This window comes from Aestuariibaculum sp. M13, from assembly GCF_024723255.1.
Lineage (GTDB): Bacteria > Bacteroidota > Bacteroidia > Flavobacteriales > Flavobacteriaceae > Aestuariibaculum > Aestuariibaculum lutulentum.
Genome location: NZ_JANIAC010000001.1, coordinates 600,918 through 716,260, shown reverse-complemented (window position 1 = coordinate 716,260; position 115,343 = coordinate 600,918). Strand labels below are relative to the sequence as shown.

General features: G+C 35.1%; 119 protein-coding genes and 3 tRNA genes (2 of these 122 cut by a window edge). 78 read left to right on the top strand and 44 right to left on the bottom strand.

Translation table 11 applies throughout. The features are described from left to right. The 5 genes from NO995_RS03250 to NO995_RS03230 all read left to right on the top strand — a co-directional run. Positions 1-760, top strand: partial view of a folylpolyglutamate synthase/dihydrofolate synthase family protein gene (locus NO995_RS03250; RefSeq protein ID WP_258226234.1) — the 3' portion only. The gene continues 458 nt to the left of window position 1, outside the view; 760 of the gene's 1,218 nt are visible here — the last part of the coding sequence; the start codon falls outside the window, past its left edge; its stop codon occupies positions 758-760. A 62-nt stretch (positions 761-822) separates the two neighbouring features. Then, a tRNA-Val gene (locus NO995_RS03245) sits at positions 823-897 on the top strand. Between the two features lie 96 nt (positions 898-993). Continuing rightward, positions 994-1,068, top strand: a tRNA-Val gene (locus tag NO995_RS03240). 92 nt (positions 1,069-1,160) lie between these two features. Further along, positions 1,161-1,235, top strand: a tRNA-Val gene (locus NO995_RS03235). A gap of 164 nt (positions 1,236-1,399) precedes the next feature. Then, on the top strand, positions 1,400-2,134 hold the full coding sequence (locus NO995_RS03230; protein WP_240571916.1) for a LuxR C-terminal-related transcriptional regulator: 735 nt from the start codon (positions 1,400-1,402) through the stop codon (positions 2,132-2,134). Between the two features lie 162 nt (positions 2,135-2,296). Here NO995_RS03230 and murF read toward each other — a convergent pair whose 3' ends face one another. Together murF and gldJ are read right to left on the bottom strand one after the other, a co-directional pair. Next, positions 2,297-3,577, bottom strand: coding sequence for a UDP-N-acetylmuramoyl-tripeptide--D-alanyl-D-alanine ligase (murF, locus tag NO995_RS03225; RefSeq protein WP_258226233.1), 1,281 nt, complete (start codon positions 3,575-3,577; stop codon positions 2,297-2,299). A 94-nt stretch (positions 3,578-3,671) separates the two neighbouring features. Further along, a complete protein-coding gene (gene gldJ, locus NO995_RS03220) occupies positions 3,672-5,363 on the bottom strand; it encodes a gliding motility lipoprotein GldJ (RefSeq protein ID WP_258226232.1) in 1,692 nt (563 codons plus the stop codon). A gap of 265 nt (positions 5,364-5,628) precedes the next feature. Between gldJ and porU the strand changes: the two genes are divergently transcribed. The 5 genes from porU (at position 5,629) to NO995_RS03195 (ending at position 14,214) form a co-directional block, all read left to right on the top strand. Further along, entirely contained in the window at positions 5,629-9,513 is a 3,885-nt protein-coding gene (gene porU, locus NO995_RS03215; RefSeq protein WP_258226231.1) for a type IX secretion system sortase PorU, read from the top strand. A gap of 33 nt (positions 9,514-9,546) precedes the next feature. After that, a complete protein-coding gene (gene porV, locus NO995_RS03210; RefSeq protein ID WP_258226230.1) occupies positions 9,547-10,767 on the top strand; it encodes a type IX secretion system outer membrane channel protein PorV in 1,221 nt (406 codons plus the stop codon). A 122-nt stretch (positions 10,768-10,889) separates the two neighbouring features. Further along, positions 10,890-11,372 carry a cytidine deaminase gene (cdd, locus tag NO995_RS03205; protein WP_258226229.1) on the top strand — a complete coding sequence of 161 codons (483 nt, stop codon included), beginning with the start codon at positions 10,890-10,892 and terminating at the stop codon, positions 11,370-11,372. Between the two features lie 211 nt (positions 11,373-11,583). After that, positions 11,584-12,582, top strand: coding sequence for a pyruvate dehydrogenase (acetyl-transferring) E1 component subunit alpha (gene pdhA, locus NO995_RS03200; RefSeq protein WP_240571910.1), 999 nt, complete (start codon positions 11,584-11,586; stop codon positions 12,580-12,582). Between the two features lie 3 nt (positions 12,583-12,585). Beyond that, positions 12,586-14,214, top strand: coding sequence for a pyruvate dehydrogenase complex dihydrolipoamide acetyltransferase (locus tag NO995_RS03195; protein ID WP_258226228.1), 1,629 nt, complete (start codon positions 12,586-12,588; stop codon positions 14,212-14,214). A gap of 111 nt (positions 14,215-14,325) precedes the next feature. Here the strand turns inward: NO995_RS03195 and NO995_RS03190 are convergent, their stop codons facing one another. The 4 genes from NO995_RS03190 to NO995_RS03175 all read right to left on the bottom strand — a co-directional run bounded on the left by NO995_RS03190 (position 14,326) and on the right by NO995_RS03175 (position 16,700). Then, positions 14,326-14,598, bottom strand: a complete 273-nt coding sequence (locus NO995_RS03190) for a DUF4242 domain-containing protein (RefSeq protein ID WP_240571908.1) — start codon at positions 14,596-14,598, stop codon at positions 14,326-14,328. Between the two features lie 24 nt (positions 14,599-14,622). Further along, the gene (locus NO995_RS03185) at positions 14,623-14,997 is read right to left on the bottom strand and encodes a group 1 truncated hemoglobin (RefSeq protein ID WP_240571907.1); all 375 of its coding nucleotides are present in this window, start codon (positions 14,995-14,997) and stop codon (positions 14,623-14,625) included. A 101-nt stretch (positions 14,998-15,098) separates the two neighbouring features. Further along, on the bottom strand, positions 15,099-15,494 hold the full coding sequence (locus NO995_RS03180) for a DUF4242 domain-containing protein (RefSeq protein ID WP_240571906.1): 396 nt from the start codon (positions 15,492-15,494) through the stop codon (positions 15,099-15,101). 123 nt (positions 15,495-15,617) lie between these two features. Beyond that, positions 15,618-16,700, bottom strand: coding sequence for a nickel-binding protein (locus NO995_RS03175; RefSeq protein ID WP_258226227.1), 1,083 nt, complete (start codon positions 16,698-16,700; stop codon positions 15,618-15,620). Positions 16,701-16,840: 140 nt separating this feature from the next. Here NO995_RS03175 and NO995_RS03170 point away from each other — a divergent pair, with 140 nt between their 5' ends. The 5 genes from NO995_RS03170 to NO995_RS03150 all read left to right on the top strand — a co-directional run bounded on the left by NO995_RS03170 (position 16,841) and on the right by NO995_RS03150 (position 21,541). Next, a complete protein-coding gene (locus tag NO995_RS03170; protein ID WP_258226226.1) occupies positions 16,841-17,524 on the top strand; it encodes an SDR family oxidoreductase in 684 nt (227 codons plus the stop codon). Between the two features lie 4 nt (positions 17,525-17,528). After that, on the top strand, positions 17,529-18,164 hold the full coding sequence (locus NO995_RS03165; RefSeq protein ID WP_258226225.1) for an HAD family phosphatase: 636 nt from the start codon (positions 17,529-17,531) through the stop codon (positions 18,162-18,164). Between the two features lie 46 nt (positions 18,165-18,210). Beyond that, entirely contained in the window at positions 18,211-18,813 is a 603-nt protein-coding gene (locus tag NO995_RS03160; protein WP_240571900.1) for a SprT-like domain-containing protein, read from the top strand. A 55-nt stretch (positions 18,814-18,868) separates the two neighbouring features. Next, positions 18,869-19,948 carry a mannose-1-phosphate guanylyltransferase gene (locus NO995_RS03155; RefSeq protein WP_258226224.1) on the top strand — a complete coding sequence of 360 codons (1,080 nt, stop codon included), beginning with the start codon at positions 18,869-18,871 and terminating at the stop codon, positions 19,946-19,948. 105 nt (positions 19,949-20,053) lie between these two features. Then, complete coding sequence (locus tag NO995_RS03150; RefSeq protein ID WP_258226223.1) at positions 20,054-21,541, top strand: DUF389 domain-containing protein; 1,488 nt, start codon at positions 20,054-20,056, stop codon at positions 21,539-21,541. Between the two features lie 36 nt (positions 21,542-21,577). On the opposite strand, the gene NO995_RS03145 is transcribed toward NO995_RS03150, so the two are convergent. Together NO995_RS03145 and NO995_RS03140 are read right to left on the bottom strand one after the other, a co-directional pair. Beyond that, positions 21,578-22,345 carry an ABC transporter ATP-binding protein gene (locus NO995_RS03145; RefSeq protein WP_258226890.1) on the bottom strand — a complete coding sequence of 256 codons (768 nt, stop codon included), beginning with the start codon at positions 22,343-22,345 and terminating at the stop codon, positions 21,578-21,580. Continuing rightward, the gene (locus NO995_RS03140; RefSeq protein WP_240571896.1) at positions 22,345-23,082 is read right to left on the bottom strand and encodes an ABC transporter permease; all 738 of its coding nucleotides are present in this window, start codon (positions 23,080-23,082) and stop codon (positions 22,345-22,347) included. The genes NO995_RS03145 and NO995_RS03140 overlap by 1 nt, the downstream gene beginning before the upstream one ends. A gap of 110 nt (positions 23,083-23,192) precedes the next feature. On the opposite strand from NO995_RS03140, the gene pafA reads away from it, so the two are divergent. Both pafA and NO995_RS03130 read left to right on the top strand, forming a co-directional pair. Next, positions 23,193-24,863, top strand: coding sequence for an alkaline phosphatase PafA (gene pafA / locus NO995_RS03135; RefSeq protein WP_258226222.1), 1,671 nt, complete (start codon positions 23,193-23,195; stop codon positions 24,861-24,863). Between the two features lies 1 nt (position 24,864). Next, positions 24,865-25,671 (top strand): DNA/RNA non-specific endonuclease, encoded by an 807-nt coding sequence (locus NO995_RS03130; RefSeq protein WP_258226221.1) that lies wholly within the window; start codon positions 24,865-24,867, stop codon positions 25,669-25,671. On the opposite strand, the gene NO995_RS03125 is transcribed toward NO995_RS03130, so the two are convergent. From NO995_RS03125 to gcvP, 5 genes are all read right to left on the bottom strand, one after another. Continuing rightward, a complete protein-coding gene (locus tag NO995_RS03125; RefSeq protein WP_258226220.1) occupies positions 25,668-25,868 on the bottom strand; it encodes a hypothetical protein in 201 nt (66 codons plus the stop codon). The genes NO995_RS03130 and NO995_RS03125 overlap by 4 nt on opposite strands. 70 nt (positions 25,869-25,938) lie before the next feature. Further along, a complete protein-coding gene (locus tag NO995_RS03120; protein WP_258226219.1) occupies positions 25,939-26,793 on the bottom strand; it encodes a glycosyltransferase in 855 nt (284 codons plus the stop codon). 24 nt (positions 26,794-26,817) lie between these two features. Further along, positions 26,818-27,339 carry a class I SAM-dependent methyltransferase gene (locus tag NO995_RS03115; protein ID WP_258226218.1) on the bottom strand — a complete coding sequence of 174 codons (522 nt, stop codon included), beginning with the start codon at positions 27,337-27,339 and terminating at the stop codon, positions 26,818-26,820. A gap of 26 nt (positions 27,340-27,365) precedes the next feature. Beyond that, positions 27,366-28,424, bottom strand: coding sequence for a 3-oxoacyl-ACP synthase III family protein (locus tag NO995_RS03110; RefSeq protein WP_258226217.1), 1,059 nt, complete (start codon positions 28,422-28,424; stop codon positions 27,366-27,368). A 101-nt stretch (positions 28,425-28,525) separates the two neighbouring features. Further along, entirely contained in the window at positions 28,526-31,375 is a 2,850-nt protein-coding gene (gene gcvP / locus NO995_RS03105) for an aminomethyl-transferring glycine dehydrogenase (RefSeq protein ID WP_258226216.1), read from the bottom strand. 121 nt (positions 31,376-31,496) lie between these two features. On the opposite strand from gcvP, the gene NO995_RS03100 reads away from it, so the two are divergent. Next, positions 31,497-32,330, top strand: coding sequence for a hypothetical protein (locus NO995_RS03100; RefSeq protein WP_258226215.1), 834 nt, complete (start codon positions 31,497-31,499; stop codon positions 32,328-32,330). Here NO995_RS03100 and NO995_RS03095 read toward each other — a convergent pair. The 4 genes from NO995_RS03095 to NO995_RS03080 all read right to left on the bottom strand — a co-directional run bounded on the left by NO995_RS03095 (position 32,323) and on the right by NO995_RS03080 (position 35,174). Continuing rightward, entirely contained in the window at positions 32,323-32,589 is a 267-nt protein-coding gene (locus NO995_RS03095) for a hypothetical protein (protein WP_240571887.1), read from the bottom strand. The genes NO995_RS03100 and NO995_RS03095 overlap by 8 nt on opposite strands. Before the next feature lies 1 nt (position 32,590). Continuing rightward, positions 32,591-33,142: a sigma-70 family RNA polymerase sigma factor gene (locus NO995_RS03090; protein WP_240571886.1), complete on the bottom strand. Its 552-nt coding sequence runs from the start codon at positions 33,140-33,142 to the stop codon at positions 32,591-32,593. A 105-nt stretch (positions 33,143-33,247) separates the two neighbouring features. Next, positions 33,248-33,607: a DUF779 domain-containing protein gene (locus NO995_RS03085; protein ID WP_258226214.1), complete on the bottom strand. Its 360-nt coding sequence runs from the start codon at positions 33,605-33,607 to the stop codon at positions 33,248-33,250. A 67-nt stretch (positions 33,608-33,674) separates the two neighbouring features. Beyond that, on the bottom strand, positions 33,675-35,174 hold the full coding sequence (locus tag NO995_RS03080) for an aldehyde dehydrogenase family protein (protein WP_258226213.1): 1,500 nt from the start codon (positions 35,172-35,174) through the stop codon (positions 33,675-33,677). Between the two features lie 172 nt (positions 35,175-35,346). Here NO995_RS03080 and NO995_RS03075 point away from each other — a divergent pair, with 172 nt between their 5' ends. Further along, the gene (locus tag NO995_RS03075) at positions 35,347-36,264 is read left to right on the top strand and encodes an AraC family transcriptional regulator (protein ID WP_258226212.1); all 918 of its coding nucleotides are present in this window, start codon (positions 35,347-35,349) and stop codon (positions 36,262-36,264) included. A 41-nt stretch (positions 36,265-36,305) separates the two neighbouring features. On the opposite strand, the gene NO995_RS03070 is transcribed toward NO995_RS03075, so the two are convergent. The 3 genes from NO995_RS03070 to NO995_RS03060 all read right to left on the bottom strand — a co-directional run bounded on the left by NO995_RS03070 (position 36,306) and on the right by NO995_RS03060 (position 40,172). Beyond that, the gene (locus tag NO995_RS03070) at positions 36,306-38,342 is read right to left on the bottom strand and encodes a M3 family metallopeptidase (protein WP_375141541.1); all 2,037 of its coding nucleotides are present in this window, start codon (positions 38,340-38,342) and stop codon (positions 36,306-36,308) included. Between the two features lie 150 nt (positions 38,343-38,492). Further along, complete coding sequence (gene purE, locus NO995_RS03065; protein ID WP_258226211.1) at positions 38,493-38,972, bottom strand: 5-(carboxyamino)imidazole ribonucleotide mutase; 480 nt, start codon at positions 38,970-38,972, stop codon at positions 38,493-38,495. A gap of 45 nt (positions 38,973-39,017) precedes the next feature. Further along, positions 39,018-40,172, bottom strand: coding sequence for a 5-(carboxyamino)imidazole ribonucleotide synthase (locus tag NO995_RS03060; protein ID WP_258226210.1), 1,155 nt, complete (start codon positions 40,170-40,172; stop codon positions 39,018-39,020). Between the two features lie 153 nt (positions 40,173-40,325). On the opposite strand from NO995_RS03060, the gene NO995_RS03055 reads away from it, so the two are divergent. From NO995_RS03055 to murC, 7 genes are all read left to right on the top strand, one after another. Further along, positions 40,326-41,435 carry an adenylate kinase gene (locus tag NO995_RS03055; RefSeq protein WP_240571879.1) on the top strand — a complete coding sequence of 370 codons (1,110 nt, stop codon included), beginning with the start codon at positions 40,326-40,328 and terminating at the stop codon, positions 41,433-41,435. Between the two features lie 127 nt (positions 41,436-41,562). After that, entirely contained in the window at positions 41,563-42,561 is a 999-nt protein-coding gene (gene obgE / locus NO995_RS03050) for a GTPase ObgE (RefSeq protein ID WP_240571878.1), read from the top strand. Positions 42,562-42,592: 31 nt separating this feature from the next. Further along, a complete protein-coding gene (locus NO995_RS03045; RefSeq protein WP_255802835.1) occupies positions 42,593-43,282 on the top strand; it encodes an ion transporter in 690 nt (229 codons plus the stop codon). A gap of 38 nt (positions 43,283-43,320) precedes the next feature. Next, positions 43,321-43,839 (top strand): DUF4136 domain-containing protein, encoded by a 519-nt coding sequence (locus NO995_RS03040; RefSeq protein ID WP_258226209.1) that lies wholly within the window; start codon positions 43,321-43,323, stop codon positions 43,837-43,839. A gap of 82 nt (positions 43,840-43,921) precedes the next feature. Next, positions 43,922-44,647 (top strand): SDR family oxidoreductase, encoded by a 726-nt coding sequence (locus NO995_RS03035; protein WP_258226208.1) that lies wholly within the window; start codon positions 43,922-43,924, stop codon positions 44,645-44,647. Between the two features lie 91 nt (positions 44,648-44,738). Then, positions 44,739-45,470, top strand: a complete 732-nt coding sequence (locus NO995_RS03030; protein WP_258226207.1) for a lipopolysaccharide assembly protein LapB — start codon at positions 44,739-44,741, stop codon at positions 45,468-45,470. A 77-nt stretch (positions 45,471-45,547) separates the two neighbouring features. Next, positions 45,548-46,903, top strand: a complete 1,356-nt coding sequence (gene murC, locus NO995_RS03025) for a UDP-N-acetylmuramate--L-alanine ligase (RefSeq protein WP_258226206.1) — start codon at positions 45,548-45,550, stop codon at positions 46,901-46,903. Positions 46,904-46,931: 28 nt separating this feature from the next. On the opposite strand, the gene NO995_RS03020 is transcribed toward murC, so the two are convergent. Next, positions 46,932-49,400 (bottom strand): mechanosensitive ion channel family protein, encoded by a 2,469-nt coding sequence (locus NO995_RS03020; RefSeq protein ID WP_258226205.1) that lies wholly within the window; start codon positions 49,398-49,400, stop codon positions 46,932-46,934. A gap of 92 nt (positions 49,401-49,492) precedes the next feature. Next, a complete protein-coding gene (locus tag NO995_RS03015; RefSeq protein WP_258226204.1) occupies positions 49,493-50,380 on the bottom strand; it encodes a dienelactone hydrolase family protein in 888 nt (295 codons plus the stop codon). A 76-nt stretch (positions 50,381-50,456) separates the two neighbouring features. Between NO995_RS03015 and radC the strand changes: the two genes are divergently transcribed. From radC to NO995_RS02995, 4 genes are all read left to right on the top strand, one after another. Continuing rightward, positions 50,457-51,155, top strand: a complete 699-nt coding sequence (gene radC, locus NO995_RS03010; RefSeq protein ID WP_258226203.1) for a DNA repair protein RadC — start codon at positions 50,457-50,459, stop codon at positions 51,153-51,155. Positions 51,156-51,184: 29 nt separating this feature from the next. Beyond that, positions 51,185-52,486: a polysaccharide deacetylase family protein gene (locus tag NO995_RS03005; RefSeq protein WP_258226202.1), complete on the top strand. Its 1,302-nt coding sequence runs from the start codon at positions 51,185-51,187 to the stop codon at positions 52,484-52,486. Next, a complete protein-coding gene (locus tag NO995_RS03000) occupies positions 52,476-53,165 on the top strand; it encodes a YjjG family noncanonical pyrimidine nucleotidase (protein ID WP_258226201.1) in 690 nt (229 codons plus the stop codon). Before NO995_RS03005 ends, NO995_RS03000 begins: the two co-directional genes overlap by 11 nt. A 133-nt stretch (positions 53,166-53,298) precedes the next feature. Next, complete coding sequence (locus tag NO995_RS02995) at positions 53,299-54,150, top strand: hypothetical protein (RefSeq protein ID WP_258226200.1); 852 nt, start codon at positions 53,299-53,301, stop codon at positions 54,148-54,150. Between the two features lie 55 nt (positions 54,151-54,205). Here the strand turns inward: NO995_RS02995 and NO995_RS02990 are convergent, their stop codons facing one another. Next, the gene (locus tag NO995_RS02990; protein WP_258226199.1) at positions 54,206-55,483 is read right to left on the bottom strand and encodes a replication-associated recombination protein A; all 1,278 of its coding nucleotides are present in this window, start codon (positions 55,481-55,483) and stop codon (positions 54,206-54,208) included. A gap of 183 nt (positions 55,484-55,666) precedes the next feature. On the opposite strand from NO995_RS02990, the gene NO995_RS02985 reads away from it, so the two are divergent. After that, on the top strand, positions 55,667-56,404 hold the full coding sequence (locus tag NO995_RS02985; protein ID WP_258226198.1) for a rhomboid family intramembrane serine protease: 738 nt from the start codon (positions 55,667-55,669) through the stop codon (positions 56,402-56,404). Position 56,405: 1 nt separating this feature from the next. On the opposite strand, the gene rlmB is transcribed toward NO995_RS02985, so the two are convergent. The 7 genes from rlmB to NO995_RS02950 form a co-directional block, all read right to left on the bottom strand. Beyond that, a complete protein-coding gene (gene rlmB / locus NO995_RS02980; protein WP_258226197.1) occupies positions 56,406-57,143 on the bottom strand; it encodes a 23S rRNA (guanosine(2251)-2'-O)-methyltransferase RlmB in 738 nt (245 codons plus the stop codon). A 69-nt stretch (positions 57,144-57,212) separates the two neighbouring features. Further along, entirely contained in the window at positions 57,213-58,649 is a 1,437-nt protein-coding gene (locus tag NO995_RS02975) for a SusD/RagB family nutrient-binding outer membrane lipoprotein (RefSeq protein WP_258226196.1), read from the bottom strand. Between the two features lie 11 nt (positions 58,650-58,660). Beyond that, positions 58,661-61,918 carry a SusC/RagA family TonB-linked outer membrane protein gene (locus tag NO995_RS02970; RefSeq protein ID WP_258226195.1) on the bottom strand — a complete coding sequence of 1,086 codons (3,258 nt, stop codon included), beginning with the start codon at positions 61,916-61,918 and terminating at the stop codon, positions 58,661-58,663. 221 nt (positions 61,919-62,139) lie between these two features. Then, entirely contained in the window at positions 62,140-62,868 is a 729-nt protein-coding gene (locus NO995_RS02965; RefSeq protein ID WP_258226194.1) for a hypothetical protein, read from the bottom strand. Positions 62,869-62,892: 24 nt separating this feature from the next. Beyond that, on the bottom strand, positions 62,893-64,509 hold the full coding sequence (locus tag NO995_RS02960) for a RagB/SusD family nutrient uptake outer membrane protein (RefSeq protein WP_258226193.1): 1,617 nt from the start codon (positions 64,507-64,509) through the stop codon (positions 62,893-62,895). Positions 64,510-64,538: 29 nt separating this feature from the next. Further along, positions 64,539-67,667 carry a TonB-dependent receptor gene (locus NO995_RS02955; protein ID WP_258226192.1) on the bottom strand — a complete coding sequence of 1,043 codons (3,129 nt, stop codon included), beginning with the start codon at positions 67,665-67,667 and terminating at the stop codon, positions 64,539-64,541. A 172-nt stretch (positions 67,668-67,839) separates the two neighbouring features. Further along, positions 67,840-69,528 carry a POTRA domain-containing protein gene (locus NO995_RS02950; protein ID WP_258226191.1) on the bottom strand — a complete coding sequence of 563 codons (1,689 nt, stop codon included), beginning with the start codon at positions 69,526-69,528 and terminating at the stop codon, positions 67,840-67,842. Between the two features lie 179 nt (positions 69,529-69,707). On the opposite strand from NO995_RS02950, the gene rpsL reads away from it, so the two are divergent. The 36 genes from rpsL (at position 69,708) to NO995_RS02770 (ending at position 92,182) form a co-directional block, all read left to right on the top strand. Beyond that, positions 69,708-70,082 (top strand): 30S ribosomal protein S12, encoded by a 375-nt coding sequence (gene rpsL / locus NO995_RS02945; RefSeq protein WP_188214797.1) that lies wholly within the window; start codon positions 69,708-69,710, stop codon positions 70,080-70,082. Between the two features lie 22 nt (positions 70,083-70,104). Beyond that, positions 70,105-70,581 (top strand): 30S ribosomal protein S7, encoded by a 477-nt coding sequence (gene rpsG / locus NO995_RS02940; RefSeq protein ID WP_188228492.1) that lies wholly within the window; start codon positions 70,105-70,107, stop codon positions 70,579-70,581. A gap of 6 nt (positions 70,582-70,587) precedes the next feature. Next, on the top strand, positions 70,588-72,714 hold the full coding sequence (fusA, locus tag NO995_RS02935) for an elongation factor G (protein ID WP_240571853.1): 2,127 nt from the start codon (positions 70,588-70,590) through the stop codon (positions 72,712-72,714). A gap of 11 nt (positions 72,715-72,725) precedes the next feature. Beyond that, positions 72,726-73,031 (top strand): 30S ribosomal protein S10, encoded by a 306-nt coding sequence (gene rpsJ / locus NO995_RS02930; RefSeq protein WP_188214800.1) that lies wholly within the window; start codon positions 72,726-72,728, stop codon positions 73,029-73,031. 128 nt (positions 73,032-73,159) lie between these two features. After that, positions 73,160-73,777 (top strand): 50S ribosomal protein L3, encoded by a 618-nt coding sequence (gene rplC, locus NO995_RS02925; RefSeq protein WP_240571852.1) that lies wholly within the window; start codon positions 73,160-73,162, stop codon positions 73,775-73,777. After that, positions 73,777-74,406: a 50S ribosomal protein L4 gene (gene rplD, locus NO995_RS02920; protein WP_258226190.1), complete on the top strand. Its 630-nt coding sequence runs from the start codon at positions 73,777-73,779 to the stop codon at positions 74,404-74,406. Before rplC ends, rplD begins: the two co-directional genes overlap by 1 nt. A gap of 5 nt (positions 74,407-74,411) precedes the next feature. Continuing rightward, complete coding sequence (gene rplW, locus NO995_RS02915; RefSeq protein ID WP_240571850.1) at positions 74,412-74,702, top strand: 50S ribosomal protein L23; 291 nt, start codon at positions 74,412-74,414, stop codon at positions 74,700-74,702. 10 nt (positions 74,703-74,712) lie between these two features. Further along, positions 74,713-75,537, top strand: coding sequence for a 50S ribosomal protein L2 (gene rplB, locus NO995_RS02910; RefSeq protein WP_188214804.1), 825 nt, complete (start codon positions 74,713-74,715; stop codon positions 75,535-75,537). A 3-nt stretch (positions 75,538-75,540) separates the two neighbouring features. After that, positions 75,541-75,819, top strand: coding sequence for a 30S ribosomal protein S19 (gene rpsS, locus NO995_RS02905; protein ID WP_240571849.1), 279 nt, complete (start codon positions 75,541-75,543; stop codon positions 75,817-75,819). 6 nt (positions 75,820-75,825) lie between these two features. Continuing rightward, a complete protein-coding gene (gene rplV / locus NO995_RS02900) occupies positions 75,826-76,233 on the top strand; it encodes a 50S ribosomal protein L22 (RefSeq protein ID WP_240571848.1) in 408 nt (135 codons plus the stop codon). Between the two features lie 9 nt (positions 76,234-76,242). Next, positions 76,243-76,965: a 30S ribosomal protein S3 gene (rpsC, locus tag NO995_RS02895; protein ID WP_240571847.1), complete on the top strand. Its 723-nt coding sequence runs from the start codon at positions 76,243-76,245 to the stop codon at positions 76,963-76,965. Between the two features lie 21 nt (positions 76,966-76,986). Then, positions 76,987-77,406, top strand: coding sequence for a 50S ribosomal protein L16 (gene rplP / locus NO995_RS02890; protein WP_240571846.1), 420 nt, complete (start codon positions 76,987-76,989; stop codon positions 77,404-77,406). A gap of 13 nt (positions 77,407-77,419) precedes the next feature. Beyond that, positions 77,420-77,611 carry a 50S ribosomal protein L29 gene (gene rpmC / locus NO995_RS02885; RefSeq protein WP_188214809.1) on the top strand — a complete coding sequence of 64 codons (192 nt, stop codon included), beginning with the start codon at positions 77,420-77,422 and terminating at the stop codon, positions 77,609-77,611. Positions 77,612-77,623: 12 nt separating this feature from the next. After that, entirely contained in the window at positions 77,624-77,881 is a 258-nt protein-coding gene (rpsQ, locus tag NO995_RS02880; protein ID WP_240571845.1) for a 30S ribosomal protein S17, read from the top strand. A gap of 2 nt (positions 77,882-77,883) precedes the next feature. Next, a complete protein-coding gene (rplN, locus tag NO995_RS02875) occupies positions 77,884-78,252 on the top strand; it encodes a 50S ribosomal protein L14 (protein WP_240571844.1) in 369 nt (122 codons plus the stop codon). Between the two features lie 15 nt (positions 78,253-78,267). Further along, the gene (gene rplX, locus NO995_RS02870) at positions 78,268-78,579 is read left to right on the top strand and encodes a 50S ribosomal protein L24 (RefSeq protein WP_240571843.1); all 312 of its coding nucleotides are present in this window, start codon (positions 78,268-78,270) and stop codon (positions 78,577-78,579) included. A gap of 2 nt (positions 78,580-78,581) precedes the next feature. After that, positions 78,582-79,133, top strand: a complete 552-nt coding sequence (gene rplE / locus NO995_RS02865) for a 50S ribosomal protein L5 (protein WP_240571842.1) — start codon at positions 78,582-78,584, stop codon at positions 79,131-79,133. Positions 79,134-79,136: 3 nt separating this feature from the next. Continuing rightward, on the top strand, positions 79,137-79,406 hold the full coding sequence (gene rpsN / locus NO995_RS02860) for a 30S ribosomal protein S14 (RefSeq protein ID WP_019386280.1): 270 nt from the start codon (positions 79,137-79,139) through the stop codon (positions 79,404-79,406). A gap of 72 nt (positions 79,407-79,478) precedes the next feature. Beyond that, complete coding sequence (gene rpsH, locus NO995_RS02855) at positions 79,479-79,877, top strand: 30S ribosomal protein S8 (RefSeq protein ID WP_240571841.1); 399 nt, start codon at positions 79,479-79,481, stop codon at positions 79,875-79,877. A 12-nt stretch (positions 79,878-79,889) separates the two neighbouring features. Beyond that, on the top strand, positions 79,890-80,432 hold the full coding sequence (gene rplF / locus NO995_RS02850; protein ID WP_258226189.1) for a 50S ribosomal protein L6: 543 nt from the start codon (positions 79,890-79,892) through the stop codon (positions 80,430-80,432). Between the two features lie 10 nt (positions 80,433-80,442). Continuing rightward, complete coding sequence (gene rplR / locus NO995_RS02845) at positions 80,443-80,799, top strand: 50S ribosomal protein L18 (RefSeq protein ID WP_240571839.1); 357 nt, start codon at positions 80,443-80,445, stop codon at positions 80,797-80,799. A gap of 5 nt (positions 80,800-80,804) precedes the next feature. After that, positions 80,805-81,329, top strand: a complete 525-nt coding sequence (gene rpsE / locus NO995_RS02840; RefSeq protein WP_188214817.1) for a 30S ribosomal protein S5 — start codon at positions 80,805-80,807, stop codon at positions 81,327-81,329. 12 nt (positions 81,330-81,341) lie between these two features. Further along, positions 81,342-81,521, top strand: coding sequence for a 50S ribosomal protein L30 (gene rpmD, locus NO995_RS02835; protein WP_240571838.1), 180 nt, complete (start codon positions 81,342-81,344; stop codon positions 81,519-81,521). A 16-nt stretch (positions 81,522-81,537) separates the two neighbouring features. Continuing rightward, a complete protein-coding gene (gene rplO, locus NO995_RS02830; protein WP_240571837.1) occupies positions 81,538-81,990 on the top strand; it encodes a 50S ribosomal protein L15 in 453 nt (150 codons plus the stop codon). 15 nt (positions 81,991-82,005) lie between these two features. Continuing rightward, positions 82,006-83,349 (top strand): preprotein translocase subunit SecY, encoded by a 1,344-nt coding sequence (gene secY / locus NO995_RS02825; protein ID WP_240571836.1) that lies wholly within the window; start codon positions 82,006-82,008, stop codon positions 83,347-83,349. 10 nt (positions 83,350-83,359) lie between these two features. Then, on the top strand, positions 83,360-83,575 hold the full coding sequence (infA, locus tag NO995_RS02820) for a translation initiation factor IF-1 (RefSeq protein ID WP_028289261.1): 216 nt from the start codon (positions 83,360-83,362) through the stop codon (positions 83,573-83,575). A 4-nt stretch (positions 83,576-83,579) separates the two neighbouring features. Beyond that, positions 83,580-83,696 (top strand): type B 50S ribosomal protein L36, encoded by a 117-nt coding sequence (ykgO, locus tag NO995_RS02815; protein ID WP_013305171.1) that lies wholly within the window; start codon positions 83,580-83,582, stop codon positions 83,694-83,696. A gap of 107 nt (positions 83,697-83,803) precedes the next feature. Further along, positions 83,804-84,178: a 30S ribosomal protein S13 gene (rpsM, locus tag NO995_RS02810; protein WP_188214821.1), complete on the top strand. Its 375-nt coding sequence runs from the start codon at positions 83,804-83,806 to the stop codon at positions 84,176-84,178. A gap of 99 nt (positions 84,179-84,277) precedes the next feature. Then, entirely contained in the window at positions 84,278-84,670 is a 393-nt protein-coding gene (rpsK, locus tag NO995_RS02805) for a 30S ribosomal protein S11 (protein ID WP_240571835.1), read from the top strand. A gap of 173 nt (positions 84,671-84,843) precedes the next feature. Further along, on the top strand, positions 84,844-85,449 hold the full coding sequence (gene rpsD, locus NO995_RS02800; protein WP_240571834.1) for a 30S ribosomal protein S4: 606 nt from the start codon (positions 84,844-84,846) through the stop codon (positions 85,447-85,449). Positions 85,450-85,556: 107 nt separating this feature from the next. Further along, complete coding sequence (locus NO995_RS02795) at positions 85,557-86,549, top strand: DNA-directed RNA polymerase subunit alpha (protein WP_240571833.1); 993 nt, start codon at positions 85,557-85,559, stop codon at positions 86,547-86,549. Positions 86,550-86,611: 62 nt separating this feature from the next. Then, a complete protein-coding gene (gene rplQ / locus NO995_RS02790) occupies positions 86,612-87,085 on the top strand; it encodes a 50S ribosomal protein L17 (RefSeq protein WP_188214825.1) in 474 nt (157 codons plus the stop codon). 90 nt (positions 87,086-87,175) lie between these two features. Beyond that, the gene (gene carA / locus NO995_RS02785; protein ID WP_240571832.1) at positions 87,176-88,282 is read left to right on the top strand and encodes a glutamine-hydrolyzing carbamoyl-phosphate synthase small subunit; all 1,107 of its coding nucleotides are present in this window, start codon (positions 87,176-87,178) and stop codon (positions 88,280-88,282) included. 152 nt (positions 88,283-88,434) lie between these two features. Next, entirely contained in the window at positions 88,435-89,724 is a 1,290-nt protein-coding gene (gene eno, locus NO995_RS02780) for a phosphopyruvate hydratase (RefSeq protein WP_240571831.1), read from the top strand. A 181-nt stretch (positions 89,725-89,905) separates the two neighbouring features. Next, positions 89,906-91,192 carry a citrate synthase gene (locus NO995_RS02775; protein ID WP_258226188.1) on the top strand — a complete coding sequence of 429 codons (1,287 nt, stop codon included), beginning with the start codon at positions 89,906-89,908 and terminating at the stop codon, positions 91,190-91,192. A 75-nt stretch (positions 91,193-91,267) separates the two neighbouring features. Then, positions 91,268-92,182, top strand: coding sequence for a dimethylarginine dimethylaminohydrolase family protein (locus NO995_RS02770; RefSeq protein ID WP_240571829.1), 915 nt, complete (start codon positions 91,268-91,270; stop codon positions 92,180-92,182). Here NO995_RS02770 and NO995_RS02765 read toward each other — a convergent pair. After that, a complete protein-coding gene (locus NO995_RS02765; protein WP_240571828.1) occupies positions 92,172-93,074 on the bottom strand; it encodes a cation diffusion facilitator family transporter in 903 nt (300 codons plus the stop codon). The genes NO995_RS02770 and NO995_RS02765 overlap by 11 nt on opposite strands. Positions 93,075-93,204: 130 nt before the next feature. Continuing rightward, the gene (locus NO995_RS02760; RefSeq protein WP_258226187.1) at positions 93,205-93,699 is read right to left on the bottom strand and encodes a GNAT family N-acetyltransferase; all 495 of its coding nucleotides are present in this window, start codon (positions 93,697-93,699) and stop codon (positions 93,205-93,207) included. A gap of 198 nt (positions 93,700-93,897) precedes the next feature. Between NO995_RS02760 and ctlX the strand changes: the two genes are divergently transcribed. Further along, on the top strand, positions 93,898-94,833 hold the full coding sequence (ctlX, locus tag NO995_RS02755) for a citrulline utilization hydrolase CtlX (protein ID WP_258226186.1): 936 nt from the start codon (positions 93,898-93,900) through the stop codon (positions 94,831-94,833). On the opposite strand, the gene NO995_RS02750 is transcribed toward ctlX, so the two are convergent. Next, positions 94,830-96,902, bottom strand: a complete 2,073-nt coding sequence (locus NO995_RS02750) for a tetratricopeptide repeat-containing sensor histidine kinase (protein ID WP_258226185.1) — start codon at positions 96,900-96,902, stop codon at positions 94,830-94,832. The genes ctlX and NO995_RS02750 overlap by 4 nt on opposite strands. 483 nt (positions 96,903-97,385) lie before the next feature. Here NO995_RS02750 and argS point away from each other — a divergent pair, with 483 nt between their 5' ends. After that, positions 97,386-99,170: an arginine--tRNA ligase gene (gene argS / locus NO995_RS02745; RefSeq protein ID WP_240571825.1), complete on the top strand. Its 1,785-nt coding sequence runs from the start codon at positions 97,386-97,388 to the stop codon at positions 99,168-99,170. A 189-nt stretch (positions 99,171-99,359) separates the two neighbouring features. Next, positions 99,360-99,551 carry a hypothetical protein gene (locus NO995_RS02740; protein WP_258226184.1) on the top strand — a complete coding sequence of 64 codons (192 nt, stop codon included), beginning with the start codon at positions 99,360-99,362 and terminating at the stop codon, positions 99,549-99,551. Between the two features lie 5 nt (positions 99,552-99,556). Here NO995_RS02740 and NO995_RS02735 read toward each other — a convergent pair whose 3' ends face one another. The 6 genes from NO995_RS02735 to rsfS all read right to left on the bottom strand — a co-directional run bounded on the left by NO995_RS02735 (position 99,557) and on the right by rsfS (position 104,332). Beyond that, on the bottom strand, positions 99,557-99,826 hold the full coding sequence (locus NO995_RS02735) for an acyl-CoA-binding protein (protein WP_240572672.1): 270 nt from the start codon (positions 99,824-99,826) through the stop codon (positions 99,557-99,559). Continuing rightward, complete coding sequence (locus NO995_RS02730; protein ID WP_258226183.1) at positions 99,819-100,475, bottom strand: phosphatidylserine decarboxylase family protein; 657 nt, start codon at positions 100,473-100,475, stop codon at positions 99,819-99,821. The genes NO995_RS02735 and NO995_RS02730 overlap by 8 nt, the downstream gene beginning before the upstream one ends. Next, complete coding sequence (locus NO995_RS02725) at positions 100,465-101,283, bottom strand: phosphatidate cytidylyltransferase (protein WP_258226182.1); 819 nt, start codon at positions 101,281-101,283, stop codon at positions 100,465-100,467. The genes NO995_RS02730 and NO995_RS02725 overlap by 11 nt, the downstream gene beginning before the upstream one ends. A gap of 1 nt (position 101,284) precedes the next feature. Continuing rightward, positions 101,285-101,893 (bottom strand): lactate utilization protein, encoded by a 609-nt coding sequence (locus tag NO995_RS02720; protein WP_258226181.1) that lies wholly within the window; start codon positions 101,891-101,893, stop codon positions 101,285-101,287. Between the two features lie 118 nt (positions 101,894-102,011). After that, positions 102,012-103,955, bottom strand: coding sequence for an ATP-dependent zinc metalloprotease FtsH (gene ftsH, locus NO995_RS02715; RefSeq protein WP_258226180.1), 1,944 nt, complete (start codon positions 103,953-103,955; stop codon positions 102,012-102,014). 5 nt (positions 103,956-103,960) lie between these two features. Next, complete coding sequence (gene rsfS / locus NO995_RS02710; protein WP_240571819.1) at positions 103,961-104,332, bottom strand: ribosome silencing factor; 372 nt, start codon at positions 104,330-104,332, stop codon at positions 103,961-103,963. Between the two features lie 94 nt (positions 104,333-104,426). Here rsfS and NO995_RS02705 point away from each other — a divergent pair, with 94 nt between their 5' ends. Continuing rightward, complete coding sequence (locus NO995_RS02705; RefSeq protein ID WP_258226179.1) at positions 104,427-105,158, top strand: biotin--[acetyl-CoA-carboxylase] ligase; 732 nt, start codon at positions 104,427-104,429, stop codon at positions 105,156-105,158. On the opposite strand, the gene NO995_RS02700 is transcribed toward NO995_RS02705, so the two are convergent. Both NO995_RS02700 and pyrE read right to left on the bottom strand, forming a co-directional pair. Continuing rightward, positions 105,155-105,550 (bottom strand): SRPBCC domain-containing protein, encoded by a 396-nt coding sequence (locus tag NO995_RS02700; RefSeq protein WP_258226178.1) that lies wholly within the window; start codon positions 105,548-105,550, stop codon positions 105,155-105,157. The two genes, NO995_RS02705 and NO995_RS02700, sit on opposite strands and share 4 nt — an antisense overlap. A 41-nt stretch (positions 105,551-105,591) precedes the next feature. Further along, entirely contained in the window at positions 105,592-106,236 is a 645-nt protein-coding gene (gene pyrE, locus NO995_RS02695) for an orotate phosphoribosyltransferase (protein WP_240572671.1), read from the bottom strand. A 133-nt stretch (positions 106,237-106,369) separates the two neighbouring features. Between pyrE and NO995_RS02690 the strand changes: the two genes are divergently transcribed. From NO995_RS02690 to NO995_RS02680, 3 genes are all read left to right on the top strand, one after another. Beyond that, positions 106,370-106,954 (top strand): NUDIX hydrolase, encoded by a 585-nt coding sequence (locus NO995_RS02690; RefSeq protein WP_240571816.1) that lies wholly within the window; start codon positions 106,370-106,372, stop codon positions 106,952-106,954. 134 nt (positions 106,955-107,088) lie between these two features. Continuing rightward, positions 107,089-107,481 carry a hypothetical protein gene (locus tag NO995_RS02685; RefSeq protein ID WP_240571815.1) on the top strand — a complete coding sequence of 131 codons (393 nt, stop codon included), beginning with the start codon at positions 107,089-107,091 and terminating at the stop codon, positions 107,479-107,481. Between the two features lie 75 nt (positions 107,482-107,556). Next, a complete protein-coding gene (locus NO995_RS02680) occupies positions 107,557-109,224 on the top strand; it encodes a SulP family inorganic anion transporter (protein ID WP_258226177.1) in 1,668 nt (555 codons plus the stop codon). Between the two features lie 50 nt (positions 109,225-109,274). On the opposite strand, the gene NO995_RS02675 is transcribed toward NO995_RS02680, so the two are convergent. From NO995_RS02675 to NO995_RS02665, 3 genes are read right to left on the bottom strand one after another with little or no spacing between them, the layout of a single operon-like run. Beyond that, positions 109,275-111,023, bottom strand: coding sequence for a M14 family metallopeptidase (locus NO995_RS02675; protein WP_258226176.1), 1,749 nt, complete (start codon positions 111,021-111,023; stop codon positions 109,275-109,277). Positions 111,024-111,032: 9 nt separating this feature from the next. Further along, positions 111,033-111,488, bottom strand: a complete 456-nt coding sequence (coaD, locus tag NO995_RS02670; protein ID WP_258226175.1) for a pantetheine-phosphate adenylyltransferase — start codon at positions 111,486-111,488, stop codon at positions 111,033-111,035. A gap of 31 nt (positions 111,489-111,519) precedes the next feature. Further along, complete coding sequence (locus NO995_RS02665; RefSeq protein WP_258226174.1) at positions 111,520-112,494, bottom strand: D-alanine--D-alanine ligase; 975 nt, start codon at positions 112,492-112,494, stop codon at positions 111,520-111,522. Between the two features lie 139 nt (positions 112,495-112,633). On the opposite strand from NO995_RS02665, the gene NO995_RS02660 reads away from it, so the two are divergent. The 4 genes from NO995_RS02660 to NO995_RS02645 all read left to right on the top strand — a co-directional run. Further along, positions 112,634-113,188, top strand: coding sequence for a PASTA domain-containing protein (locus tag NO995_RS02660; protein WP_240571811.1), 555 nt, complete (start codon positions 112,634-112,636; stop codon positions 113,186-113,188). A 3-nt stretch (positions 113,189-113,191) separates the two neighbouring features. After that, positions 113,192-114,250: an RluA family pseudouridine synthase gene (locus tag NO995_RS02655; protein ID WP_258226173.1), complete on the top strand. Its 1,059-nt coding sequence runs from the start codon at positions 113,192-113,194 to the stop codon at positions 114,248-114,250. Between the two features lie 126 nt (positions 114,251-114,376). Beyond that, entirely contained in the window at positions 114,377-115,135 is a 759-nt protein-coding gene (gene yaaA / locus NO995_RS02650; protein WP_258226172.1) for a peroxide stress protein YaaA, read from the top strand. Between the two features lie 107 nt (positions 115,136-115,242). Further along, on the top strand, positions 115,243-115,343 hold the 5' portion of the coding sequence (locus NO995_RS02645) for a hypothetical protein (RefSeq protein ID WP_258226171.1). Its footprint extends 628 nt past the window's final position; 101 of the gene's 729 nt are visible here — the first part of the coding sequence; it begins with the start codon at positions 115,243-115,245; the stop codon falls past the right edge of the window.

Genomic DNA, 115,343 nt, shown 5'->3' with positions numbered 1-115,343 from the left:
TAATGTCGTTACTCCGGAAGTTTCGGTGATTACCAATATAGGTTTAGATCATACACAGTTTTTGGGAAACACACTTGATGCCATTGCTTTCGAAAAAGGAGGGATAATAAAGCCGCATGTTCCTGTAGTAATAGGAGAAAAGCAAAAGGAGACTACAGCTGTTTTTGTAATGTTAGCTCAGGAAAATCAATCTGAAATTATATTTGCAGATCAACAACCGTCAAAAACATACGTTTCAGATTTAATTGGAGATTACCAGTCGAAGAACATAGTAACTGTTCAGCAAGCTATAAAACAATTACAATTAAAGGGTTTTAATATTTCAGAAACACACATTACTGAAGGATTTAAACATGTTGTTGATAATACGGGCCTATTAGGGCGTTGGCAAACCTTGCGAACAGAACCTAAAGTCGTTTGTGATACCGGGCATAATCGAGACGGACTTACTTACGTGATGAAACAACTATCAAAAGAAACTTTTGATACCTTGCATATTGTTTTTGGAGTGGTAAATGATAAAGATATTAGTTCCATTATCGATTTACTACCCAAAAAAGCGGAGTATTATTTTTGTAAACCAGATATTCCTCGTGGTTTAGATGCCGAAGTTTTAATGAACACTTTCGCTCAGCATAATTTGAGAGGTCATGCATATGGTTCTGTTAATGAAGCGTATAAGTCGGCTTTAAAAAAAGCCGGAGAAAACGATTTTGTTTTTATTGGGGGAAGCACTTTTGTTGTTGCCGAAATAATTTAAATTTTTACAAAAAATGTTTTTGTAGAATCAAAAACTAGCTTATATTTGCACACCTAATTGAAGGGCGCGTAGCTCAGTTGGTTCAGAGCACTTGGTTTACACCCAAGGGGTCAGGGGTTCGAATCCCTTCGCGCCCACAAAAGTTCAAAATACCTGATATAAGAATCAGGTTTTTTAATGACATATTGTGAGGCTAATTTCAATTGAAAATTTACTCAAACCCGAAAATATTCGGGCGCGTAGCTCAGTTGGTTCAGAGCACTTGGTTTACACCCAAGGGGTCAGGGGTTCGAATCCCTTCGCGCCCACAAAAGTTTAAAGCTTAAATAATAATTAAGTTTTAATGACATATTGAAAGATTAATTTCAGCTAGAAATTATCTAAAAACCCGAAAATATTCGGGCGCGTAGCTCAGTTGGTTCAGAGCACTTGGTTTACACCCAAGGGGTCAGGGGTTCGAATCCCTTCGCGCCCACAGAAAAATCCTAAAGTATATTATACTTTAGGATTTTTTATTTTATACCATTTTTTATTTGTAGTAGGCTTTTATCTTACCATTCAGCATATTTTTAATACATTTAGAATAACACATAAATTGCTATTATGGATTTAAATGAAATTAAAGGGGTTTACAAAGAAGTGTTCCGGTGTTACGAACATCCTTCTTTAGAAGAGCATATTCAAAAAATTATAGAGTTAGATGAGTATCTTCCTTATAGTTCTACATTTTTCTGTATTACCAATACTCGAGATCTTACTTTTGAATATGTTAGTAAGAATATGACTGCTTGTTTAGGATTGGATAAAAATTTATTCGATTCTCAAGGTATGCGGTATTTTTGGGCGAGAATGCATCCAGATGATGTTGAGCAATGGCTTCAGGCGTTAAATGAGTTAATGAAATTTACATTAAGTGAAATAGCTTTGGAAGATAGAAGTAAGATGAGTTATACCTGGAACTATCGTTTAATGAACGGAGATGGTATTTATATGAATATAGTGCAAAATACCACGCCTATTGAGTTTGATCTTGCTAATAAGCCTATAATTGGTTTAGCGCATTATACTGTATTGGCTCCGGAAATTAAAATGAGTATATGTGCTACGGCTAAGAAATTGAATGATAAAAATGAGTATGAAACGGTATACTTTAACAACTTTTCTCAAAAGTTATTAACAGATGCAGTAAGTAATCGAGAACGAGATATTATTAGATTATTGGTACTGAATTATTCCAGTAAAGAAATAGCAGAGAAGTTAAATATAAGTTCCAATACAGTTGATACTCACCGTCGTAATATTTTGAAAAAATTCAATATTTCTTCCACAGGAGAGCTCATCGGAATTATAAAAATGAATAATAATATCATTTAAAAGTCATTTTTAACACAGTTCCTAGTTGAAAATACTCAAATTGAGTATTGTTCTACAATCGATAAAATGCAATCTTTGCTAAGCTATTAATTAATTCTTAGGGAGAGTTAAGTAAATACGTGCCTGTTATATTTATATATTTCAGGCACTTTTTATATCTGATTATAATAAGTCTAGTATTCTTTCCATAGCCATACCTCTTGAGCCTTTTATTAAAAGCGTACTGTTGTATAAATCTGAAATGTTCATTTTAGATTTAAAGTCTTCAAAGGATTGGAATTTTAACAGGTTTTCAACAGTGGTTTCAGTGTTAAAGAAATTTTCTCCAATAACAATTACCTTGTCAATGTTAAGAGATGTTGATAACTTAACAATGTTTTGATGTTCTTCTTTAGCTTGCTGGCCAAGTTCAAACATATCTCCAATAATGGCTATTTTATTAGTATCCTTTAGTTTATCAAAATTGGAAAGTGCTGCTAGCATACTTGTTGGATTTGCATTGTATGCATCCAGTATGATTTTACAGGTACCTTTGTTAATAACCTGTGAACGATTATTGGTTGGAGAGTAGTTTTCAATTGCAGATTTTATATTATTATCTTCAACTTCAAAGTAATTTGCAATGGTGATTGCGGCTGCAATATTATTGAAGTTATAAGCACCTATTAGCTGACTTTGTATGGTTAAACTGTTATAAGTAAGCTTAACATTGGGCTGTGCTTCAATAAAATTGATAATAACATTGAATTCGTTCGTGTCTCCAAAAACGATTCTGTTAGTATTTGCTGTTTTTTCTAGCTGAATAGAGTCATTACCGTTAACAAATATGGTTTTGTTGTTTGAAATGAGATAGTCGTACATTTCACTTTTTCCTTTAATGACACCTTCTACACTGCCAAAACCTTCTAAATGGGCTTTTCCGAAGTTGGTGATATAGCCATAATCGGGTTGGGCAATAGCACAAAGCATTTCAATTTCTTTTAAATGATTTGCTCCCATTTCAACAATGCCTATTTCGGTTTCTTTATTCATGGATAAAAGCGTTAATGGCACTCCAATATGATTGTTTAAATTACCAATTGTTGCTGTTGTTTTAAATTTTTTAGACAGCGTTGCGTTAATTAATTCTTTAGTTGTGGTCTTGCCATTGCTACCTGTTAAAGCGATGATAGGAAGTTTTAAATAATTTCTATGATATGTTGCTAAGTTTTGCAGGGTTTCAAGAACATTATCAACAAGGATGGTGTGTGTAGATGTGTTGAATGCTTTGTCATCTATAACACAATATTTAGCTCCATTTTTTAGTGCTTGTTCCGTGTAAGTATTACCATTGAAGTTTTCACCTTTTAAAGCAAAAAACATGTCGTCATGTTCAATTTTGCGGGTGTCGGTACTTACTTTGTGACATTCTAAGAAAAGACTGTGTAATTGTTCTATTTTCAATGGATAAATTGTTTTTTTAATTGAAAATTAAAAGTATTAAAAAAGTCCTAACTGTGGGTTAGGACTTTTAATATTATTTCAACAAGTTGTTTAACTAGTTTTTAGTTTTGAATTTTTGTTGAGATTTTGAACCTACTCTCGACATAGCACATCTAAACCCGATGTAATCTGTTGCCATATCTTGCGGGTAGTAACGACGTTGAGAAGGGTCTAACCAGTATTCTCTGTCTTTCCAAGAACCTCCTTTGTAAACTCTAACTTCGTCATTAATTAAAGAGGTTCTGTTATTAGATTTATCGTATTCTCTAACAATATTACCTAATGAATCTCTTGTTACAACGTTTTTAGGAGAGTTGTACATTTTTCTAGTAAGTGCATCTGCATTTTCTTCACCCTCTTCGTCATTAAAGCTTTCGAAATAGCGAGAAGATCTTCTGTCACCATCGCGATAGTTTACTTGATTACTCTTATCGAAGTTAGTACGTAAATAGGTCTCATTTTCGTCAACAGGAACTTGTAAAATTTCACCCGGAAGGTTTCTTGCAATAATTTTTCCGTTAGAAAGTGTATCGTAAACAATATCTTCAGGAGTAACTACTTTTACAGTACCATCATCGTTTAATGCGTTTTTAGTATAAACGTTACCACGGTAGTAGTTAAAATCGTTGAATTCATCATCAACAATAGGACGGTAAACATCGGCAACCCATTCTGCTACGTTACCAGCCATATCGTATAAACCGTAATCGTTAGGCTCGTATGATTTTACAGCGTTTGTAATATCTGCACGGTCATCAGACCATCCTGCGATTCCACCGTAATCACCTTTTCCTTGTTTAAAGTTAGCTAACTGATCACCACGGTATTTACGTTTTCCGTTACGTGTGTATTGTCCATCCCATGGATATTTTTTACGCCCACGGTATAAGTTATAACTTCTAATTTCACTTAAACCTAAAGCAGCATATTCCCACTCTGTTTCGGTAGGGAGTCTGTACTTCGGTGTAATAAGTCCGGTTTCTCTTGTTGCATAGATGTTAGTTTCATTGCCTTCAGCATCCGTTCTGGCGTATCTATTTCTTCCTTGATTAGGGTTGATTACTTCTTCATTACCACCATACGTTAAAGTAGGAGAATTGATGTAAGTATCTGTATTAAACGTGGCATCAGCACCAACATCGGTAATTTTAGCATCACGTTTTAAGTAACCAGCTTGTTCTAAGTTGTATTCGTTAACACGATCTGTTCGCCAGTTAGCGAACTCAACAGCTTGAATCCAGCTAACACCAACTACAGGATACTCACCATAAGCTGGGTGACGCAAGTAGTTGTCTGTCATAACTTCGTTATACCCTAAACGGTTTCTCCAAACTAAGGTGTCTGGTAAAGCTCCGTGATAAATGGCTCTGAAGTTTTCATCTGAAGGTGGATAAACGCGTTTAATCCAATCTAAATACTCCATATACATGGCATTAGTAACCTCAGTTTCATCCATATAGAACGATTGAACGTGTTGCTGGTTTGGCGTATTGTTCCAATCGTGCATTACGTCGTCCTGTACTCGTCCTTTGGTAAAGGTACCTCCTTCAATAAAAACTAAACCAGGAGAAGTTTCCTGCTCTTTAAAGTCTGTATTGTATTGAAAACCTCCTTCACGTGAGTTGATTTGCCATCCCGTAGCTCTAGAAGTGTTCTTCGAGCTCGATGATTTTTTACAACTAGTTATGGTCGCGGTTAGGGCTAAAACTAGTAAAACCTTGAATGCTACTACTTTTTTCATATTCATACGTTTAAGTAAGCTAATAATATTTTTGGTGATGCAATATAAGAATTAAACCTAACAATGCAAGCTCTTTTTTACATTTTACCCAAAAAAATGTGCATTTCAACCTATTTTTTGGTTCTTACATCGATGTTTTTGAGGTTTTTCGATCTTATTTTGTGTTTTATTAACGTGTGTATTGCTAAATTATTATTGTATTTTTGAATCAGTTTTTAAAATTGTAGGCTATAGTCATACTATATAAGGGTTATTCACGTTATTTTTAGCAATGAAAGAGAAAATTTTACTCGTCTTATTATTTATATGTGTTTTTGCTTTTGGGCAACAAAAACAGTTTACCATTACATGGGAATCTTCTAAAAAGATTTCCAGTGATACCTATTCTATAGAACTTCCTGGTTTTAACGATGAAAATTTTAGTTATGATTTTTCAGAAGGGTTACAGTTTGTTTCGCAGTGGGTTACTTCTGGAGTAGTTAATGAATCTTCTGTTGCTGTTAGTAATGTGGTATATGCTTCAATTTCAAAACAGGAATTCAAAGATTTAGATGAGTCAACTATTCCATCAAAATTAAAATTTAGTTTAAAAAATGCCATAGCTCGAGATAAACGTTATGTGCTTTTTCAAATATCACCTATAATAAAGGATACAAACGGAACCTATAAAAAGGTTATGTCTTTTCAAATTAATTATACACTTGGAGGCAGTACTTCGAGAACTAATGTGTCTAGTAAGACTTATGCAACTAAAGCCAGAACTAATTCGGTGCTTAGTAGTGGAGAATGGTATAAGTTTTATGTTGATACAACAGGGGTGTTTAAACTGTCGAAAAGTTTTTTGCAACGCTTGGGGGTAAATGTTAATAGTGTCGATCCAAGAACAATAAAGTTATATGGTAATGGAGGACGAATGATTCCGTATTCTAATGCAGAACCTTATCCTTTCGATGTTCAGGAGAATGCCATAAAGTTTGTAGGGGAAGAAGATGGCGTGTTTGATAGTAACGATTATATCTTGTTTTATGCTCAAGGACCTCGAATGTATAATTCTGAAAGTAATACCAATATTAATTGTTATACCGATAAGACTTATTATTATATAAATGTAAGTTCTGGCTCAGGAAAGCGCATTCAGCCTTTTACCCAACCAACAGGAACCGTCGATATGGTTATTAATACCTATCAGGATTATAAATTCTATGAAAAGGACGAACATAATATTGCATTTTTAGGGCGTCGTTGGTTTGGTGATCGTTTTGACGTGGATAATAGTAAAACGTATTCGTTTGAATTTCCTGATTTAGTAACGACCGAGCCGGTAACTTTAAAAGTTTATGTTGCGGCAACATCAGGTTCTATGAGTTCTATGGCACTTACAGTGAATGGATCTCTTATCACTACTATGAATTTAAGTGGAGCAAGTTCACCGACTTTAGCAAGTGGTGCATCATATTTTAATGATATTACGGTGAATTCTTCTACCTTAAATGTGGGGCTTAATTATAATAATCAAGGCAACCCAAGTGCTGTTGGGTATTTAGATTATATTTCTGTTGAAGCAACTCGAGCACTTAAATTCTATAATAAACAGTTTCAATTTAAAAACGATGTGGTAGCATCAGCTTCGGGAATTGGAGAATATCAAATTAGTGATGCTTCCGGGATTTCAGAAATTTGGGATGTGACCGATATATTTAATGTGTTAAACTATGAGCATGCTGAACAAGCATCTACATTAAGGTTTACTGCAACATTAGGTGAATTAAAAAACTATGTAGCTGTAACAACAAGTGACTTTTATGAGCCTAAATATGACACAAATACAACAGTAAGTAACCAGAATATTAAAGGAACTGTTTTTCGAAATAGTCTAGGAGAACTGCAGGATGTAGATTATATTATTGTTTCACCAAATAATATGTTAAGTCAGGCTAATCGGCTAGCTCAGATAAATGCAAATCAATATGGTTTGAATGTTAAAGTCTTTGGTTTAGATGAAATTTATAATGAATTCAGTACAGGGAATCCGGATATAGGGGCTATAAGAAATCTGGTGAAGTATGTTTACGATAACCCTGTTAATCCTGGAGGTGAAATAAAATACCTGTGTTTATTTGGAGATGGCTCTTTCGATTATAAAGATAGAATTCCTAATAATACGAATATTGTACCATCATGGCATTCCTATAATAGTTTCAACTTGACTAATTCGTATATCTCAGATGATTTTTATGGGATGATGAATGAAAATGAGGGAACGATGTTAACAAGTGATAAACTTGATATTGCAGTTGGAAGGATTATTGCCGATAACCCTCAACAAGCGAAAGAACTTGTTGATAAAATAGAATCTTATTACTCAAAAGAAGCTTACGGAAGCTGGCGTAATAACTTTGTAGTTGTTTCAGATGATGTCGACCAAGATTGGGAAGGCATTTTACAGTCTACTACCGACAATCTTGGTAATATGGTAACCGAGGCCAAGCCTTTTATGAACATAGTGAAAATTCATAGCGACGCATTTAAGCAGGAAACTTCGGCAGGAGGTGAGCGTTATCCTCAAGCTAATACAGAGTTTTTAAATGCTATTGATAATGGGGCTTTAGTAATTAATTATTTTGGACATGGTGGTGAAGATGGTTTAGCGCAGGAACGTATTTTAACCAAACCGAATATTGAATCTTTCAGAAATTATAATAAACTCAATTGTTTTGTAACGGTAACTTGTGAGTTTACAAAGTTCGACAATCCATACAGGCAAACAGCAGGCGAATTTACCTATTGGAATAAAGAAGCAGGAGCTATTGGTTTAATCACGACAACCCGACAAATATTTGTGAGTTTTGCTATCGCTTTTAATAATGTTTTGGGGCAATATCTTTTCTCTTTTAGCGATAATGATACTTATGGTGATTTTGAATATCCGTCTATGGCAGAAGCCTTGCGCCTGACAAAAAATGACCCGACGTTGTCAGGGCAAAGTCAGCGTCGTTTAATATTTTTCATTGGCGATCCGGCTATGAAATTAGCTTTTGCTAAACCAAATGTTAGTTTAACCAAAATTAATGATGTACCAATTACTCAGGCGACAGATACTTTAAAGGCCCTGAGTTATGTTAAATTAGCCGGAGAAGTAACCGATTTGTCAGGAAATATTCTTTCTAATTATAACGGGGTTCTGTCTTCGACAATTTATGATAAGGACATTGATAGACAAACTTTAGCTAATGATGGGACAACATTGAACGGACAATTAGTCAAGTTAAATTTTAAAACCTTAGGTGAAGTTATTTTTAGAGGTCAGGCATCTGTGACTAACGGTCAATTCGAATTCGATTTTATTGTACCAAAGGATATTGGTATTCCTGTTGGTTCTGGCAAGGTGAGTTTTTATTCAGAAAACGGCGCGCTGTTAGAAGATCAGACAGGTGCGAGTGTTGATATTGTTAAAATTGGTGGTTTAAATGAAGATGCTGAGGAAGATAATATTGGGCCGGTTATAACGCTTTATATGAATGATGAAACCTTTGTTTCAGGAGGCATCACAAACGAATCGCCAACTTTACTGGCTAAATTAGAAGATGCTAACGGTATTAATACGGCGAGTGGCATTGGTCATGATATTGTGGCTATTATTGATGGTGACGAAACGAATCCTTATATATTGAATGATTATTATCAAACCGAGTTGGATGTATATACTAATGGAACCGTGAGTTTTCCATTCCGTGATTTAGAACCCGGATTACATACCCTGACACTTAAAGCCTGGGATGTTTATAATAATTCTTCAATAGCCGAAATTCAGTTTGTGGTTTACGATCAGGATCAGGAACTGGTAATAGATAATGTCTTAAATTACCCAAATCCATTTGTAAATTACACCGAATTTTGGTTTAATCACAATAGTTCGGCACCTTTAAACGTTTCTATACAGATATTCACGGTTTCAGGAAAATTGGTGAGGACCTTAAATGGTCAAACATCAGGGGGTGGAATTGTAAATAGCACCCTTTCAAGAGATATTGTATGGGATGGTCGTGATGACTTTGGGGACAGAATAGGAAAAGGTGTGTATATTTATAAATTAATTGTACAGTCTGAACTGTTAAATAAAAAAGTTGAAAAAATAGAGAAACTAGTAATACTTTAATAAAAAATATAATTGTAGAATTAAAACCAACCCATGAAAAACCAATTATTATTTCTTTTAGCGCTAATGTGTGTCTTAAGTGTTAGTGCACAAACTACAATAATTCCAAATGAAAATGATTCCAGAGTTATAACAACGGGTATGCCATTCACCTTAATTGCTCCAGATGCACGTGCTGCAGGTATGGGTGATATGGGGGTTGCAACTTCAGTAGATGCATTTTCTCAACAATGGAATTCATCTAAGTATGTGTTTTCAGAAACTAAATCTGGAATCTCATTAAGTTATACGCCATATCTTAAGAAATTAGTGAACGATATGGGAATCGCCTATTTGTCATATTTCAATCGTCTAGATGAACGTAGTGCTTTTGCAGCCAGTTTTAAATACTTCGGACTTGGGGAGATTGAATTTGTTAACAATGAATTTGATCAGCCTGTAATTCAAAAACCAAATGAATTAGCATTCGACGTATCTTATGCTTTAAGATTAAGTGATCAATATGCCATGTCGGTAGCGATGCGTTATTTGTTATCAGATTTAAGATTGAATTATGATAATAGCGATGCCAGTGCAGCGAGTTCTTTTGGTGTTGATATTTCTGGATACTATCAAAGTGAAGAAGAGGTTTATTCAGATTTTAACGGACGATGGAGAGCAGGTTGGGCAATACAGAATATCGGACCTAAATTTAAATATGATGATGGTGGAGTAGATAATTTTCAACCAACAAACTTACGTTTAGGAGGTGGTTTCGATTTCATTTTTGATCAGTACAATAAATTAGGGGTTACTTTAGAGGTGGCTAAACTTTTAGTACCAACACCTCCAATTTATGGTACAGAGTTTATAGATAATAATGATAATGGTGAGTATGATTCAGGTGATGAGTTAGTAAACGATATGGCAATTTACAAAGGAAAATCGCAGGATGTTAATTTCTTATCAGGTATATTTCAGTCTTTTGGTGATGCCCCGGGAGGTTTCAGTGAGGAGTTAAAAGAATTTACCTGGGCATTAGGAGCTGAATATATGTATCAGGATTCATTTGCATTAAGAGCTGGTTATTTTAATGAGAGTGAAGAAAAAGGTGCTAGAAAATTTATGGCTCTTGGAGCTGGATTTAAAGCCAATGTGGTAAATATCGATTTATCATACCTGTTCTCAACAGCAAAAGTTCAGAGTCCTTTAGAAGGAACATTACGTTTTTCGTTGACACTTAATATTGGTTCAGGAACATACATGGAATATTAAAATATTTTGAAAATTCAGAATAACAAAAAAACTATTGCCAGTAGCAATAGTTTTTTTGTTTGTAATAGTTTCTTAACTTTATTGAAGCGGGAGTGTACTTCGCTGAAGTTGACATAAAGCTTATGAAGAAAATAAAAATAGAAACTGTATTGCAGGTTTACGATACAATAAATGAGTTGCCAAAGGATATTATAAATTTAATGGAAAGGGCGGTTGAAGCAAGGAATAAGGCTTATGCGCCGTATTCTAAGTTTAATGTAGGAGCTGCATTGTTATTAAATAACGGCGAGATAGTCTCGGGTAATAATCAAGAGAATGCGTCTTATCCTTCAGGGCTTTGTGCCGAACGAACCGCCATTTATTATGCGGGAGCCAATTATCCTGAAGCAGCCGTACTAAAAATGGCTATATCGGCGACGTCAATAAATAAACCAACTCTGGAGCCTATTCCGCCCTGTGGCGCTTGCAGGCAGGCAATCGCAGAATATGAGATTAAGCAAAAGCAGCTCATTGAAATCTATTTTATGGGTGAAACCGGTAAAGTGGCTATGTCTAAATCTCTCAAGAATTTACTCCCTTTCGTTTTTGATAAATCAGCACTTTAATTTTCTAAAAAGTGCAAATAATAGGCTTGGTTAAACGTTTGAAATTTTAAAAAGTATAACGTTTTTTATGAAATGTTGAAAAAATGACAAAGTTGAGGATCAAGCGTTTTTTTTTTGACATTTTTTTTTACTTTAAGTAGTTTCTGTTTTTGCAATAGCTGTCAATGTATTACTTTTGTATCTCGCTTAAGTAAAACCTAGAAATTAGTCGATGCAAAAAATCACAAAAGAGGTTTACCTCAAATGGTATGAAGACATGTTGTTCTGGAGAAAGTTTGAAGATAAACTAGCTGCAGTTTACATACAACAAAAAGTAAGAGGATTTCTTCACTTATACAATGGTCAAGAAGCAGTGTTAGCTGGAGCTTTACACGCTATGGATTTGACAAAAGATAAAATGATTACTGCTTATAGAAATCACGTTCAACCAATAGGTATGGGAGTAGATCCTAAACGTGTTATGGCAGAGTTATATGGTAAAGGAACCGGAACATCTCAAGGTTTAGGAGGTTCTATGCACATATTTTCTAAAGAACACCGTTTTTATGGTGGTCACGGTATCGTAGGAGGACAAATTCCATTAGGAGCAGGTATTGCTTTTGGAGATAAATATCACGGAAGTGATGCTGTAACACTTTGTTGTTTTGGTGATGGTGCTGCTCGTCAGGGATCACTACACGAAACATTCAACTTAGCGATGCTTTGGAATTTACCGGTTGTATTCGTTTGTGAAAACAACGGATATGCTATGGGTACTTCGGTAGAGCGTACAGCAAATCACACCGATGTTTGGAAATTAGGTTTAGGTTATGACATGCCTAGTGCTCCGGTTGATGGAATGAATCCTATCAAGGTAGCTGAAGCATTCGATGAGGCTATTCAACGTGCTCGTAAAGGTGGCGGACCAACGTTCTTAGAGCTTAAAACATACCGTTATAGAGGTCACTCTATGAGTGATGCTCAGCACTACAGAACTAAAGATGAGGTAGAAGAGTACAAAAAAATAGATCCTATTACTCAGGTATTAGATGTTATCCTTGCTGAAGGATATGCTACCGAAGAGGAAATTAAGGTTATCGATAAGCGTGTTAAAGATCGTGTTTCTGAATGTGAGAAATTCGCAGAAGAGTCTCCATGGCCAGAAAAGAGCGTGATGTACGATGTAGTTTACGAACAGGAAGATTATCCATTTATTCAACATAAATTATAAGATATGGCTATAGTAGTAAATATGCCGCGTTTAAGCGATACAATGGAAGAAGGAACTGTTGCAGCTTGGTTAAAAAAAGTTGGTGACAAGGTTGCAGAGGGTGATATTTTAGCTGAAATTGAAACAGATAAAGCCACTATGGAATTTGAATCTTTTAATGAAGGGACATTACTTCATATTGGGGTTCAGGAAGGTGAAACTACTAAGGTAGATGAACTTTTAGCAATTATAGGAGAAGAAGGTGAAGATATTTCTGCACTTTTAAGCGGAGGTTCAGCGCCAGCTGCTCCGGCAAAAGAAGAAGCTCCTGCTATTGCTGAGACTGCTCCTGCAGAAGTTAAAGAAGAAGCTCCTGCTGTTGCTTTACCAGAAGGTGTTATCGTGGTAACGATGCCACGTTTAAGTGATACTATGGAAGAAGGAACCGTTGCTACTTGGTTAAAGAAAGTAGGTGATCAGGTTTCTGAAGGTGATATTTTAGCAGAAATTGAAACAGATAAGGCGACTATGGAGTTCGAATCGTTTCAATCAGGTACTTTATTACACATAGGTTTACAGGAAGGTGAATCTGCAAAAGTAGATTCATTATTAGCTATTATTGGCCCTGCAGGAACTGATGTTTCTGGTGTTGCTGCTAACTTTACTGTTGCTGCTCCTGCTGCAAAAGCAGAAGAAGCTCCTAAAGCTGAAGTTAAAGCAGAAGCCCCTAAAGCTGCTCCTGTGTCAGCTCCGGTAGCTGAGAAACCAGCGAAAAGAGCTGCTACACCTGTTACTGAAAATGGACGTGTATTTGTGTCGCCATTAGCTAAGAAAATTGCTGAAGAAAAAGGTATCAACTTAACTAAAATACAAGGTACTGGTGAAAACGGACGTATTGTGAAATACGATGTTGAGAACTACGAGCCAGCTCAAGGAGCTGCAGCTATTGGTAAATTTGTGCCAGCAGGACAAGAAGATTTTGAAGATGTACCAAACTCGCAAATGCGCAAAGCAATTGCTAAGGCATTAACAAATTCTAAATTCTCTGCACCACATTATTACCTAAGTGTAGAATTCGATATGGAAAATGCTATGGCATTCCGTGCACAATTCAACACAATTCCAGATACAAAAATATCATTCAACGATATGGTTGTTAAAGCTTGTGCTTTAGCATTAAAACAACATCCACAAGTAAACTCTCAGTGGTTTGCAGATAAGATGCGTTTAAATAACCATGTTCATGTTGGTGTTGCTGTAGCTGTGCCAGACGGATTAGTTGTGCCTGTTGTGAAATTTGCCAACGAGCAAACTTTACCGCAAATTGGTGCTGCTGTTAAAGAATTAGCTGGTAAAGCAAGAAATAAGAAATTAACACCTGCTGAAATGGAAGGTAGTACATTTACTGTTTCTAACTTAGGTATGTTTGGTATCGATACATTTACATCAATTATCAATCAACCAAATTCAGCAATCTTATCTGTTGGTAATATTGTAGAAAAACCTGTGGTTAAAAATGGTCAGATAGTTGTTGGTCACACAATGAAATTATCATTAGCTTGCGATCACAGAACTATTGATGGTGCTACAGGAGCTCAGTTCCTTCAAACTTTAAAAGGATATATTGAGAACCCTGTTACAATGTTAGTGTAATCCTTATTCTGAATAATTTAATTCGGAATTTAGTTATATAATATTTAAAAAGCCTGATTCAATTTTGAATCAGGCTTTTTAATTTTTCATTGAAAAGTTATATGTTTTAAACTATTCAGAAGTCACGGGATCTATAATAGTAGAAACCGTACTTATCATATTTGCAGGAAATCCACCCTGTTTTGCATGTTCTTCTACGAGTTCTTTATTTGGAGCTATGTACACACAATAAATTTTATTTTCGGTAACATAACTGTGTACCCAGTTAATTTCAGGACCCAGATTTTGAAGGACCTTACAGGAGGTTTTCGAAATCGATTTTAAGTCTTCAGCAGAAAGTTTACCAGCTCCTGGTATTTCTCTTTCTATAACGTATTTTGGCATAATTTAAAAGGTTTAAAAAGGTTATTATTTAGCGATAATCATTCCTTTTAAAGACCATAAAACAGCGAGAACATCTTTTTTTGTGTCGTCATCAATTTTATGTTCGTCTAAGGCAATAAAAATATCATCAATGGCACACATGTACTCCTTAGGGCTTATGTTCATCCCGCGGTGAGCTGTTTCCATATCCCTGCCTTCATATACAGCAGGACCGCCACTTCCTGAATTGAAAAAATTGATGCTGTGTTGCACAACGGTTTCAAAGTATTCAGGTCGTTCTTTGTAGGGTAAAAAGCGTGCATTAATATCAGGATTTTCCATATGAATACTAATGGCTCGTCTAACTATGGCTGAAATACCGTCATTTCCGCCTAATCTTTCGTAAAGTGATTTTGACATAATTTTATGTTTTTATGTAGCAAAAGCATCACTAGTAGAATAGAGACAATGAAATGAAAATTAGCTCATTGTTTAGGACAATAACATAAGATTTTAAATTTCTAGTAAGTTTCGCCTGAAGTGGAAGGATCGATTACGGTTGAAACTTTTGCAACATAATTTACAGGAAATCCTCCTTTTTCGGCATGCTCTTTTACCAGATCTTTACTTTCTGCAAGATAAACGCAATACATTTTATCTCCAGTAACATAGCTATGAAGCCAAGTGATTTTTGGTCCCATTTTTTTTAGAACTCCACAAGAGGTTTGTGAAGCTGCTTTAAGGTCTTCGGCAGACCATGACTCTAAGTTAGGAATTTCTCGCTCAATAACGTACATACTTTGACTTTTTAATGTCGTATTTTCTCGTAAAGCATCCGGAATTGACTTTTCCTGAGCGAATAATTGAAATGAAGTAAGTGCTAGGGCTAAGAGTAAAACAAATTTAAAAGTTTTCATAATTATTGGTTTTAGGGTTAAATAATTTGGTTACATCTCAAAATTATACCCTTGATATGAAAACTATTTCTACAAATAATTCAAAAATTATAAATTTTAAGTCATAGGTAATTAGTATTTTGTTTATTGTTGAACGTGTTTTGAAGGGAGAATGCCGTATTTGTTTTTGAAACATTTTGAGAAATAAGCTAAGCTGTTAAAACCTGTTTCAAAAGCTATTTCTGAAATGTTGCCTTGTTGGTCATTTATTAATTTTAAGGCTTGATTCAAGCGGTAATCTCTAATAAAAGTGTTAGGGGATTTCCCTGTTAGATTGGTTAGTTTTCTGTAGAGTTGACTTTTACTGTAGCCTAGATTTTCACTGAAACGATCAATATTAAATTCCGGATTTTGCCAGGAGGTTTCAATTTCATCCATTAATTGATTCAGAAATTTTTCTTCAGAAGGGGTTAAAACCCGGATTTGTGAACTTTTAGAAATGGAATGTATTTGTTCACTTTCGTAAAGGCTTTTCACTTCGTAAGAAACGCTAATGTTTGCATTTACAAAACTGCACATTCTATTGGTTAACGTAATGGTCTCCTGAAATATCTCTGGTTTGTTGGTTACAGGTTCTCCTGATGCAATACCTATTTTTAAATTCCCCGATGATGTTAAATGATTAGGAATTATATCTGATTCGATTTCAAGTGCACTGTTAACGGCATTAATTACAGATTTAAATGAAACTAAATAAGTAGTGTTATCTTTCTTTACAATATTGCCATGACTATTTTCCAATAGTTTCTTTATTTTCCTATTTAAATTTTTAGAAATAGCTTTTAATTCATTGGTTTTATTTAATTGGGTATTAATGTGAATAACCATTAAAATTCGATATGCAGAATCGTTAATTAAATTTAGTTCGGTATTTTCCGTTTTTTCAGGATCTGAAATTCTGCCAAGAAAAGATTCTACAATTGTAGGTTCAACTTCTATGATGGTATTAGGAACATCTCCATGAGCATGTTTGTGCATGCGTGTAATAGCCTCTTTGTTTGGTGCTTCAATAAGGCAAAACACATTTTTACGTTTCTGGTCAAACCAATAGGTAAAACCACGGCAACCATATTCGTGTTCTATTTTTAAGTCTTCCTGATGTATCTCTGCCAACACTTCAGCCGAAACGCTTTCCGCGACATCGTGACGATCCATAAATATAGGCATGATTCAAAATTTTCATACAAATTAATGATTTACAGTTAGTTGTGCAATTCTATTCGATGTAATACAACAATAAGAAATACTAAGGTTTAAATTTTAGTGGCATATTGAACTTTTTTATCTTTATCCACAAATTCAAAGAGATGCAAAAAAATGTCATTATAACAGGAACAAGTAGAGGGATTGGTTTTGAATTGGTTCAATTGTTCGCCAAAGCAGGACATAAGGTATTGGCGCTTTCGCGGAATGAAAAACCAATAGCTCATTTAAATCTGGAGAATGTAACGACATTTTCGTTTGACTTAAGTAATGCTGAAGCTTATAAACAAGTTGAAGATTTTATAACTACCAATTGGCAACAAGTTGATGTTTTAATTAATAATGCCGGTATGTTGGTAAATAAGCCGTTTTCTGAAATTACAATGAATGATTTTGAAGCGGTTTATAAAACCAATGTGTTTGGTGTTGCTGAATTAACCAGAGTAGTTTTACCTTTTATGAAAGCCAAAAGTCATGCGGTAACTATTAGTTCTATGGGCGGTGTCCAAGGCAGTATGAAGTTTCCCGGATTGGCTGCATATAGTTCAAGTAAAGGTGCTGTAATTACCCTTACAGAATTGTTAGCCGAAGAGTATAAAGAATCTGGAATTTCCTTTAACGTATTAGCTCTTGGAGCCGTACAAACAGAAATGTTAGAAGAAGCTTTTCCTGGTTACCAGGCCTCAACTTCAGCTTTAGAAATGGCAGAATATATTTTCGACTTTTCATTAACTGGACATAAATACTATAACGGTAAAATGTTACAGGTGTCTAATTCTACACCCTAAGCTTATGAAGCAGTACAAGTGTATTATTTTTGATTGCGATGGTGTTTTAGTCGATACCGAAGTTATAAGTAATCAATTGTTGGTAGATATGGCTAATCGGTATGGAGCTAATATCGATTTAGATTATGCCATGAAATATTTTAAGGGCAGTCATTTTAGGCATTGTTTAGATCTTATTAAAACATTGGTAACAGAGCCTGTTCCTGATAGCTTTGAAAAGGATTATAGAACAGAATTGGATAGACAATTTACCGAATCGGTTCAGCCTATTAAAGGAATAAAGGAGGTTATTAGTCAATTAAATATCCCGTTTTGTGTCGCTTCAAGTGGTACGGTTGAGAAAATCCGATTAAATCTTGGTTTAGTTGGACTTTTAGATGCCTTTGAAGGTAAAATATTTAGTTGTTACACCATTGGAAAATGGAAACCAGAACCCGATGTGTTTTTACTTGCCGCAAAAACTATGGGATTTAAACCTGAAGATTGTCTGGTAATTGAGGATAGTAAATTAGGTGTTCAAGGCGCTAAAAATGGTGGCTTCGATGTTTTTGGTTATACAGAACATGATTATTATAATGACCTGAAAGGATTGGCAACCAAGACATTTTCTAGTATGGATGAATTACTTGAAATGATTTAATTTGTTATAAAAGGAGGTTTAAAATAAAACCCTTATTTTTGTGTATATGCATGAAAAACTTCAAGATTACATTCCGGTAAATGCTATTCCACAAGTTATAAGTCTTTTAAATCATGATGATTTAGTTGTTAAAGTAAAAAAGGAACGTAAGACCCGTCATGGGGATTACATGAGATTGCCAAACGGCAAGCATCAAATTACCGTAAACTCAAACTTAAATGAATACCGGTTTTTAATAACCTTAATTCATGAGATTGCTCATTTTGAAGCTTACAGGACTTATGGCAGATTGATTAAACCACACGGAATAGAATGGAAGCGAACCTTTCAGCATTTAATGTTACCATTTTTGAATCCTGAAATTTTTCCAGATAGTCTTTTGCCTTTGTTAGCAAGGCATTTTAAAAATCCGAAAGCCTCAAGCGATACCGATGTTAATTTAGCGTTAGCATTAAAACAGTTTGATGAAGCTAACGACAAAACTTATATATTTGAAGTGCCTTTAGGGAGCATATTTAAACTTTACAACGGGCGGGTTTTTAAAATGAGTGGTAAACGAACCAAGCGTTTTGAATGTGTTGAAGTTAAAACCGGACGGTTGTATTTGTTTAATCCAAATGCAGAAGTAGAATTAGTAACCAATAATTAGTTTAAGGTAAATAAAATGTTGAAAAATACATTGGCTTTAAACAAAATCAACATAAATGAATAAAAATTATTATGCCATATTAATGGCAGGAGGAGTAGGATCTAGGTTTTGGCCTGTAAGTACAGAAGAATTTCCAAAGCAGTTTCACGACATGCTGGGAACGGGTGATACCCTTATCCAAAAAACATTTCAGAGATTATCAAGATTAATTCCTAAAGAAAATATTTTCATCTTAACTAACGAGAGGTACAACGATTTGGTTCTAGAACAATTGCCGGAAGTTACCGAACGTCAGGTAGTTTTAGAGCCCGCTATGCGTAATACTGCACCATGTATTTTATATGCGTCTCTTAAAATACAAAAGGAAAATCCAGATGCTGTAATGATTGTAGCGCCTAGTGATCACTGGATTGAAGATGAAGCCGCTTTTACTAAAAATGTGGAGCAGGCCTTTAGCTTTTGCGAAAAGCATGATGCCTTGATGACATTAGGTATTCAGCCAACATTCCCAAATACTGGATATGGTTATATCGAATTTGATAAATCTTCAACTGAAGATATAAAATCGGTAAATCAGTTTAGAGAAAAGCCAGATTATGAAACGGCTAAGGCTTTTATAGAACAAGGTAACTTTTTGTGGAATGCAGGTATCTTTATGTGGAGTGTGAAAAGTGTGGTTGAAGCTTTTAAAAATAATCAGCCAGGTTTGTATGCGCATTTTGAAAAGGGTATTGAGACTTATAATACAGAGGCCGAAGAAGCGTTTATTGCTGAAAATTATCCATTAGCAGAAAACATTTCGGTGGATTATGCGGTTATGGAAACCTCTAAAAATGTATATGTAATTGCAGCTGAGTTCGATTGGAATGATTTAGGGACCTGGGGAAGTTTATACGATAAGTTGGGTAAAGACAGTGCTAATAATGCTGTAGTTAATGCCAGAACGCTTACCGAAGACGCATCAGGGAACATGATTAGAACTAAAAATAATAAAATTGTTGTTGTTGATGGTTTAGAAGATTATATTATTGTAGATAAAGAGGATGTGTTGCTTATTTATCCAAAGGCCAAAGAACAGGATATAAAACAAGTTCTTAAAAAGGTAAAAGATACTTACGGCGAGCAGTACGGATAGGTGTCAAAATAATACAGAATTATAATGGTTCGGTTTTTAATTGAAAAGATTAATAACCGAACCATTTATTTTTTATCTTAGTATATTACTAGTAATCTCACACCAATGGAAGAAAACAAGTTCAGTTTTTCTGATGAAGAACAAAAAAAGGAACATATTGTTGATGAACGAAAAGAAGCTGTTAAAAAGGACGCTCAGGGCCTACTTTTAAGTATTAAACGCTTTTTTAGTGAATTACTCGATTTCCGTGATGATACCGATAGAGAAGCCACGATTCAGGCAATAAAGAACGATATTCCGTTTAAAGGAGCTACGGCTTGGATTTTAGTCTGTTCCATCTTTGTAGCATCTATCGGACTTAATGCGAATTCAACCGCAGTTGTTATTGGTGCCATGTTAATATCGCCGTTAATGGGCCCTATTTTAGGTATTGGTCTTTCGGTATCTATTAATGATATTGATACACTACGAAAATCATTAGTCAATTTTGGGGTAATGATTGTATTGAGTGTGATAACTGCCTTCCTGTTTTTCTGGTTCTTCCCTTTAAGTGAAGAGTCTTCAGAGCTATTGGCACGAACGCAACCTGATATTCGAGATGTGCTTATCGCATTTTTTGGTGGTTCGGCTTTAATTATTGCCAGAACTAAAAAAGGAACCATTGCATCTGTAATTTTTGGTGTAGCGATTGCTACGGCCTTAATGCCTCCGTTATGTACCGTTGGTTATGGATTGTCTGTCGCTTTCGAACAGGATTTTGCTAAAGGAGGTCGTTATGCTTTGGGAGCGCTTTATCTTTTTATTATCAATACTATTTTTATCGCATTGGCAACCTTTTTAGTGTTGAAGGTTTTAAAATTCCCAATGCTTAAATATGCCAATTCAGCCAGACGCAGACGTATTAGCCGATTTGCGATGACTTTGGCTATTGTAGTAATGATTCCGGCCATTTGGACGTTCATAAACGTTTTGCAGCAAAGCCGTTTTGAAGTAGATGCCCGCAATTTCATTAAAAGGGAATTAGCAGCATTACCTCATGCCGAGTATATTAGAAAAAATGCTTCGTACAGGTATTCTGAAGATAAAAAAGTGCCGTCGGCAATAGAATTAAACACCTTCGGATTAGATGAGGTTCCGGAAAGCACCATTGCTTTATTAAAGGATAGAATGCTGCAATATGATGCCTTAAAAAGTAGTAGTTTAATCTTTAATCAGAATAAAAGTAAGAATTTGGATAACCTAAAGTATATGGAACAAATTCGTTATCGTGACTCGATTGATTTACTGGGGCAATCTCAAAAAATTGTATTTCTTGAAAGTAAACTAAAAAGCTTGGAAAAATTAGAACGTTTACAAATTCCGTTTGATGAATTAACTAAGGAAGTGAAAATTCTGTATGATGGTATAGATAAATTATCGTATTCAAGTGTTATTACGTCAAACTTTAATAAAACAGATACCTTATCGGTTATTACAGCGAAGTGGGACACTAAAAAAATAAAGGAAAAGGATATTGGCAGTCAGCAGGAGAAACTTGAAAAATGGTTAAGACAAAAATATAAACTAGATAGTTTAGTTGTAACCCGACAATAGTAGTCGGGTTTATTTTTATGTGAAATTTAAAAGGAATTACTCGTTTTCTTCAATGTACATACGTCTTACTTTTTTGAATAAGTTTGACGAGTAAACAAAGTCTGTTACCGATGCATTATCTGTTTTAAAGATGGTGTCTTTAGAGCCTTCCCATTCTTTATAACCATTTTTAAGAAACACAATTTTTTCACCTATTTCCATTACAGAATTCATGTCGTGAGAGTTGATAACTGTAACAATTTTATATTCGTCTGTAATCTCCTGAATTAAATTGTCGATAACTATAGAAGTTTTTGGGTCTAATCCAGAGTTTGGTTCGTCACAAAACAAATATTTAGGGTTATTAACAATGGCACGAGCAATAGCAACACGTTTTTGCATACCTCCGGAAGCTTCACTCGGCATTTTGTTGTGTGCATTTTCAAGTTTTACCCGCTTTAAAACAAAGTTTACGCGATCTTCCATTTCGCTTTTACTTTGCTTGGTAAACATTTTTAGTGGGAACATTACGTTTTGCGCAATGGTCATAGAATCGAATAACGCACTGCCTTGAAATACCATGCCAATTTCGGCACGTAAATCACGTTTTTGAGCATCAGATAATCGAGAAAATATCTTTCCGTCGTAAGCAATAGAACCTTCTTCGTATTCAAAAAGGCCTAATAAGCATTTTAAAAATACAGTTTTACCCGAACCACTTTGCCCAATGATAAGGTTGGTTTTTCCTTGTTCAAAAGTAGTTGTAATACCTTTTAGAATTTCCGTGTCTCCGAACGATTTATGTAAATCTTTTACCTCAATCATTAACTCAATAGCATTTGGGTTAGTAAATAGTTTAATACAATAATAACAACACTGGTCCATACAAACGAGGTTGTACTGGCTTTACCAACTTCAAGAGCGCCACCTTTCATATAATACCCGTAAAACGATGGTATGGTAGCTAAAACAAAAGCAAATACAAAAGTTTTTATAAAGGCGTAAGTAACGTGAAACGGCGTAAAATCGGTTTGAATACCTAGGATATAATCTTCTAGTGATGTAAAGCCTCCAAAAACACCGGCTGCAATTCCGCCTAAAATCCCTAAAAACATGCCAATAGCAATTACAAATGGGTAAAGCATTAAGGCTACAGTTTTAGGAAACACAAGGTAGTTTAAAGAGTTAATCCCCATAACTTCTAAAGCATCAATTTGTTCGGTAACACGCATGGTTCCAATACTTGATGTTATGAAAGATCCCACTTTTCCAGCCATAATAATAGAAGTAAACGTAGGAGCGAATTCTAAAATAATAGATTGCCTGGTAGCAAAACCTACAAGGTATTTCGGAATTAAAGGATTGTCAATGTTTAATGCGGTTTGAATGGTAATTACACCACCAACGAAAAATGAAATAAAGGCAACAATACCTAAGGAGCCTATAACTAAATCGTCAACATCTTTAAGTATTAAAGTTTTCATTACCGACCACTTAGTTGGTTTGCGAAACATATTAACAACCATTAAAGAATATGCGCCAATATTGTGTAGATAAGTCATATGCAAATTTAATAGTGCTAAAGTAAAAAAAAGTAACAGGTAATTAACGTTAAATTTAAATTATGATTTCATTTAACGAGTATTTTTGGCATCTTTATAAAAATTTTATCATGAAAAAAATTTCCACTCTTTTATCAGTCGCAATATTTGTAATGGCGTGTAAAGCACAGGAGCAGCCTAAGGTGTCAGAAACTACTGAAAAATCGTCTTATTATTTTACGCATAAGTCTAAATTGGTTGTTGGAATTATCGTAGATCAGATGCGTTACGATTACTTAACGCGTTTTTATAACAAATATGGCGAAGGCGGATTTAAACGCATGATGAATGAAGGATTTAACTGCAAGAATAATCATTTTAATTATGTGCCAACAAAAACAGCACCTGGTCATGCTTCTGTATTTTCTGGTACAACACCAAAATATCACGGTATTATAGCTAACGATTGGTATGATAAAGATTTGAAAAAATCGGTGTATTGTGCCGGAGACGAAAGCGTAAATCCGGTAGGAACAACAAGTAGCGCAGGAAAAATGTCGCCACACCGTATGTTAACCACCACGTTCGCAGATGAAAATAGATTGTTCACACAAATGCGAGGAAAATCAATTGGAGTTTCTGTAAAGGACAGGGGTGCTATTTTACCAGCAGGACATTCAGCGAATGCTGCCTATTGGTTCTACGGAAAAGATCAGGGCGATTTTATTTCAAGTACGTATTATATGAACGATTTACCACAATGGGTAAAAGATTTCAATAAATCTGATGCGGCTGAATCGTATTTAAAGCCTTGGGATACCTATTACAATATTGAAACCTATACCGAAAGCGGAACCGACTTAAACGATTTTGAAGAAGGTTTTGAAGGAAAAGAAACGGCAACTTTTCCATACGATTTGAATGTGTTAAAAGATAAAAACGGTGGATTCGATATTATTAAAGCAACAGCTTACGGAAATAGTATTGTAGCCGATTTTGCCATTGCAGCTTTATCTGGTGAACAATTAGGACAGGATAATGATACCGATGTGTTAACGGTTAGTTTTTCAAGTACCGATTATGTTGGACATAATTTCGGAGTAAACTCTAAAGAAATTGAAGATACTTACATTCGTTTAGATTTAGATTTAGAACGTTTTTATAAGGCTTTAGATGAAAAAGTGGGTAAAGGAAACTATACGGTGTTCTTAACTGCCGATCATGCAGCAGTTGATGTTCCTGCTTATTTACAAAGCGTGAAAATTCCGGCGGGTTATGTGAATACAAAGGAAGAAAGAGCACAAATGGAAAGCTTTTTACAAAACAAATACGGTGCAAACTTTATTGAGAATATCAGTAATAATCAAATCTTTTTAGACCGTGCTAAAATTGCTGAAATGAATTTGGAATTGGAAGATGTTCAGGAAGCTTTAGTGAATGAAATTATTGGTTACCAAAATATTTACAAAGCGTATTCTGCAACAACTATGAGTACAACCTCGTTCCCAATTGGTCTTGAAGCTTTGTTACAAAAAGGATACAATCAAAAGCGTTCGGGAGATATTATTTTCGAATACAACGCCGCCTATATTTCCTATGGAAGAAAAGGCTCAACCCATGGTTCTGGTTTCGATTATGATACACATGTGCCGTTATTGTTCTTTGGAAAAGGAATCAAACACGGTCAGACTTTCGATAAAACCGAAATTACCGATATTGCCCCAACTATGTCTGCTTTGTTAGACATTAGCTTTCCTAATGGAGCTATTATTGGAAAACCTTTAGAATTTGTTTTAGATTAATTTGAAAAACAAAAGTATATACACGCTATTTGCCGTTGTACTTGTTTTAGGAGTTTATGGTTACGAACACTTTTTAAAAGAAGAAGAAAAGGCCGAAACAGTTACGCAAGGTAAAGCAGCAAAGACTGAAACTAATGAGTATTTTCTGCCAACAAGTACAACGGGGCAAATAGTCCATCACGAAGGTTATTCGTTAAGTTACAATGAAGCATTTGAACAAGCTGAATGGGTGGCTTACGAATTAAAAAAGGCGCATTTATCAAATACGAATTTTAAGCGTCCGTATTTTGAAATTGATGATGCGGTAAAAACTGGTGCGGCAAGTTGGCGCAATTATAAAAATTCGGGTTACGACAAAGGGCATTTATGTCCGGCCGGAGATCGGCGCTACAGTCAGTCAGCTCATGATGAAACTTTTTTAACAAGCAATATTAGTCCGCAGGAACATCAATTTAATGCTGGTATCTGGAATACTTTAGAACAAAAAGTTCGCTATTGGGCTAATAAGTATGATGGCGTGTTTGTGGTTACTGGAGGGGTTTTAGAAAAAGGTTTGAAAACTATTGGTAATGAACATGTGGCTGTGCCAAATCAATTTTACAAAGTGTTGATTGATATGAATTCGGGGCAACCTAAAATGATAGCCTTTTTAATGCCGCATAAAGATTCAAACAAACCGTTATATGACTTTGTTGTTTCGGTTGATTCTATTGAAAAGCTTACCGGAATAGACTTCTTTCCAGAACTTGATGATGCTATTGAAAATAAACTGGAAGCCTCAAGCAGTTATAAAGACTGGAGTTTTTAATTTTCAGAACTTTGATTCAGTATATATGCACCTCGTCCAGAACTTATACAACATCCAATATGTTCTTCAGGGTTGTTTGAAGTACTACATTCTTGTTGTGCGTTTGCCTCTTTTACTTTTACAATCTTTGGTTTTGATTGTTCTTTAGTGATGAATATAACAACAAAACTAAAAAGGAAAAGGAGTATAAGTCCCAAAGTTTTCATCTTACAAATGCTATTTTGAATATAGGTTCAAATTAATTGTTTTTTATGAATAAGCAAAGTGTTAATTCGAACTGAATTTATTCAGCATACCTTTCCATCGCAAGTTGCGAATAAACTGGCCTTCTTCAACAGAAACTAATGGTTCTATATTATTCTTTTGAGCTTTAAAATAACCTGCCATGTAATCTCGAAACAGCGGGAGACTTTTCTTTTTATAAGCCAATTTTAAAGCAGAAATTAAAGTAATTGTGAATCCGTAGCGCATTTTATACATGGCTTCACCTTGCAAGTATTTTGAAGCTTTGTTATAACTAATGCCTGTAGGTTTTAAATGCTTAACATGTAACGATTCGTCTGTTAAAATTGACCAGCCATAATATTTCGCCAACAGTTCATCAACCGTATCCCAACCCATTGAGGGTTTTAATTTCCCAATTTGTAAATAACACGCTTTGGTATAAGCCTTTAAAGCACCTCGGATGTGGTCTTTGTTCGTTAAGTTTTCCAAAACCCAGTTGTTATTTTTTTCAATATAACAGAATCCGGCTGCCATACCCAGTTTCGGGTTGTTTTTGAAATGATTGGCGATTTGCTCTAAATAGTTTTCAGGGAAAATCAGGTCGGCATCGAACTTACAAATAATGTCGTAATCTTCATCTAGAATCTCGTAACCTTTATAAAAGGCATTAATAATTTTAGAACCCGGTAAGTGTTTGTTTGAGGATTGTGAATTTACCAATTGAACCCAGTGGTGTTTTGCGGCATAAGATTCTACAATAGCTTGCGTGCCATCGGTAGAATTATCGTTAACAATTACAACCCGTTTAGGGAGTAAGGTTTGTTTGGTTAAAGATTCTAAAGTTAAGCCGATAGAATCCTCTTCGTTATGCGCAGGTATGATGATGTAGAAATTCAAAATTGAAGTTTTAAAGATTCAAAGTTAAACTCTTTCAGCATAAACAATATAATATCTTGGCGTAAACAAACGAAGCATAGGGCGAATCCCTATTTTTTTTGTTGGATTGGTCCATTTTTGACGGTCAACAATTTTCCATCCGGCTTTTTCCAGTAACCAGTCGAATTGCCAGTCTTCAAATTCATGGTAATGTCTGTCCAGCATATCTGTTTTACTTCTGTATGCTGATGAAAACCATAATTTAAGAGGAACACTAGCTACCAGTTTATCCGCTTTAATAGATTTTAAAACCGTAAAAGGGGATAAGAGATGCTCGAAAATTTCAAAGGCAGTTACGACATCTGCTGATGAATTGTCAATGGTTGAGGTATCGATATCTAAATCTTCACCTTTAGTGTTTTCAACAGTGTAGCCTTGTTGCGACATGATTTCAGAAAAGGGATTAACAACCCCTAAATCTAAAATCGTTTCAGAGGTTGATATATGTTTTCTTAGAAATTCCAGTGTATGTTTAAAGCGTTTGTTAGGAAATGTGTTTTCGTACATTTGGCATTTCCGCTTTAGCGGTGTTATTAATATTTGTAAACAATAGCGTTAATATGCATTCCTGCACCAACACTTGCAAATATAATAACATCACCTTTGTTAAGGCTATGGTTTTCTAATTTATTGTTCTTTACCAAATCAAACAGTGTAGGAACCGTAGCAACCGAACTATTACCTAAAGTTTGTATACTCATAGGCATAATATGTTTCGGAATTTCGGTGCGATATAATCGATAAAAGCGTTTTAAAATCGCTTCATCCATTTTTTCATTGGCCTGATGGATAAAAATTTTCTTAACGTCTTTAATGTCGACACCACTGGCATCTAGACAGCTTTGCATGGCTTTAGGAACATTAGTCAGGGCGAATTCGTAAATTTTACGACCATCCATTTTAATGTAACGGGTGTCTTTATCTAAAGTTTGGTTATTTGAATTTCCAAAGTAGAGGAAGTATGCCTCATCATAAGTGAAGCTTGCTGTTTCATGGGCTAAAATACCACCTTCGTCATTGGTAGCTTCAATAATTGTTGCGCCGGCACCATCGGAAAAAATCATAGAATCTCTATCGTGCTTGTCTACGACACGCGATAAGGTTTCCGATCCGATAACCAAACAGCGTTTCGCCATCCCTGCTTTAATATAGGCCTGTGCCTGAATAACACCTTCAATCCAACCCGGGCATCCAAATAATATATCGTAAGCGACACATTTCGGGTTTTTAATGCGTAAGCTATGTTTAATACGGGAAGCTAAAGAAGGTAAAACATCACTTTGAATGGTATTGTGTTTTACGTCGCCAAAGTTATGAGCAACGATAATGTAATCTAAAGTTTCAGGATCTATTTTGGCATCCGCAATGGCGCGTTCGGCAGCAAAAAAACCTAAATCTGATGAGTTTAAATGTGGTTTGGCATAACGACGTTCAGCAATGCCTGTAATGGCTTTAAACTTTTCAATAATAACTTCGTTAGGGTGGTTAATAACCGATCCATCGGTGTTAAGAAATTGGTGTTGATGGAAAGCGTCGTTTTTTTCTATAGTATCCGGAATGTAGCTTCCAGAGCCTGTAATTTTAATATTCATAAAAAGAAAATGCCTTTTATTGTAGCAGGTATACCAAGATACAAGCTTTCAATAAAAGGCAAATTCAATTTTACATTATTTTACGATGTTCAACGCCTGTTTTAAGCTTCAATATAAGCTTCAATAGGCGCACAAGAACAAACTAAATTTCTATCTCCAAAGGCATCGTCTACACGTCTAACACTTGGCCAGAATTTATTATCAGCGATATAATCTAATGGGTAAGCAGCAGTTTCTCTTGAATATGGTAAATCCCAGGTATCTGCTGTTAACATAGCTAATGTATGAGGTGCATTTTTCAATACGTTGTTTTTATCATCAGCAGTAGCAGCATCTATTTCTTTTCTAATTGAAATCATAGCATCACAAAAACGATCTAACTCAGCTAAATCTTCAGATTCAGTAGGCTCAATCATTAATGTTCCAGCTACCGGGAATGATACTGTTGGTGCGTGGAAACCGTAGTCCATTAAACGCTTAGCGATATCACCCACTTCAATTCCGTTTTGTTTAAATTCACGACAATCTAAAATCATTTCGTGAGCCGCTCTTCCACATTCTCCTGTATAAAGAATAGGGTAGTGCCCTTCAAAACGAGCTTTCATATAGTTTGCATTCAAAATAGCATGTTCAGTAGCGCTTTTTAATCCTTCAGCACCCATCATGGTGATATAACCATAAGAGATTAAACATACTAAAGCCGATCCGTAAGGCGCCGATGAAATAGCAGTGATAGCTTGCTCACCACCAACGTTTAAGATTGGGTTAGTTGGTAAGAAAGGAACTAATTTTTCATTCACACAAATTGGTCCAACTCCTGGTCCACCACCACCGTGAGGGATAGCAAATGTTTTGTGTAAGTTTAAGTGACAAACGTCAGCTCCAATTGTAGCTGGGTTTGTTAAACCTACCTGAGCATTCATGTTAGCACCGTCCATATAAACTAATCCGCCGTTATCGTGGATTAATTGTGTGATTTCAATGATAGATGATTCGTAAACTCCGTGAGTTGAAGGGTACGTTACCATTAAACAAGATAAATCATCTTTGTGTTCAATAGCTTTTGCTCTTAAATCTTCAACATCGATATTTCCTTCTGGAGTTGTTTTAGTAACGATAATTTTCATTCCGGCCATAGCTGCAGAAGCAGGGTTTGTTCCGTGAGCTGAAGATGGAATTAAACATACGTTACGGTGTCCTTCACCACGAGACATGTGGTAAGCACGGATAGCCATTAAACCAGCATACTCTCCTTGAGCTCCTGAGTTTGGTTGTAATGTTGTACCAGCAAATCCTGTGATTACGTTTAACTGTTGCTCTAATTTTTTAAGCATAGTAATGTAACCTTCTGCCTGATCAATTGGAGCGAATGGGTGAATGCTGTTCCAGTTTGGCATTGATAATGGCAACATTTCAGAAGCAGCATTTAATTTCATGGTACAAGAACCTAAAGAAATCATTGAGTGATTCAATGATAAATCTTTACGCTCTAATTTTTTGATGTAACGCATCAACTGACTTTCGGAGTGATGGTTATTGAAAACATCATGCGTTAAGAAAGACGATGTTCTTTCTAAAGAAGCTGGTAATTTGCTAGCAGTCGATAATTCAGTAACTGTGAAAGCCTCTTTACCTAATGCTTCAGCAAAAATCGCGATGATTTGGTTGATGTCTTTTATTGAAGTTGTTTCGTTGAATGAGATTGAAATCGTTTCTGCGTCTACATAGAAGAAGTTAACTTCGTTTCTTTCAGCAACAGCTTTTACTTTTTGAGCGTCAGCTTTTACTAAAATGGTATCAAAATATGCGGTATTCGTTTGATAAACACCTAATTTATTTAAAGCATCGGCAGTTGTTACAGCCGAAGCGTGAACTTTATTTGCGATGTATTGTAATCCTTTTGGTCCGTGGTAAACAGCGTACATACCAGCCATAACAGCTAATAATACCTGAGCAGTACAGATGTTTGAAGTTGCTTTTTCACGTTTAATGTGTTGCTCACGAGTTCCTAAAGCCATACGTAATGCACGGTTTCCGTTAGCATCGATAGAAACACCGATGATACGACCTGGCATAGAGCGTTTGTATTCTTCTTTCGTTGCAAAGTAACCTGCGTGAGGTCCACCGTAACCCATTGGTACACCAAAACGTTGTGTCGTACCTACAACAACAGCAGCTCCCATTTCTCCTGGTGAAGTTAATGTAGCTAATGATAAAATATCAGCAGCAACTGCCACTTTAATGTCATTTTCCGCTGCTTTAGCAATAAATGAACTATAGTCGTTTACTTGTCCGTATTTACCCGGATATTGAAGGATAGCACCGAAGAATTCGTTAGAGAAATCGAAAGTTTCGTGGTTTCCAACAACTAATTCAATTCCAACTGGAGTAGAACGCGTTTGTAATATAGATAGAGTCTGTGGTAAAATTTCTTCAGAAACGAAGAATTTATTTACGTTATTTTTCTTTTGGTCACGTGTTCTAACGTCGAACAATAATGACATAGCTTCTGCAGCTGCAGTTCCTTCGTCAAGTAACGAAGCATTTGCAATTTCCATTCCTGATAGTTCTGTAACTACAGTCTGGAAGTTTAAGATAGCCTCTAAACGTCCTTGTGCGATTTCGGCTTGGTAAGGCGTGTAAGCCGTATACCATCCTGGATTTTCGAAGATGTTTCTTTGAATTGCAGCAGGAACGATAGTTGGGTGGTACCCTAAACCGATATACGATTTGAAAACTTTGTTCTTTTTACCTAATTCCATGATATGAGCAGCGTACTCATACTCAGACATAGGTTCATCTAAGTTTAAACCATTTTTTAACTTAATATCATCCGGTAAAGTTTCGTAAATCAACTGGTCTAAAGAGTCTACACCAATAGTTTGTAACATTTGGTTTTGATCCTCTTCTCTAGGCCCAATGTGACGCAATGCGAAAGCGTTTGTATTCATTAAAATTGAATTTTGTTAAATATTCCGCAAAAGTACATAATATTAAGTGTGTTTTCTTGTCTAAAAGGGGGTGTTTTTATTCACAGGCTATTAACTTTAACACTTTGTTTACATTTGTGTTATGAAAGTTTTTAAGCAACTCCTGAATTTCTATATCAACAGTAGTTTTCATGTGGCCTGTGCAGTGGTGGCGTTAACATGGATTACCTTGTTGGAATTTCATTTGATATTAGATGAAAACCTTATCATTTTTGTATTCTTTGCATCGGTTACAGGTTATAATTTTGTAAAGTATTTTGGTATTGCCAGGTTTCATCACAGGGGTTTGTCTAATTGGTTGAAAGCGATACAAATATTGTCCTTTTTCTGCTTCGTGTTAATGTGTTATTATGTGTTGAAACTGAAGTTGGAAACCTTACTTTTTATAGCCGGATTTGGAGTGGTAACGTTCTTTTACGCGATTCCATTTTTGCCAAGAAGATTTTATCTAGATAGTAAACAAAATTTAAGAAATATAGGAGGATTAAAGGTGTACCTAATTGCGTTGGTATGGACAGGTGTTACCGTATTCTTACCTGTAATTAATAACGATTACGGCATAGATAGCGATGTTATTTTAACAGCTATTCAGCGCTGGATTTTTATTATTGTAATCATGTTACCTTTTGAAATTCGCGATTTAAAATACGATAGCTTAAAGTTGGCTACCATTCCGCAGAAAATAGGGGTACAGCAAACAAAAATTATGGGGATGCTGTTACTTGGCGTTTTTTATACGATGGAGTTTTTTAAAGATAGCATAGCTTCGGGGAGTTTGCTCGTGATGTTTTTAATAAGTGCAATAACTTTGTTTTTTGTGAAGTATGCCGAAGTTAAACAAGGGCCTTATTATTGCTCATTTTGGGTGGAAGGATTACCCATTTTATGGCTGTTACTTTTACTAATGTTTAACTGATTTCCTGTTCTTTTAAGGCTTTATCGAATTTTGCTTTCAATGCTTCCTTACAGGTTTTATCCATACATTTAACGTTTGAAGATTTTATAACTTCAGTCAGTTTTTTGTTGTTTTTAGTGTAGTTTCTGCAGCAAGGGCATAGCGCTAGGTGAATGTTTAATTTTAGTTTTTCCCAAAGTGAAGCTTCTTCGTATTGTGCTTTATCGCAAACGTGGTTTGCTTTAAGACAAGGGTTTGTACTGTTGTTTTTGCTACTCATATTAAAACCAATTTTCTTTTAAACATTCTGCCATTGCCGTACGTGCTCTGTGAATAATAACCCAAAGGTTAGACGCAGTGATATTGAGTTCATTACAAATAACTTCGGTATCTTGTCCTTCTATAGTTTTCATTCTAAACACCTGAGCTTGCTTTTCAGGTAGTTTACTTAGGCAGTTGTAAATAGCATCACCAAGCTCGGTGTTTTCCATGGCGTCTTCAGCGGTTTTATCGAATGGGTCGGCGACGCGCTCTTCCAACCAGTCACCTTCGTCTTCATCGGTGTTGAAGGTCATGCGCACTTCGGCTTGACCTTTATTTGAATTAATCTTGCGGTAGTAATCAATTATTTTTCGCTTTAAAATAGAAATCAGCCAGGTACGCTCGCTAGATTCTCCTTTAAAATTTTTCATTGATTTTAATCCGGCGAAAAAAGTATCCTGAACTAAATCCTGAGCAACCTCTCTGTCGTTAACACGTGAAATCGTGTAATTGTAGAGGTAATCGGAATATAAATCGATCCACTTATTCGGATTAATTTTATGGTCAGACATTGGTCAGGCTGTTTATTGATACCTACCAAAAATAGAATAAAAAAATGGATTCTTCTACTTTAAGAAGAAGGAAGTAAATTTAAAGTATAAATAGAAAAAATGGATTTAGGTTTTCGGATTTAATACAGCATTTTCTTCATCGGTTAATAATCGGGAATGAATAATAAAACGAAGTCCTAAAGGAATTTCCAACGAAAAACTGGCACCTCGGCCTTTTGTGATGTCAACTGTAAGGTGGGTATGTTTCCAATATTCAAACTGGTCTTGATTCATATAGAAGTTAACGCCTTCTAACGTGCCAAGAAGAAAATCGCTTTCATCGAGATACATATCGTCTTTTTCAAAAATCATTGGAGAAGAACCGTCACAACAGCCACCACTTTGATGAAAAATAAGTTCACCATGTTTCGCTTTTAATTGATTAACCACTTTAGCGGCTTCTTCTGTTATTGCAATGCGTTCCATAATAATAGAATTAATGAGAGGCCGAATCGAGCAATAATCCGACCTCTGCATTAAGGTAGTCACCCTATTAAAAAAATCCTAACTTATTTTTATCGTAAGAGATTAACATGTTTTTGGTCTGGCGGTAATAATTGAGCATCATCACGTGGTTTTCTCGGCCAAATCCTGATTTTTTATACCCTCCAAAAGGCGCATGTGCCGGATAGGCATGGTAACAATTTACCCAAACACGTCCAGCTTTAATGGCTCTCGGAATTTGATAGAGTTGATGTGCATCGCGTGTCCAGACACCAGCACCTAAACCGTAAAGTGTGTCGTTGGCAATTTCTAAAGCTTCAGCTTCATCTTTAAATTTTGTAACACAAACTACGGGACCAAAAATTTCTTCCTGAAACACACGCATTTTGTTATGACCTTCCAGAATGGTTGGTTTTATATAGAATCCATTAGCTAAATTGCCACTAAGTTTATTGGCTTCGCCTCCAGCTAATACTTTTGCGCCTTCTTCAATACCAATTTTTAAATACGATTGAATTTTTTCATATTGGTCATTCGAAGCTTGTGCCCCAACCATGGTATTAACATCGTATGGATTATCCTGAATAATGGCATTGGTTCTGGCAATAACACGTTCCATAAAAGAGTCGTAAATATCTTCCTGAACCAATAAACGCGACGGACAGGTACAAACTTCCCCTTGATTAAAAGCAAAAAGTACGGCGCCTTCAATGGCTTTATCCAGGTAGGCATCATCGGCATCCATTACCGAATTGAAGAATATATTGGGTGATTTACCCCCCAGTTCCATGGTTACGGGATTTAAGTTTTTCGACGCGTACTGCATAATCAATTGTCCGGTAGTCGTTTCGCCAGTAAAGGCTACTTTATCCACTTTAGGACTTGAGGCCAATGGTTTTCCGGCTTCAGGGCCAAAACCGTGAACTACGTTAATAACCCCAGGAGGAAAAACATCGGCTATCTTTTCCATTAGTAATGTTGCCGATGAAGGTGTTTGTTCAGCAGGTTTTAAAACCACGCAATTTCCGGTTGCTAATGCAGGAGGTAATTTCCACGATAACATTAACAATGGGAAGTTCCATGGAATGATTTGTCCGACGACACCTAAAGGTTCTTTAATATTCATGGACAAGGTGTTGGCATCGAGTTCGGTGGCACTACCTTCTTCTGCGCGGATACAAGCAGCAAAATAACGCCAGTGGTCTACAGATAAAGGCACATCGGCATTTAAGGTTTCGCGTATAGGTTTTCCGTTATCGCAGGTTTCTACCAATGCGAATTCTTCTAAGTTTTCCTGAATAATATCAGCGACTTTATTTAATAACGTAGCACGTTCGGTTGCTGAGGTATTTCCCCATGATTCTTTAGCGGCGTTGGCAGCATCTAAGGCTAATTCTACATCTTCTTTTTGCGAACGTGGGTATTTTGCTATCAAGCTATTGTCTATGGGAGAGGTGTTTTCAAAGTATTCACCACCAACAGGAGGCACAAATTTTCCGTTTATAAAATTGTAATACGTGTCTTTAAATTTAGGTTTGGAATAACTCATTTTTTATTTAGTTTAATTATTAAATGTTTAAAAATATGGTTGGTATTTTAGTTAAAGTTTAGTTTTTATAAAGTTATATTGTCGTTTTCTGATTATCTTGAACAGAAATATTATTATTTTGAACATATCTATCATTTCCAGTTTTTAAAGCTATTTTTTTGTACTATTGATTATGAGACAGTTATTAAACCACCACAGAAGTCACAGAAAACTATCTACTTTAGTAGAAAATAGAACCACCTATAGTGCTGCATACGCCGAGCTTAATATTTTTGAAACTCACCAGTATGCCGAAAAAGTGTCCTTGATTTTCGATTTTCCGGTGATAGCAAGTATGCTTACTGGAAAAAAAGTTATGCATATTGATGGTTTAGAAGCTTTTGAATTTTTTCCGGGCGAATCGGTAGTGATGCCAACAAGAAAAGAAATGGTTATTGACTTTCCGTTAGCAACCGAAAATGACCCAACCCAATGTCTGGCTTTAGGTATTGATACCGATAAAATTAATGAGGTGGTTGAAAAGTTTAATTACGAAGTTGCTATTGAAAACGAAAATAATAACTGGAATTTAGATAAGAATACCTCACATTTAACCAATCATCAGGATGTAAATCATTTAATAGAGCGATTAACATCCACCTTTCTTAATAATAGTAAATCTAAGGATGCGCTGTTAGATTTAATGATTCAGGAGCTAATTATTAGGTTACTGCAAACCAAAGCAAAAGCTTTAATTATTGATGATCCAAATCAGGCGTTTAGCGATACCCGAATTGGTACCGTCATTAAGTTTATAAAAGAGAATTTAACCAATAAAGATATTACGGTAGATTTATTGGCAGAGAAAGCTTATATGAGCACGTCGCATTTTCATAAGAAGTTTAAAAATACCTTAGGTGTGTCTCCAATAGATTATATTAATTCTGAAAAAATTAAATTTTCAAAGAAATTGATTAAGGAAGCTAAAGATTTTAGAATGTCTGAAATTGCCTTTAAATCTGGATTTAACAATGCCAGTTATTTCAACAGACAGTTTAAAAAGATGGAGATGATGACACCGCAGCAGTTTAAAAAAATGATTTCCGCTTAACTGAAAATTGAGTTATTCAATCAAGCGGAAACCTTAGTTTTTTATTTTATCAATCCCGCACGTCTTAATAACGCTTCTGGTTGCGGTTCTTTTCCGCGGAAGCGTTTATATAAAGTCATCGGGTCTTCTGTACCACCCTGAGATAGCACATTATCTTTAAATTTTTGAGAGACTTCTGCATTAAAAATACCTTCTTCTTTAAAATATTCGAAAGCATCTGCATCTAAAACTTCAGCCCATTTGTAGCTATAGTAGCCTGAACTATATCCGCCTTGGAAAATATGAGAGAATGAGGTGCTCATACAATTTTCGGCAACATCAGGATATAGTTTCGTGTTTTCAAAAGCATTAGTTTCGAAATCTTTTACTGAAGTAATTTGTTCTGGCGAATCACTACCATGCCAGCTCATATCTAATAAACCAAAACTTAATTGGCGTAAGGTTTGCATGCCTTCGTGAAAGGTTGCAGATTCCTTAATTTTTTCAACCAGTTCCATAGGAATCACTTCACCTGTTTCGTAATGCGTAGCGAATAATTCAAGAGCTTCTTTTTCGTAACACCAGTTTTCCATTACCTGACTTGGCAACTCTACAAAATCCCAGAATACGCTGGTTCCGGAAAGGCTAGGGTAAGTCGTGTTGGCTAACATGCCGTGTAGGGCATGACCAAATTCGTGGAATAAAGTGGTTACCTCGTTAAATGTTAATAACGACGGTTTGCTTTTGGTTGGCTTTGTGAAATTACAAACGATTGAAATATGAGGACGACTGTTTTCGCCGTCTTTTACATATTGTGGTTTGTAAGAGGTCATCCATGCACCGTTACGTTTTCCTGGTCTCGGGAAAAAGTCGGCGTAAAGTATAGAAATGTAGTCACCGTTGGTATTAGTTACTTTATAGGTTAGTACATCGTTGTGGTATTTGTCGATGGTGTTTATTTCTTCAAATTGTAAACCGAAAAGTTTTTCGGCAACCGTAAACGCACCATTAATAACGTTTTCTAATTTGAAATATGGTTTTAGTTTTTCATCATCTAAATTGAATAATTTCTGTTTCAATTTTTCTGAATAATACGCCGAATCCCATTTTTGAAGCTGATCGATACCATCTAAATCTTTGGCGAATTGTTCAAGATTCGCAAACTCGTCTTGAGCGGAAGGTTTTGCTTTTTCAAGAATATCGTTTAAGAAGGTTTGAACGGTTTCCGGGTTTTTAGCCATACGTTCTTCCAGCACGAAATGTGCGTGGGTTTTGTATCCTAAAAGATTCGCGCGCTCATGACGTAATTTTACGATGTTTAAAACAATCTCTTGATTATCTAATTCGTCGTTTTGAAACGATTTTGCGCCAAAGGCAATGGCTATGGTTTTACGTAATTCGCGATTATCGGCGTAAGTCATAAACGGAATATAGCTCGGATAATCTAAAGTGATTAACCAACCGTCTTTGCCTTTGCTTTCTGCTAATTGAGCAGCAGCTTCTTTAGCGCCTTCAGGTAAACCTGCTAAATCGTCTTCATTTGTAATATGAAGCTCATATTTATTGGTTTCGGCTAAAACATTCTCACCGAATGTTAATTTTAGCTTACTTAATTCTTTGTCAATTTTACGGAGTTGTTGCTTTTTGTCATCAGTAAGATTGGCACCATTTCTTGAAAAGCTTTTATATTTTTTATCTAAAAGGGTGGCTTGTTCGGTTGTTAAATCTAATGTGCCCTTTTCATCGTAAACAGCTTTTACGCGTTTAAAAAGCGCTTCGTTTAAGGTAATGTCATTACTGAATTCGGATAACAGGGGAGATACTTCCTGTGCTATTTTCTGAATCTCATCGTTAGTCTCAGCAGAATTCAAATTGAAAAATATACTCGACACACGGTCTAACTGTTCTCCTGAAAAATCTAAAGCTTCGATGGTGTTTTGAAACGTTGGTGCTTCCGGATTGTTAGTAATAGCGTCTATCTCTGCTTTTGCGTTTTCAATCCCTTCTTTTATCGCCGGAGGAAAATCACTATTGTTGATTTGTGAAAATGGCGCAGTATTAAAAGGAGTTTGAAATTTTTTTAATAGGATGTTTATCATTTTAATAATAAATATGTTAAAACAAAAAATATATTATGCATACATAGTATAATTTTTGTAGATTTGGCGCAGTTCAATTGAAAGAGTGACTAACTCAAATGAATTATTCTTAATAGCACTAAACCCCGAATCTCTTCGGGGTTTTTTGATTTATAAGCCTTTTGCTGACTCGTAAACTTTTTGCTTTAAGCTTTCTTTGTAGTCTACAATTTTGTTTAAAACCGCTTCGTCTGCAGAACCTATTATTTGCGCAGCTAAAATTCCGGCATTTTTAGCACCGTTTAATGCAACCGTTGCTACAGGCACACCACCGGGCATTTGTAAAATAGATAATACAGAATCCCAACCGTCTATAGAGTTGCTGCTTTTTACAGGGACACCAATAACCGGTAGCGGTGATAAAGATGCGATCATACCAGGTAAGTGGGCTGCACCACCGGCACCAGCGATAATTACTCCAATACCGCGAGTATGCGCATTTTTACCATAGTCGAATAATTTTTCAGGAGTTCTGTGAGCAGACACGATATCTACTTCAACTTCAATATTGAAATCTTTTAAAATGTCTACAGCGTCTTGCATTACCGGCAAATCGCTTTTGCTTCCCATGATGATTCCTACTTTATTCATCTATATTTTAATTTATGTTTTTGTCTTTAAATTTTGATTAAGCGTTTATTCGCTAATCACTTTTATGGTTGATTTTACTTCTTCAGCAATTTTTCGAGCTTGATTGATGTCTTGGTCAACAATAGTAACGTGTCCCATTTTTCTAAATGGACGCGTTTGCTTTTTACCATAAATATGTGGTGTAACGCCATCTAAGCCCATAATAGTCGAAATGTTTTCATAAACTACATTTCCGCTGTAACCTTCAGCACCTACTAAGTTTACCATAACACCACCAACTTTACTGTCGGTACGTCCAAGAGGTAAATCTAAAATGGCTCTTAAGTGTTGTTCGAATTGCGAGGTATAACTTGCTTCGATAGACTGGTGTCCTGAGTTGTGAGGTCTGGGAGCCACTTCGTTAATTAAAATGTTATCATCATGCGTCTGAAACATTTCAACGGCTAATAAACCAACGTGGTTAAAAGCTTCCGAAGTTTTTAAAGCGACATCAATCGCTTTTTGCGCTACGTCTTCCGGTATTCTTGCAGGACAAATAACGTATTCTACCTGATTAGCTTCCGGGTGGAATTCCATTTCAACCACTGGAAAATTTTTGCTTTCTCCAGAAGGTGTGCGAGCCACAATTACTGCCAATTCATTTTTAAAAGGAACTAATTCTTCAGCAATACATTCCACATTTGGTAAACCTTCTAAATCTGAAACCGATTTTACAATTTTCACCCCTTGTCCGTCGTAACCAAACTGAGCTGATTTCCAGACGAAAGGCACAGTTAAACTACCATGGTCGATAGCTTCTTTTACTTCAGAAGTATAAGCAAAACGCGTAAAAGGAGAGGTTGGTAAATTATTGTCTTTATAAAACAATTTTTGTCTCGCCTTGTTTTGAATAGTTCTAAGGGTTTTAGATGCCGGATATACTTTGATACCTTCTTTTTCAAGGGCTTCTAAAGCATCAACGTTAACGTTTTCAATTTCAATAGTTAATACATCAACCTGTTTACCAAAATTGTAAACGGCATCATAATCCATTAAATCACCTAAATGAAATTCGTTGCTTGCAATTTTACAAGGCGCTTCGTTACTTGAATCTAATACACAAGTATATATGTCAAACTTTCTGGTATCGTTAAGAAGCATTTTACCTAATTGTCCGCCACCAAGAATACCTAGTTTAAAATTTGAAGAAAAATAGTTCATTGTTTATCTTTAAAAATGAAATTAAATTGTCTAACCGACAAAATATGATGCAAAAATACACTTAAATATTAATTAGTATCTAAATCGTAAATCAAAAAATGGTGATTCCTTAATCTATTGATTATCTTTGCACCTTTATTAAAATAAGTTTCAGTGGTAAAGTTACACGACAAATTTTTTAAACCGTTTATTTCTGCCGAAGAAATCGATCGGGCTATGACGCGAATGGCAAGCGAGATAGCGAAAGATATTGGAGATGAAATTCCTGTGTTTATTGGTATTTTAAATGGATCGTTTATGGTAGTAAGCGATTTTGTAAAGAAGTATCAAAAACCATGTGAAGTAACATTTATTAAGTTAGCCTCTTATGAAGGCGTAAAGTCTACCGAAGACATTCAAAGACTTATTGGCTTAACACAAGATTTATCTGGACGTACTGTGGTTATCCTTGAAGATATTATCGATACTGGTAATACTTTAGCCGAGGTACACCGTATTTTTAAGAATGAAAGGGTAAAATCTTTAAAAATTGCCACGTTATTTTACAAACCTGAAGCTTATAAAAAAGATTTCAAACTTCATTATGTAGGTATAGAGATTCCTAATAAATTCATTGTAGGCTATGGATTAGATTACGACGGACTGGGAAGAAACTTACCCGAAATATATCAAATCAAACAAACAGAATACATGACAAATTTAGTGCTATTTGGCCCTCCAGGTGCTGGTAAAGGAACACAAGCAGAATTTTTAAAAGAGAAGTATAAGTTGGTACATATTTCTACTGGCGACGTTTTTAGATACAACATTAAAAACGAAACCGCTTTAGGAATGCTAGCAAAATCATACATCGATAAAGGTGAGTTAGTTCCTGATCAGGTAACTATTGATATGCTTGAAGCTGAAGTAGAAAAAAATACGGATGCTAATGGATTTATCTTCGACGGGTTCCCTCGTACAAGTGCACAGGCTGAAGCATTAGATAAGTTGATGGAAAGCAAAGACTCTGCAATTAGCGCTATGATAGCTCTTGAAGTAGAGGATGAAATTTTAGTAGAGCGTTTAGTAAAAAGAGGTGAAACCAGCGGAAGAGCCGATGATGCCGACGAGTCTATTATTAGAAATAGAATTACTGAGTATTATAACAAAACAGCTATCTTAAAAGATTACTATTCTGCTCAAAATAAATATTTTGGTGTAGATGGTGTAGGATCTATTGAAGAGATTACTCAGCGTTTAAGCAGCGTTATAGATAACTTATAAATCTTAATCCGTAAGGATTTAAAGCAATAAAAACCATATCTTTAAAGTATTAAGGATATGGTTTTTTTAAAATAGAATTAGCATTTAATAGAAAATCCACTGTGGTGGAAGATTAAAATAAACAACAATGACAGAAGGAAATTTCGTTGATTATGTAAAAATGTATGTGAGCTCGGGTAATGGAGGAAAAGGATCAGCACACTTACATCGCGAAAAATATATAGCTAAAGGTGGGCCCGATGGAGGAGACGGTGGTCGTGGAGGTCATGTTATCGTTCGCGGAAAATCAAACCTATGGACCCTTCTGCATTTAAAGTTTAAAAAACACATTCGTGCCGGTCATGGAGAGCATGGTGCTAGTGCACGTAGTTTTGGTGCCGATGGCGAAGATGTGTATATCGATGTGCCATTAGGAACGGTAATTCGTGATACTGAAAGCAATGAAATTCTTTTTGAGATTACCGAAGACGGACAAGAAAAAATATTAGCTCAAGGAGGAAAAGGAGGTTTAGGAAACTGGCATTTTAAAAGTGCTACAAACCAGACACCTCGTTACGCACAACCTGGAATGCCTCTTGAGGAAAAATATGTAACCATGGAGCTTAAGGTGCTTGCCGATGTTGGATTGGTAGGTTTCCCTAATGCCGGTAAGTCAACATTATTGTCTGTGGTAACCTCGGCAAAGCCAAAAATTGCAGATTACGAGTTTACAACCTTGAAACCGAATTTAGGAATCGTAAAATATCGCGATTATCAAACCTTTGTGATGGCTGATATTCCTGGAATTATAGAAGGAGCAGCTGAAGGTCGTGGTTTAGGGCATTACTTTTTACGCCACATTGAGCGTAACTCCATTCTTTTATTCTTAATTCCGGCAGATGCTGAAGATATTAGAAAACAGTACGATATTCTGTTAGACGAATTGCGTCGTTACAATCCTGAAATGCTTGACAAAGAGCGCATCATAGCCATATCAAAATGTGATATGCTGGATGATGAGTTAAAAGCAGAATTAAAGGAGGAATTAGACAACGAATTACCAATACCTTATATGTTTATTTCATCGGTAGCACAGCAAGGTATTCAGGAACTTAAAGACAAGCTTTGGAAAATGTTGAATGATTAATTGATGAATAGTGAGACATCATATCAAAAATATGGTTGAAATAAATAATAGCAAAAGAAGTAAATTCTATGCGTTATTTATTCAACTGTTGATTTTGATATCGATAATCATTTTTTCAATTGAAACCATTCCAGATTTAAAACCGCATACCCGAAAGGTTCTGCATTATGTAGATCTTTTTATTGTAGCAGTTTTTACAATTGAATATTTTCTTAGAATTTATTTAGCCAGACATAAGTTTAAATTTATTTTTAGTTTTTTTGGACTTATAGACTTGCTGGCTATTCTGCCTTTTTATCTTTCTATTGGCGTCGATTTACGTGCTTTAAGAGCATTGCGTTTTCTTAGTGTATTCCGGATATTAAAGCTAATACGTTACAGTAAGGCTATACATCATTTTGTAAGAGCCATTAAGTCGGCGAAGGAAGAAATTTTACTATTTATTTTTGCTACCCTTATTTTAATATTCTTTTCGGCGGTCGGTATTTATTATTTCGAGCATGAACAACAACCTGAATATTTTTCATCTGTATTTGACAGTCTTTGGTGGGCTGTTATTACTTTAACAACCGTTGGGTATGGCGATGTATATCCTATAACGGTTGGTGGACGTATTTTTACCTTTTTTATTTTAATGATAGGCCTTGGAATAATTGCCATTCCGACGGCTATTATTTCTGCGGCACTCACAAAATCAATGGATAGAAAAGGAGAAAAGTAATTTTTTCGTTATTTTGAAGTATCTAAATCTATTCAATAATGAAAACCTTTCTTTCTGCTTTTTTTGTTCTATTTTTAATTTCTTGTGCCTCTGTTCGTGTAAATTTTGATTACGACCAAGAGGCTGATTTTTCAAAATACAAGACTTATAATTATTATGCCGATATGAATACCGGTTTAAGTGAACTGGACACTAAGCGTTTTCTTGATGCTTTAGATAATCAGTTGTCTCAACAAGGTTATACCCTGGCTAAAGAACCAGATTTCTTTATTGATGTGAGTAGTAAGGAATATGAAGAAGGACCAAAAAGTTCATTTGGTATTGGTTTAGGCGGCACAGGAAGGCATGTTGGTGGTGGTGTATCTATCGGTGTGCCTGTGGGGCAATCTAATATAAACCGACAAATAACATTAGAGTTTGTTGACGAAAATAAAAAACAACTGTTTTGGCAGGCGGTAAGTGAATCTGCTTTTAAACCTAACGAAACACCTGAGAGTCGGGAGGCTCTTTTTAAGACGATAGCAGTTAAAATGTTAGCCGAGTTTCCTCCAAAGTAATAATTTTTAGATTATCATAACATTTTAGATTCTTAAATTGATTTTTCGTTTTGTAGCTTTACAAAAATCACTAAAAATAGTTATGAAATCATTACAAGATAAAGTGGCCTTTATAACCGGAGGCACAAAAGGAATAGGTTATGGAATTGCACAGTCTTTATTAAACGAAGGTGTAAATGTAGCCATAACAGGAAGGGATTTAGCAACAGCACAAAGAGCGGCTGATGCTTTAAATTCAAATGCTACACAAGGTGCTAAAGCTATAGGTATTCAGGCCGATGTAAGAAGTTATGAGAGTCAGCAGGAGGCCATTCAGAAGACTTTAGAAACGTTTAATAAAATTGATGTCGTCATTGCTAATGCCGGTATAGGGCATTTTGGAAGTATTGAAGACCTAACCGTAGAGCAGTGGCAGGAAACTATTGATACCAATTTAACGGGTGTATTTTATTCTATTAAATCCAGCATTGAAGCTTTAAAACAATCTCAGGGTTACTTTATTACCATTTCCAGTTTGGCTGGAACGAATTTCTTCGCAAAAGGGTCGGCTTACAATGCCAGTAAATTTGGATTAACAGGGTTTTCGCAATCGGTAATGCTAGATTTGCGTCAGTATGGAATAAAGGTAAGTACTATTATGCCAGGTTCGGTGTCAACATATTTTAATGGTAATACGCCGGATGAAAGTGATGCCTGGAAAATTCAAATTGAAGATTTAGGTGAAATTGTTGTGGATTTATTGAAGCTAAATCCAAGAACCTTACCGAGTAAAATAGAGGTGCGACCTACGATGCCACCAAGCAAATAAAAATGTTTATTATATTAGTAAAAACGCCAACTTCAGGTTGGTGTTTTTATTTGATTCAAAAGAATTATTTTTGTTAAAATAAAATTGTGTAATGCCTCGAATTCTGTTTTTACTTTTCTTTCCGATATTAACAATAGCTCAGGTCGATTCTAAAAAGATCCAAGACCTTTTAGTTCAAGAAAAATTTATCGAAGCCGAAGCGATTTTAAATTCATATTTAAAACAACATCCCAATGATATGGAGGCGGTAGAGTTGTTAGGAGATACATATGGTCATCAAAAAAAATGGGATGAAGCAATGAATAGCTATCAGACTCTAATTGAATTTGATGGCAAGAATGCAAATTATCATTATAAATTTGGTGGCGTATTAGGGATGAAAGCCTTATCGGTTAGTAAAATTCGAGCGTTAACTTTAATTAACGACCTAGAGGAAGCTTTTTTAAAAGCAGCTAAACTAGATCCGAAACATATTGACGCACGTTGGGCTTTGGTTGAATATTATATGAAACTACCCGGTTTTTTAGGGGGAGGTGTTTCAAGTGCTTTACCTTATGCGGAGGAGTTGGAAAAGTTATCAAAAGTAGATGGTTATTTGGCAAAAGGTTTTATATATGAAAATGATAATGAACCTGAGTTAGCCGAGAAGTATTATAAACTGGCGATAACTGAAGGAGGTTCGTTGGTATGTTACGATAAATTAACCAAGTTCTACATTGCACAGGACAAACCTGAAAAGGCGATTATAAATCTTAAATCCGCTTACAGTGTACATAAGGATCCTGATTTATTACTTCAGATTAAAGCCTTAGAAAATCAATAAAATTCAAAAATTTAAGAGGCTTGTATTACGACTAAAAACATAGCAATCCTTATCTTTACAAACTACAAAAGTAACTTATGAACGTACATTTTATAGCCATTGGTGGTTCGGCGATGCATAACCTCGCTTTAGCTTTACATAACAAAGGATATCAGGTAACAGGAAGTGATGATGAGATTTTTGAACCTTCAAAATCACGTTTGGCAAACAAAGGTTTACTTCCGGAAGCATTTGGTTGGTTTCCAGAAAAAATTACTGAAAGTTTAGATGCTGTTGTTTTAGGAATGCATGCTAAGGCCGATAATCCGGAGTTGTTAAAGGCGCAGGAATTAGGACTTAAAATTTACAGTTATCCAGAGTTTTTATACGAACAATCCAAAAATAAAACGCGTGTAGTTATTGGTGGAAGTCATGGGAAGACTACGATTACATCTATGATTCTCCATGTCATGCATTACCATGATCGTGATGTCGATTATATGGTAGGTGCGCAACTGGAAGGTTTCGATGTGATGGTAAAATTAACCGAGGAGAATGATTTTATTGTTCTGGAAGGTGATGAGTATTTAAGTTCACCAATCGACAGACGCCCCAAGTTTCATTTGTATAAACCTAATATAGCTTTGTTAAGTGGAATAGCCTGGGATCATATTAATGTATTCCCGACCTACGAAAACTATGTAGAGCAGTTCAAGATTTTTGTAGATTCTATTGTTAAAGGCGGAAGTATAAATTATAATGAAGAAGATGCTGAAGTAAAACGAGTTGTTGAAGCTTCTGAAAATCCGATACGCAAGATAGCCTACAATACACCAGAATATACTGTTGAAGATGGCGAAACCTATTTAGAAACTCCTGAGGGTCCAATGCCAATGGAGGTTTTTGGTAAACACAACCTTAACAATCTTGCAGGAGCAAAATGGATTTGTCAACACATGGGTATTGATGAAGATGATTTCTATGAAGCAATTTCAACCTTTAAAGGCGCAAGCAAACGTTTGGAAAAAATAGCCGAAGGGAAAACCAGTGTTGCTTATAAAGATTTTGCCCATTCACCAAGTAAAGTAGAAGCAACAACTAAAGCAGTGAAAGAACAGTATAGTGACAGGCAATTAGTAGCCTGTTTAGAGCTTCACACTTACAGCAGTTTAAATGCTGAATTTTTAAAGGAATATAAAGGTGCTTTAGATGCAGCCGATACAGCAGTTGTATTTTATTCGCCGCATGCGGTAGAAATTAAAAAACTGGATGCTGTTTCACATGATCAAATCGCTCAGGCGTTCGAGCGTGACGATTTAATTATTTACACCAATCCAGACGATTTTAAGAATTTTTTATTATCTCAAAATTTAGAAAACAAAGCCTTATTACTGATGAGTTCAGGTAACTACGGCGGACTTAATTTTGATGAGGTAAAAGCTTTAATAAAATAAATAAATAAATAAATAAATACCTTTTTCTTTAAGACTTAGTATCTTCAAGTGTATTGTTATTTGGCATACTCTTGATGTGTATATCTCTTTGAGGAAAAGGTATTTCTATATTAGCTTCTTTAAAGGCATTATAAACCGCAACGGAAACCTCACTTTTGGTTACTAAACTCACTTCGTAATGCACCCAGCATTGTAGAACAAAATTAAGTGAGTTATCACCAAATTCAAGAAATAATCCACGTGCTGGAGGTGTTTTTAGTACGTTGGGATGCGATGCTCCGGCTTTAGCCAGGATTTCTAAAACCAGATTTGGGTCGGCATCATAAGCGGCGCCAATAAAAATATCAATACGTTTTATGTTATCTGATAGCGTCCAGTTTATAAGATTGTTAGACATTAAATTGTAGTTAGGAACAATTACTTCGGCACCATCAAAGGTTCTGATTTTTGAAGAACGTACACCAATTTTATGCACTCGACCTAATAGGTTGTCGACTTCAACGGTGTCGCCTTGTAAAATGGGTCTTTCGAACACTAAAATCAATCCGGAAACGAAGTTCGAAATTAAGGTCTGTAAACCAAAACCAATACCAATACCCATGGCACCTGCAAGTAGATTAAATTTGCTTAAATCCATGCCTAAGGACGACAACGCAAACACAAATCCGAAAGCCACAATAAAATAACGAATCACTAAGGAGACAGCTGCAGGTATACCTTTAGGTAATCGTAACGATTTTAAAATGCCTTCACCATCGCCATCATCAATCATGAACGAAATTAAGGTTGTTAGTAAATATGAAGATGCAAGAATGATAATGAATGATAAAATGGAGCCAATTGTTATGGTTATGGTTCCGAGGCTATAAGGTTCTGAAAGTACATCGGTTAAATAATCTTTTAAAGGCCTGTAAACTTCAATCATATTCAAGAAAAACAGAAACCAAAAAATGAGAACAACGACTCTTAAAATTTTCATCAGTTTAATTTCCAAAGCTAATTTTCTAGAGTGATCAATTACAGCTTTTGAACTAAAATGTCTGTGAATTAAACTGGTTGATATTCCCTCAAGGATTAATAGTAAACTATAGAAAATAACGGTTATTACGCCTATATGGGTACATATTTTAAGAGTGATATCGGTTAGGTTGGTATAGCCTAAAATGTTTGACATAACGGCAATAAAAACCAGAATATAAATGACTGGACTTAATTGAATTAAAAATTTACTAAGCGGATTGACTTTAGAATCGCTGATTTGGTAAAGTTTTTTGAGTAATAAATAAAGCGCTACTCCGATAAGTGTGGCTTCTAACAGAAGATAAATTCTGTAAACTCCTGGATGAAACCATAAAAATGTTTTTAGCGAATCGATAACATAGAAAAATGTAATAACATAGTATATGTTTTTAAACTGAGTTTTTATTTGTGGTCTAACAACGTACGAAGAGACAATGATTAACCCTAGGATTAAAATGCTTTCAAAAAGTTTAGGAGTCCCTGTAAAAAATATATTGCCAAGAAGTAACGATAGAAAAATGAATGTAGCGACCGGATGTTTTAAAATGACATCTTTAGAGATGAGTAAATTAGGGTCGTTTGTTACGAACTCATATTTTTCAAATCCTCGCTTTAAGAAATAAACAATTCCAAATAAGAACAGAACAAGGGCAAAGTAAAGATAAAAAGAGCTTTTGTTTACCTTAATAAAGCTAACCAGTTCTTTAAAGCTGTCGGAAGCGGTTTCTAAAACTGAGGTATTACTTGATTTTTCAGTTTTTGAAAACGATGTTTTCCATAAGGGTTCATTTCGCAGGTGAAACAAATCGTATGTTTCCGAGGTTTTAAGCGTTAATATTTCCTCCATAATCTCGTTAATCAATTCCACTTTAAAATTGATTTTCGATTCCAGTTTTAACGCTGTATTATTTTCTTCAATAATGGCTTTGTCAACAGTTTCAATATCTTTTATTAAATCGGTGATACGGGTTAATATTTCCTTCGGAGCTTCTTCGTTTTTAGCATTTTCAAGTGTTAAATCCCATGTTTTATGATGTAACTCTATGGTTTCAAGAAGGCGTGTATTTCTGGATACATAGTTATTAACATCGTCCTCAATTCCTGTTAAATAAATTCGGTTTCCATTCCACTTGGTATATAGGTTTTCAATTTTTTGTCTGTTAGGATTTGAGGTTAATACTTTTTGAGTTTGCTCCTGTTGTTTGTCAATATACTCTGCATATGTTGGGTACAGCGAATCCACCCTATGTACAGCTTTATTAGCTTCCAGTTTGCGCTCAATGAGTTTTAAATCCTCATTCGTTTTTTGGATATTTTGAATAATGGCTGTTAACGGAATCGCCTTTGGTGCATTAACAATTAAAGAATCAATAGTGTTTTCTGAATCTTGCGCTTGCGAGTAGGTAAAACCAAAACATATCAGAAAAACTGAAAGTATTGTCGTTTTTATTGAAACCGATGATAAAGTAAAATGCATAAATTTATAGTTGACCTGTGCTATAAATTTATGCATAAAAAGTTAATAAATTAAATGATTTCTAAGTTATAAGGAATAATTAGACGTTTCAATTATTTTAATTTTTCTTTAAAAAAGTCAATGGTTCTTTGCCAGGCTAAGGTTGCGGCTGCTTCATCGTACCTGGGCGTGGTATTGTTATGAAATCCATGATTTACGCCCGGGTAAATATAGGTTGTATACTCAATGTTATTGGCTTTTAAAGCTGTTTCGTAGGCGCCCCATCCTGCGTTAACTCGCGTATCTAATTCAGCGTACTGAATAAGTAACGGTGCTTTAATATTTGCAGTTTCTTCAGCTGATGGTTGTCCTCCATAAAACGGTACAGCAGCCGATAAGGTTGGGACTTTAACAGCCATCATATTGGCTATCCAACCTCCAAAACAAAACCCAACAACCCCCACTTTTCCATTGCAATCTTTATGATTTTTTAAGTAATGGTAAGCAGCAATAAAATCTTCGAGCATCTCATTTCGGTCACGCTGACGTTGTAAAGAACGACCGTCATCATCATTTCCAGGATAACCACCAAGTGGCGTTAAGGCATCGGGAGCTAAGGAAATAAAATCTTCTAAAGCTGCGCGTCTGCCAACATCTTCAATGTAAGGATTAAGTCCTCGATTTTCATGAACCACAATAATTCCAGGTAGTTTACCTTTAGCTTTTTTAGGTTTTGAAAGTAAGCCTCTAATATTGCCCCCTCCATTAGGAGATTCATATGTAATATATTCTGAATCTAATTTAGGATCTTGCGGGTCAACCAACAAGGTGTCAATATAATTCGGCGTTATAAAACTTAGAAGGGAAGACACTGTAATACCGCCAACAGCAAAAACCGATAGTTTTTCAACAAACTGGCGTCGGTTTATTTTGTTGTGTGCATAATCGTCGTATAAATCGAAAACTTCCTGATTAATATCTTCTTTTTTAAGTGGTTTCATTTTTCTGTTGTCTTATTAGTTGATTTTCAGTGGTTCAAATGTTGAAATATAAAATTACAATATTTATATTTACTGTATGCACGAAAAATCAACATCATTTTCTATTAAGAATTGGAGTCAGGACGATCAGCCTCGCGAAAAATTGTTATACAAAGGAAGGTCGGCTTTGAGTGATGCCGAGTTAGTAGCTATTTTAATAGGTTCCGGTAACCGGGAAGAAAGTGCTGTAGCATTGTGTAAACGCATACTGGCCAGTGTTGATCATAATTTAAGTGCTTTAGGAAAGCTGACAGTGAAACAATTAATGCAATTTAAAGGCATTGGAGAAGCTAAAGCTATTACTATTGCTGCAGCGTTGGAATTAGGACGACGAAGACGAGGTGAGGAGGCTTTAGAAAAAAAGCAAATATCTTCAAGTCTGTCGGTATTTGAGCTTATGCAACCCGTTATTGGAGAATTACAACACGAAGAATTCTGGATTATCTATTTGAATAATTCTAATAAAGTTATTCAAAAGAATCAGTTAAGCAAAGGTGGTATTACCGGAACTTTAGTCGATGTTCGGCTTGTATTAAAAAAAGCCTTGGAAGTTGGTGCAACGGGGTTAATATTAGCTCACAATCATCCATCCGGAACATTAAAGCCTAGTGAAGCGGATAAGCAAATTACAGAAAAGTTAAAAGGGGCAGCACAAAGTTTAGATATTAAAGTGTTAGATCATCTTATTATAACAGAAAATGCATACTTTAGTTTCGCAGACGAGGGAATTCTGTAATTTAGCATAAATACTTCTCGTTATACCATATGCTGTTAGTTTACACCCATAAAATATCACCACGTTTAAAGTATGTTTTTAAGCATATATGTACCCGTATTTTAGGAGTTGAGGTCGATTTCACAACTCAGATAGAAAGCTTCATTGCACATGATAGTCTAAAAATGTCTTATACCAAACAGCAGTTGGGTAATGAGTTTTTTATAAGAAGTCACGATATTTTATTCGAGCAGGGATTAAGCGATATTGATGTCAATGTACACTCATGGGAAGATACCAAAGGTTTCTTTTCGGCAGGAGATAAAAGTGCGATTCCTTTCGATATTTTTGCGGCTTCATTTTATTTGTTGTCGAGATATGAAGAGTATTTACCGCATGTAAAAGATCAATACGGACGCTTTCTAGCTACAGAAAGTATCGCTTACAAAAACGGATTTTTAGAACAACCGGTGGTTGATATCTGGGCATATAAATTCAGAGATGCGCTTCAAAAACAGTTTGAAGATTTTAAATTTCCAAAACGCGAGTACAGCATCAAACCAATTATAGATGTACCTACAGCTTATCATTTTAAGTTGAAGGGCGTCATGCGTGGTGTTGGCGGGACATTAAAGGAGTTATTTCAGCTGAAATTTAAAACACTTTACAATAGGTTTATGGTAATCTTCGGGTTGCAACACGACCCTTACGATACGTTTAAATATATCATCAACAAACAAAAGCAAAGCAATTATAAGTTTTTGTTCTTCTTTTTACTTGGTGATTTTTCAACATTCGACAAAGGCACAAACCCAAACAGTAAACATTTTATTTCTCTAATAAAGCATGTTGCCGATTATTGTTATGTAGGGTTAAAAGCATCTTATTTTGCTCTTGAAAATGCTGATGTATTAAAAAAAGAAAAGATGCGTATGGAAGATATTTTAAATGTACCTTTAAAAGCATCTCGCCAATCGTTTTCAAAACTAAATCTTCCGGAGTCTTATAGAAACCTAATAGAGTATGAAATTCTGGAAGACTACACCATGGGATATGTAAATTACATGGGATTTCGTGCCGGAACCTGTACACCGTTTCTGTTTTACGATTTAGATTACGAGGTACAGACGCCATTAAAAATTAATTCATATCATGTGATGGATTATACCTTACTTAAACAACATTCGTTATTAGATAAAAAGAAAGCCCTAAATGAAATTATTAAACAGGTGAAACGGGTAAATGGTGAATTTATACCTGTTTTTCATAATTACACGTTTAGTGATGTCGAGCGTTGGAAAGGCTTTAAAGAATTATTTAATATTGTTTTATTTTCGCCAAATGAAGATTAACGGAATTACAGATATATTTTTCGATTTAGACCATACTTTATGGGATTTTGACAAAAACTCAGAACTCGCTTTTGATAAGATTTTAAAGCTGAACAAGGTTGAAGTCGATTTACAAGAGTTTTTAACACATTACAAAGCAATTAACCTACAATACTGGAAATTGTATCGCGATGAAAAAGTCGATAAGGCTTTTATGCGCTTCGGAAGGTTGAATGATACGTTTACGGCGTTAAATATGGTTGTCGCAGAAGTAATCATTCATCAATTAGCTGAAGATTATATTACCTATTTAACTGATCATAATTTTCTGTTTGAAAACACGGTTGAAATCTTAGAGTACCTTTCAGGTCAATATAATTTACATATTCTTTCAAATGGATTTGAAGAGGTTCAGACTAAAAAATTAATGAAGTCTAACATTAGTCATTTTTTTAAAACGGTTACGAATGGCGAAACGGTAGGGGTTAAAAAGCCCAACCCTAAAATTTTTCAACATGCCATAGAAAAGGCAAATACATCAATTGAAAAAAGTATCATGATAGGCGATGGTTTTGAAGCCGATATACTTGGTGCTATGAGTATTGGTATGGATGTTATCTATTTTAATGAATTTAATCAGGAAGTAGAAGCTCATATAAAACAGGTAAAACACCTAATAGAGTTGAAAAAGTATTTGTAAATTACCTTGTATGGGATTTCAAGATTTTTTACGTTTCAGAAAATAGAAATAAATAACAAAACGTATATTTACTCAATCATAAAAAAATAATGCTCACGACATTTATAATTTCAAATTAACAGATATTACAACAATGAAAACTAAATTTTTATCACTCTTAATAATGTGTTTAGTGGCGGGTAGTGTGTTTGCTCAGGCAAATTTAAACGCTTATAAATATGTTATCGTTCCTAATAAATACGACTTTCTAAAAGAAAAAGATCAGTATCAGTTAAATTCGTTAACTAAATTCTTATTTGAAAAATACGGATTTAAAGCGTTAATGGAAGGTGAAACTTATCCTGACGATTTAGTTAAAAACCGTTGTTTAGCTTTAAAGTCTGATGCTTTGAAAGATTCAGGTTTGTTTAAAACTAAACTGACAGTTGAATTAAAAGATTGCAATGATGCCGTTGTGTTTACTACAAAGTTAGGAGAGAGCCGTGAAAAAGATTTTAACAGAGCCTACAACGAAGCATTAAGAGATGCGTTTACCGATATTGAGGCTTTAAATTATACCTATCAGCCAAGTGAAGCTGTTGCAACTCAAACTACTGTGGCTGCAACAAGTACAGAACAGGAAATTCAACAATTAAAACAAGAACTTGAAACTTTAAAAGCTAAAGAAGCAGAAAAAGCTGCAGCAGCAACTATAGTTCCAGTTGTCGCTGTTGAAAAAGTAGAGCAAGTTAAAGATGAAAAGGTTGTTGAAGCCGAAGTTAAAGAAGTAATGAGTAGTGTGTTGTATGCTCAAGAAATTGAAAATGGCTATCAGTTGGTAGATGCGACTCCTAAAGTGGTTTACAAAATCACTAAAACGGCTCAACCTAATTTATTTATGGTAAATGGTGAAAATGCCATTATCTATAAAAAGGGAGATGCCTGGATTATTGAGTACAACACTTCAGAAGGTACAAAACAGAAAGAACTTAATATTAAGTTCTAATTCAAATTATAAAATAAAAAAAAGGGAACCGATTGGTTCCCTTTTTTTTATTGGTCTAATACCCGTATTTATCTTTCCATCTCTGTTTTAAAAAGTCACGATGTGCATTTTCTCTCGCATTATTACCTGGGTCGTAAAGTTTTGTGTTTTTAATTTCATCCGGTAAAAACTCCTGAGGTGCAAAGTTGTTTTCGTAATTATGTGCGTACATATAATTATCACCATAACCCAGCTCTTTCATGAGTTTGGTAGGCGCATTTCTAATATCTAAAGGCACCGTTAAATCTCCAGTTTGTTTGACCAGTTGCTGCGCTTTACCAATAGCCATATAAGCAGCATTGCTTTTAGGAGAACACGCTAAATATGTGGCACACTGACTTAAAATAATTCGTGATTCCGGATACCCAATTGTAGATACTGCCTGAAATGTATTATTCGCAATAACCAAAGCCGTAGGGTTGGCATTGCCAATATCTTCACTGGCTGATATTAACAAGCGTCTGGCAATAAATTTTACATCCTCGCCGCCTTCAATCATTCGTGCTAACCAATAGACGGCTCCATTAGGATCACTACCTCTAATCGATTTAATAAATGCCGAAATAATATCGTAATGCTGGTCGCCGGTTTTGTCGTAACGAACGGTGTTGTTTTGAATTTTTTGCAACACGTCGTCATCTGTAATGGTAATATTATCCGATTCTTCAGAGTTAACTATCAGTTCAAAAATATTGAGCAGTTTTCTGGCATCTCCACCAGAAAGTTTTAAAAGGGCACTGGTTTCTTTAAGCGTAATGTTCTTTTGAGACAAATAGGTGTCTTCCTTAATGGCACGCTGTAAAAGCGTTTCTAAATCGGTTTTTTCAAAAGGTTTTAAAATATAAACCTGACAGCGCGATAATAGCGCAGAAATAACCTCAAAACTCGGGTTTTCGGTAGTCGCCCCAATTAAGGTTACCCAGCCTTTTTCAACAGCTTGTAATAACGAATCTTGTTGTGATTTACTAAATCGATGAATCTCATCAATAAACAAAATTGGGTTTTTCGTTGTAAACAACCCGCCGCTTTGTTTAGCTTTATCAATAACCTCACGAACATCTTTAACACCAGAACTAATAGCACTTAAGGTGTAAAACGGTCGGCCAGATTCCGACGCAATAATATTAGCCAGTGTCGTTTTCCCAATACCCGGAGGCCCCCAAAAAATCATTGAAGGAATCAATCCTTGTTTAATTTGGTTCGTTAACACACCATGTTCGCCAACCAGGTGTGATTGACTAACATAGTCCTTTAAAGATTTAGGTCTTAAACGCTCTGCTAATGGTTCATTCATAGCTGTAAAATTAAAGCAATTTTTTAAGTTATTGGCGTGCCCTTGCAAAAAAGCAAGGTCGGTCTTTTCTCTATATCTTTTTTGAAATTTCAAAAAAGGATGCCGCTACAATACCTCACGCAAGTTATCTGCCAATTTAGCATTACCGATAAAATTGGTTAACAATTTGCTATATTTAGTCCTATGAAGCAGCATAGACATTTCCACTTTTCAACAAGCGTTATTGCATACCCCATATTTTTTGTGCTTATAATTTGGGTTATGTTTTGGGCAGATGTTCGATTTGGATTGCGACTGAGTAAATTCGGAATTTATCCGCAGACCTTAAAAGGATTAAGAGGTGTTTTGTTTAGTCCGTTTATCCATGGAAGCATAAAACATCTGGCTCATAATTCGGTACCCTTACTTGTGCTAAGTTCTGCCTTGTTTTTTTTCTATCGGCCAATTGCATGGAAAGTGATTGGTTACGGTATTCTCGTTTCCGGATTTTTAACCTGGTTCATAGGCAGACCCTCATATCATATTGGAGCCAGTGGACTCATTTATGTTTTGGTAAGCTTTATATTCTTTAAGGGGGTTTTTGCCAAATACTACCGATTAATTGCTTTATCGCTTTTAGTGGTTTTTCTTTACGGAAGTATGATTTGGTATACCTTACCTATAGAAAAAGGGATTTCATGGGAAGGACATCTTGCCGGGTTAATAACAGGTTTATTATTTGCTTTTATTTTTAAAAAGTCTATTGCCAAACCTAAAAAATACGTTTGGGAACAACCCGATTATAACGAAGATGACGATCCGTTTTTAAAACATTTTGATGAAAACGGAAACTTTATAGAAAACCTCGAACCAGAAATAGAGGAGGAGGAATCTATAATAATTCGATACTCATATAAAGAGTATAAAGAGAATGACGATTAGCTTATTTTAAACGTTGTCTTACGGCTTCGTATAAAAAGGCACCACAAGCCACAGAAACATTTAAAGAACCTATTTCTCCTAATAAAGGTAGTTTAGCTTTAGCATCCACAACTTTTAATGTAGACGGATTAATACCACGATCCTCCGATCCCATAATAATGGCACATGGTTCTGTAAAATCTACATCGTAAAGGGTGGCATCAGTTTTTTCGGTTGCCGCAACGACTTTAATACCTGAAGCCTGCATATAGAACACGGCATCTTTAATGTGATCGACTTTACAGATTGGAATTTTAAATACAGCACCAGCACTGGTTTTAATGGTGTCGCCATTTACAGGAGCACCACCTTTTTTCTGAATAATGATGCCATCAACACCGGTACATTCTGCTGTACGAATGATTGCTCCAAAATTACGAACATCGCTTAACTGATCCAGTAAAAGGAATAAAGGGGTTTTACCAGATTCCATTACTTGAGATACTAAATCTTCCAAATCATAAAATGCAATAGGAGAGATTTGAGCTACCGCACCTTGGTGATTACCTCTGGTTAAACGGTTAAGTTTTTCAACAGGAACATATGACGAATTAATGGAATGTTGACGTATAGCGAATTCTAACTCTGAGAATAAGTCGCCTTTCAATCCCTTTTGAAGAAATACTTTATCAATCGTTTCTCCTGCGCTAATAGCCTCTAAAATGGCTCTAATTCCAAAAATCTGTGTTTGTTCTTGCATGAGGCAAAGGTATAAAAAAAACCACTTCATTTTTGAAGTGGTTTTCTTTTTGAGCGATAAGGAAAAAATTTAGTTTCCTTGACCTGTAATATCCCAGAATACTCTTGAAGATTTACTATCTCCCCCCATTGCTGTACTAGCAGCTTGGTAGTTGTCTGGATTTAAATCTTTATCGTCATTTCCATATAAATAACGTCTTGGAACAGCTTCTTCACTAACAGCAGGTCTTGTGAATGTGTTAGGGTAATCTAACATTCTCCAAGTACTCCAAGCTTCGAAACCTCTACCGTATAAAGCGATGTATTTTTGGTTTCCAATTTTTTCTTTCCAAGAAGAACCTGCAGTAGCGTAAGCAACAGTTGCTTGTGCTAAATATGTAGTAGCATCTGCAGAAGAACCTCCCCAATACTCAATAGAAGCGGTGATGGCTTCATTGTAATAAGTTTCGGCATTTCCTGATATTAAACCTCTTTCGACAGCTTCAGCCAATAAAAACTGAACTTCATCATAACTTAATAAAGTACCTTCAAAATCTGGTTCATGCCATAAATCACCGATATGCGTGTAATCCGTGTATGCAGCACCAACACCGTAAGGCGCTCCTATGTATGGATCTTTATTGTCTGCTAAGAATACCGAAGAACGTGGATCATTTAACGGTACAATTAAATCAACAAATGTATCAGCTACTAAAAAGTCATCTCTACCTGATTGCACTAAACTTGTCCAAATAGGGTTAGTATTAGGCGTTGTTGCCTCAAAAGGAAAACTAAAGTTATCGTCGTTAGAACCAAATACGCCTGCAGCGACTGCTTGTGCAGCTAAAGTAGTTGCCTGGCTTGAGTTGTAGTCCGCAATACGTAAAGCCATTCTTAATTTTAAGGAATTTCCAAATTTAGACCAACTATCGGCATCTCCACCGTAAATTAAATCAGCACTGCCAAAAGAGTTAGCGCCACCAGATAAGTTAGATAAAGCGCCATCTAATTTTGTAAATAAATCTGAATAAATATCTTCATCATTATCGTAAACAGGAATTAAATTGTTAACTCCTTGTAGAGCTTCAGAATAAGGAATGTCACCAAAAGTATCAACTAATACATGCCATGTGTAAACCTCCATTAAAGTTATTACCCCTAATTGAGAAGCTTTTGTAGCAGAATCTAATGACTCATCGTTTTCAATAAGTGATTTGGCAGCTTGTAAATCAATTAAAACATCTCTGTATAAATACAAGAAGAAGCCTCCACCTATATCTCTACCACGAATATCGTAGTTTACCTCATCGGTATATTGGGTTTCTGTCCAGTACTGCGCAAACAATTTAAATATATTGTAGTTTACACTTGTACTCGTCATTCTTAAAAATAAATCTCTTTGAGTACTTGTAACTAAGTAACTAGCTGGTACTTCACTAGGATTTTTGTCATCTATATTCCAACCTTCAAAATCTTCACAGGAAAACGTAATTCCTACAAGGAAGGCCATTAAAATTATTTTTTTCATCTCGCTTTTTTTTAGAATTGTAATTTAACGCTAAATCCGTAATCTTTAGTTGATGGATATGCTCCAGATTGGTAACCTTGAACATTACCTGAACTTAAACCAGCTTCAGGATCAGAGTATGGTATATTTTTATCAATAATCCATAAGTTTCTTCCGATAGCTGAGATTGATGCACTTTGAATAAACGTGTCTTTTAATAAGTTCTGAGGTAATGAATAAGTTAAAGAAACTTGTCTTAACTTAACAAAACTAGCATCATAAACATGAAGCGCTGTAGGAGCTCTGGTGTAACCTAAGGCGTTGGCAAAGTTACTCATGCTAGTTCTAACGTTATTCGGTGTTCCATCTGATGTTGGATTTCCGTCAGCGTCAGTACCTGTTTGAAGCACTCCTGGTAGAATAATACCACCGCTAGAAGCATCATCTGTAAGAGCATCTCTTTTAGGATTTCCTAATTCATTAAGACCTGCAGTTTCTGGGTATAATCCAGTAGCCATACCGTACCAAGTATCTAACGAGAATACATTACCACCGTGTTTAACATCAATTAAGAAGCTAAATGATAAGCTTTTGTAAGTAAAACTGTTGTTGATACCACCTTTCCAGTCTGGTTGAAATGTACCAAGATTTTCATCTTCACTGTCGGTTACTAAATATCTTCCGTTTGCAGGATTGATCATTCTGTTTCCGTTATCATCAAAAACAAAGTTACTACCTCGAATCATACCGTAAGGCTCTCCAACAGTCGCGTTAATCGAACCTTCTTGTAAACTAGCTAACTGAAGATTTGTTAAACCAGCAGGTAAAGCTAAAACGGTACTTTTGTTTTTAGCCCAGTTAACATCAACTCTCCATTCAAAATCTGCGGTTTTAACAGGAGATCCCCATAACGATAATTCAATACCTTTATTTTGAAGTTCACCGGCATTAATCCACTGTCCTGTATAACCTATTGCAGGAGTTACGGAAATGTTAGTTAATAAATCGCTTGAAGTTTTATCGTATAAAGAGAAATCAAATCCTAATCTTTTGTTAGCAAACATCATTTCTAATCCAATCTCTTTCTCTTTAGACTCTTCATTTTTTAAATTTGAGTTATTGTTAGTCGAAGGTAAAGAGGCTGATGCTTCTCCTTGAACTGGAGTGTTTAAGTCGAAAGTATTGTATAATGTTAAGGCTGAAGCAGCATTACCTGTTTTCGCGTAGCCTAGTCTTAATTTTCCTAAATTCATGAATTTAGAATCAATCAATTCAGAAAATAAGAAACTTCCAGAAATTCCGTAATAATCGTACCCATTATCATTTTGAGGTAATGTTGAAGCTACATCGTATCTGTAAGATCCTTCAACGAATAACAAATTATCAAAACCTAAAGATACATTGGCAAAATAACCATCAACTCCTGAAGTGTATTCAACTTGAGTAGGGGCGCTTAGTGCATTGGCAGAGTTACTTAAAGACCATAATCCATCAATGTTAATCCCTCCATTAGTACTAGCTAATAGGGTAGAATAATGATTTCTTTGAATGTTTGTACCTAAGATACCTTTTAAGTTTAACTTTTCTGACAAATCTTTGTCAACTTGAAGTTGAAAATCGTAAGTGTTTTGAGTATAGTTCTCATTGAAGATACTATAGCTTGAAGGAGAACTTGTGCTTCCATTGTTAATACGCTCTTCCTGGTTTCCTGAATAAGTATCAAGAGTAGCTCTGGCAAAAATGTTTAACCAATCGTTAACTTCATAGTTTAAGTTTACATTACCTAAAACACGATTTCTTAAATCTGTTTCATAATTGTTATAACGCATCCAATAGAAGTTGTCATGGTAAATAGGATGTAAATCGTAATTGATGTAAGATGTATTCCAAGTAATGTTGTCACCTGTAGCCATATAAGCTTCTTTCTGAGCTTTCATATCTACGTTTGTTTGCCACCATTGTCTTGAGGTTTGCATAAAGTTTTGACCATCATAACCTGTACCATAACGACCTTTACCTGATGTTTTGATGTAAGAAGCGTTTGCTGTAGCTGTTAATTTATCTGTTAGTTTGTAACTAGCCGAGAAATCGATATTATCTCTTTTAATTTTACTGTTTGGTAAGATACCTTCTTGGTCAGATTTTGTATAACCTAATTTAAAAGTTCCTTTTTCACCACCTCCATTTAAAAACACACTGTTAAAAATAGTAGCTCCTGTTTCGAAAACATAAGATGGATCATGTTGTCCTGCTACCCATGGGGTTGCAACACCGTAAGTATCGCTTAATTGAGGGTAAAAAGAATCCCATTGATAAACTAATCTGTTAGGGTCGAAGGCAGCACCATAAGAACCATCCCAATCCGCTAAAACGTATGGTTCATCACCGTTACCGTTTTGATCATCGTAGTAAAAGTCGTCGTGATAAACGCCAATCCAATATCCAGCTCCATACTCTTTTTGGTATTTAGCGAATGTATCTTTGTTGTATTTGTTGAAGGTAACAGAAGAATTTACTGTCACTCCAATACCATTTGATTGTTTTCCTTTTTTGGTAGTAATAACAATTACACCATTAGCAGCCTGAGAACCGTAAAGAGCAGTTGCAGCACCACCTTTAAGAACGTTAATAGACTCGATGTTGTCTGGGTTAATATCTGCTGCAGCATTACCATAATCATAACCAGCACCACCAGCTCTTTGAGTACTAGTGTTACTGTTAATGTTACTAATTGGTACACCATCAACAACGAAAAGGGCCTGATTAGAGCCATAAAGAGAGGAGTAACCACGAATAACAACATTCGAAGATCCACCCATTGTCCCTGTGTTTTGAATATCAATACCAGCAACTTTCCCTGACAGAGAGTTAACGAAGTTGATATCTTTAACGGTACTAACAGCGTCACCTTTTACTTCTTGAGCCGCATAACCTAAAGATTTCTTTTCTCTTTGTATACCCAATGCCGTAACAACCACTTCTTCAAGTGCAGCTGCATCTTCGGATAGGGTAATGTTAATTGTGTTGGAGGCCCCAACTGTGATTTCTTGGGAAGCATACCCAACGAAACTAAACACTAAGGTAGCGCCTTGGTTTGCTTCGATTGCATATTTTCCATCAAAATCGGTAGAGGTACCTGTTGCTGTACCTTTAACTAAGACTGTAGCCCCTGGAAGTGGTAGGCCAGAATTGTCTGAAACCACACCAGAAATAGTCTTTTCTTGTGCAAAAGTTAATTGCACGACAAACGCTAGTAATAGCGTTAGAATTCCACTAAACTTTGTTTTCATTTTAAAATTATTTGAATTAGTCAAGTCCAAAAATCAAAATAAAAAGTTAAAAAAACAATAAATTAAGGTTAAATTTTAAAATAATGAGTTTTTAACAATGTCTAGGGTTTATATATGTCATAATTTAATCCTGCACTTATTTGTTGAGAATTTAATAATGATTTAAATAAAAAAAGAGGCTAAAACTAGCCTCTTTGTAATGGTTTGTACAATTGAAATAGTTATTTAGTGTCGAATGCAGTAGAGATTTCGTCGTCGAATTCACCATCATTAGAAACTTTAACTTCTCCATCAATGGTTAAGGTATAAGAACCTAGGTTAGCACCATCAAACATTCCGTCTCCATAAGCATCGAATATGGTTAATGTGTATTCACGTCCGGCGCATAATGTTAAGCTTTCAGAGGCTGTGCCTGCACTACGTGCATATGGTCCTCCAGAAAGAACAACGCCACCAAGAGCATCTGTTATTTTCCAAGAAGTTTCATCAGAATAAGTATCGAAAACAAAGTCTAGTGTCCCTGTAACTTCAGTACAGTTTTGTATATATTCTACCGTTGTAGTCCCACCATTATCATAGCCTGATGTTACATCTTTGAAATTTAATTTAATCTTGTTAACTCCAATTCCTAAATCAACATCTGATAGCGTAACAGTAAGTTTACCTTCGTTGGTTCCTGCTAATACAGTAACTGTTTCTGGTACACTATATGATCCTGCAGCAGCACCTGAAGCATCTGCTTCAATGTTAAAGGTGACATCAGAACTTACTTTGGTAGATGTGTAAACATAAACGTCTATAGTGTTTGACCCTCCAACATCAACTCCGGTAGAGTAGGTATTGTCTCCAAAAGAAACGTATTTAAGAGAAGACTCGAATTGATCGTCATCACAGTTTTGTAACAAGACAAAAGAGACTATTATTAAAAATATATTTATTGTTTTTTTCATAATTTCATTTTGTTAAGTTGAACCTTAGTTTTGGTCTGCTTCTGTAAGGAATGGATTCGCATCTAGTTCTTTTTGAGGGATTTTGAAAATCCAGTTGTCATTAACAGATGGTTTATCCTGCATGAAACCAGCTTGGTAAAGTACTTCTGAAGCACCAGAATTTGTTTGGTCTAAACCTTCGTCCCATCTAATGTTATCGTGGTAACTAAAGCCTTCACCCCATAACTCAACACGTCTTTGCCATTTAATTTCATCCATAAGTTGGGCTTGCGTAGTAAAAGCTGTTTTGTCAAATGCAGAATCTCTTGCAGAACCTAAGATGTCTAAGGCATTTTGAGCACCGCTAATGTCATTTAACATGGCTTTAGCTTCTGCTTCAATTAATACCATTTCAGAAGAACGCATATATATAACATCATCAGGGTCAATAGTACCTGGATTCTTTTGCTTGAATTTAACGTTCATGTAAGGATGTGTGTTGTGGCCTGAAGTTGCACCATATTCAGTAACGATTGCTTCCCAAGCATCCCAGAAATCATCGGCGTTATCATAGTTAGGATCTGTTTCATAACTACCACCTTGATCATTAGATGCTGCTGGATTTGTATTTGGTGCTAATGGTAACCAAGCTTTATTTCTGTAATCGGTAGCAGGAATTCGGTCATATAATTCTTTGCTGATTAACTTAGGATTACTTCTGTTTTGACTTCCATTGAAAGCAAAAGCGATATAGTAAAAATAAGATTGGAAATAGTTGGTTTCAGTATCAATAACATACCCTCCCCAAATAACTTCTGAAAGATCATTTGTGTTAAATCCGGATAACCATTGAGATTCGTTTAAAAGAGGATAACCTTGTCTGGCTAATGCTGCATTGTCTGCAGCAACTTTCCAGTCTCCTTTAGATAAGGCCACACGAGCTTTAATTCCGTAGGCAGCATTTACAGAGATGTGAGATTTGTTTTCAGCAGCACTAGCTTTCCCTAGATAAGAGATTGCAGCATTGATATCTGAATAAATTTGTGTGTAAACATCTTCAACCGTTCCTCTAGGAGCACCTTCATATGGAGCACCTTCGTTCAGTAATAAAGGAACACCTGGATCTGTGCTAGGATTTCCTATTAGATATCCTTTAGAGAATGTTGTTACTAGTTTCCAGTATGCCCAAGCGCGATAAGCATATGCTTGCCCTAAAACATTATTTAGTTTTGCAGTTTCGGTGAAATTGCCACCTGCAGCTTTATTGATGATTGCGTTAGAAACTTCTATAAAGTGATAACGTTGAAACCATAAGTTGAAATTGGTTGTTGCATTTGGATTAACGTGCGAAATCCACTTTAAATCAGCAGTCATCCATCCGTTACCTGGGGAAGAATGAATAATATTTCCTCCAACCGCGTCAAACATTGGTAAGAAGTGACTTTCCCCTGAACGGCTAGATTCACCTCCTGTTAATTGGTTTTGACCATACATCATTCTATGCAGTCCGTTAACTACAAGGTACATGTTATCCTCGTTAGAAAGCGCAGTTGATTCAGAAATCGAATCGGTTGGAGCTGTCTCTAAATACTCTTCAGTACAGCCTACAAAGACCATTGCCGCAAAAGCAAGTAGGAATATATATTTTTTATTACGTATCATGTCTATTTTTTTTTATTATCTAATTAAAATTAAAATGCCACATTAACACCTAAAGAAATTACTCTATTCGGGTTGTAGTCGTTACCAGATGGAGTACCAGAAAGGTTGTATTGTGGATTTAATCCTGTTCTTTTAGCAAACATTGCTAAGTTTTCCCCTGTTACAAAAATTCTTAATTTATCAACACCAATTTGATCTGCAGTTGAAGAACTTAAATTATAGGCTAAGTTAACATTTCTTAAAGCTAAGTATGAAGCATCTGTTAACCATCTTGAAGATAAACTCTGTGCTAGGTTCGTGTTACCATTTTCCATTCTTGGAACGTTGGTGATATCTCCTGGGTTTTTCCAAGCATTTAGAGCGTCTGGGTGTAGAGACTCTCCATATGCACCTTCATGCATCATATCAGCATATCCGTAATCTAGTATTTCACCTCCAATTTGGTAAGTAAATAAGAAGTTTAAATCGATATTTCCGAATGAAAAATTGTTTGAGATAGATCCAATTAAGTCTGGAACAGCAGTTGCCCCTACATAACCTTTACCTGCAGCAGACCAACTGTTTGAAGTTGCATGAGTGCCGTTGTCGTTTAAAACAGGTACACCTACTTTACCATCTACTTCTTCATACATATAGTATAAGGCGTCACCATTGCTAGGATCAACTCCGGCGTAGTCATATAAGAAGAAATCAAATCTGGAACGGCCCTCTTCCCATCGTTTAGATCCATCTATAAATGGACTAGGAAGGTATGTAATTTCGTTTTTAAGTGTTGAAGCATTGATGCCTAAGTTCCATTCAAAAGTTTTAGAATCTACAATTAGAGCGTTTAATCCCAATTCGAAACCTTGGTTGTATAAATCACCAACATTATCAGGAGCCTCGATTTGTCCTTCTGATGGAGGAATTGGAACATTATATAATAAGTCAGAAGATATTTTTTTGTAAAATTCAAATGCTCCAGATAAACGGTTGTTAAATAAACCAAATTCTAATGCTAAATCCCAGCTTTCAGAAGTTTCCCATTGTAAATTGGCATTACCTGTAGTATCCCATCTAAGACCAGGAGTACCTGCGTTAGGATAGATAGCATAAAGAGGTTGAGAAATATAATAATTTCCTAATTGGTCATTACCAACTTCTCCATAAGATCCTCTAAGTTTTAAGTTGTTTACGAAAGAAACATCCTTCATAAAACCTTCTTGACTAATTCTCCATGATCCACCAAATGAATAGAAGGTACCCCATTTATTATTAGTGAAAACAGAAGATCCATCTCTTCTTGCAGAAGCACTTAAGTAATATTTGTCGTTGAAGTTATAGTTAAGTCTTCCTAAGAAACCTTCAAGTTTGTAATCTGTACTACTTCCACTAGCATCAAGTACTACCGAGAAATTGTCTAATTCGTAGATACCTGATATAGTTTCTGTGCTTTTAAAAGCACTGTTTTCTGTAAAGTTTCTATCGAAACTTTCATGACCAAGAGTTAAATCAAAATTATGATTTCCTAGAGATTTGTTGTATGTAATTAACTGGTTGAAGTTTTCAACAGTTCTTCTAAATCTTGTGTCTTGAAAGCGAGCAGTTGGAGCTCCATCACCAACTTCAGGGTTTTCGTAGCTTTTGTTGTAACTATCCTGAATGTCCTGACCGTAAATTAAGCTTACTTTTAAGCCGTCTATAATAGTGAAATCAGCATTGTATCTGAAACCATAATTGTTTCTCATGGTTAATTCTTCGTTTAAGATGGCTTCTTCTAATGCATTACGACCAACATTTGTAGGTCTTGAAGCTATTCCAAGTGAAGAGATACTCTCACCACGGTCCCATCTAATATTTCCGGCTTCATCATAAATATAATCGCCTGTTGTTGGATCTAATAAGTAGGGAGAGTAAATGGATCCCATGTTTTTAGCAAATCCAAAAACGTTTGCAATAGAGCTGCCTCTAGAAGGAGAACCTTTAAATTTTTCACTAGAAAAGTTTACATTACCTCCCATAGATAACCAATCTTTAGCATTAAATGTACCACTTAAACGACCCGTTGTTCTGTCATAGCTACTTTCAATAACATACCCTTTTTCGGCTAAATTAGAAGCAGAGAAAAACACAGAGTGATTTTCACCTCCGCCAGAAACGTTAACAGAATGATTTTGTCTGCTACCTGTACGCTCTAGAGCATCATACCAATCAAGATCTCTTGCAATTAGATTGGCATTTGGATTTAATTTACCGTCAGTTCCTACTATTTGATCGTTTGGAACATCGAAAGGGTTTCTTCCTAAACGGTTAAAAATAGTCGCCGAAGCTTGAGCCGCAGCAGCTGCATCTCCTCCTAATGAATTTTTGTACGACTGCCACATTAATTCATAGTATTCACCTGGATTAACCGCATCGTATTCGTCTATTCCTTTAGTTATTACACCAAATTGACTTGTTGCGTTAACCGTAATACCAGATGCTTTTTTTCCTTTTTTCGTAGTAATAATAACAACACCATTTGCAGCACGAGATCCGTAAAGAGATGTTGAAGCTGCATCTTTTAAAACTGTGATAGACTCGATGTCATCCTGGTTTAATGTGCTTAAGCCTCCTTGGAAAGACACACCGTCTACAATGTATAGTGGATCTGTGTCTCCATTTAAGGTTCCAACCCCTCTAATTACAATGCTGGGAGAAGATCCTGGTGATCCTGATGCTGATAAGAATTGAACACCAGTTGCATTACCTTCAATTGCTGCAATTGGAGATGTCAAAGGTCTAAGCTCTAAGCTTTCTGCTTCCACAACGCTTGCGGAACCAGTGAAAGCTTCTTTTGTTGTAGTTCCAAAAGCAACGACTACCACTTCTTCTAATGCTGCAGCATCTTCTGCCATGGTTACATTGATAGAGGAAGATGCACCAACAGTAACTTCTTGAGTCGTATATCCAACAAAACTAAAAACTAAGGTGCTACCTTGACTTGCTTTAATTGCATATTTTCCATCAAAATCAGTTGATGTACCTGTGGTTGTACCTTTAACAACAATTGTTGCGCCTGGGAGCGCTAATCCTGAATCGTCAGAGACGATACCTGATATTGTTTTTTCTTGTGCATAACTTAGGTGCACGACAAACGCCAGTAATAGCGTTAGAATTCCACTAAACTTTGTTTTCATTTTATAATTATTTGAATTAGTCGCTGCTAAAATCAAAATAAAAAGTTAATAAAACAATAAATTATGGTTAAAATTTTGAATGAATAAAAGTGTCTTGGGGACTATTGTTGTGGGAGTTACGTGCTTTTTTGTTTCAGTGAAGTCTTTGTAGTGATACTTGTTTTTAGATTTCTTAAAAATAGTTTGAAATACTTATATGAATCTTAGAATTTGAGAGTTTAAATGAGGTATTCTCATTTTTTCCGTTAGCGTAGTTTAGTTTTAAAAGTCCTGCTTTTGTGAGAATACCGAAGCCGAATCCGAATCCGTAGAGTTTTTCTTTGGTGTCCGTAATTTGATTTTCGTAGTAAGCGAAATCCGTGATAGAATGAATGTAAATCCCATTACTAAGTTGATAACGGTATTCTGTATTTATTACATTAAACAAATTAGCATAAATACTGTTTTCTTCAAAACCTCTAATAGAGTTAATGCCCCCGAAACGCATGAGCTCATTTTCAAGGTAGGTGTCGGAAGATAAAAGGCTGCTATTTATTTTAAAGAATAAAGAGTTTTTTAAATTGATATTTAGAATTTTAAAAGCTTCTAAATTGGAAAGAGACTGTTTTTCTGTAGTTTCATTTTGTTTTCTGTTTCCAAAATTAGTTTCTAAATAGAATCGGCTATTTATAGGAAATAGGGAATTGTTTATTTGGTATTTGTTGAATTCGTACGCAAATGTGTAAAAGTTGGTTTTGTAGTCTGTTAAAGTTGTAGATAGGTTTGTTGAAAGTAAATTGTTCGATTCTGTAAAATTAAGTCCAGAATATATTTTGTGTTTGGGGTTTATTTGGTAGTGCAGTTTTGCCGATTGATTTACTGTGGTGAACGAAGAGTCTTTCTTGAATATTCTTAAAGCTAAGTCAAGTCCAATAGGGGTTTTGAATAAATATGGTAATGAGATTATGGCTTCAAAAGTTTTTTGTTCATTTTCATCACTCTTATATAAAAGTCTTAAGCTTTCACCGTAGTTTAAATTGTTTGTTAGGTTCAAGTTTAAATAACCGTCAAATTGTAGTTGATTGCTGTCTTCGTTGGTTCCAAAGCCTAAAAATCCATCAAAAGCATTGCTCTTTTCTTTTTCTAAATATAAATATAACGTGGTGGAGTCTTTAGAAAATAAAACCTCAGGTGATTTGTTTTCACTGGCAAACCTTAAATTTTTTAGTTGGGCTGTTTTTTCTTTTATGTCGGTTAGATTAAAAGTTTTTCCGGGTTTAATTTTTAGGTAATATTTTAAATACGACTCCGGGAATTTGTCATATCCTTTAATAATAATATGATTGAGCTGTCTTTTTTTTAATTCGGTATTAGTTACCAAAGTTCCTTTTAAGGTAGAATTATTTACAATGGATATATCGCTAAGTTTTAGTTGTGAAAACGGATAACCTTTTTCGGTCTGTTTTTGGTTTATGTAATTTAAAGTGTTCTCGATTTGAGAAAATTCAATCGAGAAATATTCTGGGGTGATGTCTTTAGATAAAGGTTTTAAAATATCTTTTTCAATGTTGTTGTAATATATATGTATAAGTCTGTATTTGTTTTTGAGATTGAAAATTGTTGAAAAAGTAGAGTCGTTAATTCTTGAAATTTCATCATGGTCACTTTCTATGTATCCTTGTTTGTAAAGTGTTTTTTGTAAAGATTCAATTTCCTTTTTTATTGATAAAAAATTAGGATGAGAAGATGTGTAGGTTAAAGAATCTATTTTGGCAGTTTCCACTTTATTACTTCCGGTAATAGTTAAATGTAAGTTTTGGCTAATCAACTTGGTAGCTAAAACAAAGAAAAAAAGTAATGTGATGATAATTTTTTTTATCACGGTAAATGCAGACGGTTTTTTGTTGTAAATCTAATTGAAAAGGCACAGATAAAATTTAAGATGTAATTTTTTTTTTAAATTCTATTGAAAATTAATGATTTAGGATTTGAATTATTAAATTAAATTTCTACCTTTGCAGCCCTCTTAAAAGAGGATTGAATAATTTATATAATATTTATATGCCAACAATTCAACAATTAGTACGAATAGGAAGAGCCAAAATAACCAAGAAGAGTAAATCGGCTGCTTTAGATTCGTGTCCACAAAGACGTGGGGTTTGTACGCGTGTTTACACTACAACGCCTAAGAAACCAAACTCAGCAATGCGTAAAGTTGCAAGGGTAAGGTTAACTAACGGTAATGAGGTGAATGCTTACATCCCAGGTGAAGGTCACAATCTACAAGAGCACTCGATAGTATTGGTTAGAGGTGGAAGGGTAAAAGATTTACCAGGAGTTAGATACCACATCGTTCGTGGTGCTTTAGACACAGCAGGTGTACAAGGTAGAACGCAACGTAGATCTAAGTATGGTGCAAAACGCCCTAAGAAGTAATTTAAAACTTTAAGAAGAAGACATGAGAAAAAGACAAGCGAAAAAAAGGCCGCTTTTACCAGATCCACGTTTTAACGATCAGTTAGTAACGCGTTTTGTTAACATGATGATGTGGGATGGAAAGAAGTCTGTAGCTTTTAAAGTGTTCTATGATGCTATTGATATTGTAGAGTCTAAAAAAACTGACGAAGAGAAAACAGCTTTAGAGACTTGGAAAGATGCTTTATCTAATGTGATGCCTCACGTAGAAGTACGTAGTCGTCGTGTTGGTGGTGCAACATTCCAAATTCCAATGCAAATCCGTCCAGATCGTAAAGTTTCTACTGCTATGAAGTGGTTAATCGGGTACGCTCGTAAAAGAAACGAAAAATCTATGGCACAACGTTTAGCTTCAGAAATTTTAGCAGCAGCTAAAGAAGAAGGAGCAGCGGTTAAGAAAAGAGTAGATACTCACAAAATGGCGGAAGCTAATAAAGCATTCTCTCACTTTAGATTTTAATAAGAAATGGCAAGAGATTTAAAATTCACAAGAAATATTGGTATTGCTGCTCATATTGATGCTGGTAAAACAACAACAACTGAGCGTATACTTTATTATACTGGAGTTTCTCACAAAATAGGTGAGGTGCACGATGGTGCTGCAACTATGGACTGGATGGAGCAAGAGCAAGAGCGTGGTATTACTATCACATCTGCTGCTACAACTTGTACTTGGCAGTTCCCGTTAGAGAATGGTCAACCAACAGATGAAACTAAAGGTTACCACTTTAACATTATCGATACTCCAGGTCACGTTGACTTTACTGTAGAGGTAAACCGTTCATTACGTGTATTAGATGGTTTAGTATTCTTATTTAGTGCAGTTGATGGTGTTGAGCCACAATCTGAAACTAACTGGAGACTTGCTGATAACTATAAAGTACCACGTATTGGTTTCGTTAACAAGATGGACCGTCAAGGATCTAACTTCTTAGCAGTTTGTCAACAAGTAAAAGATATGTTAAAATCTAACGCGGTGCCAATCGTATTAAACATTGGTGACGAAGCAGATTTTAAAGGTATCGTAGATTTAGTAAAAAACAGAGCTATCGTATGGCATGATGAAACTCAAGGGGCAACTTTTGATGTTATCGAGATTCCAGAAGATATGAAAGAAGAAGCGCGTAAATATCGTGCCCTTTTAATTGAGGAGGTAGCTTCTTACGATGAGAACTTATTAGAGAAATTCATGGAAGATGAAGACTCTATTACAGAAGAAGAAGTGCACGCTGCACTTAGAGCTGCTGTAATGGATATGGCTATCATCCCAATGATCTGTGGTTCTTCATTTAAAAATAAAGGTGTACAGTTTTTATTAGATGCTGTATGTCGTTACTTACCTTCACCAGTAGATAGAGATAGTGTAAAAGGTATTAATCCTGATACAGAGGCTGAAGAATCTCGTAAGCCTTCTGTTGATGAGCCTTTCGCTGCATTAGCATTTAAAATTGCTACCGATCCTTTCGTAGGTCGTTTAGCATTCTTCCGTGCTTACTCTGGTCGTTTAGACGCAGGTTCTTATATCTTAAATAACCGTTCAGGTAAAAAAGAGCGTATCTCTCGTATTTACCAAATGCACTCTAACAAACAAAACCCAATCGAGTTTATCGAAGCTGGTGATATTGGAGCTGCTGTAGGATTTAAAGATATCAAGACTGGTGATACTATGTCTGATGAGAAACACCCTATCGTATTAGAGTCTATGGACTTCCCTGATCCGGTAATTGGTATCGCTGTTGAGCCTAAAACTAAGGCAGACGTTGATAAAATGGGTATGGCTTTAGCTAAATTAGCAGAAGAAGATCCAACGTTTACAGTAAGAACAGATGAGGCTTCAGGACAGACTATCATCTCTGGAATGGGTGAGCTTCACTTAGATATTATTGTTGACCGTTTAAAACGTGAGTTTAAAGTAGAGGTTAACCAAGGTCAGCCACAGGTTGAGTACAAAGAGGCCGTTACTGCAAAAGCACAGCACAGAGAGGTTTACAAGAAACAATCTGGTGGACGTGGTAAATTCGCTGATATCGTATTTACACTTGAGCCAGCTGAAGAAGGTAAAGATGGTTTAGAATTCGTTTCTGAAATTAAAGGTGGTAACGTTCCTAAAGAATTTATCCCTTCAATCGAGAAAGGATTTAAAGAAGCTATGAAAAATGGTCCGTTAGCAGGATACGAAGTTGATGCTATGAAAGTAACATTAACAGACGGTTCTTACCACGATGTGGATTCGGATCAGTTATCATTCGAATTAGCTGCTAAGTTAGGTTTCAAAGCTGTAGCTAAAGCTGCTAAGGCTGTAATCATGGAACCAATGATGAAACTGGAAGTTATTACTCCAGAAGAAAACATGGGTGACATTGTAGGAGATTTAAATAGAAGAAGAGGTCAAGTAAGTGACATGAGTGATAGAGCAGGAGCTAAAGTTGTTAAAGCTATCGTTCCGTTATCAGAAATGTTTGGTTATGTAACAACATTAAGAACATTATCTTCTGGTCGTGCAACATCTACTATGGAATTTTCACACTATGCTGAAACTCCTTCTAACATTTCAGAAGAAGTAATTAAAGCAGCTAAAGGCGTTGAAGCTTAAAATCTAAGAAAATGAGTCAAAAAATTAGAATAAAATTAAAGTCATACGATCACAATTTAGTAGACAAGTCTGCTGATAAGATTGTAAAAACAGTAAAAAATACTGGAGCTGTAGTAACTGGACCAATTCCATTACCTACTAACAAAAAAATCTTTACTGTTTTACGTTCTCCACACGTAAACAAGAAGTCAAGAGAGCAGTTCCAATTAAGCTCTTACAAGAGATTAATGGATATCTACTCTTCGTCTTCTAAAACAATTGACGCTTTAATGAAACTTGAATTACCAAGTGGAGTTGAAGTAGAGATTAAAGTTTAAGTAGAACAATCGACATGTCCTTAACGACTGGTTAAGGAAAAACGGAAAAATACAATTCAAGGCTGAAACGTATTTTTGGCCTTGAGTTTTTTTAATAACAAATAGTAATAATTAATAAATAATTTAATATGTCTGGGTTAATTGGAAAAAAAATCGGTATGACCAGCATTTTCGATGAAAATGGGAAAAACATTCCATGTACAGTAATCGAAGCGGGTCCATGTATCGTTACCCAAGTCAGAACCACTGAAGTTGACGGGTATGAAGCTCTTCAATTAGGTTTCGATGACGCGACAGAAAAAAGCGCAACTAAAGCTGACTTAGGTCACGCTAAAAAGGCTGGAACTTCTGTAAAGCGTAAAACCGTTGAGTTCAAAGGTTTTGGTGAGGAGTACAAATTAGGTGATGCGATCACTGTAGATCACTTTATTGAAGGAGAGTTCGTTGATATTTCAGGAACTTCTAAAGGTAAAGGATTCCAAGGGGTTGTAAAACGTCACGGTTTTGGTGGTGTAGGTCAAGCGACTCACGGTCAGCACAACCGTTTAAGAGCTCCAGGTTCTATTGGTGCGGCTTCATATCCTGCAAGAGTATTCAAAGGAATGAAAATGGCTGGAAGAACAGGAAATGATCAAGTGAAAGTTGAAAATTTAAGAGTTTTAAAAGTAGTTCCAGAAAAGAACTTACTTGTTGTTAAAGGATGCGTTCCTGGACACAAAAACGCTTATGTAATTATTAGAAAGTAATGGAAGTAGCAGTTTTAGATATAAACGGAAAAGATACTGGAAGAAAGGCAAACCTTTCTAATGAAGTATTTGCTATTGAGCCTAATAATCATGCAGTATATTTGGATGTTAAGCAATACTTAGCAAACCAAAGACAAGGTACTCACAAAGCAAAAGAAAGAGGTGAGATCTCTGGAAGTACTCGTAAGATTAAAAAGCAAAAAGGAACAGGTACTGCTCGTGCGGGTAGCATCAAGTCTGGAGTGTTTAAAGGTGGTGGACGTATGTTTGGTCCAAGACCAAGAAACTATAGCTTTAAACTTAACAAAAACGTTAAACGTTTAGCTCGTAAATCAGCGTTAAGTATCAAAGCAGGAGAGCAATCAGTAGTTGTGTTAGAAGATTTCAACTTCGAAACTCCAAAAACTAAGAACTTCACTGCGGTGCTAAAAGCCTTAAACTTAGAGAATAAAAAATCTTTATTCGTGTTGGGTGCGTCAAATAATAATGTATATTTGTCGTCACGCAATTTACAAGGCTCTGAAGTTGTAACTACTTCAGAATTAAACACTTACAAGATTTTAAATGCAAGTCAAGTAGTTGTTTTAGAAGGTGCTTTAGAAGGAATTGTAACAAATTTAAGTAAATAGAAACGATGAATATCTTAATTAAACCTATAATCACAGAGAAAGCGACTGCAGATAGCGAGTTAAGAAACTGCTATACTTTCGCAGTGAACACTAAGGCGAACAAGATAGAAATTAAGAAAGCAGTAGAAGCTGCTTACGGGGTTTCTGTTGAAAAAGTTCGTACTATAAATGTCCGTCCAGAAAGAAGAACTCGTTACACAAAAACAGGTCTTCAACATGGTAAAACAAATGCTGTTAAAAAAGCAATTGTACAACTGGCGGAAGGTGAAATGATTGATTTATACAGTAACATGTAATTAAAGACAAATGTCAGTAAGAAAATTAAAACCAATCACACCAGGGCAGCGTTTTAGAGTAGTAAATGGTTATGACGCCATTACTACTGATAAGCCGGAGAAAAGTTTATTAGCTCCGAAAAAAAGGTCTGGTGGTAGAAACAGTCAAGGAAAAATGACCATGCGCTACATTGGTGGTGGTCATAAAAAGAAGTATCGTATTATCGATTTCAAACGTAACAAAGCTGGAATCCCTGCTGAAGTTAAATCTATCGAGTACGATCCAAACAGAACCGCTTTTATCGCATTATTGAACTATCAAGATGGCGAGAAAAGATATATCATTGCTCAAAACGGTTTACAAGTAGGTCAAACTGTAGTTTCAGGAGAGAATATCGCTCCAGAAATTGGTAATGCAATGCCTTTAAGTCAAATTCCTTTAGGAACAATTATTTCTTGTGTTGAGTTACGTCCAGGTCAAGGAGCTGTTATGGCTCGTAGTGCTGGTGCTTTTGCTCAGTTAATGGCAAGAGATGGTAAATTTGCAACTGTAAAATTACCTTCAGGCGAAACAAGATTAGTTTTAGTAAACTGTTTAGCAACTGTAGGTGCGGTATCTAACTCAGATCACCAATTGTTAGTATCTGGTAAAGCAGGTAGAACAAGATGGTTAGGAAGAAGACCTCGTACTAGACCAGTAGTAATGAACCCGGTTGATCACCCAATGGGAGGTGGTGAAGGACGTGCATCAGGTGGACACCCACGTTCTAGAAACGGTGTTCCAGCTAAAGGTTACAGAACACGTTCTAAAAAGAACCCAACAAATAAGTATATTGTAGAACGTAGAAAGAAATAAGACATGGCAAGATCATTAAAAAAAGGACCTTACGTTCATTATAAATTAGAGAAAAAAGTTGCTGACAATGTTGAGTCTGGCAAGAAAACAGTAATCAAAACTTGGTCTCGTGCTAGTATGATTACTCCAGATTTCGTTGGACAAACAATCGCAGTACACAATGGCCGTCAATTCGTTCCAGTATACGTTACTGAAAACATGGTAGGTCATAAATTAGGAGAATTTTCACCAACACGTTCATTCCGTGGACATGCAGGTGCTAAAAACAAAGGTAAAAAGTAGTAAGCTATGGGAAGTCGTAAAAAACAAATGGCAGACGCTATTAAGGAAGAAAAAAAGCAAGTTGCTTTTGCTAAGCTTAATAATTGTCCTACGTCACCAAGAAAAATGCGCTTAGTAGCCGATTTAGTAAGAGGTGAAAAAGTTGAGAAAGCACTAAACATTTTAAAATTTAGCCAAAAAGAAGCTTCAAACCGTTTAGAGAAATTGTTATTGTCTGCAATTGCAAACTGGCAAGCAAAAAACGAAGATGCAAGCATCGAAGACGCTGAATTATTTGTTAAGGAGATTAGAGTAGATGGTGGATCTATGTTAAAAAGATTACGTCCAGCTCCGCAAGGTCGTGCACACAGAATTAGAAAACGTTCTAACCACGTAACTATCGTTGTTGGAGCTAACAATAACACACAAAGCTAAGATAGAAGTATGGGACAAAAAACAAATCCAATCGGAAATCGCTTAGGTATTATCAGAGGATGGGAATCTAACTGGTACGGAGGTAATGATTACGGAGATAAGCTTGCCGAAGACGATAAAATTAGAAAATACGTTCACGCGCGTTTATCTAAAGCTAGTGTAAGTAGAGTAATTATCGAGCGTACTCTTAAACTTGTAACCGTTACTATCACTACTGCTAGACCTGGTATTATTATCGGTAAAGGTGGACAAGAGGTAGACAAGTTAAAAGAAGAGCTTAAGAAAATTACTGGAAAAGAAGTTCAGATTAACATCTTTGAAATTAAAAGACCTGAACTTGACGCATTCTTAGTAGGATCTAGTATTGCTCGTCAAATTGAGAACAGAATCTCTTACCGTCGTGCAATCAAGATGGCTATCGCTGCTACAATGCGTATGAACGCTGAAGGAATTAAAATCGAGATTAGTGGTCGTTTAAACGGAGCTGAGATGGCACGTTCTGAACACTACAAAGAAGGTCGTATTCCTTTATCAACCTTTAGAGCCGATATTGACTATGCTTTAGTTGAGGCACACACTACTTACGGTAGATTGGGTGTTAAAGTATGGATCATGAAAGGTGAAGTATATGGTAAAAGAGAGCTTTCTCCGCTTGTTGGATTATCTAAGAAGCAAGGAAAAGGCGGAGCGCCAGGACGTGGTGGAAACGCAAAACCTCGTCGTAGAAAGTAATTTTTTATAAAGTAAAGAAAAATGTTACAGCCTAAAAGAACAAAATTTCGTAAGCAAATGAAGGGCCGTATGAAAGGTCTGTCTCAAAGAGGACATCAACTTTCAAACGGAACTTTTGGAATAAAAGCATTAGACTCTGTGTTTATCACATCTCGTCAAATAGAAGCTGCACGTATTGCTGCTACTCGTTACATGAAGAGAGAGGGGCAACTTTGGATTAAAATATTTCCAGACAAGCCTATCACTAAAAAGCCTCTTGAGGTACGTATGGGTAAAGGTAAAGGTGCTGTAGAATATTGGGTAGCAGTAGTTAAGCCAGGAAGAGTATTATTTGAAATTGGAGGGGTGCCATTAGACGTAGCTCAAGAAGCATTACGTTTAGCTGCACAAAAGCTTCCTGTAAAAACTAAGTTTTTAATTGCTCGCGATTACGAAGCATAATTTATTTGATATTATGAAACAATCAGAAATTAAAGAATTATCAGTAGCCGAGTTACAAGAGAAACTTGGTGAAACAAAAAAGAGTTATTCAGACCTAACATTAGCTCATGCAATATCTCCTTTAGAGAATCCAATTCAATTACGTTCATTAAGAAGAACTGTAGCTAGAATTGCGACAGAATTAACTAAAAGAGAATTACAATAATTCTGCTAAAAGATGGAAACAAGAAATTTAAGAAAAGAACGTATAGGAGTTGTTACTAGTAACAAAATGCAGAAGTCTATTGTGGTTTCTGAAGTTAAAAAAGTAAAGCACCCTATGTATGGTAAGTTCGTGTTAAAAACAAAGAAATACGTTGCGCACGACGAGACAAACGATTGTAACGTTGGAGATACTGTAAGAATCATGGAAACAAGACCTTTAAGTAAATCTAAATGTTGGAGATTAGTTGAAATCATAGAAAGAGCTAAATAATTATGGTACAGCAAGAATCAAGATTAAAGGTAGCAGACAACACTGGAGCTAAAGAAGTTTTAGTAATCCGTGTTTTAGGTGGTACAAAAAGAAGATATGCTTCTGTTGGAGATAAAATTGTAGTTTCTGTAAAAGATGCTACTCCTAACGGAAACGTAAAAAAGAAAGCAGTTTCTACTGCGGTTGTTGTACGTACTGTAAAAGAAGTAAGAAGACCAGACGGATCTTATATTAGATTCGACGACAACGCATGTGTACTTTTAAATGCTCAAGGAGAGATGAGAGGTACTCGTGTATTTGGTCCTGTTGCTAGAGAGCTTCGTGATAGACAATTCATGAAAATTGTATCATTAGCACCAGAAGTGCTTTAATACATTAAAATTAAGATGACAAAGCTTAAAATAAAAACTGGAGATACTGTAAAAGTAATTGCTGGAGACCACAAAGGTGCTGAAGGTAAAGTACAAAAAGTATTAATAGAAAAGAACAAAGCGATCGTTGAGGGGGTTAACTTGGTTAAGAAACACACTAAACCAAGTGCCCAAAATCCTCAAGGTGGAATCGTTGAAAAAGAGGCTCCTATCCATATTTCAAACTTAGCGTTGTTAACTTCGAAAGGAGAAACAACAAGAGTAGGTTATAAAGTAGAAGGGGATAAAAAAGTAAGATTTTCTAAAAAATCTAATGAAGTATTATAGTTATGGCATATTCACCTAGACTTAAAGAAGAGTATAAAAGCAGAATAATTGCTGCTCTTACAGAAGAATTTGGATATAATAATGTAATGCAAGTTCCTAAACTTAAAAAGATAGTAATATCTAAAGGTGTTGGAGCTGCAGTTGCAGACAAAAAGTTAATTGACTACGCAGTAGAAGAGTTAACAACTATATCTGGACAAAAAGCGGTAGCAACATTATCTAAAAAAGACGTTGCAACGTTTAAATTACGTAAAGGTATGCCAATTGGTGCTAAAGTAACTTTACGTGGAGAGATGATGTACGAGTTTTTAGATCGTTTAGTAACATCTGCTTTACCTCGAGTAAGAGATTTTAACGGAATTAAAGCTACAGGATTTGACGGACGTGGTAACTATAACTTAGGAATTACTGAGCAAATCATTTTCCCAGAGATAAATATTGATAAAGTTAATAGAATCTCAGGAATGGATATTACATTTGTAACATCTGCTGAAACCGATAAGGAAGCAAAATCATTATTAACCGAATTAGGATTACCTTTTAAAAAGAACTAAGTTATGGCTAAAGAATCAATGAAAGCCCGCGAGGTAAAAAGAGCTAAAACAGTAGCAAAGTATGCTGAGAAACGTAAAGCTTTAAAAGAAGCTGGAGATTACGAAGCATTACAGAAGTTACCAAAAAACGCTTCTCCAATTCGTCAACATAATAGATGTAAATTAACAGGAAGACCTAGAGGTTACATGAGAACATTTGGTATCTCTCGTGTAACTTTTAGAGAAATGGCCAACCAAGGTCTTATTCCTGGAGTTAAAAAAGCAAGTTGGTAATATTATTTTAAATAATCAGATTTAAGGTTCGGCCGCCAACGCCGAAAACCGAAATCACAAAATCAATTCATTATGTACACAGATCCAATAGCGGATTTTTTGACAAGAATTAGAAATGCAGTGCGTGCAAACCACAGAGTGGTTGAAATCCCTGCTTCTAATTTAAAGAAAGACATCACTAAAATATTATTCGAGCAAGGATATATTTTAAGTTACAAGTTCGATGATTCTACAGTACAAGGAACTATTAAAATAGCTCTTAAGTACAACAAAGAAACAAAAGAGCCTGTAATCAAGAAGATTGAAAGAGTAAGTAAACCAGGTTTACGTAAGTATGCTAGTTCGAAAGAACTTCCTAGAATTCTTAATGGTTTAGGTATTGCCATCGTTTCTACTTCTCACGGAGTAATGACTGGTAAACAAGCCAAAAGAGATAATGTAGGTGGTGAAGTTTTATGTTACGTTTACTAAAAAGAGAAGAATATGTCAAGAATAGGTAATAACCCAGTAGTAATTCCAAACGGAGTTACCGTTGATGTAAAAGACAACTTAATTACAGTAAAAGGAAAGTTAGGAGAATTAACTCAATCTTTTGAATCTGTAGAAGTTAAAGTTGAAGATTCTAATGTTTTAGTAACACGTTCTTCTGATCTAAAAGCTGAAAGAGCTAAACACGGTCTTTACAGAGCTTTAGTAAACAACATGATTAAAGGTGTTTCTGAAGGTTGGACTAAAGAATTAGAATTAGTAGGTGTAGGTTATAGAGCTAGTAACCAAGGTAACAAACTTGAATTAGCTTTAGGTTTTTCTCATGCTATAGTTATGGACTTAGCTCCAGAAATTAAAGTTGAAACAGTATCTGAAAAAGGGAAGAACCCAATCGTAAAATTAACATCTCACGACAAACAATTGGTTGGACAAGTAGCTGCGAAAATCCGCGGATTTAGAAAACCAGAACCTTACAAAGGTAAAGGTATCAAGTTTGTTGGTGAAGTATTAAGAAGAAAAGCAGGTAAATCAGCTTAATAATTAAGTTATGGCATTGACAAAACACGAAAGAAGAATAAGAATAAAAAGCAGAATTCGTAAAATTGTTTCTGGAACAGAAGCAAGACCAAGATTAACTGTTTTTAGAAGTAATAAAGAAATTTATGCTCAAATTGTAGATGACGTAACTGGTAAAACTATCAGTGCTGCATCTTCAAGAGACAAAGATATTAGTTCTGTAACAGCTACTAAAGTAGAATTAGCTAAGTTAGTAGGTAAAACAGTTGCTGAGAAAGCTATGAAAGCTGGTGTAGAAACTATCGCTTTTGATAGAGGTGGATATTTATACCATGGTAGAGTAAAATCATTAGCTGAAGGAGCTAGAGAAGCAGGACTTAAATTCTAAAAATTATGTTTCAAAAATATAAAAGCGCAGAGTTAGTAAAACCAGGTGGATTAGATCTTAAAGATCGTTTAGTTGGTGTACAAAGAGTTACCAAAGTAACTAAAGGTGGTAGAGCATTTGGTTTTTCGGCAATCGTAGTAGTAGGTGATGAGCACGGTGTTGTAGGTCAAGGTTTAGGTAAATCTAAAGACGTTGCAACAGCTATCGCTAAAGCTGTAGAAGATGCAAAGAAAAACTTAGTGAGAATTCCTTTAAAAGGAAAAACTTTACCTCACGAGCAAAAAGGTAAATTCGGAGGAGCTAGAGTGAACATTATGCCTGCTGCAGAAGGTACAGGTGTAATTGCTGGTGGTGCTGTAAGAACAGTACTTGAGGCAGTTGGTGTACACGACGTATTATCTAAATCTCAAGGATCATCTAACCCTCACAACGTAGTAAAAGCAACTTTTGATGCTTTATTACAGTTAAGAGATGCTAACACGATTGCTAGAGATAGAGGTATTTCACTTGAACAAGTTTTTAAAGCTTAAAAATTTAAAGAGATGGCAAAAATTAAAGTTACAAAAGTTAAAAGCGCTATTAACAAGCCGCTTAGACAAAAAAGAGTACTTGAGTCTCTTGGATTAAGAAAGATTGGTCAAGTAGTAGAGCATGAAACCACACCAAGTATTCTTGGTATGGTTGCTAAAGTTTCACATTTAGTTTCTGTAGAAGAAGCTTAAAAATATAAACTGAAAAATGGATTTAAGTAATTTAAAACCTGCAGAAGGTTCAGTAAAAAACCAAGGGAAAAGAGTAGGTCGTGGACAAGGTTCTGGAAAAGGTGGTACTGCTACACGTGGTCACAAAGGAGCTAAGTCTCGTTCTGGATACTCTAAGAAAGTAGGATTTGAAGGAGGTCAAATGCCTATTCAAAGACGTGTTCCTAAGTTTGGTTTTACTAATATTAACCGCGTAGAATATCAAGGTATTAACTTAGATACTTTACAACAGTTAGTAGATGATAACAAAGTTACAGATACAGTAGACTTCGAAACTTTATTCTCTAACCGTTTAGCTGGAAAAAATGATCTAGTTAAAATTTTAGGAAGAGGAGAATTAAAAGCTAAGTTAAAAGTATCTGCACACAAATTTACTGCTTCAGCAAAGGCTGCTATCGAAGCTGCAGGAGGTGAAGCTGTAACATTATAAGACCTTATTACAAGTATGAAGTTTATAGAATCGTTAAAGAATGTTTGGAAAATAGAAGAACTAAGAAACAGAATTACCGTTACACTTGGTTTGTTATTAGTTTATCGTTTTGGTACTCAAGTTGTACTTCCTGGTATTGATGCTGCTCAATTAGAGGGCTTAGCAGATAGTACCGACTCAGGTATATTAGGATTACTAAATGCCTTTACTGGAGGTGCATTTGCAAATGCTTCAGTATTCGCTTTGGGTATTATGCCATACATTTCTGCTTCTATTGTGGTTCAGTTAATGGGAATTGCTATTCCTTATTTACAAAAATTACAAAAAGAAGGCGCAAGTGGTCAAAAGAAGATTAATCAAATTACACGTTGGTTAACTATTGCTATATGTTTATTACAGGCTCCAGGTTACCTGGCAAGTTTACCGGCATTAGGGATTCCTACAAGTGCATTTTTATTAGGTCAAGGGCCATTATTCTATTTCTCATCTGTTTCTATCTTAGTAACCGGGTGTATCTTTGCGATGTGGTTAGGAGAAAAAATTACGGATAAAGGTATAGGCAATGGTATTTCACTATTAATTATGGTGGGTATCATTGCTCGTCTACCAGCCGCTTTTCTTCAAAACGCTGCGACTAGATTAGAAGGAAATAACGTGATGTTAATTCTTTTCGAATTAGTACTATGGTTCGCAATTATCTTAGGTGCAATCATGCTTGTTATGGCTGTTAGAAAAATAGCTGTTGAATACGCAAGAAGAACCGCAACTGGTGGCTATGAAAAAAGTGCTGTAGGGTCTAGACAGTATATTCCATTAAAGCTTAACGCTTCTGGAGTAATGCCTATCATATTTGCACAGGCTATCATGTTTGTTCCAGGTTTAATTGGTGGATCTTCTTTATTAAAGGAGACTGCAACGGGAATGTGGTTACAAACAAACTTTGCAGATATCTTTGGTCTTTGGTATAACGTTGTATTTGCATTCTTAATTATTGTGTTTACATATTTTTATACTGCAATTACAGTACCAACGAACAAAATGGCTGACGATTTAAAACGCAGCGGAGGTTTTATTCCAGGTATTCGTCCTGGTTCAGAAACTTCAGAATATCTAGATAAGATAATGTCTCAAATTACCTTACCAGGTTCATTATTCTTAGCACTTATAGCTATATTTCCAGCTTTCATTGTTAAGTTAATGGGTGTACAACAAGGATGGGCATTATTCTTTGGTGGTACTTCACTAATCATTTTAGTAGGTGTTGCTATAGATACTATGCAACAGGTAAACTCTTACTTGTTAAATAGACATTATGATGGCTTGATGAAAACAGGTAAAAATAGAAAAGCAGTAGCTTAAATATTATACTATGGCAAAACAGGCAGCAATAGAACAAGACGGAACAATTATTGAAGCATTATCAAATGCGATGTTCCGTGTTGAATTAGAAAATGGTCACATTGTGACAGCACATATCTCAGGTAAAATGCGTATGCACTATATCAAACTTTTACCGGGAGATAAAGTAAAATTAGAAATGAGTCCTTACGATTTGTCTAAGGCTCGCATAACTTATAGATACTAATACGATGAAAGTTAGAGCATCCGTTAAAAAAAGAAGTGCAGATTGTAAAATCGTGCGTAGAAAAGGTAGACTTTACGTGATAAACAAAAAGAATCCTAGATTTAAACAAAGACAAGGTTAAATTGTACATGAGTTATTAGGGCTTAGAAGTTAGATGAGAATCTGTTTGAAATAGAAATGTTTAGGATTCTAACAACTAAAAACTAGCAACTAGAAACTAAAAACAATATGGCAAGAATTGCAGGTGTAGACATACCAAAAAACAAAAGAGGAGTTATCTCTTTAACTTATATCTACGGAATAGGTAGAAGTAGAGCAAAAGAAATATTAGCTCAAGCTAATGTTGACGAAAGTATTAAAGTTCAAGACTGGAACGACGACCAAATCGCTGGTATTCGTGAAGCTGTTGGATCTTTTACTATCGAAGGTGAATTACGTTCTGAGATTCAATTAAACATTAAACGTTTAATGGATATCGGTTGTAACAGAGGAATTCGTCACAGAGCTGGACTTCCTTTAAGAGGTCAACGTACTAAGAATAACTCTAGAACAAGAAAAGGTAGAAGAAAAACTGTTGCTAACAAGAAAAAAGCAACTAAATAATTAAAGTCAAGTTAGTATTTAGCTGTTAGATGAATCTGTTTGAAATGTAAAAGTCTAGGATTCTATCACTAACAACTAACAACTAGAAACTAAAATAATATGGCAAAATCAAATACAAAGACTACTAAAAAACGTAAAGTTATAGTAGATTCTGTTGGAGAGGCTCACGTAAATGCTTCTTTTAACAACATCATTATCTCATTAACTAACAAAAAAGGTGACGTAATTTCTTGGTCATCTGCTGGTAAAATGGGATTTAGAGGTTCTAAAAAGAATACTCCTTATGCTGCTCAATTAGCCGCTGAAGATGCTGCAGCTGTAGCTTCAGAAGCTGGTTTAAAGAAAGTAAAAGTATATGTTAAAGGTCCAGGTAACGGTAGAGAATCTGCTATTCGTTCAATCCACAATGCTGGTATCGAAGTAACAGAAATCATCGATGTTACTCCACTACCACACAATGGATGTAGACCTCCAAAACGTAGAAGAGTATAATTTTTACTCAACATATTTTTATAAAGAAATTAATATCAGCTTAATATACAGCTGGTATTAATTTTTTTTATATATTTGCACACCGAAAAAAACAAGTATTAACGAGAGATTAACGATTATCGGAGGATAAGATTTAGACCTTAATCCATAGTCACTCTCAAAAACAATTAGAAATGGCAAGATATACTGGTCCTAAAACAAAAGTAGCTCGTAAATTTGGAGAAGCTATTTTTGGAGACGATAAGTCTTTTGAGAAAAGAAATTACCCTCCTGGGCAACACGGAAACGCTAGAAAGCGTGGAAAAAAATCTGAGTACGCAATCCAGTTAGAGGCTAAGCAAAAAGCTAAGTACACTTACGGAATCTTAGAAAGACAATTTAGAGGTTTATTTAAGAAAGCAAGAGCTGCTCAAGGTATTACAGGTGAGGTTTTATTACAACTTTGTGAATCTAGATTAGATAACGTAGTATACCGTATGGGTATCGCTCCATCTAGAAGTGGTGCTAGACAATTAGTATCTCACAGACACATTACTGTAAATGGTGAGTTAGTAAACATTCCTTCTTACCAATTAAAAGCTGGAGATGTTGTAGCTGTAAGAGAGAAATCTAAATCTTTAGATGTTATCGAAAGATCTTTAGCTAACTCAAGCAACGTTTACGAGTGGATTACTTGGAATGACGATACTAAACAAGGAACTTACGTTTCTGTACCTGCTAGAATTCAAATTCCAGAAAACATCAACGAACAATTTATCGTCGAGTTATACTCTAAATAATAAAAATAAATTATTAACAACATTGGTATTTGGCCAAAGGGTTTGTTCGTACTTCTTCAAACTTATAAACCGCGCAACCAAGTAACAATTAAAACGAAGAAAAAAAAATGGCAGTATTTAATTTTCAGAAGCCCGACAAAGTAATCATGATTGATTCAACAGATTTTGAAGGGAAATTCGAATTTCGTCCTTTAGAACCTGGATACGGTTTAACAGTTGGTAACGCATTAAGAAGAGTACTTCTTTCTTCATTAGAAGGGTTTGCAATTACTTCTGTTAGAATCGAAAGTGTAGATCATGAGTTTTCAACGATTGCTGGTGTAGTAGAAGATGTTACAGAAATCATCTTAAACTTAAAGCAAGTTCGTTTTAAAAGACAAATTGAAGATATCGACAACGAGTCTGTATCAATTTCAATTTCAGGTCAAGAGCAAATCACTGCTGGAGATTTCCAAAAGTTTATTTCTGGATTCCAAGTGTTAAATACAGAGTTAGTTATCTGTAACTTAGATCCAAAAGTTAACTTTAACATGGAAATTACAATTGAAAAAGGTAGAGGATATGTACCTGCAGAAGAAAATAAAAAAGCTGCTGCGCCAATAGGAACAATCTTTACAGATTCAATTTACACACCGATTAAAAACGTTAAATATAGTATTGAGAACTATCGTGTTGAGCAAAAAACTGACTACGAAAAGTTAGTATTTGAAATCATCACAGACGGTTCTATCACTCCTCAAGATGCGTTAACTGAGGCTGCTAAAACGTTAATTCACCACTTCATGTTATTCTCTGATGAGCGTATTACATTAGAAGCTGATGAAATTGCACAAACTGAAACATATGATGAAGAATCATTACATATGAGACAGTTACTAAAAACGAAGTTAATCGATATGGATTTATCGGTTCGTGCACTTAACTGTTTAAAAGCTGCAGAAGTTGATACATTAGGTGACTTAGTATCATTTAACAAAAACGATTTAATGAAATTCAGAAACTTCGGTAAGAAGTCTTTAACAGAGCTTGAAGAGCTTGTAAATGTTAAAGGTTTAAACTTCGGAATGGATTTAAGCAAATATAAATTAGATAAAGATTAATTACTTCATAATTTGCTCCTCAATAGTGGGTTGAAGCAAGATGAAGTTTAAAACCAAAAGTCATGAGACACGGAAAAAAAGTAAATCACTTAGGTAGACAAACTGCACATAGAAAATCTATGTTAGCTAATATGGCTTGTTCTTTAATCGAGCACAAGCGTATTAACACTACTGTTGCTAAAGCTAAAGCTTTAAAACAATTTGTTGAGCCTTTAATTACTAAGTCTAAAGAAGATACAACTCACAACAGACGTGTAGTTATGTCTAGATTAAGACAAAAAGACGCAGTAACAGAATTGTTCAGAGATGTTGCAGCTAAGATTGCAGATCGTCCAGGAGGTTACACAAGAATTATTAAACTTGGTAATCGTTTAGGTGATAACGCTGATATGGCTATGATTGAACTTGTAGATTACAACGAGCTTTACACTGCTGGTAAACCAGAGAAGAAAACAACTCGTAGAAGTAGAAGAGGTGGTTCTAAACCAGCTGCTGCTCCTGCTGTAGAAACTCAAGCTTCAAACGAAGAAGAATAAATGATTGAAAGCATTTTAAATATTAAAGGATAAACTATTTTAGTTTATCCTTTTTTTTGCGCAATTTTGCAAAACTTTTTTAGCGAATACATGAAATATCAAAAAAGACAAAAAGCCATCATTCTTTTAGCAGATGGTACCATTTTTTATGGTAAGGCAGTAGGAAATAAGCAAGGAACGGCGTTCGGTGAAGTATGTTTTAATACTGGTATGACCGGATACCAAGAGATTTTTACAGATCCTTCTTATTTCGGACAAATTATGGTGACTACCAATGCGCACATTGGTAACTACGGAACTAATGCAGAAGAAATAGAATCTGATTCAGTAAAAATCGCTGGGTTAGTAGTTAAAAACTTTAGCTACGAGTATTCAAGAGATGCTGCAGACAGTTCTTTAGAGGAGTTTTTAGATAAAAATAATTTACTAGCTATTTCAGATGTAGATACTAGAGCATTAGTAAGCTACATTAGAGATAATGGTGCTATGAACGCTGTTATTTCAACAGAGGTTGATAACATTGAAGGTTTAAAAAAGCAATTAGCTGAAGTGCCAAACATGGAAGGTTTAGAATTAGCTTCTAAAGTTTCTACAAAAGAGCCGTACTATTTTGGTGATGAAAACGCGACTTATAAAATTGCTGCTTTAGATATCGGAATTAAAAAGAATATCTTAAGAAACTTGGCAAAGCGTGATGCTTATATTAAAGTATTCCCATACAATTCTAAATTTGAAGATTTAGAAGCATTTAATCCAGATGGATATTTCTTATCTAACGGACCTGGAGATCCAGAACCATTAGCAGATGCACAAGAAGTAGCTAAAGAAATTATCAAAAGAAATTTACCATTATTCGGTATCTGTTTAGGACACCAGGTTATTGCATTGGCAAACGGTATTTCTACCTATAAAATGCATAACGGTCACAGAGGTATTAACCACCCTGTAAAGAATATGGTAACAGGAAAAGGAGAAGTAACTTCTCAAAACCACGGTTTCGCGGTAAATAGAGAAGAAACTGAAGCACACCCGGATGTAGAGATTACTCATGTACACTTAAATGATAATACCGTTGCAGGTATTGCCATGAAAAGTAAAAATGTATTCTCGGTACAATACCACCCGGAAGCGAGTCCTGGACCACACGATTCATCGTATCTTTTTGATCAGTTTATAGAAAATATCAAAAATAAATAGTATTAAATCCTCAAAAAACATTAAGATTTTTTGAGGATTTTCTTTACTAAAACGTTATAGCGAATATTTTGAATATTTCTTAAAAAACATCTTAAAAAAGATAAGATTTAAACGTAAATTTGAATAAATAAAAGATTTAAAAATAACCAATTATGAGTGTAATAATTAATATTCACGCAAGACAAATTCTTGATTCTAGAGGGAATCCTACTGTTGAAGTAGATGTAGTTACTGAAAATGATGTTTTAGGAAGAGCTGCTGTACCATCAGGAGCATCAACAGGAGAACACGAAGCTGTCGAGTTACGCGATGGTGGTAGTGCATATATGGGTAAAGGTGTTTTAAAAGCTGTAGAGAATGTAAACTCTATTATTGCTCCTGAATTATTAGGGGTTTCAGTTTTCGAACAAAACCTTATCGATCAAATTATGATTGATTTAGATGGAACTAAAAACAAATCTAAATTAGGAGCTAATGCTATTTTAGGAGTGTCTTTAGCTGTTGCTAAGGCTGCTGCTGGAGAATTAGGTTTACCATTATACCGTTATGTAGGTGGTGTTTCTGCTAACACATTACCGGTACCAATGATGAATATTATTAATGGAGGTTCTCATAGTGATGCGCCTATCGCATTCCAGGAGTTCATGATTATGCCTGTTAAAGCGAAAAACTTTACGCACGCTATGCAAATGGGAACTGAAATTTTCCATAACCTTAAAAAAGTATTACACGACAGAAACTTAAGTACAGCTGTAGGTGATGAAGGTGGATTTGCTCCAACTTTAGACGGAACAGAAGATGCTATCGAAACAATTGCTAAAGCTGTTGAAAATGCGGGATATAAGTTTGGTGAAGAAGTTAAAATCGCTTTAGATTGTGCTTCAGCTGAGTTCTACGAAGGTGGTGTTTATAACTACGCTAAATTCGAAGGAGAAACAGGTGTAACAAGAACAAGTAAAGAGCAAGCTGAATACTTAGCAGAATTAGTTTCTAAATACCCAATTATCTCTATCGAAGATGGTATGGATGAAAACGACTGGGAAGGATGGAGCTATTTAACAGAGTTAGTTGGTGATAAAGTACAGTTAGTAGGTGACGATTTATTTGTAACTAATGTAGAGCGTTTATCAAGAGGTATCGAAAACGGTATTGCAAATTCAATCCTTATTAAAGTAAACCAGATTGGTTCTTTAACAGAAACTATTGCAGCGGTAAACATGGCGAAAAACGCAGGATACACTTCTGTAATGTCTCACCGTTCTGGCGAAACTGAAGATAACACGATTGCCGATTTAGCTGTAGCTTTAAACTGTGGACAAATTAAAACAGGATCTGCATCACGTAGTGATCGTATGGCAAAATACAATCAATTACTTAGAATTGAAGAAGAATTAGGTGATGTTGCTTATTTTCCTCAAGAAAATGCTTTTAAAGTAAAGTAATACAAAGTCATAAAATTTTCAAAAAAAGGCGGTTATTGTTTAATAATCGCCTTTTTTTATACTTAGATTCTAAACAATATGTTAATTGGTGAAATCTTTGGTTTGATCTCCTTTATAAGTAGATAGATATTTATTAAATTAGCGATCCAATAAAATTAAATTAAACAATCATTAAATACATATGGCTAATACTGCTACCATTGAAATAAACGGAGAAAAACATGAATTTCCGTTAATTGAAGGAACAGAGAAAGAAGTTGCAATAGATATTACAAATTTAAGAACAGCGACAAACGGAGTAATAACTATAGACCCGGGATATAAAAATACAGGCGCATGCGAAAGTGGGGTTACTTTTTTAGATGGTGAGCAAGGTATTTTAAGATATAGAGGTTATAGTATTGAAGAATTGGCCGAAAAGGCTGATTTCCTAGAGGTAGCTTATCTTCTAATTTTCGGAGAACTTCCAACAAAAGAACAAAACGAAAAATTTCATAACGATATTAAGGCAGAAGCTGTTGTAGATGAGGATGTAAAGAAAATTGTTGAAACATTCCCAAGATCTGCACACCCAATGGGTGTAATAGCCTCTTTAACAAGTGCGTTAACAGCATTTAATCCATCTTCAGTGAATGTAGATTCAGAAGAAGATATGTACAGGGCTATTGTGAAAATTTTAGGTAAATTCCCTGTGTTAGTAGCATGGACTTTACGTAGAAAGCAAGGCTTACCATTAAATTATGGTAGTGATGAAATTGGTTATGTAGAGAACATCTTAAAAATGATGTTTGAAAAACCTAATCACCCATATGAACAAAATAAAGTTTTAATCAATGCTTTAGATAAATTATTGATTTTACATGCAGATCATGAGCAAAACTGTTCAACTTCTACAGTAAGAATAGTAGGGTCATCGCACGCTGGATTATTTGCTTCTCTTTCAGCTGGTATTTCAGCTCTTTGGGGACCATTACATGGTGGTGCTAATCAAGCGGTTTTAGAAATGCTTGAAGCTATTAAAGCCGATGGTGGAGATACTAAAAAATATATGGCGAAAGCTAAGGATAAAAGCGATCCGTTCCGTTTAATGGGATTCGGACACCGTGTATACAAAAACTTCGATCCAAGAGCTAGAATCATTAAAAAGGCTGCTGATGAAGTGTTAGGAGACTTAGGTGTTCAAGATCCTATTTTAGATATAGCTAAAGGTTTAGAAAAAGAAGCATTAGAAGATACCTATTTTGTAGATAGAAAATTATATCCGAACGTAGATTTCTATTCAGGAATCATCTATAGAGCTATGGGAATCCCAACCGATATGTTTACGGTAATGTTCGCATTAGGTCGTTTACCAGGTTGGATTGCACAATGGAGAGAAATGCGTTTACGTAAAGAACCAATTGGAAGACCAAGACAAATTTATATTGGGGCTACCGAAAGAAAATTTGTTTCAGTAGACGAGAGATAATATTTTTGAAATATTAGTGTATAAAAGAAAGGCTTTATAAGATTTACTTATAAAGCCTTTTTTTATATTTACACCATGCTAAAACTGAATATACAAAACGAAATTTCTAAGCTTAAAGCAGTTGTTCTAGGAACAGCAGAAAGCAACGGCCCTACACCTAAGGTTGAGGAATGCTACGACCCTAAAAGTATCGAACATGTGCTGGCAGGGACCTATCCAAAAGAAGCAGATATGATTCAGGAAATGGATGCTGTGGCTAAAGTTTTTGAGAAGTACGGGGTTCAAGTGTTTCGTCCTGATGTTATTAAGGATTGTAATCAGATATTTTCTCGTGACATTGCTTTTGTTATAGAGGATAAAATGATTCGGGCCAATATTTTACCTAACCGCGATAAGGAAGTGCACGCCATAGATTATATCTGGAATCAGGTGGAAGAAGAGAATAGAATTATTCTTTCGGAAGAGTGCCATGTTGAAGGTGGCGATGTCATGCCATGGGACGATTATATTTTTGTTGGAACTTACTCAGGTGAGAATTACCCAGATTTAATAACTGCACGTACCAATATGGATGCCGTTATTGCTCTGCAAGAATTATTTCCGGAGAAAACTGTAAAGTCATTCGAGCTAAGAAAATCGAATACAAATGCTAAGGAGAATGCTTTGCATTTAGACTGTTGTTTTCAACCTTTAGGAAAAGGAAAAGCAATTCTTCATAAAAATGGCTTTTTAATTGATCGGGAATACCAATGGTTGGTTGACTTTTTCGGAGAAGAGAATATATTTGAAATCACGAAAGACGAAATGTATAACATGTATAGCAATGTGTTTTCAATTTCGGAGGATGTGGTAATTTCAGAGAAAAGTTTCACGAGATTAAACGATTGGTTACGAAAGGAAGGCTTTACTGTTGAAGAAGTACCTTACTCGGAAATTGCTAAACAAGAAGGTTTATTACGTTGCTCAACGATGCCTTTAATTAGGGAATAATATGTTTACAACTATCCAGACTGCAATCGTTTGGTTCAATGTGAATGGAAATATTTCCTAAGTTGGTTATTTCGCTATGTAGATAGTCTTTTAGTTTATGCGATAAATCATGTCCTTCTTTTACGGTTATATTGCTGTTTACCATGGCATGAAGGTCTACATGATAACGCATACCAGACTTTCTGATGTAGCATTTTTCGGTAGCTAAAATTCCTGGGACTTCAAGCGACTTTTCTCTTATCTCAAGAATCAGGTCGTCGTAAAGGTGTTCATCCATTATTTCACCTAAAGCAGGTCTGAAAATCAAATAACTATTGTAAAGGATAAAACCTGAAGCCAGAAGAGCAGCCCAGTCATCGGCAGTTTCATAACCTTCACCAAAAATTAAGGCAATAGAAATACCAATAAAAGCCATGACTGATGTGATAGCATCGCTTCGGTGATGCCAAGCATCAGCCTTAAGTGAAGAACTATGCGTCTCTCTGCTTTTTCTAATGACAATTTGAAACGAGATTTCTTTCCAGATAATAATAGCTCCCAGAACAATTAACGTCCATGGTTTTGGAGTCTTGTGTGGCGTTTGTATATGTTCAATGCTTTCGTAGCCAATAATCGTAGCCGAAGTCACTAAAAAAGCCACTACAATAAATGTAATTAAAGGTTCTATCTTTCCGTGCCCATACGGGTGATTGTCATCGGCTGGTTTTTTTGCGTATTTAAGCCCAAGTAACACCAGAACAGAAGAAAAGATATCGGTAGTCGATTCAATGGCATCGGCAATTAAGGCATACGAATTACCAAAAACTCCAGCAAGCCCTTTTATTAAGGCTAAACTAGTGTTGCCTATAATGCTGAAATATGTGGTTTTTATGGCAGTTTGTTCGTTGCTCATAATGGTTTGTGTTAGAATTGTGCGATTTCGTAATCATGGATTTTCCGAAGAAAAATTAGAATGAACAATGGCATTAGAACTTATAATAATTATGGATTATACTACTCATTATTTTATATGACGCAGGTATTTATTTTAAAGTTAATTTTAACTCGGGAAACTTAGGTTCATCAAACCCCAGGTCTTTATAAATATTTATTCCATCTTGAGTTGCATGTAAATTTAAAAATTCTAATTTTTCTCTCTTTGCCTTTTTAATTAGTTTTTTTAATAATTCTTTCGCAATACCATTCCCTCTATATTCTTTTAATGTAAAGACGTTTAGTACATACCCTCTTCTACCTTTGTTATTTATACTTTCATAGCTTGGAGGAGCTTGACTAATTACAATTACTCCTGTCGCGATAATTTCATTCTCATATTCTGCTAGTTGAGTCAAAATTATTTCTTCTTCTATAGATTTTGAAAAATAATCGATAAGCTCGATTTTTAACCTAATAGCTTTTGGATGATTTTTGAGTTCTAATACTTCATTAATGTAATTAATTCTATAATTTGCTAAAGTTTCGGCATCATCTTTAGTAGCATTTCGAAAATGAATCTTTGATTTATTTATTTTTTTCATAATAAGTACATATGAAATTTAATTTTACTTTTAATATTATTTTCGATGCTAAGATAAATGCTTTGTTTAAAAGGGTTAATTACTTAAAACGAAGTTAATTTTTTTATGGCTAAAATCACGAATCTTCTTTGTTAAATACTAAAACAGATATGTTTTTATACTGTAAATAATTATACTTTTGTATTGAAATTTACAGATATGCAACAGACAACAAATACCATTTTAATGATTCGTCCAATAAACTTCAGGATGAATGAACAGACCGCTGTGAATAACTATTACCAAAAGGTTATTGATAATTTATTACCTCAAACGGTAAACGCAAAAGCACAGCAGGAATTTGATGCTTACGTTGAAAAACTACGTGGTATTGGGTTGAATGTAATTGTTGTTAATGATACTGAGGAATATGATACTCCAGATTCTATTTTCCCAAATAACTGGGTGTCTTTTCATGAAAACGGAACGATTGCCTTATACCCCATGTTTGCAGAAAACAGACGATTAGAACGTAGAGAAGAGGTTCTTTTGGCTGTTGAAGAAGCCGGTTTTGTTATTCATGATGTTGTAGATTATACCGAAGCTGAAGATGAGGGCGTTTTTTTAGAAGGTACTGGAAGTTTAATTTTAGATCGTGTAAATCGTAAAGCTTACTGTGCGTTATCACCTCGTGCAGATGAAGAGTTGTTTATTGAGTTTTGTGAAGATTTCGAATATTTTCCTGTATTATTTACTGCAAATCAAACGGTAAATGGCGAGCGTAAAGCTATATATCATACTAATGTTATGATGTGTTTAGGCGAAACCTTCGCGGTGGTGTGTTTAAGTAGTATTGATGATAAAAAAGAACGTAAAAATTTATTAACGCATCTAAAATCTGATGGTAAAGAAGTTATTGATATTACCGAAGATCAGGTAAATAATTTTGCAGGTAATATGCTTCAGGTAAAAGGCGATAATGATGAGCCTTATTTGATTATGAGTGCGGCCGCTCATGCCTCGTTAACCGAACAACAAATAAGTAAACTTGAAAAGCATACTAAAATTTTATCAAGTTCTTTAGATACTATTGAAGCCTGTGGTGGAGGAAGTGCGCGTTGTATGATGGCCGAAGTATTCTTGCCTAAAGCTTAATTAATAGGTTTAGATTTTGGCAGTTGAATGTAGAATGTAGTTCCAACATTTAAAGTGCTTTCAACCCAGATTTTACCATTATTAAGTTCTACAAGTTCTTTGCAGATAGACAGCCCTAAGCCGGTGCCTTTTTCGTTGTTGGTGCCTAAAGTGGTAAACGAACTATTTTTAAATAGTTTGTCCATGTTTTCTTTTGAAATGCCGATGCCAGTATCGGCTACGCTAATAATACAGCTACCATTACTAATATGGTTATTAACTGTTATGGTGTCTCCTTTTTTACAGAATTTTAGTGCATTGGCCAATAGATTCTGAATAACGATTTCAATCATACTTCTATCGGCATAAGCAAAGTCACGTAAAGAATGGTCTATAAGTTCGATGCCTTTGCTTTCAAGGCGCTGTTCAATAAGTTTTACTTTAGCTTCAAAAACTTCCTGAATATCAAATAATGAAGGTTTTGGGTCTAATGACTGCATTTGAGATTTAGACCAGTTTAGTAAGTTGAAAAGTAGTAAAGAAGCATTATTTGCGTTTTCACTTAATTCAGGAATTAAATTATCGAATTCTTCACGAGTTAATGAACCTTCTTTCATTAAATTGATAAAGCCGTTAATTGAAGATAAAGAGTCTTTTAAGTCGTGAGATATAATAGAGAATAATTTGTCTTTTACATTGTTTACATTTTCCAGATGCTGAGTCTGTTCAGCGAAAGCTTCGTTTTGTAATTGAATTTTAATGTTTTTTTCTTCTAATTCCTGAGTGTATTTTATATTGCTGTTGCGCTTAACGTAAATTAGAATTAAAAATGTTGATACAATGGCTAAGGCAGCTAACAATCCGTAAAGAACAACTTTAAATTTGTTTATACCCGTTTGCGTTTCCTGAACTTGACTTTCAAAGTTATTAACAGGTTCTTGAGTGGTTGTTGAAATCTCTTTGTCAAAATTCGGGTTAAATTCTAAATCGGAAGCTTTAATAGTTTTAATTTCGCTGGAACCTTTTTGTTCTATGTTTTGTTTTAAATCGTAATATTCACGTTGCCAAATGTAAGCTCTGTCAAATCTACGTTTAGTAGAATCCAGATCTTTCATGAGTTTGTAATAGGTTAATAACTCATTGTTGTTACTAATGCTTTTTGCAATTGTACCCGCTTCATAAAGTTGCTGTTCGGCAAGGTTTAATCGGTTTAAGCGCAAGTTTAAGTCTCCTAAACCATTTAAAGCCAGTAGTAAACCGGCTTTATCATTAGAATTTCTGTTTAGTGTTAACCCTTCAAGGAGGTATTCAGAGGCTTTGTCGTAGTCATTGAATTTTAAATATTCCCGACCGAGCTTCGGGTAAACCCTTCCTCGAATGGAGTCGTTATTTTTATTTGTCCGATTGAGGACTGTTTCATAAAATTCTATAGACTTTCGGTATTCTTTATTACTCGAATATAATTCAGCTAATTGTAAGTTGGTTTTTAAAATACCTTCATTATCGTTTAACTGTTCGAGAACATCGAGAGCTTTCAAATTAAATTTTATAGCATAATCTGTGGCTCCGATATTGTAATAAGCTTCAGCTAAATTGGTATAAGCCAGAGATAGATCGGATTTTAGATTTAAACTTTCTAATTCCTTAATAGCAGCTAAACAATATTGTAAACCTTCAGAATAATTACCTCGTTTAATTTCTAAAAGCCCAATACTATTGTTCACTTTAGCAACGCCCGTAGAATCGTTAAGGTCCTGATAAATAGATTTAGACTTTTTATATCCGTTTATAGCGTTAATATAATCGCCTTTTTGGGCATAGATTAAAGACTTGTAGTAAGTACTTGCAGCAATACCTTTAGTGTAATTTAAACTATTGGATAATTTTTCACTTTCAACTATATACTTTACAGCCTTATCGTAATTTTTGTTGTTATAAAGTAATTCAATGATTTTAAGAGAAGTTTCTACTTTAAGTGAATCCTGTGTTTCGAAAGCCAATTGTATAGAAAGACTATCTAACTCTTGAGTTTGTGAAAAACCAAGCAGTGTAGATATAGTAAGTACAATTAAAGTAATTATTCTCCTCATACAATATTCAAGTTACAAAAATGAATAAAGCAGTAACTAAAGTCATCTTTATTGAGGGAATTAAAGATTTGCTTTATTAAGCTGTAATGTTAATATGTTTGTTTTTTGTTTAGAGTCTAAAAGGGACTTGGATTAATAGCTTTACATAACAAAATTAGAAAATGCTATGTTATAATCTAATTTCTCTGTTTTAATGCCAATATTTTAGATAAAACGACAAGGTGCTATTTTGAAAAACATCGACGAATAGATGAACGGTAAAAATCATGGAAAAACGACGGAATTATCGATGAAATGCACCTGTGTTTATTGGGGTTGTCGAATGTTCTTGGTAAATTATTGTTGTTGAGTTGTTTGGGTAATTTTTAAGCAGGTTTTGATTAAAATTTCGTTAGGTTAAGATAAGCTTAATTTTTAAAGCTATTTTATGAGGAAATGCTTTAAGAAAAGTTTTATCTTTGCTGACCTAAAAAATGACCATAAATGAGCCTTCAACAGACTTTACAAAATCAAGTAAAACAAGCCGTTTTAGCATCTTTTGATGTATCGATTGATACCGTAGAATTTCAAGCAACAAGAAAAGAATTTGCAGGAGATATTACAGTCGTAATTTTCCCAATGTTACGTTATGTAAAAGGAAATCCTGTACAAATAGGGGAAACCATAGGGAATTACCTTGTTGATAATGTTGAAGAAGTAAAAGCTTTTAATGTCGTTAAAGGGTTTTTAAATGTAGAAATCAGTGATGCTTACTACATGAACTTTTTCAATGGAATAAAGAATGCTACAGATTATGGTTTTGTAACACCAAGTCCGGAAGATAAAGCCATAATGGTTGAGTACTCATCTCCAAATACGAATAAGCCATTACACTTAGGACATATTAGAAACAACCTTTTAGGTTATAGTGTTTCTGAAATTTTAAAGGCTTCTGGAAAGAAAGTTTATAAAACACAAATTATTAACGACCGTGGTATTCATATCTGTAAAAGTATGTTGGCCTGGGAGAAATTTGGTAACGGAGAAACTCCTGAAACGACAGGTTTAAAAGGAGATAAGCTGGTAGGGAATTACTATGTGAAATTCGATCAGGAATATAAAAAGGAAATAGAAACTTTAGTTGCTGAAGGTAAATCACAAGAAGAAGCAAAAAAGGAAGCGCCTTTATTATTGGAAGCTCAAAACATGCTTCGTAAATGGGAATCTGGAGATGAGAAAACAGTTGCGCTTTGGAAAACCATGAACGGATGGGTATATGACGGATTTGCCGAAACTTATACCAACATGGGAGTAGATTTCGATACCCTATACTACGAAAGTAATACCTATTTGTTAGGAAAGGAATTTGTAGCCGAAGGGCTTAAATCAGGTGTATTCTTCAAAGAGGAAGATGGCTCGGTGTGGTGTGATTTAACCGAAGAAGGATTAGATAAGAAAATTGTTCAACGCGCCGATGGTACAGCGGTTTACATGACTCAGGATATTGGAACGGCAATTCAGCGTATTAAAGATTTTCCTGATGTTGGCGGGATGGTTTACACTGTAGGTAACGAACAGGATTATCACTTTCAGGTATTATTCATCATTCTTAAAAAATTGGGATTTGAATGGGCTAAAAATCTTTACCATTTAAGCTACGGAATGGTAGATTTACCAAGTGGAAAGATGAAGAGTAGAGAAGGAACCGTTGTAGATGCCGATGATTTAATTGATGAAATGGCGACGACAGCCGAAGAAATCTCAGAAGAATTGGGTAAGCTAGATGGTTATACTGAAGAAGAGAAAAAGGCATTGTATAAAACGATTGGTTTGGGCGCTTTAAAGTATTACATTCTTAAAGTCGATCCTAAGAAACGTATTTTATTCGATCCCAAGGAATCTATCGATTTTCAAGGGAATACAGGGCCTTTTATTCAATATACTTACGCTAGAATTCAGGCGATTTTAAGAAGAGCAGATTTCGATTATTCTAAAAATTTAACTGTTTCGGAAATTACTTTACATGAAAAGGAAAAGGAACTTTTAAAACAGTTAGAGTTATTTCCGGAAGTGATTCAAAATGCGGCAACACAACATAGTCCGGCTTTAATTGCAAACTATACGTACGATTTAGTAAAAGAGTTTAATTCATTTTACCAGAATGTATCCATTTTAGGCGCGGATAATGATGATGAAAAAATATTTAGAGTTCAGCTTTCTAAACAAGTAGCCAATACTATAAAAAATGCATTTAGTGTTTTAGGAATTCAGGTTCCTGAGCGTATGTAGGTTTTTTTAAATTATAGAAAAGTAAAGGGACCAATTTGGTCCCTTTTTTGTTTTACTTCATTAATTTATATAACTGATTATGAGTTTTTTGTATTGATTAGTCATTTTTAGGGGACAAATTCATCAATCTTAAGTTTTTGTTTTGAAAATTATAACTTGTTTGTTTTCTTTAAGTTAATAAAATATAAAATGAAAGTCGTTCAGAATATTTACAGACAGAATGCGTTTTCAGATAAAGGGCAAAATGTACTTATACATCCCATATCCTTATCGGTTTACAATAAAAAGAAAAGAAGAAAATTGTACTGGATTTTAGTAACAATAGTATTGTTACTAAATGTAATAGCCTTAGGGATTTATATAGTGGTATTTAAAAAGTAAAAGAATTATTTACCGTACAAAAAGTAATGGTTAGCTAAATCTATGTATTGACGTTTAGCTTCATTTTCACTTATATTTTTCACCTGAAATAAAGCATTCGTTTTAAATGCATTTATAATGGCTTTTTTACTATTAGGTTTACTATATGAATTAGTTGCCTTTTTGTAATAGGCATAAAGACTTAAAAGCACATCAGCTGGAAACGGATCGGTGTAAGCATTTACACGATCTACAGCATCTTGAAACTCTTTATCTAATTCTTCAGTACTACTCATTGGTTTCTGCAATAATACTTTCTCCACCTCTTACTTTTTGGTTTAATTTTACTTTAATATTGGTGTCTAGAGGTAAAAATAAGTCAACTCTTGAACCAAACTTTATAAAACCAGAATCAGCACCTTGAATAGCGGCATCATCTACTTTTGCGTAGTTAACAATACGTTTAGCTAAAGCACCTGCAATTTGTCTGTAAAGCACTTGTCCGTAAGTTTTGTTTTCAACAACAACAGTAGTACGTTCGTTTTCTTCACTGGCTTTTGGATGCCATGCAACTAAATATTTTCCAGGATGGTATTTGCTAAAAACAACTTTACCGCCAATAGGGTAGCGTGTAACGTGCACATTTATTGGAGACATAAAAACACTTACCTGAAGACGTTTTTCGTTGAAAAACTCTTTTTCAAAAACTTCCTCAATAACTACAACTTTACCATCAACAGGAGATACTACTTGTTTGTCGTTAGGTTTTGTATGTCTTTTTGGGTTTCTGAAAAACTGAAGTATAAGTATTAAAAATACTAAAAGAATTAGCCTTAAAGCCAATTTTAACCATTCAATAGTTACAAAATTATCAACTAATACAGTAGATGAAATTACCAGTATAAACGTAACAATAATTATCTTATAACCCTCTTTATGAAACATAATGTAACAATCTTAAAAATAAATAAATAAACGGGGCAGTAAATATAATGCTATCTAATCGGTCTAATAATCCACCGTGTCCAGGCATAATAACACCGCTGTCCTTAACGTTAGCTTGTCTTTTAAATTTAGACTCTACTAAGTCTCCTAAAGTCCCGAAAACACTAATGATAATGCTTAAGACTAGCCAGCTTGTAAAGTTTAAAGTTTCCGCAAAGGTACTAATAAAATAACTTGCTATGCACGAAAAAAATAGTCCGCCCATAAAACCTTCAACAGTTTTTTTTGGCGATATTTTTTCGAAAAGTTTTTGCTTGCCAAAATTCTTTCCAACCAAATATGCGAATGAATCGTTAATCCACACTAAAAGAAAGGATCCCAATAAAATATTAGGGTTGTAGGTATCGTGATAGCCGGCTATTAAAATTAAAAATACGAAGGCACTTGACAGATAGAATGTGGTTAGAAGAAATCGTTTAGAGCTGAAAAGGGGTATTGTTTTTTCGGAGAACAAATCTTTAATCAAGAATAGATTCACAAAAATGCTAAGTACCATAAGTATCTGCGTGGCTTCATCAAGTCCTTTTGTGTTAATGATTAAATGCCAGTACCCAAAAATGGTATACAGAATAACGAATATGATATAAGGGACAAAGCTTTTTAATTCAATTAGCTTATTGAATTCGTTCAAGGATATCAAACCAAAAATAAAAAACAGGCCTATTAGTAAATGCTCGAATTGCATGCAAACAAGCAAAAGCAGGACGTAAAGTACGCCGGAAAGTGATCGAGTTAGAATTTCTTTCATTCTATAAATCTTCTAAAAGGAGTAAGTATAAGTTTTTGGCGCTACTACCGTAACTAAGAAAATCTTTTTCGTGACTCGATTTAAAATGTTTTATGGTCGTAATATTGGTGGGTATTTTTTGTTTGTTTTTTGCCTTAATACCTCTTAAGCCTTCACCTATGTTTTCAACAATTTGACTGGTTGTGGCAAAAACGACAAAATTTTCAGGTAATTCAGGTAATTTCTTTTCGAAAATTTGTTTTGAAGAAATAAGTAAAGAGCCATCGTTGGCAATTAAATTTTCGCAAGTGGTTAAGAAAAAAGAAGCTTCGCTAACTTTATTTGACATCTTAAAACCAAAACTTTTAAATTTTGAAATTAAATGTTCGTCGACGACTAAAGCTGTTTTGTCTTCCCAAGTATTTTCTTCAAGTATACTTTGTAGGTTCTGAAAGATTTCATTCAAATTCTCACAATACAGAAATTTACCACCATTAGCTTTAAAATTTATAGTAAACCTTTCATCTATAGGGAGTTTTATTTCAGGCATGTATTTGCCTCTTTCATCCGACTTTATTTCGTCGTCTGACGCATTAGATTTTGAACCAAAAATTTTTCTAAAAAGACTCATTAGTAAGCTTGCTATTAATACATTGTTTCCTGAGGACAACCAAATATAAAAAATCTTAAATTAACCGTACGGTTAATTTAAGATTTTTGCTAAAAGGTTTATAAAATAAGGCTAGAGCCTATTCTTGTTTTGTTTCAACTTCTTCTTTCACAAACTGACGTTCCCCAAATATTTTTTCAAGATTGTCCTTAAAGATCACTTCTTTTTCGAGAAGAACTGTAGCAAGTTCGGTAAGTTTATCTTTGTTTTCCTCAAGTAATTTAACAGCTCTTTGATATTGGTTTTCAATAATATCTGAAATCTCTTTATCTATCAGCTCTGCTGTTTGTTCACTGTAAGGTTTTGTAAAGCCGTACTCACTTTGTCCTGATGAATCGTAATATGTTAAGTTACCTATTTTATCACTTAAACCGTAAATGGTAACCATGGCTCTGGCTTGTTTGGTAACTTTTTCTAAATCGCTTAAAGCTCCTGTAGAAATTTTACCAAAAATAACTTGCTCGGCAGCACGACCACCTAAAGCAGCACACATTTCATCTAACATTTGCTCCGGACGAACGATTAAACGTTCTTCTGGTAAATACCATGCAGCTCCTAATGAACGTCCACGAGGTACAATTGTAACTTTCACAAGTGGTGCAGCATGCTCTAGCATCCAGCTTACAGTGGCGTGACCAGCTTCGTGGAAAGCAACAGCGCGTTTTTCACTTGGTGTAATGATTTTATTTTTCTTTTCTAAACCGCCAATAATTCTATCGACAGCGTCAAGGAAATCTTGTTTGTCAACCGATTTTTTGCCATTTCTTGCAGCAATTAAAGCAGCTTCGTTACAAACGTTTGCAATATCGGCACCAGAGAATCCCGGAGTTTGTTTCGATAGGAAATCTAAATCTAAATCCTGTGCTTTTTTAAGCGGACGTAAATGTACTTCGAAAATTTCTTTACGCTCGCGAATATCCGGAAGGTCTACATAAATCTGTCTGTCAAAACGACCGGCACGCATTAATGCTTTATCAAGGATATCGGCACGGTTGGTTGCTGCTAATACAATAACATTAGTATTAGTTCCAAAACCGTCCATTTCGGTTAATAATTGATTTAAGGTGTTTTCACGCTCGTCGTTACTTCCAGACATGGCATTTTTGCCTCTGGCACGACCAATAGCATCAATCTCATCGATAAAAATAATAGATGGTGATTTTTCTTTAGCCTGCTTAAATAAATCTCTAACACGAGAGGCACCAACACCAACGAACATTTCAACGAAATCAGATCCTGATAACGAGAAGAAAGGTACTTTAGCTTCACCTGCAACAGCTTTAGCTAATAAAGTTTTACCTGTTCCCGGAGGCCCTACTAATAAAGCTCCTTTAGGAATTTTACCTCCTAATGTGGTATATTTTTCAGGGAATTTTAAAAAGTCTACAATTTCCTGTACTTCTTCTTTAGCACCTTCTAAACCAGCAACGTCTTTAAATGTCGTTTTTACTTCGGTATTCTGGTCGAATAATTTGGCTTTCGATTTTCCAATATTAAAAATCTGTCCGCCAGCACCACCACCGGCACCTCCAGACATACGTCTCATAATGAAAACCCAAACCGCAATTAGTAAAATAAACGGAAGTATACCCATTAACAGGTTGGTCCAGTTATCGTGTTCCTGATCGAATGAGATAACAGGTGAATTAGGAAGATTTTCCTTAGCTTTATCTATATCGCCTTCAAATTTTTCAAGACTACCAAATTCAAAGGTATAGTTTGGTAACTTCGTTGCCGAAGGGATAAAGCTTGTAGATTTTGAATTTTTGTGAATGTCTTTTTCTAAAGCTTCATCGGTAAGATATACTTTGGCAACATGTGTATTGGTAATCACATCTACTTTTTCAATATCACCGTCTTGTAAATATTTGAAAAAGTCGCTTGGTGTTATTTTTTTACCTTCTTCGTAACCACTGTTTCCAAATAGTTGAAACCCTAAAAAAAGAGCAATTAAAATACCATAAATCCAGTACGGACTGAATTTAGGTTTGTTTTCTTTTGTATTTTTTTTGTTGTTTGCCATACGTTTTAGTAACTCGTTTCTATAACCGTTGTTTTTGCATCACCCCAAAGACTTTCAATGTCATAATATTGTCTGATATGTTTTTGGAACACGTGTACAACAACGTTTACGTAATCGATTAATACCCATTCAGCATTGTCTTCTCCTTCAACATGCCACGGGTTATCCTTAAGTTCTTTGCTTACTTTTTTCTGAACAGAATTTACTATAGCGTTTACTTGCGTATTTGAAGTACCTTCGCAAATTATAAAGTAATCACAAACCGTATTTTCAATTTCTCTTAAATCTAAGATACTAATACTTTGCCCTTTTACATCTTCGATACCACTAATTATAACCGATATCAACTGGTCTGCGCTTATGTTTTTTTTCGCCATTAAATTATTTTGAGTTTATGCAAAGTTATTATTTTTTTATTTCTTTATACCTTAAAAAAGTATTAAGATTTTATCTACTAATAATAACTCTTACATGCATATAATCAAACTTAGTGCCATCGATTCGACAAATACTTATTTGAAGAAACTTTGCGCTGAAATGCCAGTTGAAGATTACACTGCAGTTATTACAGAAAATCAGACTGAAGGTCGTGGGCAAATGGGAAGTGTATGGAGTTCTCAATCGTCAAAAAACCTTACGTTTAGTGTGTTTAAGAGTCTTTCGGGTTTTCATGTTGAGTACCCTTTTTATATTAGTATGGTAGCTTCATTAGCTGTTGTTAAAGCATTAGAACGGTTTACAATACCGAAATTGCATGTGAAATGGCCTAACGACATTTTGGCAGAAAATAAAAAGGTTTGTGGCATTTTAATTGAAAATGTATTTAAACAAGGTCAGTATGCCAGTACCGTTATTGGTATGGGCTTGAATGTAAATCAGACTGAATTTGAAAACTTACCCAAGGCTTCATCGCTAAAATTGATTTCAGGACGATCTTTCGATTTAGATGAAATTGCTCATAATATTATAGAGCAACTAAAGTTTTATTTTGAAATTTTAAAGTGCGGGGAGTTAACAATTTTAAAAGAAGAATACGAAAGTTATTTATTTAGAAAAAATAAACCTTCAACATTTAAAGATGCTGAAGGTTCGCTATTTTTAGGAATCATCAAATCGGTATCTGATACAGGAATGCTTCAGGTATTGTTAGAAGACGATGTTGTAAAAGAATTCGATTTAAAAACGATTACGTTATTATATTAAATTGATTTCGGAATACTCGTAGCTAACGTTTCAATAAACTTTTTGATAGGGCCTTTAATCATCATGGCCATCATTGGGTTAAAGTCTCCGCTAAATTCAAGTTGTACTTCACTTGAGGTGTCATCAATTTTGTTAATGTTTCCAACAAGTGAAAAATCGATTTTTCCTCCTGCAGCACCTAAAACAATTTTGTTTGGTGGTGTTACTTCTTTTTTCTTTAAGGTAATTTCAGGCATTCCGCTTAAGGCAAAAAGAAAGGTGTCATCACTTAAAACTTCAAATTTACTAATGTTTTCAGGCATTAACGATTCAAAGTTTTTTATGTTTTCTAAAAAGTTAAAGATGTCTTCCGGAGATTTTTCAACTTTAACCTTTGGAGATTCTAAATTCATAGGTTTTTATTTTTTTTGTTGTTGAATAAGTCTAAAAGGACTTATTCGGCATTCCACTCGCTTGGATTAGAATTCCACACAGAAAGTGTTGCTAAATCTTTTTCAGAAATGTAGTTGGTTTCCAGGGCTTGCTCTAAAAGCACTTCGTAACTACCAAGTGTTTGTAAAAACACGTTTTCTTTTTCAAAATTTTCGGTAGCTACGTTAAAACCGTAGGTAAAAATAGCAATCATGCCTTTTACGTTAATACCAGCATCTCTTAATGCTTTAACAGCATTTAAACTGCTTTTTCCGGTACTAATTAAATCTTCTACAACAACAACATTCTGGCCACTTTCAATAAAACCTTCAATCTGGTTTTTTCTTCCGTGTCCTTTAGCATCAGGTCTTACATATATAAAAGGAAGTCCTAAATACTCGGCAACAAGCATACCAATACCAATAGCTCCGGTTGCAACACCAGCAATAGCGTCGGGTTTGCCATATTGTTTTTCAATTTGTTTTGCCATGGTTTCGCGAATGTAATTGCGAATTGGCGGAAAAGATAAAATAATACGGTTATCACAGTAAATTGGTGATTTCCATCCAGATGCCCATGTGAAAGGCTCTTTCGGACTAAGTTTTATGGCATTAACCTGTAATAAAACTTCAGCCGTTTTTTTAGCGGTATGTTTATTAAATATCATAGCTGCAAAAATAATCATAAATTTAATTTTTTTATAGGATTACCGTCACAGGAATGAAAAATATTTTTTATGATTGTAATAGGTTGTAACTAAAAATGATATTTTTACCAACAATAACACATTAAGGCAAGGTATGTATAAAATTTTTGTTGGCGATAAACCTATAATTTTAACTACTCAAATAGAGGAGGAAACCAACTTCAAGAATTATTTGCTGGACACTGTAAATATAGGAAAGGTTATTCGGGAACTCAATACGACTAATTTACAGGAAGTCCGCTTAATACATAGAAAGGAAGAAAAGCTTCTGAAGAAATTTTTAAAAAAATTACCTAATGTGGTTGCTGGAGGTGGGAAGGTGTATAATGATGATAACGAAATCTTATTTATATACCGAAACGATAAATGGGATTTACCTAAAGGAAAGGTAGAAGGTGCAGAGACAATCGAAAAAACAGCGATTCGAGAAGTATCGGAAGAAACTGGTGTTGCTGGTTTAGAAATTACAAAACCTTTAGAAACGACGTACCACATATTTAAACGCAACGGTCGTTATAAAATAAAAGTTACCTATTGGTTTGAAATGAAAACCAGTTTTCGAGGTAATCTATATGCACAGGAGGAAGAAGGTATTACAAAAGTAGCCTGGTTGGATTCTAATGAAATTAGTGAGGCACTTCAAAATTCTTATGCGAATATTCAGGCATTAGTAAAATAGTTATAAAATTCCAGAGTTTATAGAGGTTTGTTGATTAAATCTAATTAGATTTGTCTATGGTTTTCTTAGAAAAACCTTGTTGTTATTCTGCATTGACAGCAAATTAATTAAAGCTCTCAGTTATAAAATTTAATATGAAAGGTTATAGGCTTTCGTTTGGAGAAATTATTATTCATAATAATAGTTTAGCCGAAGTTATTGTTGATGAAGGTGAGATTATGTGTGAACTTAAAGTTGATGAGTATCACGATTTTTTACTTAGCAGTTTAGTTGCTCCTTTTAAATTATTAATCAATAAGATTAACTCCTACAGTTATACTTTCGAAGCTCAGAAAATAGTAGGCAATTTAAAGGAAATCGCTGCTATGGCTGTCGTTATTTCTTCACAAGCGGGTTTAATGTCAACCGAAACTTTAATGAGTGTAGGTAATAGTAGCGATTGGAATATTAAGTTGTTTCGAGGTCGAGATGCTGCATTATATTGGTTAGAATCGGTCGATGTTAACGCAAACGTTGTAGTGTTATAGCGCTTAAATAAAGGCCTATCCTGTTGCTTATCTGTTTTTAAGCTGTAAATTTGCACCCTTAAAAACCGACAGAGTATGACAGATTTTATAAGAAAAATCACTCCCAATTCTAAAGATGATATTTTAGCGGGAATTACGGTTTCTTTGGCCATGATTCCGGAAGTCGTTGCATTTGCCTTTGTAGCGCAAATCGACCCGTTAGTAGCACTTTCAGGAGCTTTTATTATTGGCTTAATTACTGCAGTTTTTGGTGGTAGACCAGGATTAATATCTGGTGCAGCCGGTGCTGTTGCTGTTATTTTTGTGCACTTAATTTCTGAAGGACATACTAAAGGGATGCTATTCGATCAGCCCATCGAAAATATGGGATATTTTTATCTACTAGCAGCTGTTATATTAATGGGAATTATTCAAATTCTGGCAGGAGTCTTTAAATTAGGCCGCTTTGTTAGGTTAATTCCGCATCCTGTAATGCTTGGGTTTGTTAACGGTTTAGCTATCGTTATCTTCATGGCGCAGGTGCGTATGTTTTCGCATAAACAATTAAATATTACTGCTGAAGGCGTGAAAGAATACTTTAATATTCCAATGCAGGGCGGAGAACTTTGGACGATGATTGCTCTGGTGGCTTTAACTATGGGAATTATTTGGTTATTGCCTAAAATTACCACTAAACTTCCGGCTGCATTAACGGCTATTTTAGTAACTACAGGAATTGTCGTTTTTGGAGGATTAGATGTAAGCACCGTTGGTTCGTATATTGTCGAAGGTGGCGGAAATGGTTTAAAAGGGGAATTTCCAACGCCTAACTTGGAGTTGTGGCAAAACCTGCCTTTTAATTTAGATACTTTAAAATTCATTTTACCATATGCTTTTTTAGCTGCTTCTGTTGGATTAATCGAGTCTTTAATGACTATGAATTTAGTCGATGAATTAACTGAAACACGAGGAAACGGAAATCGCGAGTGTATTGCTCAAGGAGCTGGAAACATGATTAGCGGATTGTTTGGTGGTACCGGAGGATGTGGAATGATTGGACAAACCGTTATAAACATTAATGCTGGTGGTCGTGGTAGATTATCAGGTATTATGATGGCGGTGACTTTATTAACCTTTATTTTGTTTACAGATAAATACATTGAGCAAGTGCCTATTGCTGCTTTGGTAGGTGTTATGTTTATGATGGTAATCGAAACGTTTGCATGGTCAAGTTTTAGAATTATTAGAAAAATACCAGTTGCCGATGCTGTAGTTTTGGTTATCGTTTCAGCGGTAACCGTTATTTACGATTTGGCTATTGCAGTATTTGTAGGTGTTATTATTTCGGCTTTAGCTTTTGCCTGGGAAAATGCCAAACGCATTCGCGCCAGAAAGCGTTTTTCTGACGATGGTAAAACAAAAACTTATGAAATCTGGGGGCCTTTATTCTTCGGGTCAATTTCGGCTTTTAATGAAAAGTTTGATGTGAAAAATGACCCGGATGAAGTGATTATCGACTTTGTAGAGTCTCGAGTTAGTGACCATTCTGCCTTAGAAGCCATTTTTAATCTGGTTCAAAAATATGAGGCTGAAGGGAAGACGATAAAACTAAAGCACTTAAGTGAAGATTGTAAAGTGATATTGTATAAGGCGAGTCCTAAATTTAAGGAAGTTATTATTGAAGCTGTTGATGATCCACGTTATCATTTGGCTGAAAATCCAGAGGAATTTCCTAAGCCATTATCAGAATATAAGTTTTTCTAAACAGTTATAAATAAACATAAAACGCACATCGAAGGATGTGCTTTTTTTGTTTAAAATACTTTATAAACAGGTAATTGTAGATAGGTGTCTTCGTAGTGCGGAGAATTTTTATAAATAAATTCTAATTGCTCATTCGGTCTTTGAGCAAAAACTTTATCGGTTGCTAGTTTCGTTTCGAAAGCAGCTCTTAATTCAGGTGAATTCTTCAAGTAATTTTCTGCAAGGTCTTCAAAAACATAAGCCGAATAGTGTTCTTTCTGTTGAAGAATGGTGTCAAAAAAGTTCCAGTTAAAAAAGGAGTCTGTTGCTTCGGCTTCCAAAGTTTCTAAAAGATATCTAATCCCGTTTTGGGAGGTAGGAATAAATAAATCACCTTTATTGAATTGCACCATCATTTCTGTTTTTAAAACGGAAGTATTACTGTGTAAATAGTGTCCTTCAAACGGACTTGAAGCGGTTTTATACTGGTCAATATGATTCACTTCTACGGTTAGAATGGTATCCTTTTTGAAGACGGAGAATTCAATATGGTTATTTTTCAATCTTTCAATAATATCGTGCCAACCTTGTTTTAAAATATAGGCTTTAGGAATGGAAACACTTTTTTCAGGAATGAAATTATTGTAGTATGATATTGTTTTAGAGAATGGTTTGTTGCGGTCGTAGAATAACCGTGTTCCTGATGTTACTTTACTCTCAATATAACTTCCTTCGTAGCCTTTAAATTCTAAATTAGTAGTTTTGCTAGAATCTATTGTATATGAAATAGGGTAGGTTTTTTGAGAAAGTATTTCTGAAACGGCGTTTTCTCTTAAAGTCTTAATAGTTTTGGAATGCTTTTCTGTAAAATCAAATGTCGAAAGCATTAATTCATAGGTTTGTTTGACTCTAATATCATAGGGCTTAAGCATATGAGTTTCTACCATAAGTCCAAGGGTATTAAACAGTGAGGTATATCCGGTTGAATATCTCGGGGAATCAAAAAACTGCGAAAATCCAATTTCAGGTTTATTGCCCCAAACATTGACATAAGGTGTAATAATAATGTCTTTATTTAATAAGGATCCCTCTATTTCAGGTTTCATATTTTGTTCGATGAAAGAACCTAATTTCCCACCTAATTTATTGTGCTGAGTAAATAAATGGGTTATAGCATATTGATAGTCTGCGCCATTACTTACATGGTTGTCAATAAAAACATCGGGGTTAATGCAGTGGAATATTTTAGCGAAAGCTGCAGCATTTTTCGAGTCTTCTTTTATAAAATCTCTGTTTAGGTCGTAATTTCTGGCGTTACCTCTAAACCCGTAGCTTTTTGGGCCATTTTGGTTAGCTCTAGTAAAAGAGTTTCGGTTTAATGCGCCACCCACATTGTAAACAGCTATGAAGGCAAGAATTGAATTATTATAGGCTTTTTTTAAAGAATCATTTTTTACTATATCCCTAATAAGCATCATAGAAGCATCAATACCATCGGATTCTCCTGGATGAATACCATTGTTAATAAGTATTTTATTTTTAGAAGAATGCTTTATGTCTTCTAAGTTTTTAACGGGTGTACTGTTGTAAACCACAACATGTAATGGTTTTCCTGAATCAGTCTCTCCAATTTCAAAAAGAGAAATTTCCGAATAGGCATTTGATAAATCCTTATAAAATGAAATTATTTCATTGTATTCAGAGGTTTCCGTACCTTTTGATGTTTCAAAACGAGTTGTAAAATCATTATTTCTATCGGAACTTTTGTTGCAGGAAATAAGGCATGATGCAATGATAAGAAGTAAAATGAATCTGGGCATTTTTTAATTTTAGATTACTCGTACGCTATCTGGAACAAACTTGGTGTAGTCTCCATTGTTTTTAATGACATCACGAACTATCGACGACGATATAAATGATGTTTTTGCAGAGGTTAGTAAAAATACCGTTTCAATAGTGGCCATACGTCTGTTGGCATGTGCAATGGCTTTTTCAAATTCAAAATCGGCGGGATTTCGTAAACCGCGAAGGATAAATTCAGCGCCAATTTCATGACAGAAGTCAACCGTTAATCCGGTATAGGTTACTACCTTCACTTTAGGTTCATCAGCAAAGGCTTTTTCAATAAATGCTTGACGTTCTTCTAAGGAGAACATGTATTTCTTGTCTGAATTAACACCAATGGCAACAATAACTTCATCGAAAAGGGTAACACCTCGTTTAATAATATCGAAGTGACCTAATGTAATGGGGTCGAAAGAACCTGGGAATAAAGCGCGTCTCATTTTAAATACTTTGTATAAAGATAGTTATAAATTATTTTAGCGCTTCTTCAATGGCATTATCAAATAGCTCACTTAAGCTAATTCCGGCAGCAGCAGCCTGTTGAGGTAATATGCTTTCACGTGTTAACCCTGGAATAGTATTCATTTCTAAAAGATGAGGTTCGCCATCTTTAAAAATATATTCACTACGACTGAAACCTTTCATTTTTAAAATGTCGTAAACTTTTTTTGCAACAGCAGTAACTTTTGTTTCCTGTTCAGGAGTAAGCCTTGCAGGAGTTATTTCCTGCGATTTTCCTAAATATTTGGCTTCATAGTCGAAAAAGTCGTTTTCACTAACAATTTCTGTAATTGGTAGGACTGTGGTTTCACCTTTAAAAGAGATAACACCAACAGAAACTTCGGTACCATTTAAAAACGATTCAATAATAATTTCATCATCTTCTTTAAAAGCAACATCTATGGCGTTTTGTAAATCCTCCTTTTTATGCACTTTACTTACTCCAAAGCTACTTCCTGCTTTGTTTGCTTTTACAAAACATGGTAAACCTACTTTTGCAATTATAGCGTCTTCATCAATCGTATCACCAAGGTTTAGGTAAAATGATTCAGCGGTTTTTATGCCATAAGGTTTTAAAACGCTTAAACAATCACGCTTGTTGAAGGTTAAACCAGCCTGATACATGTCGCAACTGGTATGTGGAATATTTAGAAGTTTAAAGTAGCCTTGCATAAAACCATCTTCACCAGGTGAGCCATGAATTGCGTTGAACACACAGTCGAAGGTGATTTTTGTATCGTTAACAAGAACAGAAAAATCATTTTTGTTTACCGCAAATTCTTCATTGTTGCCATCAACATAAACCCATTTGTCTTTAAAAATGTGGATTCGGTAGGCGTTGTATTTTTCAGGGTTTAATGTATCGTATACTACATTTCCACTTTTTAATGAGATTTGATATTCACTCGAATAGCCTCCCATAATAATGGCAATATTCTTTTTCATTGAAGTATAAATAGTTAAGTGTAAGTCTAAATATGTATAATAAAACGTATGTATTATTAGTTAAGCTAAAATATCACATAAATTGCAAAAGAAAAAACAGTTCTGTTTTTATATATTTGCCTAATCGAAAATTTTACAAATGAGCCTCATTAAATTTCTAACAAGTAAAGCATTTTTTAAACAAATATTAATAGCTGTTATAGCAGTTTTTGTATTGGTTTATATTATTTTAAAATGGTTAAATGTCACTACTAATCACGGTGAATTTGAAACTGTTCCAGAGTTAAAAGGGAAGTCGATTAGTATTGCAGAAATGGAATTGAATGATAATCATCTGGTAATGCAAATTCAGGATTCGGCTAATTACAATCCAGATTACCCAAAGTTTTCAGTTATCGAGCAGGAACCGCCTGCAGGAAGTAAAGTTAAAGAAAACAGAAAAATATATATCACGTTAAATCCATCAGGTTACCGAAAAATTGCAGTGCCTGATTTAAACGAACGTACATTCAGACAAGCTAAACCAACGCTTGAAGCCTTAGGTTTTAAAGTCGGTAAATTAACTTATGTTGATAACATTGCCAAAGATGTGGTTTTAAAAATGCAACATAAGGGAGAAGTATTAAACCCAGGAGATCAGTTACCTAAAACATCTACAATAGATTTAGTTTTAGGGAATGGTAATAGACCATAATTTATGCAAGATTATACACCAGAGAATTTTGATGAGGAAAGCGAAATGTACGAGCATTTTGCGTTTACGGTAAAGGAGGGACAAAAGCCACTTCGTGTCGATAAGTATTTAATGAATTTTATTGAGAATACAACCAGAAATAAAATTCAGGATGCAGCGAAAGATGGCGGTATTTTTGTGAATGATATTGCTGTAAAATCGAATTATAAAGTGAAACCCGGCGATAATATTCGCGTGATGTTTGCACATCCAACCTACGAAAATTTATTGGTAGGGGAAGATATTGATTTAGATGTGGTTTATGAAGATGATGATGTTCTGGTGGTTAACAAACCTGCCGGAATGGTTGTGCATCCGGGACACGGAAATTATTCGGGAACACTTATAAATGCTTTAATTTACAGATTTGATAATCTGCCAAACAATTCCAGCGATCGCCCAGGATTGGTTCACCGTATTGATAAAGACACCAGTGGACTTCTTGTAGTAGCCAAAACTGAAGAAGCTATGACACATTTGGCGGCTCAATTTGCTGAAAAAACAAGCGAACGAGAATATGTGGCTATTGTTTGGGGTAATATTGAAGAAGAGGAAGGTACCGTGGAAGGGAATATAGGTCGTCATCCTAAAAACCGATTACAAAACACCGTGTTCTTAGATGAAGAAGCCGATAAAGGAAAGCCTGCAGTGACGCATTACAAAGTACTCGAGCGTTTAGGTTATGTTACTGTTGTGTCTTGTAAACTGGAAACAGGTCGTACACACCAAATTCGTGTGCATATGAAACACATTGGGCATACGTTATTTAATGACGAACGTTACGGAGGTGAAAAAATACTTAAAGGCACTACATTCACAAAATACAAACAGTTTGTTGAAAACTGTTTTAAAGTATTGTCTCGTCAGGCATTACATGCAAAGACTTTAGGCTTTGAACATCCTCGTACGGGTGAATTTTTAAGATTCGAAGCGCCTGTTCCGCAAGATATGGTAGACTGTATGGAGAAATGGCGCGTTTATGCTAAGCATCAGTCTTTAGAAACAGGTTCGGAAGAGGTTTAAAAATCAATATCAATAAGATCTGTTTATAGTTCTATCATAAATAATTGTTGTTTCTTATTTTTAAAGTAGAGCAGTAGTTGTAAATTTGAATTCAAATTATAAATCCATAATAATAGATTTAAACTGATGAAATTAGTCATATCTCCAGCCAAGTCGCTTGATTTTGAAAGTCAATTACCCACTACAAAAAGTTCAGAAGCTCAATTTTTAAATCAATCAGAGCGTATCAATAAGCTTTTAAAGAAGAAATCGGCAAAAAGCCTGTCTCAGCTTATGAGTATTTCTGATGCTTTGGGGCAGTTAAATTATGAGCGAAATCAGGCATGGGAATTACCGTTTACAACCGATAATGCAAGGCCTGCAGTTTATGCCTTTAATGGTGATGTGTACAAAGGTTTAGATGCTTATAGTATAAAAGAGGATAAATTGGAAAGTCTTCAAAATACTGTGCGTATTCTTTCAGGATTATATGGTTTGTTAAAACCTTTAGACTTGATTCAGCCATATCGTTTAGAAATGGGAACTAAATTTCCTGTGGGAACCAAAAAGAACCTTTACGAATTCTGGAAAAAGGATATTACAAAAGCATTAAATGAAGAGCTGAAAGATGATGAGTTGTTCTTGAATCTCGCTAGTAACGAATATTTTAAAGCTATCGATAAAAAAGCTTTAAAAGTACCGGTGATTACTGCGAATTTCAAAGATTTAAAAAACGGAGAATATAAAGTCATTTCGTTTTTTGCAAAGGAAGCTCGCGGACTTATGGCGCGTTATGTAGTTGACACCAATGCACAAACCGTAGAGGATTTAAAAGGTTTTAATTACGAAGGTTACGGTTTTAGTGAAGCTATGTCTACCGATACCGATTTGGTTTTCATTAGATAAACAATTGTAAGGAAATCCCTTTTTTATTTTGAAATAATCTTTTAATTTAGAGAGGAAAATTAAGGTTGATATCGATTCTTAATTTTCCTCTTTATTATTTTATTTAAATGTTATATTATCTTATTCTGGCCTTTCAGGCGTATTGTATTTACCATTTGTTTAAAAACGGAAACGCATACTATTGGGTATTTGTTATTTTGTTTTTACC

Coding starts and splice junctions, on each gene's coding strand:
- rplV (WP_240571848.1), top strand. CDS start 75,826: ATGGGAAGTCGTAAAAAACAAATGGCAGACGCTATTAAGGAAGAAAAA.
- NO995_RS03070 (WP_375141541.1), bottom strand. CDS start 38,342: ATGATAAACATCCTATTAAAAAAATTTCAAACTCCTTTTAATACTGCG.
- rpsD (WP_240571834.1), top strand. CDS start 84,844: ATGGCAAGATATACTGGTCCTAAAACAAAAGTAGCTCGTAAATTTGGA.
- rpmC (WP_188214809.1), top strand. CDS start 77,420: ATGAAACAATCAGAAATTAAAGAATTATCAGTAGCCGAGTTACAAGAG.
- NO995_RS02660 (WP_240571811.1), top strand. CDS start 112,634: ATGAGCCTCATTAAATTTCTAACAAGTAAAGCATTTTTTAAACAAATA.
- rplP (WP_240571846.1), top strand. CDS start 76,987: ATGTTACAGCCTAAAAGAACAAAATTTCGTAAGCAAATGAAGGGCCGT.
- NO995_RS02955 (WP_258226192.1), bottom strand. CDS start 67,667: ATGAAAACAAAGTTTAGTGGAATTCTAACGCTATTACTGGCGTTTGTC.
- NO995_RS02760 (WP_258226187.1), bottom strand. CDS start 93,699: ATGAAAAAAATAAATAAATCAAAGATTCATTTTCGAAATGCTACTAAA.
- NO995_RS03155 (WP_258226224.1), top strand. CDS start 18,869: ATGAATAAAAATTATTATGCCATATTAATGGCAGGAGGAGTAGGATCT.
- NO995_RS02655 (WP_258226173.1), top strand. CDS start 113,192: ATGCAAGATTATACACCAGAGAATTTTGATGAGGAAAGCGAAATGTAC.
- rpsE (WP_188214817.1), top strand. CDS start 80,805: ATGTTTCAAAAATATAAAAGCGCAGAGTTAGTAAAACCAGGTGGATTA.
- NO995_RS03185 (WP_240571907.1), bottom strand. CDS start 14,997: ATGTCAAAATCACTTTACGAAAGATTAGGCGGAAATGACGGTATTTCA.
- NO995_RS02690 (WP_240571816.1), top strand. CDS start 106,370: ATGTATAAAATTTTTGTTGGCGATAAACCTATAATTTTAACTACTCAA.
- NO995_RS03045 (WP_255802835.1), top strand. CDS start 42,593: ATGGTTGAAATAAATAATAGCAAAAGAAGTAAATTCTATGCGTTATTT.
- rpsL (WP_188214797.1), top strand. CDS start 69,708: ATGCCAACAATTCAACAATTAGTACGAATAGGAAGAGCCAAAATAACC.
- NO995_RS03040 (WP_258226209.1), top strand. CDS start 43,321: ATGAAAACCTTTCTTTCTGCTTTTTTTGTTCTATTTTTAATTTCTTGT.
- rplQ (WP_188214825.1), top strand. CDS start 86,612: ATGAGACACGGAAAAAAAGTAAATCACTTAGGTAGACAAACTGCACAT.
- secY (WP_240571836.1), top strand. CDS start 82,006: ATGAAGTTTATAGAATCGTTAAAGAATGTTTGGAAAATAGAAGAACTA.
- rpsH (WP_240571841.1), top strand. CDS start 79,479: ATGTACACAGATCCAATAGCGGATTTTTTGACAAGAATTAGAAATGCA.
- rplO (WP_240571837.1), top strand. CDS start 81,538: ATGGATTTAAGTAATTTAAAACCTGCAGAAGGTTCAGTAAAAAACCAA.
- NO995_RS03195 (WP_258226228.1), top strand. CDS start 12,586: ATGGCTATAGTAGTAAATATGCCGCGTTTAAGCGATACAATGGAAGAA.
- rpmD (WP_240571838.1), top strand. CDS start 81,342: ATGGCAAAAATTAAAGTTACAAAAGTTAAAAGCGCTATTAACAAGCCG.
- NO995_RS03095 (WP_240571887.1), bottom strand. CDS start 32,589: ATGAGTAGCAAAAACAACAGTACAAACCCTTGTCTTAAAGCAAACCAC.
- rplR (WP_240571839.1), top strand. CDS start 80,443: ATGGCATTGACAAAACACGAAAGAAGAATAAGAATAAAAAGCAGAATT.
- coaD (WP_258226175.1), bottom strand. CDS start 111,488: ATGAGACGCGCTTTATTCCCAGGTTCTTTCGACCCCATTACATTAGGT.
- rplW (WP_240571850.1), top strand. CDS start 74,412: ATGAATATCTTAATTAAACCTATAATCACAGAGAAAGCGACTGCAGAT.
- NO995_RS03000 (WP_258226201.1), top strand. CDS start 52,476: ATGAAGATTAACGGAATTACAGATATATTTTTCGATTTAGACCATACT.
- rpsK (WP_240571835.1), top strand. CDS start 84,278: ATGGCAAAATCAAATACAAAGACTACTAAAAAACGTAAAGTTATAGTA.
- pdhA (WP_240571910.1), top strand. CDS start 11,584: ATGCAAAAAATCACAAAAGAGGTTTACCTCAAATGGTATGAAGACATG.
- eno (WP_240571831.1), top strand. CDS start 88,435: ATGAGTGTAATAATTAATATTCACGCAAGACAAATTCTTGATTCTAGA.
- NO995_RS03035 (WP_258226208.1), top strand. CDS start 43,922: ATGAAATCATTACAAGATAAAGTGGCCTTTATAACCGGAGGCACAAAA.
- rpsQ (WP_240571845.1), top strand. CDS start 77,624: ATGGAAACAAGAAATTTAAGAAAAGAACGTATAGGAGTTGTTACTAGT.
- NO995_RS02685 (WP_240571815.1), top strand. CDS start 107,089: ATGAAAGGTTATAGGCTTTCGTTTGGAGAAATTATTATTCATAATAAT.
- yaaA (WP_258226172.1), top strand. CDS start 114,377: ATGAAATTAGTCATATCTCCAGCCAAGTCGCTTGATTTTGAAAGTCAA.
- NO995_RS02965 (WP_258226194.1), bottom strand. CDS start 62,868: ATGAAAAAAACAATAAATATATTTTTAATAATAGTCTCTTTTGTCTTG.
- ykgO (WP_013305171.1), top strand. CDS start 83,580: ATGAAAGTTAGAGCATCCGTTAAAAAAAGAAGTGCAGATTGTAAAATC.
- carA (WP_240571832.1), top strand. CDS start 87,176: ATGAAATATCAAAAAAGACAAAAAGCCATCATTCTTTTAGCAGATGGT.
- gldJ (WP_258226232.1), bottom strand. CDS start 5,363: ATGAATATGAAAAAAGTAGTAGCATTCAAGGTTTTACTAGTTTTAGCC.
- rpsM (WP_188214821.1), top strand. CDS start 83,804: ATGGCAAGAATTGCAGGTGTAGACATACCAAAAAACAAAAGAGGAGTT.
- pyrE (WP_240572671.1), bottom strand. CDS start 106,236: ATGATATTTAATAAACATACCGCTAAAAAAACGGCTGAAGTTTTATTA.
- ctlX (WP_258226186.1), top strand. CDS start 93,898: ATGCAACAGACAACAAATACCATTTTAATGATTCGTCCAATAAACTTC.
- cdd (WP_258226229.1), top strand. CDS start 10,890: ATGAAGAAAATAAAAATAGAAACTGTATTGCAGGTTTACGATACAATA.
- NO995_RS02770 (WP_240571829.1), top strand. CDS start 91,268: ATGCTAAAACTGAATATACAAAACGAAATTTCTAAGCTTAAAGCAGTT.
- NO995_RS03165 (WP_258226225.1), top strand. CDS start 17,529: ATGAAGCAGTACAAGTGTATTATTTTTGATTGCGATGGTGTTTTAGTC.
- NO995_RS03020 (WP_258226205.1), bottom strand. CDS start 49,400: ATGCATTTTACTTTATCATCGGTTTCAATAAAAACGACAATACTTTCA.
- NO995_RS03180 (WP_240571906.1), bottom strand. CDS start 15,494: ATGAAAACTTTTAAATTTGTTTTACTCTTAGCCCTAGCACTTACTTCA.
- NO995_RS03160 (WP_240571900.1), top strand. CDS start 18,211: ATGCATGAAAAACTTCAAGATTACATTCCGGTAAATGCTATTCCACAA.
- purE (WP_258226211.1), bottom strand. CDS start 38,972: ATGAATAAAGTAGGAATCATCATGGGAAGCAAAAGCGATTTGCCGGTA.
- NO995_RS02995 (WP_258226200.1), top strand. CDS start 53,299: ATGAAAACTAAATTTTTATCACTCTTAATAATGTGTTTAGTGGCGGGT.
- gcvP (WP_258226216.1), bottom strand. CDS start 31,375: ATGAATACAAACGCTTTCGCATTGCGTCACATTGGGCCTAGAGAAGAG.
- rpsC (WP_240571847.1), top strand. CDS start 76,243: ATGGGACAAAAAACAAATCCAATCGGAAATCGCTTAGGTATTATCAGA.
- NO995_RS03060 (WP_258226210.1), bottom strand. CDS start 40,172: ATGAACTATTTTTCTTCAAATTTTAAACTAGGTATTCTTGGTGGCGGA.
- rlmB (WP_258226197.1), bottom strand. CDS start 57,143: ATGCAAGAACAAACACAGATTTTTGGAATTAGAGCCATTTTAGAGGCT.
- murC (WP_258226206.1), top strand. CDS start 45,548: ATGAACGTACATTTTATAGCCATTGGTGGTTCGGCGATGCATAACCTC.
- NO995_RS03140 (WP_240571896.1), bottom strand. CDS start 23,082: ATGACTTATCTACACAATATTGGCGCATATTCTTTAATGGTTGTTAAT.
- NO995_RS03110 (WP_258226217.1), bottom strand. CDS start 28,424: ATGAATATTAAAATTACAGGCTCTGGAAGCTACATTCCGGATACTATA.
- NO995_RS03015 (WP_258226204.1), bottom strand. CDS start 50,380: ATGAAACCACTTAAAAAAGAAGATATTAATCAGGAAGTTTTCGATTTA.
- porV (WP_258226230.1), top strand. CDS start 9,547: ATGAAAAACCAATTATTATTTCTTTTAGCGCTAATGTGTGTCTTAAGT.
- argS (WP_240571825.1), top strand. CDS start 97,386: ATGAGCCTTCAACAGACTTTACAAAATCAAGTAAAACAAGCCGTTTTA.
- rplX (WP_240571843.1), top strand. CDS start 78,268: ATGACAAAGCTTAAAATAAAAACTGGAGATACTGTAAAAGTAATTGCT.
- NO995_RS02775 (WP_258226188.1), top strand. CDS start 89,906: ATGGCTAATACTGCTACCATTGAAATAAACGGAGAAAAACATGAATTT.
- rplF (WP_258226189.1), top strand. CDS start 79,890: ATGTCAAGAATAGGTAATAACCCAGTAGTAATTCCAAACGGAGTTACC.
- pafA (WP_258226222.1), top strand. CDS start 23,193: ATGAAAAAAATTTCCACTCTTTTATCAGTCGCAATATTTGTAATGGCG.
- NO995_RS03080 (WP_258226213.1), bottom strand. CDS start 35,174: ATGAGTTATTCCAAACCTAAATTTAAAGACACGTATTACAATTTTATA.
- NO995_RS03175 (WP_258226227.1), bottom strand. CDS start 16,700: ATGCCTATATTTATGGATCGTCACGATGTCGCGGAAAGCGTTTCGGCT.
- NO995_RS02985 (WP_258226198.1), top strand. CDS start 55,667: ATGAAGCAGCATAGACATTTCCACTTTTCAACAAGCGTTATTGCATAC.
- NO995_RS02960 (WP_258226193.1), bottom strand. CDS start 64,509: ATGATACGTAATAAAAAATATATATTCCTACTTGCTTTTGCGGCAATG.
- rplB (WP_188214804.1), top strand. CDS start 74,713: ATGTCAGTAAGAAAATTAAAACCAATCACACCAGGGCAGCGTTTTAGA.
- rplD (WP_258226190.1), top strand. CDS start 73,777: ATGGAAGTAGCAGTTTTAGATATAAACGGAAAAGATACTGGAAGAAAG.
- NO995_RS03090 (WP_240571886.1), bottom strand. CDS start 33,142: ATGTCTGACCATAAAATTAATCCGAATAAGTGGATCGATTTATATTCC.
- NO995_RS03005 (WP_258226202.1), top strand. CDS start 51,185: ATGCTGTTAGTTTACACCCATAAAATATCACCACGTTTAAAGTATGTT.
- rsfS (WP_240571819.1), bottom strand. CDS start 104,332: ATGGCGAAAAAAAACATAAGCGCAGACCAGTTGATATCGGTTATAATT.
- rpsJ (WP_188214800.1), top strand. CDS start 72,726: ATGAGTCAAAAAATTAGAATAAAATTAAAGTCATACGATCACAATTTA.
- NO995_RS02740 (WP_258226184.1), top strand. CDS start 99,360: ATGAAAGTCGTTCAGAATATTTACAGACAGAATGCGTTTTCAGATAAA.
- NO995_RS03085 (WP_258226214.1), bottom strand. CDS start 33,607: ATGGAACGCATTGCAATAACAGAAGAAGCCGCTAAAGTGGTTAATCAA.
- NO995_RS03030 (WP_258226207.1), top strand. CDS start 44,739: ATGCCTCGAATTCTGTTTTTACTTTTCTTTCCGATATTAACAATAGCT.
- rpsG (WP_188228492.1), top strand. CDS start 70,105: ATGAGAAAAAGACAAGCGAAAAAAAGGCCGCTTTTACCAGATCCACGT.
- NO995_RS02975 (WP_258226196.1), bottom strand. CDS start 58,649: ATGAAAAAAATAATTTTAATGGCCTTCCTTGTAGGAATTACGTTTTCC.
- NO995_RS02990 (WP_258226199.1), bottom strand. CDS start 55,483: ATGAATGAACCATTAGCAGAGCGTTTAAGACCTAAATCTTTAAAGGAC.
- NO995_RS02750 (WP_258226185.1), bottom strand. CDS start 96,902: ATGAGGAGAATAATTACTTTAATTGTACTTACTATATCTACACTGCTT.
- NO995_RS02765 (WP_240571828.1), bottom strand. CDS start 93,074: ATGAGCAACGAACAAACTGCCATAAAAACCACATATTTCAGCATTATA.
- NO995_RS02735 (WP_240572672.1), bottom strand. CDS start 99,826: ATGAGTAGTACTGAAGAATTAGATAAAGAGTTTCAAGATGCTGTAGAT.
- rplN (WP_240571844.1), top strand. CDS start 77,884: ATGGTACAGCAAGAATCAAGATTAAAGGTAGCAGACAACACTGGAGCT.
- rplE (WP_240571842.1), top strand. CDS start 78,582: ATGGCATATTCACCTAGACTTAAAGAAGAGTATAAAAGCAGAATAATT.
- obgE (WP_240571878.1), top strand. CDS start 41,563: ATGACAGAAGGAAATTTCGTTGATTATGTAAAAATGTATGTGAGCTCG.
- fusA (WP_240571853.1), top strand. CDS start 70,588: ATGGCAAGAGATTTAAAATTCACAAGAAATATTGGTATTGCTGCTCAT.
- rplC (WP_240571852.1), top strand. CDS start 73,160: ATGTCTGGGTTAATTGGAAAAAAAATCGGTATGACCAGCATTTTCGAT.
- ftsH (WP_258226180.1), bottom strand. CDS start 103,955: ATGGCAAACAACAAAAAAAATACAAAAGAAAACAAACCTAAATTCAGT.
- infA (WP_028289261.1), top strand. CDS start 83,360: ATGGCAAAACAGGCAGCAATAGAACAAGACGGAACAATTATTGAAGCA.
- NO995_RS03075 (WP_258226212.1), top strand. CDS start 35,347: ATGAGACAGTTATTAAACCACCACAGAAGTCACAGAAAACTATCTACT.
- NO995_RS02795 (WP_240571833.1), top strand. CDS start 85,557: ATGGCAGTATTTAATTTTCAGAAGCCCGACAAAGTAATCATGATTGAT.
- NO995_RS02730 (WP_258226183.1), bottom strand. CDS start 100,475: ATGTTTCATAAAGAGGGTTATAAGATAATTATTGTTACGTTTATACTG.
- NO995_RS03115 (WP_258226218.1), bottom strand. CDS start 27,339: ATGTACGAAAACACATTTCCTAACAAACGCTTTAAACATACACTGGAA.
- NO995_RS03190 (WP_240571908.1), bottom strand. CDS start 14,598: ATGCCAAAATACGTTATAGAAAGAGAAATACCAGGAGCTGGTAAACTT.
- NO995_RS02675 (WP_258226176.1), bottom strand. CDS start 111,023: ATGCCCAGATTCATTTTACTTCTTATCATTGCATCATGCCTTATTTCC.
- NO995_RS02720 (WP_258226181.1), bottom strand. CDS start 101,893: ATGAGTCTTTTTAGAAAAATTTTTGGTTCAAAATCTAATGCGTCAGAC.
- NO995_RS03170 (WP_258226226.1), top strand. CDS start 16,841: ATGCAAAAAAATGTCATTATAACAGGAACAAGTAGAGGGATTGGTTTT.
- NO995_RS02725 (WP_258226182.1), bottom strand. CDS start 101,283: ATGAAAGAAATTCTAACTCGATCACTTTCCGGCGTACTTTACGTCCTG.
- NO995_RS02665 (WP_258226174.1), bottom strand. CDS start 112,494: ATGAAAAAGAATATTGCCATTATTATGGGAGGCTATTCGAGTGAATAT.
- NO995_RS03150 (WP_258226223.1), top strand. CDS start 20,054: ATGGAAGAAAACAAGTTCAGTTTTTCTGATGAAGAACAAAAAAAGGAA.
- NO995_RS02705 (WP_258226179.1), top strand. CDS start 104,427: ATGCATATAATCAAACTTAGTGCCATCGATTCGACAAATACTTATTTG.
- NO995_RS02700 (WP_258226178.1), bottom strand. CDS start 105,550: ATGAATTTAGAATCTCCAAAGGTTAAAGTTGAAAAATCTCCGGAAGAC.
- NO995_RS03145 (WP_258226890.1), bottom strand. CDS start 22,345: ATGATTGAGGTAAAAGATTTACATAAATCGTTCGGAGACACGGAAATT.
- rpsN (WP_019386280.1), top strand. CDS start 79,137: ATGGCTAAAGAATCAATGAAAGCCCGCGAGGTAAAAAGAGCTAAAACA.
- NO995_RS03100 (WP_258226215.1), top strand. CDS start 31,497: ATGAAAGTTTTTAAGCAACTCCTGAATTTCTATATCAACAGTAGTTTT.
- rpsS (WP_240571849.1), top strand. CDS start 75,541: ATGGCAAGATCATTAAAAAAAGGACCTTACGTTCATTATAAATTAGAG.
- NO995_RS02970 (WP_258226195.1), bottom strand. CDS start 61,918: ATGAAAACAAAGTTTAGTGGAATTCTAACGCTATTACTAGCGTTTGTC.
- porU (WP_258226231.1), top strand. CDS start 5,629: ATGAAAGAGAAAATTTTACTCGTCTTATTATTTATATGTGTTTTTGCT.
- NO995_RS02680 (WP_258226177.1), top strand. CDS start 107,557: ATGACAGATTTTATAAGAAAAATCACTCCCAATTCTAAAGATGATATT.
- radC (WP_258226203.1), top strand. CDS start 50,457: ATGCACGAAAAATCAACATCATTTTCTATTAAGAATTGGAGTCAGGAC.